The following is a 115,343-nucleotide window of genomic DNA, read 5'->3' as shown; positions in this document are numbered from 1 at the left end:
GTCATTGACACCGATGAAGACGGGGATCTGACGAACGAACAGCGGCTGACGAACTTTCGACTCGAGCGGCAGTACGGCACCTTTGGTGCTATCGACCTGATGAACTTCGCGGTGAACATCTACAACGATGGTGCCGTGCTTTCGATCGTCTGCGACAGCGGGGCACACGGTACACACGTTGCCGGGATCGTCGCCGCGTACTTTCCCGAGCAGCCGGAGCTCAACGGTGTTGCGCCCGGTGCGCAACTTGTGTCGGTGAAGATCGGCGACACGCGGCTCGGTTCGACTTCGGTCGGTACGGGCGAGATTCGCGGTGTGGTGGCCGTACTCCAGAACGGCTGCCAGCTCATCAACATGAGCTATGGCGGGCCGACGGCGGATCCGGACAGCGGGCGGACGATCGAAATCTACTCGGAGCTGGTGAACCGCGACAACGTGATCTTCGTCGCGAGCGCGGGCAACGAGGGTCCGGCGCTCTCCACGGTGGGATCACCCGGCGCGACGACCGAGGCGCTGTTCGGCGTCGGTGCGTACGTATCGCCGGACATGATGGCCGTGCAGTATTCGATGCGGGCAACCGTCGCCCCGATCCAGTTCACCTGGTCTTCACGCGGGCCGACCTACGATGGCGCCCTCGGAGTGGTCTTCAGTGCGCCGGGTGCGGCGATTGCGCCGGTTCCCAACTGGGCGTTGCAGCGGAATATGCTGATGAACGGCACGTCCATGGCGGCGCCGAATGCCTGCGGCAACATCGCCTTGTTGCTCTCGGGCCTGCTGGCGCAGGGCCGCGACTGGACACCCGGTGAAATCCGCCGTGCCTTCGAGAACACCGCCGTGGATGTCCCCGGGGTGGAACGCTTTGCACTCGGGGCGGGTTTGATCCAGGTGGACCGTGCGTACGAGTACCTGGCGCGCTACGGGTCGGCGGCGGATCGCGATGTGCGTTTCGATGTGCGCGTGACGACGCGTGGCGACGCGCGGGGCATTTACCTGCGGGAGCCGGAGGAGGTAAATCGTCCGCACGAAGCGCGGCTGACGATCACGCCCGTGTTTCACGAGGATGCGGACAACCAGCGTCGCGTGGAGTATGAGCTGCGGTGCCGACTGGAGAGCACCGCCCGGTGGGTCGAGTGCGCCGAGCACCTGATGGTCATGCACGGCGGCCGGCGACTCGATGTACGAGTCGATCCGACGCGGCTCAGTCCGGGGGTGCATTATGCCGAAATTCGTGGTTTCGACGCCGCCGATCCGCAGCGCGGTCCGCTGTTTCGCGTGCCCATCACCGTGATTCGACCGCACGCGCTGCCCGCCGGGGGTGTGACCTGGCGCGAGCGACTGGTGTTCGAGGCGGGTCAGATCGAGCGGCGGTTCCTGGCGGTGCCGGAGGGCGCCACGTGGGCGGATGTGCGTGTGCGGCGCGTGGATGACGAGGAGCGCCGACTGGTGATTCTGCACACGGTGCAGCTCGTGCCCGGCGAGGCGTATACCCAGCACGAGTTGCAGGAGTACCTGCCACTCGGTCCCGGGGCGGATGAAGTCCGCAGTCTGGCGGTGACCGGTGGTCGCACACTGGAATTGTGCCTGGCGCAGTTCTGGTCGTCACTCGGAGCGTGCGAGCTCGACGTTGAGGTGAGCTTCCATGGGCTGCTGCCCGATGCGACCGCAGTGCTTGTGGATGGTGCGACCATGGGCACGCCGGTGCGGGTTGTGGCGACGCTTGCGCCGGAGCGGTTGGGACCGAAGAACACGCTCGACACACTGCGGAAGGTGTTGCGACCGGTCGAGGCGCAAGTGCGTACTCTTGATGGTGAGCGCGACAAGCTGAACCGTGAAAGGCAGATCTATGAGCTGGTGCTGACCTACCAGTTCTCGCTGGATGCCGCGCTGGAAGTGACGCCGCGCGTGGCGATGACCGACGTGCTGGAGTACGAAGATACCTGGTGGTCGCAGATCTCGATGATCTTCGATGCCGGGAAGCGCTGGATCACGACCAACACCAGTGATCCGGAACCGGTAAAGCTTGAGAAGGGTGACTACACCGTGCGCTTCCACGTGCGGTACGACGACCTCGCCGCGCTGAAGAAACTCGAGGATCAGCCGCTGCTGCTCGATCACAAGCTCGCATCGCCGGTCCGGCTGCCCATGGTCGGAGATCCGGATCAATTGCTGCTGGGCGGGGCATTGCGGCCGCAGTCGCTGGCGCGGGGCGAGTGGGCGACGTTCTGGTTCGGCACCCTGGCGAGCGAAGCACTGCCCAAGGCGGCGGCGCCCGGGGATCGCCTGCTGGGTCACTTCACGCTCGGAGCGCAGGATGAGGCCCTGCCGGGACTGGGCCATCGGCCGGGTGGATTTCCTCTGACCTACATCGTGGCACCGCAGCCAGTTCCGGCGAAACGTGCGCCGGAGGCGGACGAGGACGAGCCGGCTGCGACCGAGCGCTATGCGGAGGCGCTGCGGGCCTTCAAGCTGGAACAGTTGGCGAAGTTCCGCGAGGCGGCGGACGCGGTCTTGTTCGATCGCATCGCGGCGGAGTTGCTGGCGGCCAAGGCGGATGACCTCGGTGTGCTCGTCGAACAGCTCAAGCGGGCGGACGAGCGCCGCAAGGAGGATCCGCAAGGGGTCATTGCGGCAGCGGACCGTGTGTTGGGTGCAATCGACGCGACGGCCCTGGCCGCGCATTTCGGTACGCAACCCGACCCCGAGGACCAGGCGGCCGGCAAGGTGCGCAAGGAGATGGAAGCGCAGAAAGGTGCGCTGGTGGCGGCGCTGTTCCGCAAGGCGCGGGCGACGCACCTCCGGGCGGAGCAGGCCGGGTCCGATGCGACGACGGCTCCGGCACGGACGGAGGCGGCGGCGCTGTTCGAACGCACGTGGCTCGAGCTGCAGAAATGGACCGACACCACCTCAGAGGAGTATCTCACGATGCATGTGCAGCGTGAGATCGAACGTGGCCGGCTCGGAGCGGCGCTCGAGCGGATCACGGCACAGATCGAGAAGCAGCCGACACGGAAAGAGTGGTACACGCTGCGGCGCGACCTGTACGAGCGGCTGGGCTGGGCCCATTGGCTCGAGTACGAGGAGCGCTGGGAGTGGCTGCGTTTCCCGCCGGAGTGGCCGTTGTTCTGAACGAACGAGCGGCCCGGTCGCTCCGCCACCCAGGCCGCAGGGGCCGGCCTGGCCGCGTCACGCGGGGCTTGAGGTTGAACGGCGCTGTACGGGTTCCCCCCTGTGATCCGTGCCGTTATCCTCGCGCCTGCGGGGTCAGGGCCCAAGCGCCCGCGGCGAACGGATCGCGTCCCTGGAGGTGCACGGACAATGTCAGTACTGGTTACGGGATCCATTGCGTATGACACCATCGAGACGCCGACGGGTCGTGCCGAACAGGCCCTCGGCGGCTCGGCGGTGTACTTTCCGCTTGCGGCTGCCATCTTCGCGCCGGTGCGCGTGGTGGGTGCGGTGGGTGCGGATTTCGACATGGAACTGCTGCGGCCGCTGAAGGTGAAGGGTGTTGATCTCAGCGGGATCGAAGTGCGGCGCGGCAGCAAGACGTTCCGCTGGCATGGGCGCTACGCCGGTGCGATGAACGAAGCGGAGACCGTAGACGTCCAGCTCAACGTGCTGGCGGAGCGCGGGGCGCCGCTGCCGGCGGTTTTCGCGGACAGCCGCTACGTATTTCTCGCGAACACGCATCCGGCGCTGCAGCGTGAATTTGCGGCACAGTGCACCCAGGCCGAGCTGATCGTCTGCGACACGATGAACCTGTGGATCCAGAATGAGCCGGAGGAACTGCGGAAAACACTCGCCGTGGTTCACGGCCTCGTGCTGAACGAGGGGGAGGCCCGCCTGCTGACCGGCGAGACACACCTCGTGAAAGCCGGACGGACGATTCTGAAGATGGGGCCGCGGTTCGTCATCGTGAAGAAGGGGGAGAACGGCAGTCTGCTCGTGACACCGGAAGAGCTTTTCCTGATGCCGCCGTACCCGACGGAGAACGTCGTGGACCCCACCGGCTGTGGCGACAGTTTTGCGGGGGGAACGGTGGGCTACCTCGCGAAGCTCGGGCGGCATGACCCGGCGGCGCTGCGCTCGGCCATGGCCCGCGGCTCGGTGGTGGCTTCGTTCGTGCTGGAGTCATTCTCCATCGACGTGCTCAGCCGGGTGACAGAGGCCGATGTGGAGCGGCGGCTGCAGGAGCTGGCCGTACTGACGCGGTTCGACTGAGGCGGCGATCATGCGGACCTTCATCGCGGTCGAACTGACGCCGGTTGTGCGGAGGCCGCTTGTCGCGGTGCTGACGGAGTTGGCGGCGCAGCGCGGTGCTGTGAAATGGAGCCGCTCGACACAGTTGCATATCACGCTCAAGTTTCTCGGTGAAGTGCGGGACGAGACGCTGGCGACGGTGTGTGCAGCGGTGCAGCAGGCGGCCGCCAGCGTAGCGCCGTTTGCGCTGCGGCTGGCGGGGCTCGGTGTGTTCCCCGCAGCGGCAAACCCGCGCGTGCTATGGGCTGGCGTGGAGGATCCGGGGGAGGGTTGCCGCCGGTGGGTGGCGGCCGCGGATGTGCTGTTTGATACTCTGGGCTTTCGGCCGGAGACGCGACGCTACAGCCCGCATGTGACGCTGGCGCGGGCTCGTTCCTCGGCGGGCGCCGCGGTTCTGCGGCGGATCCTCGCGGCGCCGCCCGCACTGGTGACGCCGTCGATGGATGCCCGCGAAGTGGTCATCTACGAGAGCGTGCTGGCGCCGGGTGGGCCGGAGTACAAGGTGCTGGCCAGGGCGGCGTTGGGAGGCGGGTAGGCCGCGCGGCCGGCGTGGAGGAGCGCGAGATGGCGGCGCCACTCAATGAGCTGGTACGGTACGTGGAATCGGCCGAGTCGCCTGACCGGGCGGAGTTCACGACCGAGGAGCGGCGAGTACTGGCGGAGATCCACGCCCGCGTCGGGGCGCATGCGACTCTCGAGGAATTGCTCGACTGGTTCGCAGAGCGAACCCGCGCGCTGAGCCCCTGCGATCGCTATTCGCTGGCCTTTCTCGAAGACGACGGCGCGCGGCTGGTTTCGCGTTATACGCGGGCGTTTTATGAACCGTTGCGGCTGCGCACCGGGTATGCCGAGGATGTCGGCGTGGGTACCCTGCCGGAGGTGCTGGCGCGGGGTGTGCCGCGGATCATCACGGATCTCGCCGCGTACGCCGTGCATCGGCCCGCAAGTCACTCCACTCGCTTGCTCGTGCAGGAAGGGGTGCGCGCCAGCATGACCTGTCCGCTGAAGGTCGATGGTCGTATTGTCGGCCTGCTGTTTCGCAGTGCCCGCACACCCGACGCGTACGCGCTCCACCATGTGCGGCTCCAGTTGGCGCTGACCGAGCGCCTGAGCCAGGCGATCGAGAAGACCTGGCGCATCGCGCAGCTCGAGCGGGCCAACCGGGCCTATCTTGAATTGCTTGGCTTCGTCACGCACGAGTTGAAGAGCCCGGTGGCGTCGATGCTGGTCGAAGCGCGGTTGCTGCTCGAGGGCTACGTCGGAGAGCTGACGGCGGACCAGCGTCGCCGCATCGAGAAGCTGGCGGCGAAGGGGGAGCACCTGCTCGGGCTCGTGCATGACTACCTGGCGCTGGCCCAGATCGAGGGGGCGGAGCTGAAGCTGCGGCGGAAAATCGGCGTGGATTTTCTGACCGACGTAGTGCAGCCGGCCAGGGACATCGTCGCACCGCAGGCGGATGCGCAGGAGATGACGATCGAGGTGCAGACGGAGGGCCTGCTGCCGTCGGTGGAGGTCGATCCGCAGTTGTTGCGGGTCGCCCTGGTGAACCTGCTGGGTAACGCGGTGAAGTATGGGCGCCGGGGTGGCGATATCCGGGTGACGGTCGTACACGCAGGTGACCGGCTACGCACCACCGTCTGGAACGAGGGGCTCGGTTTCACGACGGAGCAGCGTGAGCAGCTCTTTCGACGCTTCGTCCGGCTGGACTCGCCGGAGCATCGCCAGCGTTCGGGCACGGGTGTCGGGCTCTACACTACGTGGCGCATCGTGCGGCTGCACGGCGGCAAAATCGACGCGCGCAGCGCACCGGGGCAATGGGCGGAGTTCGACTTCGAACTGCCCCTGGGGCCGACCGTGCCGGTGCCTTGAGGACGGTGAGAGCCCGCGCCGCCGCCCCCCGGCGCGGGTCTACCAGTCGCGCTCGACGGGGGGCTGCCGGGCGGCCTGGCGACGGGCGAGTTCAGCGCGGCGGGCGCGCTCGGCATCGCGGACGAGTTGCAGCAGCCGCTCCGCCTGTTCCGGTGTGAGTTGGATCGGCCGCGCGGTCTGCGGCTGTCCGTCCGGTGCATCGCCCTGTGGTTCGGCAGCCTCGCCCTGCTGGCCATCAGCGTCCGCGGGGTTTGCATCTCCGGCTGATGTGTCTGGAGACTCCGAGCCGGCCTCTCCAGGGGTGGGCGAGTCCTCCGGAGTACCGCCGGGCTCATCCTGTGACTGCGTTCCGCCGCCGTCCGGTGACTCGGGGACCTCACCCGGGCTTTCCGTCGGCTTGGGGTTCGCGTCCCCGGGTTGGGGGGCTCCGTTCTCGCCCGCTTGGCCGGATTCACTTTCCTGTTGTTCGGGAGTTTCCTGCTCGGTGCGTTGTTGCTGATTCTCATCGGGCTGAGCACCGCCGGAGGGGTCCTCTTCGGCAGACTGTTCGGAGTCCCCCGCCTCCTGTTGTTCCTCCTGCTGCTCGCGTTCTTCCGGCGATTCGTCACCGTTCTCCGCCGGCTCACTCTCCTGCTGACAGTATTCGTCGTACTCCGCCTGCAACGCCGTCCGCAGTTGGGCGGCCAACTCGAGATTCGCCCGCGTGTCTTCAAGCGTGGGATTGAGCAGCACCGCCTCGCGGAAAATGCGCACCGTCGAGCCGAGGGTTGTCACGGCGGTCCTCAGCACTTCGCACCGTTCGGGTGCTCCGGGTGGTGCCGCTGCGAGTTCGGCCAGCACACCGTAGTAGGTGCAGGTGCCGAGGTTGTAGACGGCGATCGCTTCCTGCCGCGCGTCGCCGGCCGCAGCGCGGGCCTGTTGCCAGAGTGCGCCGGCCGCCTCGTGAGCCCCGGTTCGGAAGAGTGCGATGGCGCGGTTGTGGACAAGTTCGAAGGGCTGACCCTCGGGCCAGGTTGCAGCGGCGCTGGCGTAGGCCTCCAGAGCGGCGGCGGGATCTCCCGAAGCAAGGGCCTGGTTGCCACGGAGCAGGTGGGCACGCGCAGCAGAGAGGTCGCGTGGCGGGGTGGTCGGCGGGATGGGACCGGCACTGCACACGCTGGTGAGTGCGAGGACGAGGAGGATGGTGAAACGCGCCCGGTGCATCCGGCTTTCCACGACGCACGTAGCAGGTCGTGGCGCGAAACTGGCTGCGCGCTGGAGTGAAGGTTGGCACGAGTGTCGGGTCATGCGGCGTTCTCCCGGGCTGGCCGCAGCGCTTGGGCCCAGGGGGCGGCCCGACCGCGGTCACGCACGAGTGAATCAAGGAGCAGCAGCAGCAGCGCTGCGGCCGCGAAGAGGTGCCCGCGTGGAGGTTGCGCGACGCGCTGATCCTCGACGGAATCGAGGGCACGGGTGGCGCTGGCTACATTGCGATACAGGGCGCCGAGATCGAAATTGCTGGTGCCGACGGGGAGGAAGAGGCCCTGCGGCGAAACACTGGCGACCTGTTCCAGGATGGCGAAGTCGGCGCGGGAGCGGACGACCGCACCTTGGAACTCGAGAAAGTCGTTGTTTCCAAGTGGGATGCGGGTGCCTTCACCGGGGTCCCCGAGCGCGAGGGCCACGACCGGGACGCGGTGGTCGCGCCAGAGGTTCGTGGCGGCCTCGACGGGGAAGCTCTCATGGTCCTCGCCGTCGGTGATGAGGATGACGAGCCGATGGGTGTCGAGCGGATCTTCGCGAATGAGATCGGCGGCCATTCGGATGGCGTCGCCGATGGCGGTGCCGCCGAGGGGCACGCTGCGGGGCGACACGTCGTCGAGCGCGAGGCGGAAGAAACCGTAGTCCAGCGTGAGTGGGCAGGTCAGTGCCGGTCGGCCGGCGAACGCGATCAGACCGATGCGTTCCCCACCCAGGGCTGGCAGCAGATCGTCTCGAATCGCTAATTTGGCGCGTTCGAGGCGGCTGGGAGCCAGATCGCGGGCGAGCATCGAGCGGGAGACGTCGAGCAGCACCCAAACGTCGACGTTGCGGCGCGTGAGCGTCTGGGTGGCCTCGCCCCAGCGTGGGCCGACCAGTGCGACGATCAGCAGCGCAAGGGCCGCCGTCTGCAGCGCGAGCCGTAAGAGCGGCCGGGTCCACGAACCGCCCGAGACGAGGCGTGACGCGAGCGGAGCGCCGGCAAAGCGCTGCAGTGCATGGTGGCGCTGCCAGAGGGCGAGCAGCCCGAGCGCGACCAGGGCCACCACGGCCCAGAGCAGGTGCAGCCAGCGCAGCTCGTCGAAAGCGGCGCCGTTCACGGGATCCTCCGCAACAGGGTGGCGTCCAGCAGCAGTTGCAGCGCCAGCAGGCCGAACGCCGCGAGCAGGAAGGGCTGGTCCAGTTCATGCCATTCGACGAAGCGGCGCTCCTCGGTGCGGGTGCGCTCGAGGGCGTCGATCTCGGTGTAGATGGCCTGCAGCGCGTTGACATCCTGGGCGGCGAAGTGCCGCCCGCCGGATACGTCGGCGATGTAGCGCAGGTCACTGTCGTCGACCGGGCGCCGCGGCCGCAGGGGGACCTGCTCGCCGGTGCCGGCGATGATCGTGTAGACGCGAATGCCGTACAGGGCGGCGAGGTCACCAGCTTGGCGCGGCGTGATGGTGCCCATGTTGTTCTCACCGTCCGTGAGCAGAATCGCGATGCGGCTCTTGACGGTGTACTGCTCCCCGCCGACACCTGTGCGCTCGAGCTCGCGCAGCCGTTCGACCGCGAGTGCGAGCGCGTCACCGATGGCTGTGCCGTCTTCGTCGGGATTTCCGCTCCAGACACCGCGAGCGTCAAGATATCGGATGGTGCGGGTGTCCTCGAGGATCTTCAGCAGTGCGTCCCGGTCGAGCGTGAGCGGGCAGACGCTATCGGCGAAGCGCGCGAAGCGGATGATGCCGATCAGGTCGTTCGGCCGACCGGGCAGTTCGCCAGCGCCCATGACGAAGTCGCGGAATACGCGCTTGACGGCTTCGAGTCGGGTGAAGGCGCTGCGCGGCGGTGTCCCCGGGGGCGTCAGGTCGGTATCGAGCATGCTCGAGGAGATATCGACCACCATCTGGATCGCGATGCCCTCGACGTGGATCACGCGGCTTTCGTTCGGCCGCTGCGGCCGGGCCGCACCGATGATGAGCGCGCCCAGCGTGAGGATGCGCAACACGGGCAGGACACCGCGGAGGCGGTGGCGCGGGCCGCTTGCGGCCGTGCGGAGGTCGGTGAGACTCGAGAAGCGCACCATCGGACGGCGGCGGGGCCGCCACCCCAGCCACGCGAAGAGGGGCAGGGTGCAAAGCAACAGCAGGAGCCACGCCCAGGGCAGCGGCCAGTAGAGCCAGGTTGGCGTGAGCGGCAGTTGGATGTGACTCATGCAGCGCCCTCCAGTTCACCGCGGTCGCGGCGCTGTGCTGCGGCTTCGGCGTGGCGTGCGGCGGTGGCAGCAGCGTGCACGAATGTCCGGGCGGTGGCGCGTGCCCGCTCGGCAGCGGTGCGGGTGGGCAGGGCGGCGGCGTACTTCACGATGTCCGACTCGTGCAGCAGGTCGGTGAGGCCGACGGTTTCAAAGGGTACGGGCTGACGACTGCGGGCAAGGGTCGTGAGAAATTCCTCCGTGGTCATCTCGGGAGCGGCGATGGCGAAACGCTTCTCGATGAACAGCCGCACGATCTCGGACAGGCGGTAGTAGAAACCGCGCGCGGCGTCGCGGTCTCCCTCGGTCGGCAGGGGGAGTGCATCCACCGCGGCGAGGGCCCATACATCGGGTGCGATGGGCGGCGCCGGCCGACGCCACCACCGCAACAGCAGCCAAGCCAGTATTCCAATAAGCAGACCACCGAGCAGCGGGCCTCCCACGGCGATCAGCCAGAACCATGGTGAATGCGCAACCGGCGGCTCGGGTGGGACCAGCGTACCGGAAACGTCGCGTGGCTGGGCCGGATCGTCGGCCGCGGTGAGCACCGAGCGCACCAGCACGCGCAGGGGTCCGCCGTACAGATCCTGGGCGGGAGCGATTACGCCGTTTTCGGTCGGTGCCGAGGTATAGCGGATACGCACTTCGGGGATGTCCAGCGGCCCGGAGAGGAGCGGCACGAAACGGAAAGTGCGGCGCCAGGTCAGCCCGGCTTCCGTGGGGAGTGGCGGCGGGTCATCAACAAGAACCGCCTCGAGGTTTCCGAGTTCCTCGGCCACCGGCAGGGTGACCTGCGTGCCGGTCGGCGTGCGGACCGTAATCGTCAAGGTGATGTCGTCGCCGACGAGCGCCTCGGCGGGTGCCGCCGCGAGTGTCAACTGGTAGGGTCCGCGCTCGGTCGTCGTGGTGGCGCTAGCGGGTGGCGGCGCGGGACGGGTGCAGCCCGCCAGCACGAGCCACAGGACGGCCGCCGCTACCAGTGTGCTGCGCCGCATCATCGCCGCTGCCCCCGGCGGTGGAAAAAGCTCTGCAGAGCGGGTACGAACGATTCGCCGGTGCGCACTTCCAGCGTATCGATGCGAAGGCGCCGGAACTCGTCCCGCAAGTTGGTACGTCTTGCGGCCGCGAGCTGCGCGAAACGCTGACGGAAACGCCGCGAACGGGTATCCACCTCGAGGAGGTCGCCGGTCTCGGGGTCGCAGAGTTCGACAAAGCCGACCGCGGGAAGCGACGCTTCGCGTTCATCCTGCACGACAATCGGGATGAGATCGTGCCGGTGACGAGCGACGCGCAGGGCATTCTGGAAGGGTGGGCTCTGGAAATCACTGATGAGGAAGAGGATCGCGCGGCGGTGCAGCACGAGATTCAAGTGATCGAGCGCGGCGGCAACGGAAGTGCCGCGGCTGCGGGGCTCGTGGTAGAGCAGTTCGCGGATCACACGGAGGACGTGTCGAGCACCCTTGCGCGCGGGCACGAAGCGTTCGACGCGATCGGTGAAAAGCAGCAGACCGACCTTGTCGTTGTTGCGAATGGCGGAAAGGGCGAGCGTGGCGCCGAGTTCGGCGATGAGTTCGCTCTTGAGCTGAGTGCGGGTTCCGAACTGCTGTGAGGCACTGACGTCGACAGCCAGGAAGACGGTAAGCTCGCGCTCCTCGCGGAAATTCTTCACGAAAGGGCGACCCGTGCGGGCGGTGACGTTCCAGTCGATGGTGCGGATATCGTCGCCGGGCTGGTATTCGCGCACTTCCTCGAACTCGATGCCACGGCCTTTGAAGGCGGAGTGATATTGCCCGGCAAAGAGATCGTTGACGCGCGCAGTGGTCACAATCTGGATGCGGCGCACCTTCTTGAGTACTTCGGTCGAGATCATGCGGCTCCCACGTTGCGATTCAAGCCGGGGGGCGGGCGGGCGACCCCACGGAAATTGTAGCTGCGCCGGGCAGGAAGTGGGCACGTGGGCGTGCGCCGGCTACCGGTGGCGGAGGCCGGCTCCGAGATGCACCTCGTTCAGACTGCCGCTGCGAAAGCCGCGCAGGTCGAGCCGCGACATACTGGTAACCGAGTTCGCGCAGGGCGTGATCGACCCGTCCGCGCAGCTCGGCGTCGGCGAAGCGTGATAACTCGGCGGCCGGGACCTCGATCCGGGCCAGGTTGTCGTGGTGGCGGACGCGGCACTCGCGGAAGCCGAGCGTGCGCAGGAAGGTCTCCGCGGCGTCGATGCGTGCCAGTTTTTCCGGCGTGATCGATTCCCCGTACTGCACGCGGGACGATAGGCAGGGCGATGCGGGCTTCTCGGCAATGTCCAATCCGGCCGCACGGGCGATGGCTCGCAGGTCGTTTTTCGTGATGCCGGCATCGGCCAGCGGGGCCAGAACGCGTTGCTCGGCCGCGGCCTGGAGGCCGGGGCGGAAGTCGCCGAGGTCGTCGGCATTGGTGCCGCTCAGCACGACGGCATAGCCGCGGGCCAGCGCGAGGGCGTTGAGCTGGGTGTACAACTCGGTTTTGCAGAAGTAGCAGCGGTTGGTGGGGTTGGCGACGTAGTGCGGATCAGCGAATTCCTGCGTCTCGTAGTATTCGTGCCGAGCGCCGTACTGCGCTGCGAGCGCCGCGGCGCTTTCGAGCTCGGCGGCCGGCACGCTGGGACTGCGGCCGGTAATTGCGAGGACCTGGTCGCGTCCGAGGACGCGGACGGCGAGGTACAGCAGGACCGCACTGTCGATTCCGCCGGAGAACGCGACTACCACGGAGCGCAACGTGTGCAGACGATGCAGCAGCGGCTCGACGCGTTGCGCGAGTTCCGGCGGGAGGGTCGCAAGTAGTGTGGCAGTGGCGGGTGTGGACATACCCGGATAACTCCTGGGAGGGCGGCAGCGGCGTCACGGTAGCGCGCCGGGTCCGTACGCTGCGCACCCCTGCATTGTAGGGCCGTGGCCATGGGTCAGGTGGGCGGAGCTGCGCGGACCTGACGCCATTGCCACAGGGCGAAGAGGGGCCCACTGACGACGTACAGGGTGGCCCCCACGACGAGCAGCAATTCGAATGAGAACCACGCCAGCCCGAGGATCAGGATCAGCCAGACAAGATGGGTCGGCGGCTGCTTACGGCGAATATACACGTTGAACATGTGGATGTAATCAAAGCGACTGACCATGAGCAGGCCCACGCCGAAGGTGACACCGGTAGTGAGCCAGCGCAGCACCACGGGCACACTGACACCCCCCAGCGTGAAACCGATCTGCCGCCACTGCTCGTGAAGCGCGATCAACGCGATCAGCAGCGCGGCTGCACCGGGACTGGGAAGCCCGCTGAACGCACGTTGGCTGGATTCCGATTTCACATTTTCGGCATTGAAGCGTGCCAGCCGGATGGCAGCGCAGCTTACGTACACCGCGGCGGCGAGGAGGCCCAGCCGTACCTGCATGGCGGTGGCGTCGGCCACGTCCGGGGTCATGTCCCGTGCCGGCCGCAGCAGGATGGTCACAAACAGCGCTGCCGGGGCGATGCCGAAGCTGACCATGTCGGAAACGGAATCGAGCTGCGCGCCGAACTCGCTGGTGCGGCGCGTGAGCCGTGCCAGACGTCCGTCGAGTGCGTCGAAAAACATCGCCAGCACAAGCAGGTACGCCCCGGCGACGATGTGGGTAGGAAAAGCGTGCTCGAGCCGCCCCAGTGGCATCCGCGGCTGGATGGCGAAATACTCGCTTGCAAACTCGGCTCGCAGCGAAAGCAGGCAGCACAGGATCGCCAGAAACCCGCACAGCAGGTTGCCGAGCGTCATGGCGGCTGGAAGCAGACTGATCCCGACGAGCCGGCGATGGCGGAGACCGTGGTTCGGCAGGGTCGGTGGTTTTTCGATCAAGCGTGTTCCGTTCCGCGCAGGCGCGCCAGCACCGTGAGGCCGGCCCGCACGCGCTGCCCGGGCTGCACACACACCTCCCAGGCCGCGGCGCGCGGCAGGGTGATTTCCGTGCGCGAACCCAGCTTGATCATACCGTAGCGGGCACCGGCGGACAGCACTGTGCCCGGGCGCGCGGCGCACACGATGCGGCGCGCGAGGACACCCGCGATCTGTCGCACCTGAATCGGCCCCGGCAGCGGGGCAGCCGGGGCGAGCGTCAGCGTATTGCACTCGTTGCGTTCATCCGCCTCAGGCCGCAGGGCATTGAGGAAGGCCCCGGCACGATATTCCACGGCCGTCACCGTGCCCGCACAGGGGCTGCGGTTGATATGCACGTTGAACACGCTCAGGAAGATCATGATACGCAACGGGCCTTCGCCCGTGGGGGGATCGATCCGCACGATGCGGCCGTCCGCAGGGGCAAGGATACTACGAGGCGCAGCTACAGGTACACGGCGGGGGTCGCGGTAGAACGCCAGCAGGGCGAGTGTGAACAGTGTGGGCAGCAGGGCCCACCAGCCCGCCCACCAGGCGACGCCCAAGGTGAGCAGTGCGCCGACAAGAGCAATCACGGTGACTTCGGTCCGGGCGTAGGGGGCCATCGGTAGGGGGATCCTCGCAGGCGGCGCTCAGGCGGCGCTGGGGGTCAGCAGTTCATCGAGCAACTGGGCCACGCCGCACTCGTGGTGCGGGGCGACGGTGCGGGCTGCCGCGGCCTTCACGACGTCACGGGCGTTGCCCATCGCGACGCCGAGGCCGGCGTTGCGCAGCATATCCAGGTCGTTCACATCGTCACCCACCGCGACGGTGCGACGTGGATCGAGTCCCCAGCGGCGGCAGAGCCACGCGATACCGTACCATTTGTTCACCACCGGAGCGAAGGTCTCGATCAGGGAGAGGTCATAGGGCGGGGCCCGCAGGATGTTGTGTCGCACACTCTCCCCAAAAGCCAGGTGCAGCGCGGCGGACACTTCGTCGAGCGCCTTGAGGTCGTCGATGACGCTGAGGCGCACCGGGGCCGCCGCTTCCGCCGGCAGGGTGGACACGGCGGTGACGTGACACGGCGTGCGTTCGACCCAGCGATCGACCGCGGGGTGGCGCCGCCGGCCGGCGATGACGTAGCCGTCGTGCCCGACTTCCTGCGCGTCGGTGAGCCACAGTACCGGCAGGCCGCGTTCGAGAAACCAGTCGGTTACCCTGCGGGCCGTCTGCCGGTCGAGCGCCGTGCGTTGCAGCGTCTCGCCGGTGCGGGCATCCGATACAAGCGCACCGAAGACCGTGACCGTCGCATCGAGGTCGAGGCCGATCTCCTGGAGTACGGGGCGCGTTTCGGTGAACGCGCGGCCGGTACACAGGACGATTCGCCACCCGGCTTCGTGGGCCCGGTGCAGCGCGGCGCGGTTGGAGCGTGGAACCGTGTGCCGCTCGTCAAGCAGCGTGCCATCGAGGTCGATCGCCAGCAGATCGTACGGTTGCTTCACGCGTTGGGACTCACCAGCAGGTCGGGCTACAGCAGTGTTGCCGGGGATTGTAGCGGCCCGTTCGTCGTTATACTGCGCAATGGCGGGCGCCGGCCGCGTCGCCGCGGCACGGACCCGGGAAAGGCACAGCATGTCGAGCCGGTCGTTGTCGGGCAGTGCTGCAGAGACGTTGCAGCCCCTTGCCAAACTCGTCCAGCGCGTCGCAATCGTCGGCTCGCCGGCCAAACCGGCGGCAGCGGAACTGCTGCCGCGCGTGCGGGTCTGGGTCGCCGCGCGGGCTACGGTGGTTTACGCCGAAATCACGCATGATGCGGGCCAGGCCCTTGCAACGGACCCCGATCTGCTGATGGTGCTGGGGGGTGATGGCACACTGATCGCGGCTGTACACGGCCTCGGTCTGCGGCAGGTACCGATCCTCGGAATCAACATCGGCAAGCTCGGCTACATGGCCGACTTCATGATCGAGGACCTGGAGCGTGAGGGGAACTTCCTCTTTTCCGGGCACCTGCAGATCACGCGACGCGCCATGATGGATGTTCTGCTCGAGGGTGCGGATGGTACGAGTGGCCGGACCCTCGCCGTGAACGACTGCGTGGTGACGGCCGGTCCCCCTTTCCACATGATTGAGCTGCATGTCACCGTGGACGGTGATGCGGTCGCCGAAATTCGGGGTGATGGTTTGATTGTGGCCACGCCTTCGGGCTCGACGGCCCACAATCTCGCTGCGGGTGGTCCGATCGTTGAGCCGACCGGCGAGGTGTTCATCCTCACGCCGATCTGCCCGCAAGCGTTGACCTACCGCCCGCTCGTGCTGCATGCCGGTCATCGCATTACGGTGGAGACGTCCCACGCCAACGAGGGCACGACGGTGGTCGTCGACGGGCGTGTCACGAAACCGCTGGCCAGTGGTGACCGGGTCGTGATCACGCGCTATGGCGCCGATTTCCTGCTGGTGCGCAATCCGCGACATTCGGAGTGGCACGCACTGCGGCGAAAACTGCGCTGGGGCGAGGGGCCGGCGATGAACGGCACGCCGCGGCAGGAATCTGCCGGGACATAATGCCGCGACAGCGCGGTCCTATTTCTCCACACGGAACAAGCGGCGGCCGACGTCCTGCTGTCCGAACATGTCCGTCGCCCGCACTTCGACCAGGTGGACGCCCGGTTCGAGCGTGGTCGGCAGTCCGCCCTGCCAGAGGTGGCTGCTCTTCACCGTGGCGGGCAGCTTGCGGCCGCGGAGCGGCGGCTCCTGCTCCTCACCGGCCTTGAGTGCGAGGTAGAAAGGGTCCTCGCGATCGGCCTGGGTGATTCGCTGCCACGACCCGTCGTTGACGCGCAGTTCGACAACGGTGCGGGGCGAGCCGTTGAAGACGTTGACCAGCACTTCAGCGGCGGCGAGATCGGCGTGGGGGATGGTCTCGGCGGTCCAGATGTGCATCTGGTGACTCCAGGGTCGCCTAGCGGCCTTGAAGCGTGTGACATAGCGCGGGCCTTCAAACGCGACGGTGGTCCAGCCGTTGGGTGCGCCGTCGCGCATCTGGGTGTGGGGGATGCCGTACTGATCCGGAGAGCCCGCCCACCAACTGCCCGAGCCGGTCACGAGCGTGGTATGGTGGTGTGGTTCCGTGCCGGGCCAGCCGTCTTTCTCGGTCAGAAACCACTGCTGATTGACGTGATGGTGTGCGGACCAGGACACGGTGTGCGGGAAGTCGGCCAGCAGCCCGTACAGCGCGCGTTTCTCTTCATCCGGCAGTTCGAGCATGGGGATGTGCATGGTGACCACGATGAGCCGGTTTTTCGGCGTGCGGCGGAGATCGTTGCGGATGAAGGCGAGCTGGTCCGCGCCGAGGCCCGCCCGGTAATACCCGCGCTTACCCTCTACGGCTCCGAACCACATCACCGTGTCGAGGACGAGGAAGTGCACTTGCCCGTAGTCGAACGAGTAGTACGTCGGCCCGTAGTGGAGCTCGAAAGTTTCGTCTGAAAGCTTGTCGTGCGGTGCTTCGAAATCCAGGTCGTGATTGCCGAGGACATTGTAGATCGGCATGCCGATCCTGGCGGTGTACTCATTCAGCGGCTGGAAGAGGTCGAGCCGGTCGAAGACGATGTCGCCGAGCGTCATGGCGAAGGCGGCGTCGGTGCCGATGACTTCCTCAAGAATGTCGTGAGCGAGGAATTCGATCTCCTGGATGTTGCGCGGCTGGGGGTCGCCGAAGAGGATCACGCGAAAACGGTCGGGCTCCTCCTGGCGGGTGAGCGGGAAATCGACGGCCGCGGGCAGCGGCCCGGTCGGCGCGACGCCCGGGTAGCGCAGCTTGGGCGAGCCGGATGGCTTGTGGAGGTAGTAGTGGCGGGGCAGATTGAGCTGCGGGTCGACCGCGGTGCGCCAGCCGCGCGGTTTGAGTACGAAGATGATCGTATCTTCGGTCACCGGCAGCTCGTAGGCCCCGTCGGCATCTGTGAGTACGATGTCTCGGCCGTTGGAAACGCCGACCTCGGGAATCCCCGGCTCGTCCGCATCACGACGGCCGTTGCCGTTACGATCGTCAAAAACGTGGCCGCGGGCGGTCTGGGTGTAAGCATCGGCCGGGTTGGGCATGTCCTGGGCGGTGACGGTGCGGGTGCCGGGCAACAGACCGAGGAGCGTTGCGAGGATAAGCAGTAGGCGGGTTGGGTGTGGCATGTCAGCGAACCTCGTTGCAGGGTTTTCGATTGCGAATTTCTGACAAGGTAGGGTGCCGGTGCAGTGCTCGCAAACGGGTTGGCGTTAACTTTGGGTGAGCGCCGCGTGCGAGTGCAATCCCCCGACCACTGCGCCCCTTGGAGCAGGGGTGTGCGCGGGGCGCACTCTCAGCGGCTGCTCGACCCCCAACCTCTCCCGGCAGGCGCGGAGAGGTTCGGCAATCGTTACTTGAGCAAGGTGTGCTGTCCGTTAAAACATCGCCGTGGGGGGGCGGTCAGTCGTCTCGGGGGCGACCGTCGGCAGTCGTACCCAGAAGGTGGCTCCGCGGCCGACCTCACTTTCGACTCCGATCGTTCCACCGAGAATCGTGGTCAACTCGCGCGCGATCGCTAGGCCGAGGCCGGTGCCGTGGTGTTCGCGAGTGGCGGACTGGTCGATCTGGCGGAACTTCTCGAAAATCAGGTCGTGGTGCTCCGGGGCGATGCCCGGACCGGTGTCGCTCACCAGCAGTCGGACGAACGTGTCGCCGTCGCGTTCCGCGCGCAGGCGGATCAGGCCGCCCTCGGGCGTGAACTTGATCGCGTTCGATACCAGGTTGTAGACGATCTGCCGCAGCTTGCCCGCATCCGACTGCAGGTTCGGCAGCGGTTCTGGAACTTCGAGCGCCAGTTGCAGTTTCCGCCGGTCGGCCAGGGGGCGCACGTGATCACACAACGTGTTCAGCAGTGCGGCGACCACGATCGGTTCGCGTCGAACCTCGACCTTCCCGGCCTCGATTTTCGCGAGGTCCAACAGATCGTTGATGATTTCCAGCAGGATCCGGCCGGAGATCAGGATGTTCTCGGCGTAGCGGAGTGACTTAGTGTCGTGCGTGCCGGGTGGGCTCTCGCGCAGCAGTTCTGCGAAACCGATGATGCTGGTCAGTGGTGTGCGCAGCTCGTGCGAGACGTTTGCGAGAAACTCGCTCTTGAGCCGGTTGGCTTCGTACAGCGCGATGTTCGTCTCGGCCATCTCGCCGAGTTTTTCATCGAGCAGGCGGTTGGCGCGGCGCAACTCCTCCTGCGACGCGCGCAGACGCTCGAGCATCTGGTTCAGATTCTCGGAGAGCTGTTCGAACTCGTCACCGGTCTGCACGTTCGAGCGCACCGCCAGGTCACCGTCGGACACCCGCAGCGTGACCGTCCGCAGCTCATTGATCGGCGCCAGGATGAAGCGCGTCGTGATCAGGTAGAAGACGAGGATCGCGAGGATGCCCGCCAGGGTTCCGGCCGCGACGATCACCACGCGGTTGATCTGTGACGCGAGGCGGCTTTGTTCGGCCGGGAGATCCACGAGGATCAGGCCGGCAAGCTGGTTTTCGCGGTAGGGCCGCGCGAACCCCCCCTCGGCGTGGCAGTCGACGCACTGCCGGGTGACCCAGACGGCGTGGGCATACCGAAACTCCCGGCCACGGTCCTCGGCCCAGGTGGTTTCGTAATAGGTGCGACTGGTGGGGTTGCTGCGCAGTGTCCGGAAGGCGCGATCCACGAACGGGTCCTGCAAGCTGCGTTGCGCCACGGAGAGGGGGTCGTTGACGTCGCTCGTGAGCCGGGCAAATGTCGGCACCGGTGGCGGGGCGTCGGGCAGCAGGCCGAAGCGCCCGCTGTGAAAGCCCTCTGTCGGGGTTTCCTCCGGCTGCGGCAGCACGTGACGGAAGTAGCCCTCGGCCACACTGCGGGCCTCGCGGAAGGGTTGCTGCAGCACGATCGCCTCCATGTAGTACCACGGCACCGCGAGCGCTGCCCCGATGATGAGCAGCACCGCGAGCCCGAACAGGAGCCGGTACTTGGTGGCCAGGGAGATTCGCACGAGCCGCATGGTTCCCATGATCCGCCGCGTGGCGTCCGACGGCAAGCACCGTTCACCTGATCCGCACGCGCTGGACTGCCGCCGGGGGCCGATCGCGTCTATAGTTCGCAGCAGTCAACGGGAGGCCTGGGGGAGGGATGCAGGCCGTGGCCGCAGTGTCGGTCTCGGCGGAGATCGAGAAAGGAACGCGATGGCGGCCGGAGGCGCAACACGCAGAGTGCACAGGTGGCTCGGCCTCGCGATCGCGGCGGCCTTGCTCACGGCGGGCGGCTGCGTCACGCTGGTGCGGCAGACGGATCGGGAAGTGGAGCGCCTGATTGCCGCGCGACAACGTGCGGCGCTGGGTCGCGCGACGCCCGCCCGCATCCACCAGCCGGAGGCGCTGCCGCAGCCGGCACGGGGCGCCTACGACTCCGCGCCGCAGCCGACGACCTCGGACTTGCCGCCGGGGTTCGAGATCGGTGCGGAGGCCGGGGACTCTACGACCATGGCGGAAGTACCCCCCTCCGACCCATCCACCACGCAGCCCATGGCCCCGCCGACCACCACGGCGGCGGCGCTGCCGCGGGAGCAATTGTTCACCCTGACGCAGGCGCTGGCCTATGCCCAGGAATACCGGCGGCCGTACCAGAGCGCGAAGGAGGACCTCTACCTCGCGGCACTTGCGCTGACGCTGGAACGACACCTGTGGACGCCGATCTTTTCGTCAAACCTGCGCACGGTGTACGGCAACTACGGCGAGGCCCGCGGCTTTGATCAAGCGATGCGTTTTGTCGCGGATCTCGGCGTGTCACAGCGGCTGCCCTATGGCGGCGAGTTCACGGCGGAAATGATCAGCACGCTGATCCGCGACGTGAAGCAGACCATCACCGCGGCCGAGGGGAGCGTGATCAACCTCGGTGTGCGGGTGCCGCTGCTGCGGGGGGCGGGTCACATCGCCCGGGAGCAACTGATCCAGCTCGAACGCGAGCTCACCTACTCCGTACGCACGTTCGAGCGCTTTCGACGGTCGCAACTCGTCCAGGTGGCGCAGGCGTACTTCGACCTGGTGCGGCAGAAGCAGCAGGTGATCGACAACGGTATCAGTCTGGAACGCGCCGTCAACGACGCGGAGCGCGCCGAGGAGTTCGAGCGCGCCGAGCGCGGGAGTCCGCTCGAGACGCAGCGTGCCAAGCTGCGGATGCTGTCGCAGCAGAACGCCCTGCGATTCGCCGAAGAGGGGTTTCGGTCCCAGGCCGACCGCTTCAAACTGCTGATCGGCATGCCGGTGGAGCAGCGTCTGGACATGGCGCTGCTCGAAGATATCGAAACGATCGAGGAGCAGGCGAAGTTGGGGGCGTATCCGCTGCTAGTGCCGCCGGTCGCGGCTACCGAGGAAGTGCTGGCCACCCAGGTGGCGTTGGTGCGCCGGCTGGAGTTGCTGACCGCCGCCGACCGGATCGACGACGAGCGCCGCGGTGTGGCCATCAGCAAGAACGCGCTGCTGCCGGATCTGAACTGGACCGGGCAGGTCAGTTTCGACACTGACCCGGAACACTATCGGCTGGGGGCGTTTCACTTCGAACGGGCGAACTGGCGGACGGAAGTGGTGCTGTCGCTGCCGCTCGAACGCAAAGCGGAGCAAACACAATTGCGCCGCGCCCTGATCAGCGTGCGTCAGGCCGAGCGAAACGAGGTGGAAACAGCCGAGCGGGTGCGCGTGGAGGTGCGGGCGGCGGTCAACCAGTTGCGGTTGCAGGATGCGCTGCTGCGAATCCAGTTCGAGAACGTGCAGATCGCCGATCGGCAGGCGCAGTATGCGCGGCTCCAGTACGACGACGGTGAGCTCGACAACCGTGACTTGATCGAAGCGGAGGATGCGCGGCTGAATGCACTGAATGCGCTCAACCGTGCCAAGACGGACCGCTGGGGCGCGATTCTGGAGTTCCGGCTCGCGACCGAAACGCTCGATGTCGACGAGAGTGGCGTGCAGATGGTCACGGAGGACTAGGCGGGCAGGCGCAACCGGGCAACCCGCCGCCAACCGGTGGACGCCCGGAGTCGCAGGGCGGGGACCGGCGGTGCGGACAATCACGTGACTTCCTCCCGGAGTGACTCAGAGGGTGTGCGGCCCGGTGGGCCTGCTCATTTCCTCTTCATCATGCCGCGCCAGCCACCCTGCTGGTGGGTAGCGAGTGCGCTGGTGGATGCCAACCGCACGTCGTCCACGGTGAAGTAGCACTTCGGATCCTGGGACCGCACCTCCGCGATCACCCGGGCCGTGTCGCGCCGGTGAACCTGCACGAACAGCTCCTGCACCGGGCCGTCGCGGCCGAAGCCGTCGAACTGCGTGACACGGTAGCCGTGGCTGCGCAGCGTGGCTGCGAGCTGGGCGCCGTCGCGCGAGATCACGCGAACAACCTGCTGGCCGAGTGCGAGGCGCTGTTCAATCGTCATGCCGACGTAGTTGCCCAGCGCGAAGCCGACCGCGTAGGCCACCGCATAAAGCGGCTGCTGCCCGAGCTGCTGGATCACGCTGGAGACGATCGAGACCCAGATGAGGATTTCGAAGAAACCGAGTACGAAGGCCAGGCCGCGACGGCCCTGAACCACCATGATGGTGCGGATCGTTCCGAGCGATACGTCCGCGATGCGCGCCGTCACGATGACGAGGCACATCAACAGCACACCGACCAGCTCTTCCACGCTGCACTCCTGTTCCCGGCCAGCACTGCGGCCGCGCAGCGGGAATTGTGCCGTCTGCAGGGGCGGGGGGGCAAATGGGGTGGCGAACCCGCGGCAACGCGGGACCTCGCACCTGCGGGCGGGGTGCCCGTATACTGCGTGGTCGGAGGCGCTGCGATGTTCACGGCCGCTACTGCTCAATCCATCCGAGCTCCGCGCGGGACTACCCTGCAATGTCGCGGGTGGCTCCAGGAAGCCGCCCTGCGCATGCTGATGAACAATCTTGACCCGGAGGTCGCCGAGTTGCCCGAGCAGCTCATCGTGTACGGCGGCTCCGGTAAGGCCGCCCGCTCGTGGCCGGATTACGAACGCCTCGTCGCGACGTTGCGGCGGCTGGGAGACGATGAGACGTTGCTGGTGCAGTCGGGGCGGGCGGTTGGCGTCATTCGTACGCACACCGACGCGCCGCGCGTCCTGATCAGCAACGCGATGCTCGTACCGCACTGGGCAAACTGGGATGAGTTCCGCCGGCTGGAAGCGCTCGGTCTGACCATGTACGGCCAGATGACGGCCGGCAGTTGGATTTACATCGGGACGCAGGGGATTCTGCAGGGGACGTACGAGACTTTCGGGGCGGCGGCGCGGCGGCACTTCGGCGGTTCGCTGCGCGGGCGACTGGTGGTCACGGGTGGGCTCGGTGGCATGGGCGGTGCACAGCCCCTTGCGGCCACCTTCCACGGCGCAGTGTGCCTGGTGGCGGAAGTGGATCGGCGCCGCATCGAGAAGCGGCTCGCGACGCGCTATTGCGATCGCTGCACCGAGCACATCGACGAGGCCCTGAGCTGGGCGGATACGGCGCGCGCTGCCGGGGAAGCCGTGTCGATCGGCGTGGTGACGAACGCAGCCGACCTGTTGCGGGCACTGCTTGAGCGCGGCATCACACCGGACCTGCTCACCGATCAGACGTCGGCGCACGACCCGCTGAACGGGTACGTGCCGAATGGCTGCACCTATGCGGAGGCGCTAGCGCTGCGGGCGGCCGATCCGGACAGGTACGTGCGGGAAGCGCTGCGGACGATGGCTGAGCACGTGCGGCACATGCGGGCACTGCAACAGCGCGGTGCGATCACTTTCGACTACGGTAACAACCTGCGCGCTTTCGCCCGGGATGCCGGTGTCGCCGATGCGTTCGAGATTCCCGGGTTCGTACCGGAGTACATCCGCCCGCTGTTCTGCGCGGGCTCGGGCCCCTTCCGCTGGGCGGCACTCTCGGGTGACCCGGCCGACATCGCGGTGACTGATGAAGCCGTGCTCACGACTTTTCCGGAGGAAGAGCATCTCTGCAACTGGATCCGGCTGGCGCGTGAACGGGTTGCCTTCCAGGGACTGCCCGCGCGGATCTGCTGGTTGAACTACGGTCAGCGGGCGCGGCTGGGTCGCGTGTTCAACGAGCTGGTGCGCAGCGGACAGGTACAGGCGCCTTTGGTCATTGGACGCGATCATCTCGACTGCGGTTCGGTCGCCTCCCCCCATCGCGAGACGGAGGGGATGCGCGACGGCTCGGACGCGATTGCCGACTGGCCGATGTTGAACGCCCTGGCGAACACGGCTTGTGGGGCCACCTGGGTGTCACTGCATCACGGAGGCGGGGTGGGGATCGGCTACTCGCTGCATGCGGGGATGGTCGTGGTCGCTGACGGAACACCGGCGGCCGCCGCCCGGCTGGAGCGCGTGCTGACGGCCGATCCGGGCCTCGGGGTGATACGGCACGCGGATGCAGGATATCCCGAGGCGCTCGCGGTGGCGCGCGCGCGGGGTGTGGATCTGGGCGGTTGAACAAGGGGGAGCGGTCTCCGGGAGAGGACGCGTGCGGGTCCGGCGCTGCCTCCGAGGGGTGCCCGAAATCTGCCTCTGTTGGCCCATTCCTGGGCCTGCCGGGATATGATTCCCACGTCGTGGCCGCGCGGCCGCGACAGCCCGGCCCGCTTGCACGGAGACCCGCGATGCCTTCCCGCACGTACCAACGCATCATGTCACTCGGATGGGGGCTCGCAGTGGCGAGCGGTTTCGCCGTAGCGCAAACGACTCAACCCGCACCGACCACCGCACCGGCCGATCCGGCCGTGCAGGCGCGGGCTACGGAACTGCTGGAGCGGGCGTTGAAGAACTACCGTGCGGCCAAGAGTTACACTGACCGCATCAGCTCGCGGGCGGAGATAGCGGCGAAGGGGCGCGCGGGTGAGGACGCGGGGCAGGTCAACGAATTCGCAACGGCACTGCGTTTTTCGCGGCCGAACCGGTTGGCGTTGACGACCGACGACGTGGCGCTCCACAGCGACGGCAAGACGTTCTGGGCGTACGTGGAGGACCTGGAACAGTACACGGAGAAGCCGGCGCCGGAACGGTTCGACTTCACGGCGCTGCTGGAGTCGTCGCTCGACATGGGCCCGCCGCACCCGGTGCTGTACGTACTGCTGGCGGAAAACAAGCCCTTCGCGGAACTCTTCCCAATGGTCAAGGGCTTCACGGCGGTGGAGCCCGAGGAGCGCGACGGCCGGCCGGGTACGCGAATCCGCGCCCTGGTGGATGCCGAGCAGACGATGCTGGAACTGCCCGGGGTGGTCCCGATCAGCATCTGGATTCACGACAAGACGGGGCTGGTCGAGCAACTCGAGCTGGACGCGACCGTGGCGCTCCGGACCCAGTTCGGGCTCGACAAGGAGCCGAAAAGCGGCGAGGAGGACGAGATGGAGGATGCCTTCCGTCCGTTCAACCAGATCGACCGTGCGGCGGTCACGTTGACCTTTCACGATGTACGGATCGACGTGGACATTCCTGCGGGCGAGTTCGCCTTCCAGCCGCCGACGAGCGCGACGAAGGTGGACGAGTTCGACTTCGGTCGCGGGCCCGACCCGAACGATCTGCTGGGGCAGCACGCGCCACCGTTCGCGGGTGATGCGCTGGATGGTAAGCCGATCGCACTGGAGGATCTGCGCGGGCGCGTCGTGCTGCTGGATTTCTGGGCGACCTGGTGCGGACCGTGTGTTGCGGCGATGCCATTCATCCAGCGGATCGCCGAGAAGTATGCGGATCAGCCGTTCTCGGTGGTGGGTATCAACCAGGACAGCGCCGGCGAGGAGATGGCGGGGCGGGTGAAGCGCTTCCTGGAGGAGCGCAAGGTGACGTTCCGCCATTTCCGAGACCCGGATGGCAAGCTTGGCCGCCAGTACAAGGTGAGCGGTATTCCATGCAGCTTCCTCCTGGACAAGGAGGGGCGGATTCAGGCGGTGCATCTGGGTTTCTCGCCGTCGTTGGAGCAGGATCTGTCGGCGAAGATCGACAAGCTGCTGAAGGGTGAGACGCTGGTCGAACCGAAGAAGGAAGACGAGCAGCCGCAGCCGTAAGGTTGGCGAGTAGGGCTGAGGGGGCGTCCCGTGATTGGGTCGCCCCGTCCAGTCGGGGCGGGGGACGGGGGCCGGAGGCGACGAGCACCGCGCGCCCCCGCCGGACCGGGGCGCCGCGCTTGCATTCACCGCCGATCAGTTCTGCTCTCGTGAGATTGAGGTCGCGGGCTGCTACCATTGTTTACATTCGGGCTGGTTTCGGGCCGGCCTCGGCGAAAAACATGGATGGCGGCGGCGAGGGTTGTTGTCGGTCTGCGCGTGCAGCCGGACCGATCCTGGTCCGCCGTCCACCAGCACAGGAGGTGCATGCGTGAGAACGTGCAATTCGCTTCGGATGGCTGTCGTAGCCGCCGTGTTTGGGTTTGTGGGGACTGCGGCAGGCGCGATTCCCGGTACCCTTGCAACGTTTGATGTGGATGCGGAGGGTTTCGTCGGCAGTACCATCGCCACCACGCAGATTCACTTGGCGGCGGGCGGTAACCCCGACGGGTTCGTGCAGATCCGCAAGGATTTGTTGACCGGTTTCGACATCGGTACCCGGAACAGCGTCACCCCCGGATTTCTTGGCGACTATGCGGCGGCCGGCATCAACGGGGCGGGTTTCGACCTGAACGTGTTCAACACGTCGCTGGATGAAGCACACCTGCGCTTCCGCCGTGATGTGGACGAGAACGGCTGGTACTACGACTTCGGTCCGGTTACGCCGGACGGGAACGCTTGGGGTCAGTACGACGTGGTTTTCGACCCGACTTGGGATGACGCCACGGCGCTGGCGAACGGATGGACGCAGGAGCCGGTGAGCCCGAGCTTCGCCGACCTGTTCGCGAACATCGGCTGGATCGAGGTACGCGTCATCAACGAGGGCAGCAACATCGTCGGTGTCGACAACGTGCGGATCGTGCCCGAGCCAGCGACGCTCGCGCTGTTGCTTGTTGCTACTGCAGTCCTCCGGCACCGGCGCTGATGTCCATCTCGAAGGGTTCAGACGTGCACCGCGCCGCGTTGGGGGGCGCGGTCGCGTTGCGTCTATGAACCAATGCAGTGCGGGGGTGGCTCCTCTCAGTTCTATGTGCCTTCGTGGTACAATGCAGGTGAAACTGTGTGTGGTGTGGACTGCACATGAGTTTGCGTTGCGTCAGGGAGGAGGAGGCGAGCCATGTGGCGGTTTCTTGTCTTCGGGGCGAGTGCCGCGGTCATGTATGTGGTTTCGGGAGCGTCTGCGGATCTGCTCCGCAATGGGAGCTTCGAGCTTGTTCCGGGGGCTCATCACGATCAGGGCATCCTGCCGAACGAGTGGGTGCAAACCAGCGGAATTTACGCCGGTGCCGATACGTATGACACATCCGGTGTCTACGGGTTGTGGCCCAGTGAATATGGACACTTTTCGGGAGTGGTGGCGCAGGATGGGAACCGCTGGGTGGCGGGGGCGTGCTTTGGCAGCGGGGTCTCCGAGTCCTTTGGGCAATTGCTCAGCGCGCCGCTCGTGCCGGGTTGGTCGTACGAACTCTCCGCGCAACTGCACGCGTCTTACACGCTGGCGGGTATGGGCGGCTTCGAGGTGTTCCTGGCACCTTCCGCAAGCATGCAGAATGCCGTGCCCCTCGGCTACCTCAGTTCGACTCTGAGCAATATGGCCTGGGAAGGCAGGTCCGTGGTATTCATGGCGCCTCCGGATGCCGCTGAATTGCCCTATCTGATTCTGAGCCCTTACAACGCGACCCAAGATGTCCTGAGCTACCCCGGTATCGACGCCGTTGCGCTGGTCAGAGTGCCTGAGCCGGCGCCGCTCGCGCTGCTGCTCAGCGCGGTGGCCATCGTCCGACTACGGCGCTGACGGCCTTCTTCACGGTAGCGCTTTGCCTGGCACCACCCTGGATGGCGCGGTGGCGTGGTGTGCAGTCGGGGGGAGCCGGCGTACGCTGGTCCCCTGGCGTCAAGGGCGGCACCAGGCGATGGCGTTAGTCCGCATACTTCTGACGCAGACGACCGGAGAGCCGCAGCAGCAACTGCACGCGCTCGAACTCGTCGAGCCAGTCCTGCAATGTGGCAGCGATCTCGTTGGCGGGCAGTGGTGCGCCCGGCAGTGGGCACGACGGCCCGAGTTGCCGCGCTGCGATCGCGCGGTAGCGCGCGAGGGTGCGGTCACCCAGCAACGCCACGAACTCGTCATCTTCCGCCAGGAACAGCACCACCGGTACACGGGCGCCGGCGTTGATCCGCAGGTGCCCCGCCAACTCCCCGTGCTCATCGCGATCGACGAACCGCAGCCGGACACGCTCCTCGTTGGCGGCGGCGATGTGTGCGAACAGCGGGCATTGCTGCACGCAGTCACCGCACCAGATGCCCGAGACGACCAAAACATGCATCTCGCGGGTGAACCCCGCGACGAGCGCACGCTGCGTCTCGGTCAGTGCCGCCAGGGCATGAAATTTCTTCCAGGCCGCTTGCTGCTCCGCCGTGCCGGTGGCGATGTAGCGCTCATAGGAAAGTCCGGCGGCAAACGAGCGCGCGAGAAGACTGCGGTCCAGCATCGGATCCTCCAGGGGAACTCGGCCGAGCGATTGTAGCGCCGCGTCTGCAACCGGCCGTGGAGCCGGCGGAGCGCACCCGACTGCCGCGAAGGTAGGCAGCGCCGCTACGCCTGCGGTGGCGGTCCGGTGGATTGGTTGACCTCGAGTGTGCCGGACAGCAAGCGCGACGGGGCGGGCTCATTGTTCTCAATCTGGTGCATGAGCATGCGCACGGCCTGGCGCCCAAGCTCTTCCACCGGGGCCTTGACGGTAGTCAATCGGCAGAAGCCGTATTCGTGCAGTACGACCCCCTCGTGACCCACCACGCTCATGTCTTCTGGAATGCGCAAGCCGCGTTTGACGAGCGCGTTGCAGGCGAGGATCGCCATGGCGTCGGAGTACAGCACCAGGGCCGTGGCGCGCGGCCGCATTTCAAGATACAGATCCACATGCGCCGCGATATCGAGATACTGATCGTAAGTCGGAAGCGGCTCCAGGCCATGCCGCCGGAGTGCCTCGGCGTATCCGCGCTCGCGTTTCATGGTGACGTGGTGTCGTTCGCCAGTGTAGTGGTGCAGGTAGCCGATGTGGCGGTGTCCCAGCTCGACCAGGTAGTCGATCGCGAGGCCCATGTCGTGCACATCGTCGACGTGGATGCAATTCATCGGCTGGTGCAGCTCGGTGTTCAGCCAGACATGCGGAATGTCATAGTGCAGCAGCGCGGCCTTGGTGCGGTCTTCGGCATCCGCCGGAATGATAACACCGTCAATGTTCTGCTCGGTGAAGATGTTGCTCCCCTCCATGTCGAGCTTGTGCGGTACCGTCTTCAGCACGAGGGCGTAGTTCGCGGCCTGTACTTCGTTCGCAATTCCGCGCAGTACGTTGCTGTAGAAGCTGCCGATCATGCAGAATTCGGTCGCGAGTACCCCGATCGTTCGACAGGTACTGCCGGCCATCGCCCGGGCCGCGGCCAGCGGACGGTAGCGCAGCTCGCGGGCGGCTTGCAAGACACGGTCCCGTGTGGCACGGCTCAGCGCCACATTGCTCTTCGATTGACTAAGGGCCGTCGAAGCCGCCCCGACGGAAACCCCGGCTGCCCGCGCTACATCCCGGATCGTGACGCGTTTGTTCACACGAGTGGGTTTCGACATGCAGGTCTCCTGGCGGCGCTTCCGAACGCCTGATCGCCGTTACCGCAGCTCTACGACATGGCGCCGCAGGACTCTCAGGCCACGGCGCTGCGCGGTTACACCGGGGCGGGCACCCCGCCGCGGTCCGCGGAGGGAGTTCCGCCACGCTTACTATACAGGAACCAACGGGTCTTCGGGGAGCCCCCGCGGGGCGTCTGCCGGACGAAGTAAACCGTCCACTCGCTGTCGTCCGACATCCGTAGCCGGTAATAATGCCTTCGGAGGTAGCGCTCCCCGCCGGCCCGTCCGCCTTCGGCCGACGTGTGCTTCCACGCCTCGAGTTCGCCCGTGATCGCGTAGGGCTGATCGCGCCACACAAAACCGGCCGGAAGCCCCGGCATGCCCGTCGCCATCGCGGCGGCATCGAACGTACCCGCCAGCGGCTTGAGCGGCTCGCTCAGAAACTCTTCCACCTCGGACATCCGGCACCATCCCAACCACGCCTGTCCGCGTATTGTGACCGGCCATGACTTCCTCCGCGAGGAGTGCCGCCGACCCACGCCGGACCGTATCAATGCAGCGCCCCCGTGACCTGCGTCTGCTGCGCGGGTTAAGCTGCCCACATGGCCGCTGTCGCCGACCGCCCCCGGAGCTGCCCACGCTGCCGCTATGACCTGCGGGCGCAGGTGGAGCCGCGCTGCCCGGAGTGCGGGTTGACCTTCCCGGCGGAAGACTGGCACGGCGGCATCCTGCGCGAATACCTGCCGGCCCGCATGGACCGCGTTGACCCCTGGCAGCCGCACCAGGTGCTTGGGGCCGGGCTCGTGGACATGCTCCACGGACTGACGCGGCCCCACTGGGTGTTCACGCAGCTCGACCCGCGCGGGTCGCTCGGGCGAGCGGTGCTTGCGGCCCTGGCTGGATCGTTGTGGATCTATCTGGCGTCGGTCGTCTTGGTCAGCGCTGGTATCATCGTCCGACACATGGTCAGCCCGCGCGCCGCGGTCCTGGATGCACTCTTCTTCGTTGCGCCACGCATTCTCGTGTATTGGACGTTCATCGCGTGTTATTACGCCGTGCCGCTCGCCGCAGCTATGCGGATGGCCTCCGATCGATGGGCGCGGGTCCGCGCGCTCCTGTTCTTGTTGCCCGCCATTGTGTTCCTGCCGTCGTTGGGCACGGCGCTGATACCCTGCCTCGACGACATTTGGGGAGCGCTGCTCTTCCTTCTACCCGCGAAAGTAATCATGGGTCTATGTGTCTATGCGGCGATCCGTGCGCGGCATCTCGTGGAGTTGCCAAGGCGCGGAAATCCCTTTCTTAACAGGGCTTTTTGGCGCTTTGGTATCTCAGTCCTGGCCCTGTTGCTGTGCTACTTGCTGCTGGGAAAGGTGCTCACCAAGCGCGTGTTCCTGTCTCTCGCCAACTACTTCTACATCGACACGGCATAAAACGAACCACTGCGGACAATGCGGTCGACCCGCTGGCAGCATCAGCCCGCTGTGCCCCGCGACACGCTCTTTGTTGCGAGGTTGCCCGTCGCTACTCCCCGCCCATCGCAGCATGCAGCACCGTTTCCTGCGTCGCCATGCCGCGCGGTAATTCCGTCACTATCCGCCCGCGCCGCAGGACGAGCACGCGATCCGCGAGCGCCAGCAACTCGGGCAGCTCGCTGGTGCAGATGACGAGGCCGACTCCGTCTCGCGCGAGTGCCCGGAGCAGGGCGTAGATTTCTGCCTTGGCCGCGACATCAATGCCACGGGTCGGCTCGTCCAGTAGCAATACCAGGGGCCGCGTGGCAAGCCAGCGTGCCAGCAGCACCTTCTGCTGGTTGCCGCCGGATAACGTGCGGACCGCCGCGTGGATCGAGGGTGTTTTCACGGCCAAACGCCCCGCCGAAGCCGCGTAGATGGCGCGCTCTCGGGCGGACCTGAGCAGCCCGACACGGGTGCACTCCGGCAGGGCTGCGAGCGTAACGTTAGCCAGCACCGAAAGGGGCAACACCAGCCCGCTGGCCTGTCGATCGTTCGTCAGCAGGGCGATACCGCGCGCTAGTGCTGTCCGCGGAACAAGGTTGCGCACGGGCACCCCATCGACCAGAATCTGACCGCTGTCCAGCCGGCCGTACCGGCCGTAGATGGCGCCGAGCAGTTCGCTGGCGCCACTGCCCAGCAAGCCGGTGAGGCCGACCATCTCTCCGGCGCGGACCACGAGTTCGATGTCATGGAGGGCCGTGCGGCGCCCGTCAGCCGACCGCAGCGCCACACTGCGAACCTCCAGGCGGACCGGTCCGGTGGCGGCATCCTGCCGGGCAGTAGGGGCGGCGAAAGTGCGGCCGACCATTCGGGCGACCAGCTCATCGGGTGGCAGTTCGGCCGGAGTGGCGGTACAGACTTGGCGCCCATCGCGGAGCACGGTGATTCGGTCTGCCAGGGCGTAGATCTCCTCCATGCGGTGCGACACGTACACGACACCGGCGCCGCGCTCCCGCAGACGACGGATGATGGCGAAGAGCCGCCGGGCTTCCTCGTCAGACAGGGCACTGGTGGGTTCATCGAGCACAAGCAGCCCGGCCCCGCGGCTCGTACCGTCATCGTAGATGAGCAGCGCCTTGGCGATTTCAAGTACCTGGCGGGTCGCCAGCGGAAGCGCTCCTGCCAGCCCCCGCGGGTCTACTTGTATGCCGAGGTCTTCTTGCAGCACCGCAGCGGCACGGGTGTCCATAGTGTGGCGATTGAGCGTACCCCACGGGGTGCGCGGCTCACGGCCGAGGAAGAGGTTTTCTGCCACCGTGAGCCCTGGCACGAGGGCCAACTCCTGATGAATCACGGCCACGCCGGCCTGGGACGCCGCCCGTGGCCCGGAGAATCGCACCGTTCGACCGCGTAACCATACGTCCCCTCCCCAGTCGCGATGCACTCCGGCGAGGACTTTGATGAGCGTGCTCTTGCCGGCCCCATTTTCTCCGACCAGGGCGTGGACCTCACCCGCACGGAGGTCGAAGTTCACCCCGAGGAGAACGGGTACGCCGTCAAACGACTTGGTGATGTTACGCATTTCGAGGAGCGTACAATCATCGGGATGGCTGGCGAACATGCTCGAACTCCGGGGTGCGGCGCCACGGAGGCACTGGCTGGCGAACCGTTCGATGCGGTCTGTCCGGGGTGGTACAGCCGACCGCCCCAAGACGGTTCTCCCGGTGGCAAGCAAGTGTGGCGCTTGTGTTTGCGCGCGTGGGGAGTATAACGGAACTCGTCGCGGCGCCGGGTCCAATCCCGGCGCGGAGCCGTTGGGCGTGCGGCTCAACCGGGACGACGGAGGTGCTGTGATGAAGTACACATGCGGCGTGCTAGTTCTCGCGACTCTGCTGGGAATCCAGGTCGGACGAGCGGACCTGCCCAAGGGTGCCTATGCCCCCGACATCGAGGCCCGCGAATGGCTCAATACCCACCCGAAGGGTGAGCCGGTCTCGCTGGCCGAGCACCGCGGGCGGATCGTGGTATTATTCTTCTGGGTGTCGTGGCATCCCGGGGGCGAGAGCGTGATGCCGTTGATGGTACTGGTGAACGCCTCGCGGTACGGCCGGGATGCGGGGGTGGTGCTCATCGGCGTAACGGATGCGGATCGGGCGTCGGTCGAGGAGATGTTACGGCGTGAGAAAGTGTTCTTCCCGGTGGCAACGGGCGCGAAGAAGACCGTCGAGGAGTTCGATCTGATCGGCTATCCACGCGTGGTAGTGATCGATACAGAGGGGAAGATCGCATACTCCGGCTGGCCGGACCAGGGTGGCGGCATGGCGCTGGTCGAGGCGATTGGCCGGGTACACAACGAGAAGCCGCCGACGCGCACGCACCCTGAAAACGCGATCCGGGCGGAGAGCTACCTGAAGGAAGCACGCCAGTTGCTGCGCCAGGACGCCTTCCGACGGGCTTATGAGTCCGCCGGGCGGGCGTATGAACTTGCTTTAAGCGGCGATCCGCTCAAAGCCCGCTGCCAGGACTACCTGGACCTGATCGACGCCCTGGGGCGTGACCGCTTCGCGCAGGCCGAATGGGCGATCGAGGAAAAGCGCTGGGATGAAGCGGTGGCCTTCCTGTTCGAAGTCAGCCGCGAGTTCCGTGGGACGGAAGTCGGCCGTACGGCGACCCGTAAACTGCGGACCCTGCGGACTCGGTATAAGGAGATCGCCGAGGTGCTCACCTCGCACGAAGGTGCGCGGCAGGCCGAGGCCTTGCTGGCACGTGTCCTGCGCGATGTGCGTGAGCGCCGCTTCGGTCCGGCATGGCAGGCCCTGGATACGATCACCAATGACTATGGTGACTCGGAGGCCGCGGAGAAGGCCCGCACCGTCCGGAACCGGATGGAGCAGAACCCCCGGGTGATGCGGCTCGTGCGGGATTTTACCTCGGCCCCGCACTGTCGCCGTCTGATCAGTCAGGCCGAGTCATTTGCCAGAACCGGTAATCTGGAGCGCGCCCGGGCCTTATACCGCGAGATTCTCGACGAGTACCCTGAGACGTCCTGGGCGGATGAAGCCGCCCGCCGGCTCTCCGAGATGTACTGACAGAGCAGCTTGCGGTCCACGGTCGTCCCCTGAGTGCGGTTCACCGGCCGGGGCTGCAGTTTACGGAGTGGTATGCCCACGACCAAGGATCCGTATGAAATTCTCGGCGTCAGTCGGACGGCGACCCCCGAGGAGATCAAGCGCGCCTATCGCCGCCTCGCCAAGCAACATCACCCGGATCACAACCCGCAGAATGCGGCTGCGGCCGGTGAGCGGTTCAAGCAGATACAGGCGGCTTACGAAGTGCTCGGTGACCCGGAGCGCCGCGCTCAGTATGATCGCTTCGGTGCCGGCGGGCCTGCGCCCGATGTTCGCACCTGGGCCCAGGACGGCGCGCATGCCGGCGCCGAGGGGATGCCGTTCAACTTCGATTCCTTTGGCGACCTGAGCAGTATTTTTGAGCAGTTCTTCAGTCGTGGGTCGACCAGCTTTCGCAGCGGCCGCCGCTCCACCGTACGCGGTGCGGACCTTGAGCACACCATTGAAATCACTCTTGAGGAGGCCCTGCGCGGCACCGTTCGCGATGTGGCGCTCAGCACCGGTCACGCCGGCAGCGAACCCGAGCACATCCGGTTCAAGGTGCCGGCAGGTGTGACCGACGGCCAGCGCATTCGAGTGCGCGGCAAAGGCCAGGACGGCCCCAGTGGTCGCGGCGATCTCCTGATTCGCTGCCGCATCCTTCCCCATGCCTATTTGCGCCGCGAAGGCCACGATCTGTACCTCGACCTGCCGTTGACATTCACCGAGGCCGCCCTCGGCACCCAGATTGAGATTCCGACACTGGCCGGCCGTTCAGTCCTCAAGGTTCCCCCAGGAACTTCCAGCGGCACACGCCTCCGACTGCGTGGTGCCGGGGTTCGTGATCCGCACACCGGCCGCACCGGTGATCTTTACGCCGTGGTGAAGATCCACGCGCCTAAGGCGCTCACGGAGCGGGCCCGCGAGTTGCTTCATGCGCTGGAGAAGGAACTTTCGGAGCGGCCGCGTGAAGGGCCGCACTGGCAGAACTGAGGCATTCATGGCGGCCATGTCCCGCGAAACACGCAGCCGACTGATCCTCATCGTTGTGCTCTCCGTACTCCTGTTCATGGTCGTCGGCGCGGTTTACTACTATCTGAATGCCGGACTGTTGCCGCCGACCCTCCTGGGTACGGAAGATGACGAAGAGATCCTGGCACGGCAGAACCGCCAGTTGCTGAACATGCTGCTGCTGCTCGTGCTGTCGGCCTTGCTGATTCTGCTGTTCGTGCTTGGGACCTACCTCGTCATGCACGCCGGGCAGATGCTGCTACGCACGCGCGTGGGCGGCAAGCCGACGGAGTATGTGGACGCCTGGAGCCAGTACCGCCTGAGCGACGAGGAAATCTCCGCGGCCGATCCCTCCCCGCCGGACAAGGACCAGGCCGGACCGCCGGATGCGCCTTCGGACGATCTCGGCGACCCCCCCTCGGACGAACCGGAGCGTCCCGGGTAAAGTTTCCGTAGGTCGGCCACGGCGCAACCACCGTGGGCCGGGCTGCCGACCTGGAGAACACCATGCCGGATACAGAACCGCGCGGACGCCGCGATGCCGTCGAACGACTGTACATTTTCTGGCTCGCAAGCACGCTGCTGCTCGCCGTCCTCATGATCGCCAGCGGCATTCTGATTCGTGGACAGCTTACGCGCCAGGAGTCGGCGCTGCGGAGCGCGCTGGAACGGGTTCAGCTCGCCCACACCCGCGCGGAAATGGTCGAGGAGCGACTGCGCAACCTCGAACGCATTGTCGGGCAGCAGCTCCTCATGGCGCCGGGGCGCGCCCCGAGCGAATTCGCGACCCTGCCCCCCACGGAAGAAACGGACCCGGAGGATTCGGTCACCGGCACGCCACCGCTCGCCCCGGCCGAACCTGAGGCCTCTGCCGCTCCCGCCGAAACAGAGCTGCGCGCCCAACTTGCCCGCATCGCCCAACCCACCCGGAGCACACCGGCGGACATCCTCGATGTCGAAGCTGCCAATCTCCTCATCCGCTCAACCGAACCACACCTGGCGTACGCCGAGTGGTCGCCTGAGGTTTGCGGGCAACTTGCAGCGGTGGCGCAGCTCATCGGCCGTGAACGTGCTGCGCGGGCCTTCGCGCAACGGGCGTCCGCGGGCGGCGATCTCCTCGTCGAGTACTCGGCGGCGCGCATCCGGGCCCTGCTGGCGCGGCGCCAGGTGCAGGAAGCGTTTACCACGACCCTGCAACTGGTTGAGCGTGCCGACGGCCTGCCGATTGTCGATGCCCTGCTCGCAGTCGGGCTGTATGTGACCGATGAACCCGCCACCGCCGATGAGGTGCTCGTGGCGCTCGTGCCGCGACTGCCGGAACTGCCGGCCTACGATCGCCTGCTGCTCGGACGCGTGGCCGCGGGACTGGAGCGTTGGCGGGTCCTCGATGCGGCACTCGCGGGGCTCGACAACATCGGCGGTCCGCTGGCGCCGGAGCACAGCTTTCTGACCGCCCTTGCTCTGGCTCACCAGGGCCGCACCGTCGAGGCCCTCGCGATCCTTGATGGGCTGCTGGAAGAGACGCCGGCACGCGGAAGCGTGGACCCGGTCTGGCCTTGGCCGCGCCCCGACCGCTACGACATCGAGCTGTGGCGCGGCGTGACGCTCACCACGGCGCGGCAGTTCGATACCGCCCGCGCCGCCCTCGAGCAAATCGCGCGCAACGATCCCGGGAGGCCGGAAGCGCATTACCAACTGGGACTGCTGGAGGCGCGAAACGGCCAGCCCCAACTGGCCCGCATGCATCTGCGCAATGCCCTGGCGGGCGCGGCGGAGTTCGCCCCAGCGTGGGAGATGCTGGCAACACTGGACATCGCCGAGGGGCAGATCGCCCCGGCGCTCGATTCGCTGCAACGGGCCTTGGAGATCAACTCCCGACGTGCCCGGGCCTATTTCCTCGCCGCGATCGCGCATGCGAAAGTCACGCAGCCGAATGCGGCCATCGATGCCCTGCGGGAGGCACTGCGGTTGGCCCCGGAGTACCTGAACGAGGCGCGCCAGACCGATGTGCTCACGCGGCTGATCCCGCCCGCGGAGATGGAGACCTTGCTCGAGGGCGGTGCCTATCTACTTGAGCCGGCCGAAGACGCACCGGAAACTGCGCCAGCGGTGCCGGACGCTCCGCCACCCGGCACGGAATAGCGTGGCGACCGGCGAAACGGCGTGTGGAGCGGTGCACCCTGGGCGGCCAGGATCGAGCGGCGAGATGAGCTAAGAAAGGAAGGGCGCGTGCCGGCGGCGGACTTGCAGACATTCATTGTGGAACTCGAGCAGCGCGGCTGGCTCCGGCGCATCCGTGTCGAGGTGGATCCCCTGCTCGAGATTGCCGAAATCACCGACCGCGTGACCAAGGCCGGTGGGCCGGCCCTGCTCTTCGAGCGCGTCCGCGGCAGCACCTTTCCTGTGCTCATCAACACGTACGGTACGAAAGAGCGCATGGGCCTCGCGTTCGGCTGTTCGGATTTCGACGAAATCGCCGCCCGTGTGAAGAACATTCTCAAACCCGAAATTCCCACCACCCTCATGCAGAAGCTGCGGAAGCTGCCCGAACTCGCTCAACTCGGCAGTCTTCCGCCGCGTATCGTGAAGCGTGGCCTTTGCCAGGAAGTGGTTCTCCGCGAGGACGCCGACCTCCGCAAGCTCCCGATCCTGAAATGCTGGCCGTTCGACGGCGACCCCGCCGCGTGCGGCAGCCCACTGGTCGCCCCGCCGAGCGACGGCATTGAACCCGGCCGTTACATCACGCTCGGGGCGATTTTCACCAAGCACCCCGAGACCGGCGATCGCAATGTTGGCATGTACCGCGTGCAGATCTTCGGCCCTCGCACAGCGGCCATGCACTGGCACATGCACCACGACGGGGCGCGACACTTCCGCCGCTATCGGGACCTCGGCCGGCGCATGCCGCTTGCGATCGCACTCGGCGGGCCCGCGATCATGCCCTATGCGGCCACCTGTCCGCTGCCGCCCGGGATCGACGAGTGCCTCTTCGGCGGCTTTCTCCAGGGACGGGCACTCGAACTGGTCCCCGCCGTTACCCAACCGGAGATCGAAGTTCCGGCGACGGCCGAAATCGTGATCGAGGGTTACCTCGACCCGGCCGAAGAGCCGATCGTGGAAGGGCCGTTCGGCGACCACACGGGATTCTATTCGCTGCCGGACTACTTCCCGCGCCTGCACGTCACAGCGATTACGCACCGGCGGGGCGCGATTTACCCGACTACGATCGTCGGTAAGCCACCGCAGGAGGACTACTGGCTGGGCAAGGCCACGGAGCGCATTTTCCTGCCGATGCTCCAGATGCTTGTGCCAGACATCCTGGACTACAACCTGCCGCGGTTCGGGTGCTTTCACAACTGCGCATTCGTCAAGATCCGCAAGGAGTATCCCTACCAGGCGCGGCGGGTGATGCACGCGATTTGGGGCGCGGGCCAGATGGCGCTGACGAAGATGATCGTCGTCGTTGATGAGCACGTGGATGTGCAGAATGAGGAGGAGGTGCTGTTCCACTTGTGCGCGAACGTCGACCCGCAGCGCGACATCGAGTTCGTACGTGGCCCGCTGGACATCCTCGACCACGCCACCCCCGAGTGTGGCACCGGCAGCAAGATGGGCATCGACGCGACGCGCAAGATTCCCGGCGAAGGCCAGGTCCGCCCTTGGCCGCCCGAGATCGAAATGTCCGCGGAGATCAAGCGGCTGGTCACCGTTCGCTGGGCCGAATACGGCCTGGAGCCGTAGCGTCTTCCGACCCCGGGACCGGCCCCGTCTCCGGGGTTCCGGTCAGGTCACGAGCACGGCATGTACCGTCCGTGGTCCGTGAATGCCGGTGACGAGCACGCCCTCGATATCGGCGGTCTTGCTCGGACCGGTGATGAACGTGATGTTGGTCGGCAGCGGTGGAGCAAGCGTGGCGAAGTAGTCGAACAGGTCAGCCATGATTTGGTGGGTGGCGATGATTGCCACGTGAATGGGGGGTATCAGCGACATGCCACGCGCGGTCTGGGGACCGGAGTGGACGACGATCATGCCATTCTCGGCGATCGCGGCCCGTACACCAGTGATCGCCGCCGCCGAGTCGAACAGCGTGGGGTCGTCGTGCCCGCGACGCAGGTCGTAACCGCGCGCCGTGAGCAAATTCTGAAGTGCTGCCGCCCGCTCGTCATCGAGCGCGCTGGCGCTTAGCGGCTCAAGCACAAGATGGCCCGCATCTGGCGGTGGCAGGATTCCGGCGATTACCTCCGCAAGTGTGGTGGCGGTGGCGCCATGCACCTGCCAGCCACCCTCGGTCGCAGCGGCGGTGAAGCGCTGGACGAGGTCGGAGTCGGGGGCCAGAGCGCGGAGTTCATCGAGGGGCTGTTGGGGAAGTGGTGTGTCGTTCGCCGGCGGCGGCTGAAGCTGTGCGACGAACTGCACAAACGCGGGGTCGACGGTGCCATGTGAGGCCCCTGCAGCGGGATCAGGCGTCATCGCGGAGTTCCTCGCGCCAGCGTTCGCGGAAAGAACGAGCGGCCGGGCGGAGCAAGTCGCGTTGGGTCGTCCAAGCCCCAAGCGGTCCGGGGCCACGGGTCGCCCAGCCCGTGCCGTCGTCCGCGACGATCCCGCGCAGCAGGTATTGCCCCCAGCGGTAGAGGGTCGGCGAGGACATCGCCCGCGACCAGAGCTGCATCAGCAGGCGTTTGGACCACGGCTGTTGCCCGCGCGACAGATGCCGCAGCCGCACAAGCAGCGCGGGGATGTCGATGTTCACGGGGCACGCCACCTTGCACGCCCCGCACAGGCTCGAGGCCCGCGGAAGCTCGGCGTGCGCGGGGCCGAAGAGCAGCGGCGTGATGAGCGCGCCGATCGGGCCGGGGTAAACGCTGTCGTACGCATGCCCACCCGTGTTGCGGTAGACCGGGCAGGCATTCAGGCAGGCGCCACAGCGAATACAGTTCAATACTTCCGCGGCGGGACCGTTGAGGATCCCGCTGCGCCCGTTGTCCATGATGACGACGTGCAATTCCTCGGGGCCGTCGCGATCGGACGGTTTACGCGGGCCGGTGATGAGCGTGGTGTATACGCTCATGGCCTGGCCGCCGCTGGCGCGGGAAATCAGCTTCAGGAAGACGGGCAGGTCGGTGAGCCGTGGAATCACCTTTTCGATTCCCATCAGGGCGACATGCACGCGCGGGCGCGTAGTGGTGAGCCGCCCGTTGCCCTCGTTGGTGATGAGGCAGAGCGTTCCGCTCTCGGCGATGCCGAAGTTGACGCCACTGATACCCAGATCGCAACGGCGGAAAATGTCGCGCAAGTGGTGGCGCGCGATCATGCTGAGTACCTGGGGGTCCTCGCTGTATTCACAGCCCAGTTCCCGCACCATCGCCTCGGCGACCTGCTTGCGATCTTTGTGAATGATCGGCGTGATGATGTGGCTCGGCCGGTCGCGGTCAATCTGGACGATGAACTCGCCAAGGTCCGTTTCCACCACCTGGACGCCCTGCGCCTCGAGCGCGGCGTTCAGATGAATCTCCTCCGACGTCATGCTCTTGGATTTCACGGCGAGCCGCAGGGTACGCGCCGCGGCCAGTTTCGTGATGATCTGGCAGGCCACTGCGGCGTTCGCCGCAAAATGCACGTGCCCTCCGGCGGCCGCGACACGTTCGGCGAACTGGCCGAGATAGCGCGGGAGGTGCTCGATCGTGTGGCGACGGATCTGGGCGGCCCGGGCGCGCAGGTCGTCGGCGTGGGGCAGTGACGCCAGGGCCGTCTCGCGCTTCTCGACCTTGCGCCAGGTGGCGAGACGGATCGCGCCGATGACACGCTTGTCGCGTGTGGCGGCGGCCATGCGGTCCTGCAAGCCGCCACTCATGCTTCGGGCTCCATCAGGCCAAGCGCTTCGGCCAGACACTCGGCGAGGTGTTGAAAGCGCAGCGGCAGTCCGCGGCGATGAGCGCCGCCAGCGAGTTGCAGAGCGCAAGCGGCTTCGTTGCAGACGACCAGCCGTGCCCCGGTTGCGGCCAGACCGTCGAGCTTCTCGGCGAGCATGGCTCCGCTGACCTCCGGGTAATCCACCGAGAACAGGCCGCCGAAACCGCAGCACTGGTCTACATGCAGCGGCAGGCGGAGTGGGGCTCCGGAGTTCGTACTGCCGCACAGGGGCGGCGTCAGCCACGCCTGGAGTTCGGCCGGGCTGTACGAATCGCGCGCGTGACACGGGTAATGAAACGTCACGGGCTCCCGCCACTGCAAGGCGGCGGCGATATCGACCTGCAAACGCTCACGCAGAAAGCGCCCGAATTCAAATGTGCGTCCGGCAACGGCCTGGGCGGCTGCCGCGCGGTGTGGGTCACCGGCGAGCAACTCCGGTCCGTGGTGCTGCACCATGGCGGCGCACGAGGCCGAAGGCGTCACAATGCAATCACAGGGGTGTGCGGTGAAAACGTCCACGAGATGCGCGGCAAGTCGGCGCGCCTCGTTATGGAAGCCGCTGTTGTAGGCGGGCTGTCCGCAGCAGGTCTGGGCAGCGGGGAATGACACCTGGCAGCCGTAGTGCCGCAGGACACGAACAACCGCCTCCCCGGCGCGCGGGAAGAATGTATCCGTGAGACAGGTCACAAAGAGGGCGACGTTCATGCTGGCGCACGCTCCCGCAGTGGGCCGGCATTGTAGGCGGAGAACCCCGAAATCGCACGGCACCGGAGAGTGCGGTGCCGTGGGTGAATTCTCGCGAAAGTTCTGTCAATCTTCGAGCGGGAAGATTAGCCGCCCGCGCCGCCGCCGCCCACGAAGGGATCCCCGTCGCAGAAAGGCGGGAACGTGCAGGCAGGATCAATGTCGATATTCACACCGGGGCCCTGATACCCCGAGGTGATGAAGCGATATGCGACGGGATCGCAATTGAGGATCGTTCCGCACGGATTGAAATTGTTGACGTAACGCAGGACGCCACAGCCACCCTGGAAACACGTGCCCAGCAGGGCCGCAAGCGGGAGCGTGCGGAGGAGCGTGGTATGAAGACGGCGCATGACAGTCTCCCGGATCGGGTTGCTTACTCGGGAACTACGATGTTGGGGCAGTCGGCCAGGATCGGCACAGGGCTGCACAGGTTGAAGAAGGAACCGCCCGTGCAGTTCAGGACGGAGCAGAAGTTGAAGGCCTGCACTCCGACCGGAACAGCGAATTGGGTACAGGCCGGGGTGAACTGGAAGACGACGCCCGTGCTGACACACACCAGCGCAGCGAGCAGCCGTCGGTTACGGAAGATCGACATCGGAGGCACTCCTCTGGCGAACGCACTCAAGTCACGAGTGCGCGAAGTATACGGTCCCGCCAAGCGGGGCATCAAGGGCGCGGCAGGGGTGGAGTGTGACAGGCCCAGAATTGTAACATTCATCCGATCAACGGGTTAAGGCGCTGGGGGGCACGTGCTCCCGTACGATCCCAAGAATCCGTGGCGAGTCCGCTCCACCATCAGGGCCCCAGCAGGGTACGGATCACGTCGGCAGCGGGGGGCTGAATCAGGCCCCGTTCCGTCACCAGGGCTGTGATGAGCTCGGCAGGCGTCACATCAAATGCGGGGTTATAGACCCCCACGCCCGCCGGCGCGGTGGACAAACCGGCGAAGTGAGTCACTTCTTCGGCCGCCCGCTGCTCGATCGGAATCCCGGCCCCAGTCGCGAGGGATAGGTCAAAAGTGCTGCGCGGTGCGGCCACATAAAACGGTATTCCGTGCCGTTGGGCCGCAAGAGCTACGGTATAGGTCCCGATCTTGTTGGCAACGTCGCCGTTCGCTGCGATTCGATCTGCTCCGACAATCACGGCTTGTACCTGGCCGGACTGCATGAGACTGGCGGCGGCATGGTCACACAGCACGGTGACATCCAGACCTGCGGCGGCGAGTTCAAAAGCGGTCAGCCGTGCACCCTGGAGCAATGGGCGGGTTTCATCGGCGTACACGCGGAACCGTTTGCCCTGCTCATGCGCGACATAGAGCGCCGCCAGCGCGGTCCCGTAGGCCACGGTTGCAAGCGCGCCTGCGTTGCAGTGCGTGAGCACGCCACCACCGTCAGGGATGAGGGGAGCGCCGAATTCACCGATCCGGCGGCAGGTTGCGGCATCCTGCGCAGCGAGGTGTTGAGCGAATTGCCACAAGCTCAGCCAGAGGGCGGCGCCGTTTCCCGGTGTGGCGAAGGCGTGTAGCCGCATCTCTCCCAGCGCCCAGGCAAGATTCACCGCTGTGGGTCGGCAACCCCGGAGGTAGGCACTGACCGTGTCGAGGTGTGCCAGAAAAGCAGCGCGCGGCTGTTCGCGATTGGGCCGTAGGCCAAGCACGAGACCGAAGGCCGCAGCCACCCCGATGGCAGGGGCGCCACGTACGCTCAGGACACGAATGGCGTTCCAGACGTCTTCGGCCGTTTTGCACTCGAGAAACACGACTTCAGACGGTAGGCGGGTCTGATCGAGCAGTCGCAGGTGGCCCTCGGACCCTCCCACCCAGGCAAGGGTCTCGGGCAATCCCGCAGGATGAAGACCAGGGCTCGCAAGTGTCGGGTGCGCATCCGAAGTGTGCATGTGTACGTTGTAACAGATGGGGGGCGGGCGGGAAACTCGTCTTGTGCCCTTCCCGGCTCTGGAGGTGGCACGGCACCGGCGAGCATGGTAGTTTGCGGGCATGTTCACAGGGTTCACCTTACGAATGCGCAGGCGAATGGGTTGTGTCGCCGTCCTCGGGCTGCTCGTGCTTGGTCTGACCGGTTGTCCGCAGTCGACGGTGTCGGTCGAGACCCGGCTGGTGGATGGTGAGCGGGCGTTTCGCGCGAAGCAGTATGGCCAAGCGGTTTCTGATCTGGATGCCTACCTCGCACAGGCGAAACCCGCCGAAGCGTCCCGGGCGCGTTATGTGCGCGGTATGGCCTTGGCGCTGCTGGGGCGGCGGACCGAAGCGTACGCTGACCTGCAGTTCGCCACACAGCACACGGGATCGGGTGACCTATCCTGGCAACCCCACGCGGCCCTCGGTGTGCTCTTTTTCGAGGATGAGCAATGGGATGTGGCGGCCAGGTTGTTACTGACCGCCGTGGAGCGCATGCCGGAAACACCGCCGCGGGATGCACTGCTGTATCGCGTGGGGTTGTGCTACGAGCGCGCCGGACGGTGGCGCGAGGCCCGCACCCGCTTTGACCAGGTGGCTTCTCGGTACGGCAGCGGGGCTTACGGGGAGCTGGCCCGGCGAAGGGTGCGCCTGAATGCGGAGCATTTTGCCGTGCAGTGCGGTGTTTTTTCCCAGCGACAGAATGCCGAACAGATGGTTGCAGACCTTGGCCGGCGTGGATTGCGCGCGTATGTGCGGCCAGAGCCCCGTGGTGGTGAGACGTTCTACGTGGTCCTGGAAGGGCAGTACTACAACTACGCCGCGGCCAAGCTCGCGCTGGCGCGCGTGCGTGGGCATATTCCACAGGCCGTTTTTTGGCCGTAAATCTTTTGCTGGGAATGTGATGCAAGAATCAGGCCGGCCTGACCCCGGGCCAGTGCCGGCCTGTGAACTGCGATGGGGTGCAGAGGGTAGTGGTTAGATGATGCTGAGCTGATCGAGCGCAGCCACGTATTGGGTAATTTCGGCGATCCCGAACGCAACCCAGAAAGCAGACTGCCACCACGAACCACCGCAGCCAAGCTGGAAGAGAACGGGGGTGGCGGCCAACAGAAGCAACGATTTCTTCATGTGGTTTCTCCTAAGAAGCTTTGGACATGAGACATCGCGTCAACGTGGCGAATTGCGCAGCACAGTTCCAGAAAACGTATCGAGAGCGGTGCAGACCGTCAATGCGAAGGTGTAGTGGAATTCTGCTGAGATGACGAAAAACCGTCACCTTGGTTTTTGGAAAACGAGAGCTTCAGAAAAAAAACTTGTCACTCGGAGCGATAAACCGCTTGAAGTCTATTGGCCCGCCCATATACTACTCCCCCAAGGTATTGGCGATCGTCTGCCTACGCGGTGCCGTCCAGGCAGCGGTCAAGTTTGGTCACTGTGGGGTCGTGCCCCGCGATCTCTGAAGGAGAGAGCAGATGACGAGTTTCAAGAAGGTGCTCCTGGGTGTCAGTGTTGCGCCGATCCTGTTCCAGTTCGGCTGCGGTGGCGGTGGCCTCTGGCAGACGTTCCGCTTTGTGGCGGATCTCGCCGGTATTGCCGCCTCGTTCGACCAGCTCTTCGGCGTTTGGCCGGGCGGCCCCTTCTAAGGGACTGAGTCTGGTCAGCACTGCGCCCGGAAGAAGTGTCGCATTGACACTTCCGCCGAGCACGGTCCGGTGACGCTACGCGTCATCGGCTGGAAAATGTCAAAGGCCGCTTGTCTCGGTGTTTTACCAGGATGAGCGGCCCTTGCGTTTGATCGGGGAGGGGAATGGTGGGAAGGGGGGTACAACGGGTGCAGGTCGGCGCGCCGTGAATGCAGCATGCTCCAGCCCTGCCGCCGCGTTCGCCGATCAGGTATAAGTTCGTTCCACACCGAACGGGCGCCCCCGTTGCGGCGTCGGCGGTGTGCGGAGAATCGGCGCGCCGCCGAGTTGGCGACGCCCAGTACGGTGGCTGGCGCTGCTGGAGATTCCATGAAGACCTCGGAAGCCCTGTCAAAGAAGATTCAGGACCGGTCGGTGCTTGTAGGTGTGATGGGTTTGGGCTACGTCGGGCTGCCCCTTGTTCGGGAGTTCTGCAACTCCGGCGTGCGGATGATGGGCTTCGACGTTGATGAGCGCAAGGTCAAGATGCTCAAGGCGGGGAAGACCTACATCGAACACCTGCCGGGCAAATACTTTCAGGAGCAGATCAAGAAGGGGCTGTTTGAGCCCACTGCCGATATGGGTCGCCTGGGCGAGCCGGACGCGATCATGATCGCGGTGCCCACGCCACTCGACAAGATGCGTGAACCCGATATGACCTACGTGCGTGCCACCACAGCCGATATCGCCAAGCGGCTGCGGCCGGGGCAATTGATCATCCTCGAGTCGACCACTTATCCCGGTACGACGCGCGAGATCTGTAAGCCAATGCTCGATGCGACCGGTCTGAAGATTGACCAGGATTATTTTCTTGCGTTCTCGCCGGAGCGCGAGGATCCGGGGCGCACGGATATCACCACACGCCAGATTCCGAAGGTGGTGGGTGGCGTGACTCCGACCAGCGGCAAGCTGGCCGCAGCGCTCTACGCGCTGGCACTCGAAACCATCGTACCGGTCGGTAAAGCCGAGGTAGCCGAGGCCTGCAAAATCGTGGAGAACGTGTACCGGTGCGTCAACATCGCGCTGGTCAACGAGCTGAAGATGCTCTTTGACCGCATGGACATCGATGTCTGGGAGGTGATTGCGGCCGCGAAGACGAAGCCGTTTGGTTTTCAGGCCTTCTACCCGGGTCCGGGGCTCGGCGGGCACTGCATCCCAATCGATCCCTTCTATCTTTCGTGGAAGGCGCGCGAATACAACATGCCGACGCGCTTCATCGAGCTGGCGGGTGAGATCAATACGCACATGCCGGATTACGTAGTTCTACGGGTGATGGAGGCACTCAACGACCGGGGCAAGGCGCTCAAGGGCGCCAAGGTGCTGATCCTCGGCCTCGCGTACAAGAAGGATGTCGACGATGTGCGCGAGAGCCCGTCCGTCACGCTGATCGAGCTGCTGCAGGCGCGCGGCGCGAAAGTGGATTACCACGACCCGCACATCCCGGTGGCCAAGGAGATGCGCGAGCACAACATCACGCACATGAAGAGTGTGCCGCTCACCGCCGCGAATCTCCAGAAGTACGACTGCGTGCTGATTTCGACCGATCACTCGCGGATTGACTACGACCTTGTCGCCGCCAACGCCGCCCTGATTGTGGATACCCGCAACGCGATGGGGTCGAAGAAGCGGTCGGCGAACAAGGTGATCAAAGCGTAACGCCCGTGCGAACGCGGGACGCGCCGGCAGTGCGGATCCCGGTGTGACATGCTACAAGGGTGATCTGGTAGCGCATGCGCAGTCACAACCGGCGATGCCACCAGGCAAAAAAATGCCGGATCGGTAAGGATCCTCATGCGTGAGTCCGTTCCGCCTTATTTCCTCCCGCGGGCAGCTTCGCCCCGCGACGCGGCGGTTCTCACGTCAGGATCGGTGGCCGATCCGGCTCTCACAATCACACCATGCGCCCGAAGGGCACACGGACCCTCCCTGGTGGGAGTTTCAAGGAAACTGCTGCATTTCAGACGGATACCGCTGGATGCGGCAACGACCTGCCACACTCCACAGAAGTGCGGTGCGCTCCGTTCCCATTAAGTATTCCCCACGCTTACCGGGGAGTCAAATCAAGCGCGGATTTCCCCACGTATCTCGAAGAGCGGCCACGCGCTCAATCACTGTACTGATCCGGGGATTCTGTCGGAGGGCGATAGGAGGCGTGTAGTGCCTGCCAGGTCTGTGCAAAGTCCGGGCTTGGAACGCCATCCGGAAGGGGGTGCACAAGGGCTTTCGCTCGTTCACGGCTGAAGAGCAGGTGGCTCCAGAGCCATGCTTGCTCTGTGCGCTCTTGCGGATCGAACTCAAGCTCGGTGCCGGCTGCACAGGATTCCGTGCGGCACGCCTGCTTGAACCAGAGTGGTGCGGACTGCGCGAGTTTGCGGTTCGGCACGATCGGGCCTGCGCTGATCTCGCCCGCGCGAAACAGCAGCAGCTTCCACGCTTTGCGACGTACTACCGGCAGTGCGGCGGCATCGCAGAAGTTACTTGCGGTTCTTATGACCGGTGTCCAGTGCTGTGCCCAGCGGCGCGCGAACACGAGTTGTTGCTTGAGTTGCGCGGCGCGCTCGTACGCCTGTGCCGCGGCCGCGTTGCGCATCTCGGCCTCGGCGGCGGTGAGCCAGTGCGTTACGCCGCCGCAGGCGAATTCCCAGGCAGCGCGGCAGCGCTCGACGTACGGTGCAAGTGGTACGCTGCCATCACAGGGAGCATCGCAGCGTCCCATCTCGGCGTAAGCGCAGCGCTTCCCATGCGGAGTTCGGCGCACCTCCGCGGGATAACGACAGAGGTCGAATAGATCCCAAAGGCCGGTGAGCGCCTCCTGGGCCGCGGCGTGTGTTGGCCAGGGTCCGAGACAATCACCGGGCGTGAGTGTGAAGCGCTCGGTGACGCGCAACTCGGGCACGGCACGGTTGAAATCCACACCCAGGAACCAAGCTGGGCCGAAACTGATGAGGGTACGGTAGTCGCGGGGATAGATGGCGCGGGCGAGTCGGTAATACCACCAGCGGCCTTCAAAAGCGGTGCTCAGGGCGCGCCAGCGCACGCCGCGCGCGATTTCGGACAGGTCTGCCCGACCGCTGGTCGGAGGTTCTTCAGCCAGACGGCTGATGAGCAAGCGGCGGAGTGCCTGCGTCGTCGCCAACTGAATGGGTGTGGCGTCGGCGGCCTCAAGCAGGTAGATGGCGGGGACATTGGGCAGTTTGGCGAGATCTGTGCTTGTTGGGCGCGCCGGCCACACGTGGTGATCGGGCAGTGCCGCCTGGCGAAAAGTCTCGGCCGGTGGGTCGATCGCAGTCATCGCAGTCCGCGGTCGGTGAGGGAGCGTGGTCGCGAATCTGTGACTACACCTGCAGGCCGGTGATCTCGCACTCGAAGACGAGCGCGTCGTTCACGAACGCCTGCATGGCGCAAACCATGCGGCGCGGTGACATCTTCAATCCACGACCCACAAGGACTAGCCGGGCCGGTGGTGCAACCACACCACGAAAACGCGCTCCATCCACACCTGCAAAGCCGACGAACAAGTCTTGCTTAAAGAGCATTTTGTGGCCGAAACTCGCCAGTTGGGCGGCGGCCTCGATCATGAGGACTCCCGGCAGCAGCGGTCGACCGGGGATGTGTCCGCGCACCCAGAATGCGTCCAGCTTTACATCCAGGTAACCGGCGAACAGCTTGTTCTCATAGTCCATCAGAACGACCGCATCGAGCAGGGCGAACTCAAAGCGGTGCGGATTGACGGCGGCAATCGCGTCACGATCGGCCAGTACCTGCGACAGGTCGAGGGTCGCAGGATTCAGCAAAAGCGGTGGGGGCATAGAGGTCCTAGGGCTGCGCGCTTGCAAGCTCTGATGCAGCCATGTACAGACGTCAGGCGGAGGGTGGGCCGGCAGCATCCTCGGTGGTGCGGATGTCGAGGACCTTCTTGCGGACCTCCTGGGCCATGTTCTTGATCTCCTGCATGATCTTGCGCACGCGGGTACCGGCGGCCTTGTTCCCACCCATGGCCTTGAAGACGTCTTCCTGGGCCTCATCCACGAGCTGCCTGAGCTTGTTGTACTCGTCCATGCGAATCTCCAGGGCCGCTGCGGGACGGCTGCTTACGCACAGTCCCCCGGCCGATCTGTGACCATTTGGGGCGGGTCCGACTGCGACGGGAACGGATTCCCGGCCGCAAGTTCGCGTTTTCTAGCACCAGTGGAGCGGGTTTGCAAGCGCTCCAAGCGTGGCCTGTGGTCCGTTCGGTACCGCTCCCGATTCCGAAGCGTGTCGTGGGTCATCATCTATAATCGTGGGCTATGACAGAATCGCACGACCCGCGCATCCTTGCCTTGCGGGACAAGATCTCCCACTTTCCCAAGCTGCCGGGCGTATACCTCATGAAGGATACCGACGGGCTCGTACTCTATGTGGGGAAGGCCCGCGACCTGCGGGCGCGCGTTTCGAGCTACTTTCAAGATGCGGCCGACCTGTTCAACACGCGCGGCCCGAAAATCGCCCATATGGTTACATTGGTCGCCGATATCGACTTTCTCGACTGTGAGAGCGAAGTCGATGCCTTACTTAAGGAGAGTCGGCTCATCAAGGACATTCAGCCGCCATACAACGAACGGCTGAAGGACGATAAGACCTTTCCGTATGTGGAGGTGACGGTCTCTGACGACTTTCCGGGGGTTTATGTGACGCGCACGCCGCGATCGAAGGGCACGAAGCTCTACGGTCCTTTCGCGAGCGCGCAAGGCGTGCGGGATGCGGTGAACCTGCTGCAAAGGGTTTTCAAGTTTCGCACCTGCGAGCTCGACATCCGCGTTAACGACGATAAACGACGTTTTTTTAGACCCTGTCTGCTGCACGCGATCCAGCGCTGTACGGCACCTTGTGCGGCACGGATCGGTCCCGAGGCCTATCGCGCGGATATCCGCCGGTTGCGCAAGTTGTTGAGTTCGAACCGAACACCGCTGCTGCGATCCATGCAAAAGGAAATGGCCACCGCCGCCAATGCGATGCGCTATGAGGAAGCCGGCGTCATTCGTGATCGCATGCGTGCGCTCGAGGCGCTGAGTCGGAAAGGGAAGCTCGAAGAAGACGTTCAGCCCGAGGTGTTTTTTACTGATCCGGGGGCCGGGCTCGACAAGTTACAGGAGTTGTTGGAGCTGCCGGAGCGGCCGCGGATCGTGGAAGGGATCGACATCGCGACACTCCATGGCGAATCATCGGTCGGTTCGCTGGTATGTTTCATCGACGGTCGGCCGTTCAAGAGCGCGTATCGGCGCTACAAGATCAAAACCGTCTCCGGCGTGGATGATTACGCGATGATCCGCGAGGTCATTTTGCGCCGCTACCGACATGCCGTGGTTGCCGAGGAGTTGTATCCCGATGTGATTCTGATCGACGGGGGCTTGGGACAGTTGCATGCGGCTCTGGAAGCGTTCGAGCGAATGCGGCAAGAGATTGAGGCCGGTGGTGGGGCGGCGGTGAGGCCGGCCATGGTCGTTTCGCTCGCGAAACGTGAGGAGCTGATCTATGTGCAGGCGCGGGCGGAGCCGTTGCGCCTGCCACGCAATCACGCGGGACTGCGCCTGTTGCAGCAGGTGCGGGATGAGGCCCACCGCTTCGGTCAGCACTACCACCACATTCTGCGGCACAAGCAGGCGTTCGATGAGGATGTTGCCGCCGGGCGTCGGCCGCCAGGCCGGCGATCCGGTTCCCGCGGGACGGGGAAACCGTAACGGTTCTGCGTAATGGCGCGTGTTCAGGCGGGCGATTTCGACGCGTCAGGGTCGGCCATCCAGCCGCTCGCCTGTCGCAGGATTTCCACCGCGACCTGGTTGGTGCCGTAGCCGCGCGGCAGGCGAACATAGGGTTTTCCGCACTGGTCCGCCATGGACTTCACGGCTTCGAAGGAATGACTCGCCCAGCGAATGGCCAACAGCACCAGGGCTGTTTCCGGGCGCGCCACCTGCGGCTCGAACTCGGAGGTGGACTGGTGTACGCGTGTGCTGATCCAACGCAATTCGGCGAGTTCAAAATCCCGCTCCAGCGCGCGTTGGGAGTGCACGCGGCGCTCCCCGCCGATCAGCACGACGACACGCCCACGCAACCAGTCTGCGACGCGCCGCACTGCATCCGTGGGCAGGCGTGGTTCGCGGGTTTCCTCACGCGATGACTCCTGCGCAGCCAGGTAGCGATCCACTTCGCGGAGCACAAGCTGGAAGCCATCGCCCGGTTCCAAGGATTCCGGGAGGGAGTCCAGCAGCGGAAGCAGAAGATCGCGCAGCGCGCGATCGGATGGGGGTGTCCCGTTCGCCACCAAACGCTCTACACTGGAGCTGAGCGTCTGCCACTCGCCAAGGGCCTCGGCCTCCTCCGCGCGGGCCAGTTTTTGTGCGTGGTAACGGATCTTGTTGAGCAGTTGCGTCCGCTCGCGCCGCCCGCTGCGCAGCTGGTCGAAACCGGACCGCAGGAGCTCCAGTCGGGCTTGCAGGTCCGACCAGCGGGCTGGATCGGCGGGGTCATCGAGTTTCATGTGGCGGGTGACGTAGATCTGGTCCTCGAAGGTACGGCGTTTCAGCCAGTGAAAGGCCTCTTCCTGGTCCGTGTCGCGCCGCGTTTGCACCGGCAGCAGGGCGGCGCGGACGGCCGACTGTGCTTCGGCCAGGGCCCGGTACGCATTTTCGAGATAGCTCTCGGCCTCGGCCCCCTCGCCCCCGAGGAGATCTTCGACCAGCTCGGCCGCTTCGGCCAGATTCTCGTAACAGGCCGCGATGTCTTCGCCGGATTCATCATCCGGCTGGCTTTCGTAGGGGTCGAGCATCCAGAGGAAGCAGCCGGGCAGCTCACGGGCGCGTGAAATCAAGTCTTGATCCGTGGGTGCGATCACCGTCTCAAACGAGGCCCCCTCGGTAATACGCCGGCGCCGAACAAGCGACCAGCGCATGCACTCCGATTTCAACCGACTTCGCCGCGCTACGGTTCGCAGATTCGGCAGTGGTCGTTCATCCCCTGCTTTCCCGCCCGTCCCCGCCGCAGTGAGATCGCCGGCCGCAGTGGTACGCGCTTGCTGCTCGCGGGCGGCGCCGGTTGTGGCCAATTCGTCGAGTGCGCCGTAGACCGGCACCCGCGCCTCGCTGTCGCCCAGCCGCAGTGGAACGTGAGTGGTTGGTTGAGGTGGCGGTTGCGGGATTACCGGTGGGGGGGGCTCTGCGCCATCGGCGACGCGGGTGAGTTCGCCCGCAAGCCAGCGCAGAGCGGCCCGGACTTCGGCCCGTTTGTGCGCCGCGCCATGCAGTACGCTGACGAGGACATGCCATGGGGGTAGCGCGGGTGGGGCCGTAGCTGCGGCGTCCTGCTCGTTGTTCCGGGAATCGGTGGTGGGGTCCATGTTACGGCTCCTCGTTCAATCCGCTGCCATGCATGGCACCCCGCGCGACCCCTTTTATCCTACCCGGCTCGTCCGCTGCTTGCCGCGGTGGCTGGACAAGACCTCTGCCAGGGAATTAATCATCGTTTCCCCGCCGGCCGCGAAAGGCTTCCTGCAGCATTTCCCGGTTGGCGTATTCGATTTGTGACCCTGGCGCGAGACCGCGGGCCAGCCGGGTCACCGCGACGTCGAAATCCGCCAGCATGCTCGTGATGTGCAGGGAGGTGGTGTCACCCTCGACGGTCGGGTTGGTGGCGAGGACGATTTCCCGAACACCGCCGCCACGGACCCGACGCACCAGCGCATCGAGGGTCAGGTCACCGGGCTGAATGCCCTCCAGCGGTGAAATGTGCCCCATCAGCACATGGTAAACCCCGCTGATCACACCAGCGCTCTCGAGGGCCAGCAGATCCTTCGGTTGCTCCACGACGACAACCTGCCCACCGTCGCGGCGTGGGTCCCGGCAGATGTGGCAGAGTTCCTGATCGGCGATGTTGTAGCACCGCGCACACGGCCGGACCTCGTCCTTGGTGGCGACGATCGCCTTGGCGAGGGCGAGCGCCTCTTCCCGTTCCGCCTTCAACAGGTGGAACGCGATCCGCTCCGCGGAGCGGGCACCGATCCCCGGCAGCTTCGTGAACTCTTCCATGAGCCGCTGCAACGGCCCGGTCAGTTGTGATGATGACACGGTACTTCCTGTAATGCGGCACCCAGCGAGGGCCGGAATGCACACTCCGGCCCCGCCAGTGTACCCGGAGCACCCGTGGCTGCGGGGGTACCCCGGGGCTTCCGCCGGCAATTGAACGCGGCCGAGAATTGACACTGACCATGGGGGCGGGTACACGATAGGGCTCGGGTGCCTGTCCCCATTGGGTGCATGCGCCGGCGCGGCGCCGGGCTTGTGCGGGGTGGGCACCGTCGCGGAGGAACGTGGTGAAACCTGCCGTGCTGATCGGGGTGGCACTGGGCGTGGTAATCGTGGCCGCGGGATGGCTCACGCCAGCGCTGCTGGGTGGGGCTCAGCGACAGGCGCGGCAGGCCCAGCAGCAAGCGATTTACGCGATGCGGGCCGCAGCCCGTCACAGCGTGCCATTGCAGTCCCTTGGCTCGTATGCGGAGATCGGGGAACTCTCGACCGCCCAGGCGGAAGCCGTGGCGGCGGCCGTCGCGGAGCAGTTCGCGGATGCGAACAGTGCGGTAGCCCGCCAGGCCCAGGCCGCTCAGCAGCGGCTCGCCAGTGTGGGCTTGCGGGTCGAGGCCCCGCGCCCCCTGCCCGAGGGTGTTGCCGGGGTATCCGCCGTCCTGCGGATGTTCGAAGCCCTGCTGGCGTCGAATGCGGAGCTACTGAAAACGGCGGGTGACGCGGCCCGTGCCGCGCGCGATCAGTCCCGCGACACCGTTGCGGTTTCGCAGGCGCTGGGAATGGTGGAATACCTGCGGGCACAGGGCTATCTCGTCACCGCCGAACGGGCGCGTGGCGTGCAGCGCGTTGCGGAAGGCAAGCTGGTCCGACTCGGCACCGCCTGGCACGCGGCGCAGGCGCAGGTGGATCAATTCCGGGGCTTGGACGTGGCCCCGATTCTGAGCGGACTGCGAGCCGATCGAGAAGAAATTCACGGCCTGCGCTCCGCGGCCGACGCGGAACGTGACGCCCTGACGACCAAGGTCGCTTCGCAACGGCAGGAGTTGGAGCAGGCCGAACGGGAATTGGCAGACGCCAGCCGCCGCCTGATCGAGCTGCAGCGGCGGGGGTTCGAGGTTGGAAATGATGATGCGTTCACGGCGTACCGGCAGGACTATCTTGCCTTGACGGCCCGCATTGCGGAGTTGCAGGAGCGCGAGCAGGAGTTGCGGTACGGAGGTCGCCCCGGTGCCACGCTGACCGGAAACGACGGGGCGCCGGGCGCTCTGGTCGGTGGAGAGCCGGTCATTGGCTTGGAACAACTGGAGCGGGAGCTCGAACTGGCCGAGGCCCGAGCGCAGCGGTTCCAGGACGCCCACGTTTCGATCGAGGCCCGTATCGAGCAGGTGACGCGTGTCGGACAGGATGCCGCGGCGGAGGTCGAACGTCATCAGCGGCGATTGCGCGAACTGGAGGATGAGCGTGCCGTGGTGATCGCGGAGATTACGGCGAGCGCTACGGAGGCGTTCGAGGCGGAGGATGCGGCGTTGCGTGCAGCGCGAACTTCCGCGGAGGCGTTCGGTGCGGCGCAGCGTGCCGCCCAGGCCTGGCGCAGCGAAGTGCAGCGCATCCAGAGTGAGAACGATCCGAACAGGGAGAATCAGCGGCTCCGCGCGGTGCTCGCCGATCCATATTTCCTGCAGGTGGCCCGGGCGGCCGAGGCCGCGGCCCGCTGGCTGGAAGGCCGCATCCACGCGCAACGTGTCGAGTCGAACGAGGAACTGCTCGCGACCATGCAGCGTTTTCTGGCGGTTTATACCGATGCCCGCTTTACCTTCGACCCGAAGGACATTCGCGAACAGCTCGTCCTCGCGCAGCAGGAAGGCAAACAGGTGCTGGAGCAGGCGCGCGATGCTTACGCCCAGATCACACAGGAGCTTCAAGGGCAGCCCGCGGTGTGGGTGCCGCAGGGACTCCAGGCCGCTGTATTGCACGCACTGGCCCGTGTCGACGTTACCAACGCTCCTGGCTACCGGCAGCAGGCGACGGCCCTGATACAACAGGCGGTCGATCGGCGCGAGCAATTCCCGCCGCTGCGGGATTATGTGCGACTGCGCGATCACCTCGCCGGTGTGCGGCCCGCGGCACCGCCCGATCGTCCGGTGCCGCCTGCGGGTGACACATTCTTCGATTGACCTACCCCTGGCGGTGCCCCCCGACGTGTAGCGCCGAATGGGGTTGGTTCGGTTCCGGTTTGTGGCGCGGTTCTGCAGGAGTGCCGAACGATGACACCTGCGCCGCAGGTGGCCGTAGTGATTCCGTGCTACAACCACGGTGAATTCCTCCCAGAAGCCCTGGCGAGCGTACAGGCCCAAACCTGGCCGGTGTCGACGTGCGTCGTCATCGACGATGGCTCGAACGAACCGGCGACCCTGGCTGTGCTGGACCAGGTCGCACGGTCCGGAGTCCGGGTGCTCAGGCAGGAGAACCGTGGGCTCGCCACGGCGCGCAACGCGGGTGTCCGTGCTACCAACGAACCATTTTTCGTCCCACTGGATGCGGATGATCGGCTGCGGCCGCGGTTTGTCGAGGCACTGCTCGCACCTTTACTGCTTGCGGGGGCACAGCACGTGGCGTTCGCCTACGGACACGTGCGGCACTGCGGTGCGCGGACGGACTCCTGGGCGTGTCCGGCATATGACCAGCACGAGCTGCTGATGCAGAACGTCTCCGTTGCAACAGCGGTGATCCGCCGGGCGGCCTTCGAGGCGGTCGGGGGCTACGCCGAGGACATGGTGGGCGGCTACGAGGATTGGGATCTCTGGCTGGCGTTCCGTGCGGCGAGCTGGACGGGTGTGTGTGTGCCCGAGGAGCTGTTTGAGTACCGCCAACACCATGCCGGCAACTCGATGCTGGGGCGTATCGGCCGCAATCGGGCGACGTTGCTCGCGCGGATGATTGCGCATCATCCGCGACTCTACGCGGAGACGCTGGGGCTGGAGCGGGACGATTTGCCGGTGGCGGAAGTGCTGACGGAGTGGCTGGCAGCGGAGGAACTGCTGGAACGGACGCGCCGTCGGCGTTATCGCTGGCTACGAGCCATCAACCTGGTGCGCGAGGATGGGGAACTGCCGCCGCGCCATGGTCCGAAGCGGCCGACCGAGCGCCTGCGGCGATTGGGGGGGTGGTCGGGGACGGTGAGCGGGGATTGAGGGAGGCGTCTAGCCCGCGGGCAGCCGTCGACCCACGTAACCCGGCTCGTGAAGGACGGCCGGAGCTCTTTCGTGGCGGACGGACCTATGGAAGCATGGCTTGCCTTTCCCTCACGGCTGCCGGTGTACGTGTTCGACGCGAACGGGCGCTTGGTCCACGGGTCGCCGGATGCGGGTGATGACCCGCGGTTTCAGCACATCTGGCCGCGGTACGAATGAAGATGAACGTGGCCTCATGAGCACAGCACCTCACAGCAATACGCGTCACACCTCCCGCCATGTCTGGCGACGTGCACCTGTGATACGGAGCATGATCCTGCTCATTGCAGCAAGTGGCGCCGTCCTCGCCAGCGGGTACGTATACTTTCGCATGACGTACCTTCCTGGGAAGTCGATCCACTTCGCAAGCGGCAATGTTATTGTGGATTACGTCGCGATCCCCAGTGCCGGCGGCAGCTTCTACGCGATGCGCTACGAAGACACAGAACAGGGGTTTTTCAGGATCGCACTTCCCCGCGACACCACGATATGTCTGATCATCCCAGGGTATGGGGCGATCATCCTGATCAGCGGGCTTCCGCTTCTGGGGCTGGCTTGGCGCCGACGGAGGGTCGCCTGCCCGAATATTCGTTGCATGGAATGTGGTTACAATCTCACCGGAAACACGAGTGGACGATGTCCCGAGTGCGGCAGCGCTATGGATACCCGAATCACGGGCAGTCGTTCTGGTGGTCACCGAAAGGCGGATGATGCGTGAGGTCACCTGCCCCGTGGTCAACGCAAGGCCGCCGACCCTCCCCCAACCCCTCCCTGGAAGGGAGGGGAGTGTACGACTTCAGCGTGCGACCGGCAGCGACATCGTGCCGTCGGGGCGCGGGAGCGGATCGGGCGGTACGATGTCCACGAACTGGTTCTTGAGCGTCGCCTCGCCGTTTTTCACCTTCAGCGCGAAGGCGCGGCACTCCTCGAGCAGTGCCGGAATCATGCGGTCTTCGGCCACGGTCTGTTTCTGCTCACCCTGCACATAGATGATGCCGCGGCCCTTGCCGCCGAAGATCGCGACGTCCGCTCCTTCGCACTCGCCCGGGCCGTTCACCACGCAGCCCATGACCGCGATCTTCAGCGGGATGTCGATCTCCTTGAGAATTGTCTGCTTCACATCCTCGACCAGCTTGAGTAGGTCGACCTCGATCCGGCCGCAGGTCGGGCAGGCGATCAGCTCCGGCGTTTTGCGCGGGCGGAGGCCGAGGGTACAGAGCAGTTCGGCGCCGTCCTCGACCTCGTAAACCGGGTCGGCGGCGTAGCTGATGCGGATGGTGTCGCCGATGCCATTTGCGAGCAGCGTACCGAGGGCCGCGATCGAGCGGATACGACCGGTGTCGGGCGTGCCGGCGTGGGTGACGCCGAGGTGCAGGGGGAAGTCCCAGCGCGCGCTGATGGCGGTGTAGACGTCGATGACGAGGCGCGGGTCGATGCTCTTGGCGGAGATGACCACGTCGTGAAAGTCCTGCTCCTCGAAGATGCGGAGATACGCGGCCAGCTTGTCGAGCATGATTTGGATCAGGTTGTTGCGGTAGTCCTGCTCGAGGGTCGCCTTTTCGGCGGCCCGCTGGCTCTTGTCGCGGCGCTCGACGATGCCGCCTTCGTTCACGCCGACGCGAATCGGAATCCCACGCTCCTTGCAGGCCGCGATGATGCGCTCGACCTTCGGCCGGTCCTGGATATTGCCGGGGTTGAGGCGGATCTTGTGGACCCCGGCCTCGATGGCTTCAAGGGCGCGTTGGAAGTGGAAGTGCACATCCGCGACGATCGGAACCGGGCTCGCAGGAATGATCTCCCGCAGTGCCGCGGTATCCCGCTCGTCCGGTACGGCGACGCGCACGACATCGGCCCCGGCTGCGGCGAGCTTGTGAATCTCGGCCAGGCAGGTGTCGATCTCGTAGGTATAGCCGGAGGTCATGGTCTGGAGGACGACCGGGGCGTCGCCGCCGAGCCGCACGTTGCCGATGTTGACTTGGCGGGTCTTCTTGCGCGGGGGCATGGGTACTCCATCAGATCCGGATCTGGGCGGCGGTGGGCCGAAAGCACGCTTTTGGCGGCCACCCAATTCGGGGGATTGTAGCGAGCGGAACCCGCGGCAGCGCGCCGTCAGCCCGCGGGCAGTGCCCGTCGCAGGCAAGCCAGCAGGTCTTCGTAGTAGTAGGGTTTCTGGATAAAACCGGCGAGATCGGCCTCCGCGAAGCGTGCGTGCAGATCCTCCTCGTCGTATCCGCTCGACAGGATCACGGGTACGTCCGCACGGATTGCCCGGAGGGCCCGCAGGGCTTCCTCACCGTTCATCCGCGGCATCGTCAGGTCCAGGATCACGCAGCCGATTTCCATCGCCCGGCCGCGGAACTTCTCGACGGCATCCTGACCATCCTCGGCGGTCAAGACCGTCAGCCCGGCGCGTTCGAGCATGCGCTGACCGACATTGCGCACGGTCTCGTCGTCATCAACCAGCAGCACGACACCGTGCGGCGTTTCCGCCGGTTGTACCGGCGGCCGGGTCTCGGGAAGCGCGGCGGTTTCCGCCGCGGGGAACAGCACCTGGAAGGTACTGCCTGCGCCTGGGGCGCTCTCAACGTGCAGCGAACCGCGATGGCCCCGGATGATGCCAAGCACGGCGGCCAGGCCCAGTCCGCGGCCGGTGAATTTGGTGGTGAAGAACGGATCGAACATGCGGGCGCGGGTCTCGGTGTCCATGCCGCAGCCGTCATCCTGGATTTCGAGAAAGGCGTAGTGACCGGCGGGCAATTCGTCGTTGAGGTAGCCGGCCTGGAGAAAGGCCTCGTCACAATAGCGCACGCCGGTCCGAATGCGAATGGTGCCCGGCTTCTGGCCGATGGCTTCGGCTGCGTTGGTCACCAGGTTCATGACCACCTGCCGTAACTGTGTGACATCGCCCTCCACGGGGGGCAGGTGGGTGGCGAATTCGCGCTGCAGTGTCACCGTCTTGGGTATCGTGACTTCGAGCAGTTGGAGCATCCCGGCCACCAGCTCATTGAGGTTGACCGCCTGTATGATGAAGCGGCCCCGGCCGGAGTAGGCCAACATCTGCCGCACAAGGTCAGCAGCGTGGCGGGCGGCCTGTTCAATTCCGAGCAGGTGCATCCGAACAGGGCCGTCGTCGTGGATTTCCGCCAAGGCGAGGTCGGCGTGCCCCAGCATGCCGACGAGCAGGTTGTTGAAGTCGTGGGCCACGCCCCCTGCGAGGACGCCCAGACTCTCCAGTTTTTGAGCATGCTGAATCTGCGTATCGAGTCGCCGCCGCTCCTCCTCGGCGCGCTTTGTTTCCGTGATGTCCTCGACGAAGCCGTAAAGTTCCGCGTTCTCGCGGCGCGCATCCCAGACCGCGTGCAGCCGCAGACTGACCACGATCTCCACACCATCCTTACGACGGAAGCGTGTCTCGAAGCGCCGCCAACCCTCGGTCAGTAAAGCCATGCTGATGATCTGCGTGCGTTCCTGCGGATCGGCGTAGGCCAGTTCGCCGATGGTCCGGTGACTGGCCGCCGCGAGCAATTCCGCGGCGCTGCTGTAGCCCAGCAGGCGTGCCAGGGCGCGGTTCGCGAAGATCAAATGGCCTGCGGGCGTGGTTTGAAACACACCGACCGGAGCGTTCTCGAGCACGCCGCGGTGCAGCGCTTCACTTTCACGCAGCGTTTCCATGGCCTGGCGACGCTCGGTCACGTCGAGATGCATGACCACCGCGCCGCCCGCCTCAGCCGGCAGGCCGGCCACGATCAGTCGGAACCACTGCTGCTGCTCGGTGGCGTGACACGGGTATTCGAGCGTGAAGGCGTCGCGTCGGCCCGCCAGCACATCCCGCAGCCCAGCCGCGACGATCTGCGCCAGGGTGCGGCCGTCGTCCTGCACCGCATCGCAGATGGCGAGGTAGTTCCGACCGACATCACGGGTCAGGTTGATCCCGGCGTCGAGAGGGAGGCGGGCAAACTGGCGCCAGGCGCGATTCACAGCCACGATGACGCCATCGCGATCGAGCACACACAGATGGGCCGGCAGCGCGTCGAGGATAGCGGCCTGGCGCTGGGCCATCCGCTGCTGGACGGCGAAGCTGGCGCGCAGACTCTCTTCGGCCGCTTTTTGGGTGGCAATGTCACTGAGCGTGCCGGTGACCCGCAGCGGAGTTCCCTCCGGGCTGCGAGCCGTGATCTTGCCGCGCTCCAGGACCCACTTCCAGCCGCCCGCGCGTGTACGGAGGCGCTGCTGGGACTCGTACAGCGGTGTACGGCCGCGCAGGTGAGCCGCCATCGCCTTCATTGCGGCGGGGGCATCTTCCGGATGCCGTAGTTGCTCCCAGGCGCTGGTATCCGGCGGAATCTCGCTCAGGTCGTAGCCCAGCAGTGCGGCCCAATGATCGTTTCGGACAATTCGCCCGGTGCGGAGATCCCAGTCCCACAAGCCCAGGTTGCCGCCTTCGAGTGCAAGTTCGAGCCGTTGTTCGGCCGCCAGTACTTCGTCGCGGGCGTGTCGCAGGCGGGTGCGGTTCCAGGCCAGCAGGGCAATCAGAGCCGATTGCAGGCCAACAAACGCCACTGCGCTCCACACCCACTGGCGATAGCGCTGGTAAAGGGAAACCGGCTCGTTGAGGACGATGGCCTGCGGGGGCAGTGCGGTGCGGCGTATGCCGAAACGCTGCATCTGCGGGTAGTTCAGCAGTGTGGAGTTGGGACTCGTGTGCTGCATCGGCAATTGCTCGAGCGGTGTTCCAGCGAGCAGTTGCACCGCGAACCGGGCTGCGGCGGCGCCTTGAGCGTGGCCATCGACGACGACCCCTCCCACGGCTCCGGCCTCGACCAGGAAGTCCCAGACGGTGTAGACCGGGACCCGGCACGCGGCCGAGGTATGTTTCGCGCTCTCGGTAGGTGTCAGGATGGAGCCCTGTGTGTCGACCAGATAGTGGGTGAGGATCACCACCGTGTCATCGGGCAGGGTCCGCAACTCGTCTTCGAGCGCCGCGAAGCTCAATTCCGTGAGGAAGTCAAGGGTCACGTGGGGATGACTCGGGCCGAGGGCGGCAAACTGGTCGCGCATGGCGAGGCCGACCTGGGTCTGGTCGTGCAGCAGCACCACACGCCGTGTGGCGGGGTGCAGGTGCAGTGCGAGATTGAGTGTCCCGTTGAGGTCGACGCGCTCAAAGACGCCGGTGACGGCCACCTGGTCGGTAAAGCGCGCCGGATTCTCATCGTTAATACCGCAGAAGGCGACCGGGACGCCCGGCCAAAGGGCACTGCGAAGTTCAAGGGCGAAATCGAGGGCGAAGTCATCGACCGCGATGATGCAGTCCGGTGCGTGGCCGGCATACTTCACGCGCAGCAGTTCGCGGAGCGGTAGCAGGTGTGCGCCGGTGACATGACGCTTCGTGTCGAGGTACTCGTAGGACACCTCGATGTCGTCCCGGTCGGCGAGGACGCTTTGCAGGCCCCCCAGCACACGGTCGTTCCATTCCTGGCCGAGGTGGTACGAGAGCAGGGTAAGAACCTGATGGTCACGAACCGGCTGAGCGATATCCCCTTCGTTCCGCTGAGCGGCGGCGCCGGGGCGGGAGCCACAGATTGCAAGCGCAATCAGCAGCAGGTATGCGTGCGTTCGCCAGGCAACAGGCCGGTGGAGGGTCATCGTTGAGGACCGCTCGAGTGGGCCGTAGCTTAGCGCCGGAACGGTCACGCGGGGAGTGAACAATTCCGCCGGCGGCAGGGCAGCCCAGGCCCGTCAGCTTACCCGTGCCGCGCTGCGGCGGCCATGTGCAGCGCCGTCGGGAGTGGAAATGTAAAGAGGCCACCCGATCCCACGGGCGGCCTCCTCACGGGAGTGCGGCTGACTGGAGTCGAACCAGCACGAGCTTATCGCTCACAAGGACCTGAACCTTGCGCGTCTGCCAATTCCGCCACAGCCGCAGCGGAGAACCGGCCATTGCCAAGCACCGGCGAATCACTGATGATACGGAATTGGCTTGGCCCGTCAAGACGGCGCCGGTTGTGGCGTGGGCGTGGCTGACCGGCCGGGTACGCTCCCGGCGGCTGGCAAGCGGCCAGAAGGGAAGCGGTGCGATGACGCAATCAACCCAGCCCGGTCTGTTCGATACGCGCCGGCCGCGTGGGCGCCGGGTTGTCGTGACCGGGCAGGTGGGAGTCGACAAGAAACCCTTCATCGAAAAAGTGGCCGGCCTCGCGGAAGCGCGTGGCTGCCCGGTTCGGCGGTTCCACGTCGGCGACATGATGTACGCAGAAGCGAAAGATGTACGTCCGGGGAGGATTCTGGACCTGCCGCTGGCGCGGCTCGCGGCCCTGCGGCGCTCGGTCTTCAAGGACATCCTGACCGAAGCGGACGAGCATGCCACGGTCATCGTGAATACGCACGCGGCCTTTCGTTGGAAGCATGGCCTTTTTCCCGCGTTCGATCACGACCAGATGCTGGCGCTTGATGCCGACCTGTACATCACACTGGTCGACAACGTGGACGCAGTTCACGAACGTCTCACGCGGGACTATGAGCTGCCGCATACGCTGAAGGACATTCTCGTCTGGCGCGAGGAGGAGATTCTCGCGACCGAGGTCCTCGCCAGTGCGGTGCGCGGACATGGATCATTCTACGTGTTCGCCCGTGGCGTCGAGGACGCGACGATCGAATCGCTCTTTCGGCTGATTTTCAAACCCGGGACCAAGCGGGTGTATCCGTCGTTTCCCATGACCCACGTCATGGATATGCCCGCCACATTGGCCGAGATCGACGCCTTTCGGGCGACGCTCGCGGCCCATTTCGTGACCTTTGATCCGGGTGACATGGACGAGAAGCGCCTGCTGGTGGATGCTGCCCGGGCGGCCAACGACGGCCGTTCGAAGTTCACCATTTCGGTCCATGGCCGTGACGTGGAACTGAGCGTGGCGGAGGTAAACGAGATCGCGCGCGACATCGATGCGCAGATCTACGCCCGCGATTTCAAACTGATCGATCAGTCGGACATGATTGTTTCGCTGGTGCCTGAATTGCCGAACGGCAAGCCGGGGCTTTCTTCGGGCGTGGAACGCGAGTTACAACACGCCTGGGAGGGCACCAAGGAAGTCTACGTGGTCTGGCAGCCCAAGGTCGAGCCGTCGCCCTTCATCACGGAGACCGCCACGCGCGTCTTCCCGACCATCGAGTCGCTGCTCGCGCATTTTCAGCAGAAGGGTTACATCGCGGAGTACCAGCCGCAATTGTTCCAGAGCGGCACTGCGCGTGAGCGTGGCCGGTTCGGTTAGCGCGCGAGTGTTCGCTGGGGGGACTGGTCAGCGCGGCCGGTTCCTCGAAACAGGGGCCGGCAGCAGCCGTGGTTCGGAACCTCATGCCCGGTCAAACCCAATCCGAGATCCGCGCCTTGCTCGCCGCAGCCGGCCTAGCACCGCAGCACCGCTTTGGTCAGAACTTCCTCGTGGATCTCAATCTGCTTCGCAAGGTCGTTGTAGCGGCCGACTTGCGAACCACCGACACCGTGCTTGAGGTGGGACCCGGCACCGGCTCACTGACCGAGTTGCTGCTCGCTTCCGGGGCGCGCGTCGTTGCGGCCGAGATTGACCGCGGGTTTGCGGAACTCCTGCGGCGGCGGCTGGGCGACAACCCCCGCTTCACGCTTGTGGAGGGGGATGCGCTGGCGGGCAAGCACTGCCTCAACCCGGCCCTGGCCGCGGCGCTCACAGCAGTGCTGCCGTCATCCGGTGGGGTAGTGAAACTGGTCGCTAATCTGCCCTACCAGATCGCGACGCCTCTGCTCGTGGATCTCCTGCTGCACGCCATCCGATTCGAGCGACTCGTATGTACGATTCAGAAAGAAGTTGGCGCACGGCTCCAGGCGGCGCCGCGTACGGCGGCCTATGGGCCGGTATCCATCCTCGTACAGCTCCTGGCCGAGGTGCAGACGCTCGCATGGTTGCCCGCGAGCGCGTTCTGGCCGCGCCCCCAGGTTGAATCGGTGCTGCTGCGGATTCAGCCGCGGACGGGGCCGGCGGAGGCGGACTGTCGCGATCCGGCCTTTCGGGAGTTCGTGCAGACGGCCTTTCAGCAGCGGCGCAAAAAGCTGCGCCGCCTGGTGCCGCCGGGGCGGATAACCGAGTCCGCGGCGTTGTTCGAAGCGGCTGGCGTCAGTCCGGAGGCGCGCCCCGAGGAACTGCCTCCCGATCGATGGCCAGTGCTGTGGCGGGTCCTTCGGGCGTGAGGCGGGCGCGTACGTGGGCGGCGAGCTCCGCCGCGACGAAGGCCGGGTTCGTAGCGTCAGTGTGCCCCCCGAAGTAGCCGAACTGCTCAAAATCGGGATGCCACTCGATGTTCACAATGCGCTCCTCATTACCCGGGGGGCTGCGGAGGCCGACCTGGCCCGCGCCGGCGGTGAAGAACTTGCGGTCGATGGTCCCGGCGATCTGCATGGGGCCCGCGAGCACGGCATCGTTGGGGGAATAGTAGTTGTAGATGCGGCCGCGGACCGCCCGCAGGGCCGGTCCCACGTCGTAGTCATGCGACAAGCTGGAGGCGAGCAGGATGACATTATCGACCTGGTAGGGGGGCTCCAGCCGTTCGAGACCCCAGACGGCTATGCCGGTTCCGGCCGACAGACCAACGATCGTGATGGGACAGTCAGGGCACTGGTCGATATACGCGGTGATCAACTCGGCGAGCGAATCGGCGCCGCGCAGCGCGAGGAGGCGAATGGTCTGATCGATAGCGGGATTCATGGAAACGGACCAGGTCACGCGCGCCACCTGCCCGGGGAATCCCGCCTTTTCCAGCCCGGCGCGCACCCCGGTGTCCCCCAGATCGACGCCGGCGCCAGGACAATAGAAGACGATACCGTAGGTCGCACGCTCGCCGAATTGCGGAGCACAACCGCAGGTCACCGCCAGGCAAAGCGTTGCCGCCACGCGGCCCGCGTACCGAACCGGCATAGTGCCAGCTCCCCTCGGCCAGACCGCGCGATCAGTCGCGCGTGTCGCTCGTGCGGAAGCCCGGAATCCGCAGGTTGTCCTGAGGTTTCTCATCCGGATGGACCGCGAATACTTCGACCCGGGCGATATCTTCGAACGGCACGACGATGACGTACGCGCCAACCTTGTAATTCTCGTCCACCGGCACGCACTCGAACGCCAGTGCGCTGCTCATACCGATATCCACCATTTCCTTCATCTCGTAGCTCAGTCCGTCCTTGAGATAAAGGATGATGCGTGTCTCCAGGGCGTCGTAATATTCACGCCACGCGGGATCGCCGTTGCCGGGGGCCGGGTCGGCATGATCGGGGAAATGTCGCCCCGCACAGCGTCGCTTGGCTTCGTCGATCTGCCGCCGTAACCCGGGCCCGTGGAACCAGTCGAAATTGAACATGCGCTACTCCGCAATCCTGGCGGCCAGGGCGGTACCGATGGCGACGACAACCGCCCGCGAATTCACTGTATCATCGTCCCGAATGACACCCCGCGACAAAGCACGTCTGGTTCACGACCTTGCCCGGGCGGTCGGATTCGACCTCATCGGCATCGCGCCGGCCGTGCCTTCTCAACGGGCCGAACATTATAGGGACTGGCTCGCAGCGGGCCATGCCGGCACGATGCGTTATCTGCACGAAAACGTCCCGGTGCGCGCTGACCCGCGCCACCTGCTGCCAGGGGCCCGTGCGATCATCTGCACAGCCATGAATTATCGGCGGGCCGATGGTTTCGTCCGGAGCCATCCGGCACCGGCTCCCTCCGAACCGCTGCGAAGCGAGGATTCTGAAGCTGGGGGGCGGGTGGCACAATACGCGCGGGGCGCCGATTACCACACCGTACTGCACCGCCTGCTGGGTACGCTCGAACAGCGGCTCCGCGCGGCGCTGTCCGAGCCGTTTACCGCGCGGGTGGTCGTGGACACGCAGCCGCTGTTCGAACGGGAGGTCGCGGCACGGGCCGGGCTGGGCTGGATCGGCCGGAATACCTGCCTGCTCCATCCGGAATGGGGCTCGTACCTCGTGCTCGGGGAGCTGTTGACCACGCTCGAACTCGCAGCCGACGAGCCGCTCACGGAACGGTGCGGGACGTGCCGACGTTGCCTGGAGGCGTGTCCCACGCAGGCCTTCGAGGGTCCGTACAAATTGAATGCGACGCGCTGCCTTTCCTACTGGACCATCGAGGAACGCGGTCCCATACCCGTGGAGTTTCATGCCGCCCTGGGCGACCGTGTACTGGGCTGTGACGTGTGTCAGCAGGTGTGCCCCTACAACGCACGGGCCCCGCTTGCCGTGCATCCCGAGTTAGGCCGGGATGTGCTCGGTCCGCAGCTCAACCTGGTCGATCTTGTGGCGTTGCGCAGTGCCGGCTATCGCAAGCTGGTGCGCGGTACGGCGGGACGGCGCGCGACGGGGTCCATGTGGCAGCGGAATGCTGCGTTGGTGCTTGGAAACAAGGGTAAACTGTCGTCCCGGGAGCGCGCCGCGCTCGAGCAGCTCGCCGCGACCGGCAAACCGCCCGCCCGGGCTGCGGCGCAGTCCGTACTGGCCTATTACGCCGGAAACCCCACCTCATGACGCGGGCGAACGCCGCACAGCCCGGGTCAGGGCGTGGCCGATTCTGTGCGCAGCCGGCCCGTGGCGTCGAAGAAGCGGAGTTGGTGCTGCTCGAAGACGTCCTTCTGGAAGGCGGGATCAATCGGAATAGGGTAATCACCGCTGAAACACGCATGACAGAAGTCACCGCCGGCACGGTCGAGCGCACCGAGCATGCCCTCGCGTGACAAGTAGGCGAGCGAATCGACACCGAGAAACTCGCGCACCTGCGTGATGGTGCGGTTGTGGGCGACGAGCTCCTCGCGACTGGGAAAGTCGATGCCGTAGTAGCAGGGGTGGCGGATCGGTGGACTGGCGACGCGCAGGTGAATTTCTTTCGCGCCGGCCGCGCGCAGCGAATTCATCTTGCCGCGGGTGGTGGTGCCGCGGACCACGGAATCTTCGACCACCACCAGCCGCTTGCCCGCCACACTGCCGCGGATGGGGTTGAGCTTCAGGCGGACCGTCAGATCGCGGATGGTCTGGGAGGGCTGAATAAAGGACCGGCCGATGTAATGGTTCGTCGTGAAACCGCGCCCGATCGGGATGCCGGAAACCTCGTGGTAGCCGAGTGCCGCGCAGCGTGCGCAGTTCGGCACGGCAACGACGAGGTCACCGTCGGCGGGGGCTTCGCGCGCCAGGGCACGACCCAGTTCCATGCGCACCAGGTGCACGTTTTGCCCGAAGATCTGGCTGGCGGGGTCGGCAAAATAGACGTGCTCGAACACGCAGTGGGCCTTGCGCTGAGCACCCACTTCGGCGAAGCGGCGGCTACGCAGCCCTTCCGGTGCGAGTGTGACGATCTCGCCGGGTTCGACGTCCCGCACGTACACCGCGTCGATGATGTCGAGCGCGCAGGTTTCACTCGCGACAACCCAGGCGTCACCGAGTCGGCCGAGGCACAGCGGCCGATTTCCCGAGGGATCGCGTACGGCTTCAATCCGGTCCGGATAGAGCAGTAGCAGACAATAGGAGCCGCACAGGTGCCGCAGGACCGCGGCCAACGGATCGGCCTTCTCCGCAAAGGCCTGGTCGGCCAGCATGTGGAGAATCACCTCGGTATCGGAGGTGGAAACGAAAATATGGCCGTGCTGCTCATACTCGCGGCGAATGTCCCCGGCATTGACCAGATTGCCGTTGTGGGCAATGGCCACCTGCCCGATCGAACAACTCACGAGCAGGGGCTGCGCGTTGGCTTCGCGACAGGAGCCGGTGGTCGAATAGCGCACGTGGCCGATCGCGATAGGACTTACCAGGGCCTGCAAATCCTGAGGACGAATCGCATCGGTGACCAGGCCGAGTCCCCCGCGCCGCGCGATGGACTGGCCGTTGGCGGCGCAGATCCCGGCGGACTCCTGCCCACGGTGCTGCTGGGCATAGAGACCCAAGTATGCGAGTTGGGCGGCATCAGGGTGTCCTGCAATGCCGAACAAGCCGCAATAGTGACGTACTTCGGAATCCATGCTACCTCGCGTGGTGGAGTGCGGCAGGTCACGAAAAGGGGATTGTATCCGGCCGCGATAGCTTTGGAAGGGGCGGGGACCGTGAGGAGTTGCGGTGGGCGAGGTTCCATCGTGCTGCGGGGCGGCGCCAGTGGGCATGGTCACGGGACGAGCGCCGCGGGGCGCACACAATCGGTTCCACGTTCCGCGGGCCATTGACCCCACGGTGGACGACCCGATAATGGCCGCCCGAGTGAGTGACACCCCGCACATCTCCCTGGTCAGCGTTCATCCGCGTTCGAAGTGGCCCCCTGCGCTGCGCGGGGAGTGCTCGTGGAGAAGTCTCCCGGCGGGGAAGTTGGTGGCGGCGCTGCTTGTGATCGTGCTCCTGGGAGGAGGGGGCGAGGTGCGGGCCCAGTTCGACTTCAGCGATGAGCCGCTTCTGTCGCAACCGGTGAGTGACCGTGACGTTGATCTGCGTGGTCGGTGGGTGCGTCAGTGGCGCGACGATGCCGGCGATGCGGTGCTGCTCTTCGATGGGGGTTTCGAGCTGAATTTTGCCGGCCGCCGGCTCTCTTCCGAGAGTGCCGTGGTGTGGATTCGCCCGCATGTCAGTGCCGAGCGTGGGCGGAACGTTGGCCGCACGTATCAGGAATTGACCGTCTACCTGTCAGGGCGGGCGGAAGTGCGCGAACCCGCCGGCACGGTCACGACGGACACGGTCCTGCTCGTACGTGGATTACGCACCTTCGGGCGCGTGGTGAAGCTGCAGCAGGCCTACGCGCCGGAACCACTGACGGATTCGCCGCTTTACGCGCAGGCGGTACGCGATCGGGCCGCGCTGGCAGCGGCCGCAGGTGACCCCGGCAGGGCCCCGGACGTCTTCCGCCCGGATGACCCGGGGCTGGCGGTTCGTGAACCGAGCCGGGTGATTCGCTATCGGCTGCCGAACATTGAGCCGGCCTTGACTCCGGGAGACACGCCGCAGCGTGTGTTTGTCGCAACCGGGGGGGTGTACTTCGCCCAGGACGGTGGACCGAACGCGCCTTTGCTCGAGATCCGCGCGGATCATGCGGTGGTGTTTCCGGCGGCGGGTTCCGGGGCCCTGGTCGGGGCGGCGTTAAGCGCGCCCTTGGATGATAACGCAGCACCGGCCGACACTCCGCCGGTACCGCCGGTCCGCGACGGCGTGCCGGACGCGCCGGGGGCGCTGCTGGGGCTGGGGGCGGCTGGAGACTCGCGCGGGCAGATCGAAGTGGTGTATCTCGAAGGCGACGTGGTGCTTTCGCTTGGCGATCGGTTCATTCGCGCGGAACGGCTGGTGTACGACTTCGCCCGCAGCCGGGCACTGATTCTCGATGCAGTTTTCCGGGCGGAGTTACCAGACCGCGGTATACCGCTGTACCTGCGGGCGGCCGAATTGCGACAACTCTCGGCGACAGAGTTCTCCGCGGAGAACGCCCGGGTAAGCACGAGTGAGTTCTATACACCGACTTATCACATCGGGGCGGAGCACGTCTACCTCCGTGATGCGACCGAGCGCGATGCTGAGGGCCGGGCGACCGGGCCCCTGGCGGCCGAATATGAGATGCGTGACACGACCGTGAACATCGACGGTCAGCCGATCTTCTGGTGGCCGTACAGTAAGGGGCGGCTCGAAGCGACCGAGACCATGCTGCGCCGCATCCGCACGGGGTACAGCAGCGATCGGGGTTACGAATTCCAGTCGGCGTGGTTCCTGTACAACCTCCTGGGGGTGACCGCCCCGGAGGGCTACGATGCCACGCTCCTGCTGGATTATTTTTCGGAGCGCGGTCCGGGGGTTGGCATGGATTTCGACTACGAGACCCCCGACTATTACGGGCTCGTCCGGACCTATTTCATCCACGACCAGGGTGAGGACTCGCTGGGACCGGCGCGGCGCGACGAACGCGTGCCGAGTTCGCCAACCCGGGGGCGGGCGCTTTTCCGCCACCGGCACTACCTGCCTTACGACTGGGAGCTCACTTTGGAGGGCTCCTATGTCAGTGATCCCAATTTCCTCGAAGAATATCGCCGCTCGGAATGGTTTGAAGGCAAGGAGCAGGAGACGGCGATCTATCTCAAGCGCGCCAAGGGCAACGAGGCGTTGACGTTCCTCTCCAACTGGCGGCTGAATGATTTCCAGACACAAACGGAGCACCTGCCAGAGGCCGCGTACCGCCGCATCGGCGACACCTTCCTCAACCCGCTGGTGCTGTACCACGAGTCCCGCATCGGCATGGTGCGCTGGCGTCCGGATGAGCGGCACGACATTCGCGAGCGTCTGCTGGGGCGGCCGCGGCCCAGCGATGCGACCTTCCGCGTCGATGCGCGCCAGGAGGCGGAGCTGCCGCTGAAGCTCGGCGCGCTGAACCTGGTACCGTTCGCGAGTGTGCGCGGCACCTTCTGGGATGGGCAGGACAACGGCCAGGCCACGTCGTGGCGTGGGCTGGCGGCGTACGGCATCCGCGGTAGCACAAGCTTCAGCCGTGTTTACGAGGAGGTCGAGTCGGAACTGCTCGACATCCATCGGTTGCGGCACATCATCAAGCCCGATTTCGCCGTCTGGTGGGGCCACAGCAATACGCGCAGCGAGCTGTACACCCCCTTCGACTACGGGATCGAGACGATCGACGGCTTCTACGGCATGATGCTCGGACTGCGCCAGGTGTGGCAGACGCAGCGCGGGCTGCCAGGGGACCGCCGCACCGTGGACCTGCTCACCCTCAACCTCGAATTCGGCCTGTTCGGCGACACCGATGGTCGTGAGGACTTTTCGAACGGCTACGCGAACCCCTTCCGCCCCGAGAACAGCCGCACGCGCAACTATTTCGCGGGCGACCTGATGTACCGGCTGAGTGATTCGACCGCCTTTCTCTACGACTTCAACTTCGATCTGAACGATCGCTCGTTCGATCGGCACAATGCCTCATTCGTTGTCGAACGGAGCCCCCGCCTTGCTTATATCTTTGGCACACGCTACGCCGGAGATGTCGAATTGGCCGCGGTGGGCGGAGGTTGGAACTACAAGATCTCCGAGAAGCACCTGACCACGACGCGCGCGTGGTGGGATGTGAACGAAGGCGCCCTCGGCGAAGTGTCGATTACCTACGTGCGCAAGCTGCCGCGGTGGTACGTCGGTGTTTCGTTCGAGTACGAAAATGTCGACAACGACTTCTCCGTGTCGTTCTCGCTCTGGCCGGAGGGTGTGCCGGAGTGGGCCATCGGTTCACGCCGCTATACGAGTCTGACCGAGTCGACCGGCATCCGGCCATAGCGAACGTGGTCAGGTGCCCGGAGTGGGGCTGTAGGTCGATGGAATCCGTGTGTCTGTCAGGTGGCGCTGGGCAGGGGGTATCCATCCGTATCTGGAGACTGCGTGTCCGGCAGTGTCACGCGCTGCGCGGTTCGTAGCAGCGAAAGACGACATCATGCCGTGCGAACTCGATCCGCTGACGCTGACCGAGCGCGCGGCGCAGAGTCTCGGCCAGGGGGGCGGCCGGCGGGTGGTCTGCCAACTCCTCATGGGCGAGGAACGGAAGTCGGAACCACAGGTAGCGCAGGAAATCGTCGTACCGGGACGGCTCAAACACCAGCGTCCCGCGCTCCTCGACGCATTCGATGCGACCGAAGTGTGGGCGCAACAGTTGCGCGGCGTTTTCCGCGGAAAAGCGGTGGATGACTTCGAGCAGGCGACTCGCCGTACCGCCGAGCCCCGCTTCTGACAAAAGTTGCCGGCAGGACTCCACGGAAGCGGTCGCCGCCAGGAATACGCCCGATGGGCGGACGACGCGAGCGATCTGGGGGAGCAGGGCGGGGAAGAAGTAGAGCGAGTTGGAGGCCACCACCAGGTCAAAGGCGTCGGTGGCGAAGTCGAGCTGATCGACGAGGCGTTCGCACCGGAAGATGCCTCGCCGCCCCGTCCGCTGCACGGCCTGCATGAACGGTTGCGCGTTCACGCTGCGGGAATCAATCCCCACGAACTCGGCGTTGGTGGCCGTGCGCCGGGCAATGGCCTCGGCCACAAAGCCGATTCCGCAACCGAGATCCAGTGCGGTGTGAACGGCAGTGAGATCGAGGCCGCGCCACAGGGCGGCACGCACGTCGAATGGTCCATCTCCTGCGGAACCTAGCGCCGAAAGGGCTTTCATCGCGGCTACGCTCGCTCGGGTCCCAGATCCCACCCGTTCGTTACGCAAGGTCATTATCCGCGATCCGACGCCCGTTTGCCAAGGGCGACGCGCGAAGATTCCTGGGGCCCAGGCTGACGGCGAGAGCCGCTGGAGCGGCGCCCGCCCTGCCCGCTGGGGAGAACGCACGGGCAGTTTGGATCAAGCGCCGAACAACTTTTCCAGCCGCTCCAGGTTGCCACGCATGATCTGCAGATAGTTGAGGCCCTTTTTTGCCTCGTCCGGATCGACGCCGACGCCTGGGGGAAACAGGATGGGCTCGACGCCGTGCGCATCGCGCAGTCCCTTGGCGACGTCCTGATCGGGTTCATCCTCCCAGAGCATGTACTTGGCGGGCGTGGTTTTCAGGAATTCCGCGAGCTTCTTCAGCTCGTCGGGGTCTAATTCGTCCGTCTCGAAGTGGAACGACTTGAGCTTCCACTCATACCTTTTGGCGAGATAGTTCCAGATCGGGTGGTTCGCCAGGAGCTGGATGTCCTTCATCCGCGGTGCAAGCTTCCGGAAGCGTGCATCGAGCTCCTCGAGATCCTGCTTCAACGCAGCGAAGTTGTCGCGAAACTTTTCCCTGTGGCTGGGGAAATTCCGCTCAAAGGCCGTGCGAATCTCGTCGGCCTGGCGGATTGCGAGATTGGGGTCGAGCCAGGTGTAGCCGTCCGTGCCCTCATGGGTGTGTTCACCGCCCGGGCCATGACTATGCGTGAGGCCACCCTCGAGTTCCAGCCACTGGTCGCGGAAGACGTGTGCCGTGCTGACGGTCCGGGCCCGGGGCAGCGTCACCTTGCTCACCCACTTTTCAAATTCGGCCCCATTGAGCAGGATCAGGTCGGCTTTCTGGAACTCGGCGATGAGATTCTCGCTCGGCACCCACAGGGCCGGATCCTCGTCTGCCGGCACGGGATTCACCACGCGCAGCGCATCGCCGGCGATTCGTTCCGCGAAGTAGGCGATCGGGTGGGCGGACGTGTAGATCACCGGTCGCTCATCCGCCCCGACGGCGACCGTCGGTAGCCCGAGCACAACAAGTCCGAGCAGCATGCGGTGTTGGCAAGGAAAACCCACTGGCAGCATGATGACACCTCCTTTGCGGCGGGAGAGTTCATCCCGCTCCCTTTCCTGGCCGCGGCCCACAGCGCCCGCGGACCTACAGCAGATTCAACAGGCGCGGTGCCGCGACCAACGTGGCGCCCGCCAGCATTGCCGCCAGCGCGACGCTGGCGATCAGGATCAAGCCGAGCTCGCCGGCCTGCAGGCGAAATGTCATCGCCCGTGCACAGCCCAGCCGGTACATCGTCTCCATCTCGCGCTGCCGTAGCCGCTGCGACAGTAGCACCACCAGCACGAGGAATAGGCCGGTTGAAACGGCCACGAGTGCGAAACAGGCGTTGAAGACCCGCTGAATCTCGACCACGCGCTCCATCAATTCACGCACGACTTCGGCCGGGTCGAGCATGCGGGCACGGCGCAACGGATCATGGTTGTAGCGTGCGCCCAGGATGGTAGCTGCCTTGGTATCGTTCGGCAGTCCATCCGGCAGCACGATGACGGCAGACAAGGGCAGTTGCGAAGGCGGCGCATGGGTGTGGAACGTGTGGATGTTCTCCGGCGTGATGCGGGTGAACTCGTAGATCGATGTGTTCGTGACGACCTCGCGTTCATCGCGGGCGACGATCAGGTTCGGATCGTCGAGGGCGGTCACGTCTTCGTGTCCGTGGCTGATGCCGGCGATGATCCATGTCGTCTTCACGTCGACAAACACGGCGCGGTCGTCGGCCGTACCTGTTGGTGCGAGCACACCACAAACGTCCATCAGCAGCGGATACGTCTGGGTGATGTCGTAGAGGGCTTTCTGATCGGACATGAGGGTGTCGCCCGGGCCGAGGCCGAGTTGGGCGGCGACCTGGGCGCCCAGCACGCAATGGCCGATGCGTGCGGGCAACGTGCCCTGCGCGGGGGCCAGGGCGCGGAACTCGAAGTACTCGAACGTCGTCCCGACGATGGGAAAGCCGCGGGCGGTATAGCTGAGTTCGAGGGGGATCGGGGTGGCCATGCCGCTCTCCCAGAGTTCCTCGACTTCGGACCAGTAGACGGGGTCAAGCGTGGCGCCCTGGAAGTAAAGCGTCTTGAGCACGAGATCAAAGCGGTTGCCTGGGGCACCGACCACGCGTGGTGTCGCTGCGGCGCGGGCCCGTAACACCTGGTCGTAGTAGCGGATCAACAGGTGGGCCGAGAGCGGGAGGACGAGTGTGAGCGTCAGGCAGATGATCAGGATGCCAGTCTTGATGCGGTGATAGGCGATGTAACGCCACGCGAGGTACAGACTGCGCCTCATGCCGACATCCTCCGGGTGAAGGTGGCGATGTCGAGCACGCGGTCGAATCGGTTCAAGAGCGCGTGGTTGTGCGTCACCATGAGCAGGGTGGCACCGTGGACCTGGGCCTGCTCGAGCAGCAGACTCAGAATCGTGTCGGCGTTGTGGGGGTCGAGGTTGCCGGTGGGCTCGTCCGCAATCAGCAGGCCCGGTTCCGCGATCAGGGCGCGGCAGATCGCCACGCGCTGCCGTTCGCCCTGTGACAATGTCCGCGGCAGGCGGCGCAACTTGTCGCCCAGTCCCATGCCGCCGGCCAATTGCTCCGCCCGGCCGCGTACGGCGGCGGTGAGCTGGAGCGTGGCGTTGAGGTAGTAGGGCAGCAGAATATTGTCGCGGACGTTGAGGTATTCCAGCAGTTCGAACTCCTGGAAGACGAAGCCGATCTGCGCGATGCGAAAATTTCGGCGGGCGGCGTCACCGACGCGGGTCAATTCGAAGTCCCCGAGACGGATCGTACCGCGGTGCGGAGCGAGCACGCCGGCGATCAGGGAGATCAGCGTAGTCTTGCCGGCCCCGCTGGGGCCAATCAGCGCGGCTTTCTGGCCGGCCGCGATCTCCAGCGCCGGCACATCGAGACCAAAGCCCCCGCGCGGGTAGCGGAATTGCAGATCCGCGATTGTGATCATGAAGCCCCGCCCGTGTCACGCGACGGGCCCAGCACCGGATCATCACCCTCCATCACGATGCGGCGCTGCTCGCGCATGTCCACACCGGCGATTTTCCACGCGTTGCCCTGCTCGATCACGCTGTACACGGCGTGGTACTCATTGGTGCGCTGGTGCACGTGTCCCCAGTGATAGACCGCACCCTGCACACGCCAGCGCGCGGCCACCTGGAACATGGGTAGTCCCGCGTCGGCCGCGACGCCTGTTGAGACCACCTCGCTGTCGAGAATCTCGACGGCTCGGATGCGCGCCACGGCGCCGCCCTGGTCGCGCAGAATCAGACTCTGAAAGACCTCGTTGTAGACGCGATCCAACAGGTCGCCCGTCACGCTCTGTGCGAGCACATCGTAGACATCGCTCTCGGTCTTGTAGTCAAAGGCCCGGTATACGTTTCGGTGCAGGGCGGCAAAGATGTCGGCTGCCGCATCGGGCTGCGGCGCTGTACCGGCCTGGGACCACGGCAGTGGCTGCACCCACACCCCCTGCAAAGCGAAAGCTGCCCCCAGCGGCACGACGGAGAGCCATGCGGCCGGGCGCCGGGCGGCTGGCCACGCGCGAGTTGTGAACAGGGTGACGAGCGCCAGGCCCCAGCCCACCACCAGCATTACCGAGAGCAGCGGCAGTTGCGGGCGCGTCGCCGGGGCTGCGGCCAGGACCGGGCCGACGCGCTCGACGGGTTTGGTCAGCGGTGCGTGCCAGGTGAATTCCGGCTCATCCTCGGAGAGGACGATCAGCCGGTTTTCATCGAGTGCGTCGAGTTCTGCCACCACTTCGACATTGGGGGACATGCCAAAGGCCTGGCGCATGGGGTCCTGCGGAAAAACTTCCCAAACCATCGCCACAGTCTTGGGGATGCCCCGGGTTTCGTGTCGCAGGACGATGCGGATATCCGGTGGTTGGAGATACGCTGCGCCGGGGTATCCCGAGGGCGCTGGTTCGATGAAGGCGAGATCGGCCAGCACCGGCCGAACGCGCTCACCGTCGATCGTGACGGGATTGATGTCGAGGAAGATCTGCTCGAACGCCGCGCGGATACGGCGCTCATCGCCCCGGTCGGCGAAGTGGTAGCGGCCGCCGTCGTAGCTGGGCATGCGCACGGTAATGCGGTGATTGAGAAGCAGGGCGGCGGCAAAGTCGGCCGACACCAGCATGTCATACTCAACGGCCCCTTCATCGATTGCAATCGTGAGCCCGATGCTCTGTCCCGGATGGGCCGCCGCCGTACCGATGGTACCGGCTAGCAACAGAACAAGTGTGGCCGCAGAAGATCGGTGGGCCATGGAACGGGTCCTCGGGTGCGCAACTGGAGCATTGCACTGCAAGCAGCGCAGCAGGTTCGGCTTGCCTGCGTGCCCGGGCGCTGCTCCCTAAGCGTAGTTGGCCCCATACCAAAATCCAACCCTATTTGACCGTGAGGATTCGCTGGCTCCGCGGAGCCGCACTCTAGGCCCCGCCACCCGGATCGAGCACTGGCGGCACCTTGAAGTACCGCTGGGCCACCGCGGGTGCGTTCTGCAGTACCCGCTCGGGATCCAGTGGTGGGGTGGGCTCGTCGGGCCGCAGAACGTTGACAAGGGGCAATGGGTGCGCCAAGGGCTCGACCCCCGAGGTGTCCACCTGGCCCAACTGTTCAACATAGGCCAGGATTTCGGCCAGTTGTGGTGCAAACAACGCCACCTCGTCGGGCCGCAGGTGCAGCCGGGCGAGGTGGGCAATGCGTCGAATCTGGTTCTCGTCGACCGCCGGAGGCATCGCGCCGCTCCGCTAGGCCGAGGCGGCCTCGGGCTGCCAGTCGCGCTTGACGGGCTTTACTACCAAGCCCATGCGGATCGCTTTGGCGCTGACGCGGATGCGACAGATTTTGCCGTCCAAGAGCGCGCGGACACGCTGGATATTCGGCTTGAACTTGCGCTTTGAGATGCCGGTCGTCTTGCGGCCGACACCGCCCAGATACTTGGCTTTGCCGCGGCGGGCGATGCTGCGACCGGCGACCGTGCGCTTGCCAGTGAACATGCACTTGCGAGCCATGTCTGCCTCCGAAACGTGAGCCGGGCGCCGCCCGCAGCGCGGGGGGCATGCGCTCGCGGTCGACTCCAACCGCGAGCCCCACAGTGTACCTGCCGGTCTTGGACCGGTCAATTCCCCGGAAAGGTTACTTTGGGCGGGTGCGGAAAGTCACCTCGATGCTCTCGAGTGGGACGCCTTCCGTCGATCGAAAGCCCTGGTACTCAGAACGGTTGAGCCAGAACCGGTAGGTGCGGCCAGCTTCCAGGTGCACGGGCAGGGTAAAGACCAGGCGGGCGGGATCGTACTACGGTTCGCCTGTGATCGTGGGGAACTCGGGGCCACCGCCCACCACGGACCATGAACGATCCTGCATCGGGCGGTCGAATGTCACGACAATCGCGGCCAGCTCCGGATCGACGTCGGTCGCTCCATTCGCGGGCAGGATCTGGACCATGCGCGGGGCTGCGACGGCGAGGGTATTAAGATTCTGTGTCTCCTGTTCGAGCAGGGCGATGATGCGCGGCATGAACGCTGCGAGGTCGGGGTAGGTCTGCCGGTCGCGTTCGTACTCCCCGAGCAGCCGGGCGAGGGCCCCGGTCCAGGTGAACCCCCGGCTGTGTTCGTAGGCGATCGACTGGAGCGCCCTGGACGGGCCGCCGCGTGCGTGTGCGTAACGGACACAGCAGGCCCGCACAAGCGTTTCGTAGAGCACGGTCTTGGCGTTGCCGTACGCCTGCGCCCGCATCTGTTCGGCCCGCGCTGCGAACATGCGTGTCCCGGCGGGCAGGAGTTGGGCTTCGAAGCGGTCCACGAGCGGGTTCGTGTAGGAATGGCAAAGTTCGTGGGCGATCGTATTCTCGATCTGCGCTGGGAACCGGGGCAAACCCTCCGCGTCCCACTGCCAGACGCCGATCACCGGCAGGATTTCCTCCCTGCCGTCCGGAAAACGAACACCCACCCCGTAGCAGGAACCGCCGTTCAGCAGGCCGAGGTACAGGTGAAACTCGGCCTTGGGCCGCGCGCCGAAGTAGTTTTCGAACCACGGCAACAGCGAGAACTCCGCGAGCCGCGTGTTCATCCGCGCGGAGGCCTGGGCGTAGAAGTTGCGCTCTTCCTCGAGGAAGTCGGTGAATCCGGTGACTTGGACAAAGTCACGGGCTGCGACCAGGAATTTGCGGGCATCGGCGGTGCTCCAACGCTGGTCAAGTCGGTCTGGAGGGGAATCGAAGGGGATGCGTTCGTCCAGTTCGAGGGTGTCGGTGAGGTGGACGGCCATGCTCATGACGGCGTCATAGCTCACACCGTTCTGGTTGCGGAGCTTTCGGGCCAGGTGCACCACCGGGTGTTCACGCTGGGGCGCGAAACGACGTTCAACGCGCTCAGCGTAGGGAGAGTGCGCGGCCTTGTCGTTGTATTCAGGGTTTCCGGCCAGCCGGAAGACGATACTGAGTAATTCGACACGAGCATCGACCTTGGCCGTGATTCGGGGATCCGGGGCGGTCGCAGGCGCTGGTTCGTCTCCAGGGGCAGACACCGCAGCCCAGGCGAACAGCGCGAGTAGTACGTTGGCGCGACGGGTGGCCATGGTCCCATGCTCCTGTGATGAGCGCAGCACATTGCGCCGGATGAGTTGCCCGCCTCGGTACGGAAAGGATGGCGCCATGCGCCCGCTTCGGGTACCGCCCAACCAAGCGGTCGTCAAGCCGGCCGGGGCTCGGTACAATGACCTTCTGCCGGTGAGCGTGCGGGACGCTCCTGCCTGGAAACCTGCGGTGCAGGATACCGATGAGCAACATCGCTGATGAAATCACGATCGTGTCCGGCCTGCCCCGGTCGGGCACTTCCATGATGATGCGCATGATCGACGCGGGCGGCCTCATGGCACTGACGGACAATATCCGCGTGGCCGACAGCGACAATCCCCGGGGTTACTTCGAATTCGAACCGGTAAAGCGCACCAAAGAGGACCCCACCTGGTTGTCCGGCGCCCGCGGGCGCGCCGTGAAGATGGTCTATCGACTACTGTATGATCTGCCGGCGGAATTCCGCTACCGTGTGATCTTCATGCGGCGGAAGCTGCTGGAGGTGGTGCGGTCGCAAGATGCGATGCTGACTCGACTCGGAAAGTCGGGGGGCGAGTTGTCGCCCGATAAAATCATAGGTCTGTTTGAACAGCAGATTCATGAGTTTGAGAGCTGGGTTGCCGGGCAATCCAACTTCCAGGTGCTTTACATCAGCTACAACGATGTTCTGGAGGCGCCACGGCCGATTGTTGCGCAGGTGAACGCGTTCCTGGGCGGTGGCTTGGACGAGCAGCGCATGCTTGCGGTGGTTGAACCCGACCTCTATCGGCAACGCAGTTAGTCTTATGTTCCTCCAGGGGGGGTTGGTGGGCAAATTGCGAGCTCAGTATCAATTCCACGCGGACTTTCCATTTTGTTCGCACACTAGGCACGGTTTCAGCGTATAGGACCTGTGTTAGTGGAGGAGCGACTTCGGTCCCGCATCGGGCGTGGGACGGAGACACGTCCTTGACAGGGTTTTCGATTCGCTGCATCCTGACCGCTTCGGGCGTCGCGCTTCGACATCGCAGGTAGCGTAATGTCAATGCTTTGCGCTCCGGCGGCACCCGTGGGCGGGCGATCGGGCGCATGACCATGTTCACCGTGCCGAGAGATCGACCGAAACCGCTTCTGGGGCGGATTACTCGAGGCCGAGATTGGGATGCGTGCTGTTCGACCGGCTGGTTGAGGTCGCAGAGGGATCTGTCGCGATGTGGACAGGCGGGCGAATCGTCGGGCAAGTACGGACGCCGGACGGACGATGAGGTAGTCGAGCGCGCTCGTTGCGCTCCACTGTGGGCGGCGCTGAAGGTAGTGTCCTTGCCTGCACGGCATGAACGGTGTTCTCGGGCCAGTGGCTTGTGCCGTATTGCAGCCCGGTACGCCGTGTTCGAATTGAAGGGCCTGGTGGCGTGGTAACCTTGCTGCAACAAACTGAATCTCCAACACTTGCTGCAGCGCAACCGCGCGTACTGGGAGGAGTGCCAGAGCCAACTCTGGGGCGCTGGTGGGTATTACACACGCGGGCGCGCCACGAAAAAGCCGTGGCCACCACACTCGAGCGCAGCCGGATTCTTTATTTTCTGCCGCTGATTGAGACCCGTCGGCGTCGGCGGCTCCGAGGATCTGCGCAGGTCCCGCTCTTTCCGGGCTACTTGTTCCTGAGGGGTGAGGCGCAAGAGTGCGATGTCGCGTGGCAGACGAATCGGGTTGCGAACATTCTACGGGTGGAACAGCAGGCGCAATTCGAGAGCGAGATCGCACAAATACAACGAGTGGTGCTGAGCGGTGCACCGGTGGATCTCTTCCCCGCATTGCGGGTTGGACGTCGGTGCAGAATCATCGCAGGGCCGCTCTGCGGCGTCGAAGGAGTACTGTCACGACGGCAGGGTGTCAGTCGTGTCTTCTTGGCGGCGACGGTCCTCGGGCAGTCGGCGCTCGTGGAAACAGACTCTGAGAATGTTGAGCCCATCGACTGATCGATTGGCTCTAAGTGTTTGTTATTAAAACGGTTGCGGTCCAAAGAGGCAGTGCCTTGACGGGGACGGAGTCTGCGCAGACCGAGTTCATCCTCGCGCCTGCCAGGCCTTGAGAGGCGTCAAGCGGTGAGTGAAGTCCGTCCAATGCTGGCCGGTGAGCGTGCGACCTCCGCTGACGCGCGCACCTGTGTGCGGTGCGAGGCACCGGCCCGCGTGGAGGTGTTGCAGGGGTATTCCCAAGGGCAACCGGTGCGGGTGCTGTATTGCCTGAGTTGTGCGGGCGTCGAGCAGCCACTTGCTTTACACCGGGTTCGCTTGCGTCGCCGCCGCCTGACGTTACCCGTGTTGCTTGCAGTGTGCGGGGTTGGTTTGGGATTAGTTGCCGTGTTTGCCGACGCGCTGTTCCCGGCCGCACAGTCCGGCTTCGGTCGACATCAGCAGATCGGCGTAGTGGTTGGTGCGTTGCTGGTCTTTTTCGGTACGGTGCTGCGGACCGATGTGATTGGCATTATTGGGACGTTCATCTTTCTGACGGCCTTGAGCGCGGACCTGTTCGGAGAGGAACGCAGTCCGGGCATGGGCTGGAAGCAACAGATCATCTTCGGGTGCGCCCTGCTGCTGGTCATGCTCGCCGTGTTCAGTCGCCCGTTGACCATGTTGATCTACAGTCGGATGGGCAGCGTGAACGGGGTGTCGGCACGAAGTGACAACTCGCTCCGGGTGCGGCGCAGGGGGGCGTCATGATTGCAGGTGTCGTCCTGGCAGGATCGCACGTCTGGCGGGCAGGTTCGCTCGAAGCATTGTGTCCACGGGCATTACTGCCGGTCGCGACTAAACCCTTGATTGATTACGTGCTCGAGTGGCTGCGGCAGGGGGGGGTGACAACCGTGACGATCTGTGCGAACGATGGTGCTGCTGCCCTGCAGGCCTATCTCGGTGATGGGGCCGCCGCAGACCTGAGTCTCTACTACTACCACGATCGGGTACCACGCGGTCCGGCTGGGTGTGCTCGGGACGCAAGTCTTGCGAGCGGTGCCGACCACCTGGTCCTGGTCGATGCGGCTCTGATACCGAGGATGGATCTGCAAGGGCTGCTGGCCGAGCATGTGGCTTCCGGGGCGGCGTTCACTAAGGTTGTGCATCGGCTCGCAGCGCAACCGTTGCTGAACGACGGTGAGCGGCGGCATGCCACCTACGTACCTACCGGGGTGCGTGTGTTCACGCGGCAGGCGCTTGCTGTCGTACCGCCGAGCGGATTCCACGACATCAAGGAATGGCTCGTCCCGCAATTGCGTAGCCGGGGTGAAGATCTGCGCGTGCATGTGGCGGAACTCGTCTCACCGGCCATCAGCGGTCTGGAAGCGTACTTCGCGGTGCAAGGATGGATGCTGGATCGGATGCGGCTGGACGAGATTGTGCCAAGGGGTTACGAGGTTCGCGATGATGCATTTGTGCATCACTCCTGTCAAATTGCGAAGTCGTCACGGCTGATTGGCCCGGTCATGGTGGGGCCGCGCACCCGGATTGAAGAAGAGGCGTTACTGGTTGGCCCTTCGGTGCTGGGTGCGGGCTGTGTCGTCGGGCGGCGAGCGTTGCTGGCCCGCTCGATCTTGTGGAATGGTGCGGTGGTGTCACCAGGCGCTAGAATTGATCAATCCCTGGTGGCGACCCATGCAACCGTGGAGGTGGGAGAAGAAATTCGCTGTGCGATTTGTACGCGCAGTGCGACTGAAACTGCGCACTGGGCGAACGCCTGACCGTGGTTTACGTGTGAAAGAAATGGACTGCCGTTGACCCCGGCGGTCCTGATTGGAGTGGGAAGAAGTGAGGCCGGGCGGCCGTCGCCAGGTTACGCCCCGCGCGGGATTTGCGAATCATGAACGATGATGTGAAATCACCTCAGCCGTTACAACCCGTGGTGTCCGCGCGTGCTGCTGCCCCGCTGCGCGCGCCTGATCCACTGGAGTTGCCTGACCTGACTGAAAATAACGGCAGCGGCGCACCACAGGGCAGCAAGTTCTCGCCGCGGCAATTGCTGGCCTACCGCTGGAGCATCATCGCTGTAGCGGTTGTGATCGGCGGTATCGGCATCACGGGGTCGTGGGCGACCTTCAAGCCGGAGTACACGGCGACGGCCAATATCGAAGTGACGCCGGTGCGCGTGCTGCTGACGGGCGGCAAGGACCAGGTGGATTTGTACGAGACCTGGCGCCAGACACAGGCGCGCTTCGTGCGCGGCCCCGAGGTGCTCGATGCCGTGCTGGATCGGCCCGAAGTCCGCGAAACGAACTGGTTCCGAGATGAGCCGGTCTCGCCGCTGGAGCAACTCCAGGAGCGGCTCAAGATTCGCACCTCACCCCCGCCGCGCGATCGGCTTGTACGAGACCTCAAGGTGCTGGCCCCGGGTGGCGCGCAACTCATTACCGTGGAAATGACTGCCACGGCCCCCGGGGAGGCCAAGCGGATTGTGGATGCGATCGTGCGAAGATTTGTTGATTTCGCCAACAAGCGGGACGCCGATGCCGAGATCGATCGGGAACGGCAACTCGAAGCGCAGATTCGAGAGCGCGAGCGGTCGCTCAGCGCGGTACATGGACTGGGTTACGAGCTGGAGCAGGTGATCAAGCGCCTCGGGACGGCGGCGCCGGAACCCCTCCAGCAACAACGCCTGCTGCGGCTCGACGAGATGGCGTTTCGCTTACGGCAGCTTGAAATTCAGCTCTCGCTGGCGGAGGAGACGGCCACTGCTGCGGCCACGGCGAGCAGTGAACCGTCCGCCGGCCCGACGCCTCCGCCGACGGATCTGCAAACCACCGATACGCAGTACCGGCGGCTTTTTGACGAGCTGGAACAGGCCCGCAAGCGTCTCGAAGGTGCGCCTGCGCAGTTCGGTGAGCTGCACCCGGTCATGCAGGAGTTGCAGCGCGCCGTGCAGCTCTCGGAAGAGCGCCTGACACGCTACGAGGAGCAACTGGCGGGCATCGTCTCGGGAGATCCCGCGCTCGCCATGCTGGATCCCCGCATGACAGCGCTCGAGTCGATGCGGCGGGAGTTTCGGCAGCTCAAGACGCTGGTCGAGGAAGAGCAAACGCGCTACAACGCGATGTTCGATGACATCGAGAAGAAGCGCAGTCTGGATCTGCGCATCGCCGAAACGGAATCGACTCTCGCCAAGCTGCGGCGTGAGCTTGAGCACATCCAGTTGAACAAGGATGTACAAGGTCGTATTCGCGGATTCCCGGCGTACGAACCCACTTCCGCCGGTGCGGATAAGCGTGTGAAGTTCATGGCGGCCTCGGTATTCGGCGGGCTGGCCGCCGGGATCATGCTCGCCTTCGTGCGACTCAAACTGTCCGGCAAGGTTTTCGAGGCGAACGAAGTGGTGCGCCCCTCGCACGGCACGTTCCTTGGCCACATTCCGTTACGGCGTGTCAGCGAGTTGCCGGGTCTGGCCGAGTGCCCCTTCCAGATGGAAGCCATCCGTGTGATTCGAACGGCACTGCTCAATCAGGTTCAAGGTCCCCGCACCCCGGTGGTGCAGGTGACCAGTGCCTCCGTCGGCGCCGGCAAGACCACCTTCGCCAGTCTGCTGGCGCGGAGTCTGGCGCAGATGGGAAAACGAGTTCTGCTCATTGACGCGGACATTCGGCGGTCGTCGATCTCGCGGCACTTCCAGGTGGAGCACGCCCGCGGCCTGGTGAACCTGCTCCAGGAGGGCGACGCCTGCCCGACCAAGATCTTCCAAACCAGCGTGCCGAACCTCTCACTGCTGCCGGCTGGACATTCAGAGCACATTGAGGACGTGGAGCTGCTGGCGAACGGCGTCTTTTCGAAGGCGCTCGATCGCTGGCGTACCTCGTACGACGTCATCCTGTTGGATGGTGCCCCGCTGTTGGGTACGGCCGACGGCGCGATCCTGTCGCGACACGCGGACGGCTCGGTGCTCGTAGTGCGTGAGCAACATTGCAAGCGTACGGCGTTGGTCGATGCGTTGGCTTCACTGGGCGCGGCCGGCGGGCGCCTGCTGGGCACCGTGTTTGTTGGTGGTGGGGCCGAGACGCGGTACGGCTACGGCTATGGCTACGGCTATGCCGGTCCGCGCAAGACGGTAAAGGCCCTCGACGTGCGGGACATGGTGTCGTCTCACGCGGCCGAGCGCTAATTGCCCCTTTAACTACCGCTCTCCCCATGGGGGAGAAGTCGGAGGGAGGGGCTGAACGGCAGGAGATTCGACCTTCCCCTCCCTGGCAGGGAGGGGGGTTCCGTCAACGCAAGCGCCTGGGAGTCGCAGAACGAGCATGTCGCTCGAGGCGATCATCATTGACCGTCGTCCGGCCTATCTGCAGGCGCATGCCGCGGCTTCATTGTTGCTGCTGCCCCTGGGCGCCCGGACACTGCTGGAGCGATTGGGTGCCCACCTGCGCCGGGTCGATGTTCATACGCTGACCATCGTGCCGGATTTCCCGAGCGACGCGGAATATGCCGCCCAGATTGCTCGCCGGGCGCCGGAGGCCCGCATTGCGTCGGCTGCCGCCCTCGACGAGATGGTGGATGCGGCTGAACCCGCCGACCTGCTGCTCCTGCTGGACAGCCGCTTTGTGCCGGTCTCCGGCTATGACCTGGCAGGGTTCCTTGCGGACGTTTCACGTTGTCGCCTGGTCAAGCACCTCGTCGCGCTGCAACGCAGTCCGGACGGAACACAGGAGCGCGTCGTCTGCGACGCGGAGCACCGTATTCGCGCCATTCGCCGGCTCTACGACGGTGTGACACAGTTCGATTTACGCGGTGTCAGTAGCAGCGTCCTTTCGGCCGCCGCCGCCCGGCACCTCGATACACTTTCACCGCTGTGCCTCGCGACGCTGCGGGCGCGGCTGGCGGCCGGTAGCACGCCCAGTCGTGACATCACCGCGCCGACCGAGGTATTGGACCTCGCGGAGGAGCACGATCTCCTTACTTTGCACGAGCGCTGTCTGCATGATGATGTGGCCGCCGGTGCGGAGTTGGGGCTGCGGCTGCTGGCCCCCGACGTGTGGGGCAGCGCCGGGGCCGAGGTGCATCCAGAAAGCCGTGTCTTTGGCCCGGTGATACTCCAGCGCGGTGCGCGGATCGAAGCCGGCGCCATCGTCATCGGACCGGCCGTGGTGGGTGCGGACGCGGTAGTGACGCCGGGAGCGCTGCTGGCCCAGGGTCTCGTGGTGCAGGGGGTGCGGATAAGCGCAGCTCAGCCGGTGGTGGGGCGGGTCAGCGCCGGTGGCAAAACCGCCGGACTCGATGCCGAGCAGGCCGCGGCAGCGGCGGGTGTTCGGGCACCGGTACTGCTGCCCGGGCTGCGGGCCGAACGTGGGCGGCAGGGATCATGGCAGAGCGACACACCGGCGGCCCGCCGACCGTTCGAATCGCTGGTGAAGCGTGTCCTCGATACCTGTGCGGCGCTGGTCGGGTTGGTGCTCCTGTTGCCGTTGCTGGCGGTGGTGGCGGTCTTGGTGAAGTTGACCTCGCGCGGTCCGATCTTCTTCAGCCACGAGCGTGAGGGTATCGGGGGCCGGGTGTTCCGCTGCTGGAAGTTCCGCACCATGGTGGAACGGGCCCATCAGCAGCAACGCGCCTTGTACCAGCAGAACGCGGTCGACGGGCCGCAGTTCAAGATGTCGCACGACCCGCGTGTCACGCCGCTGGGACACTGGCTGCGCACGACCAATATTGATGAACTCCCGCAACTCTGGAACGTGGTGCGCGGCGAGATGAGTCTGATCGGCCCGCGCCCTTCGCCCTTCCGCGAGAACCAGATCTGCGTTCCGTGGCGGCAGGCGCGCCTCTCCGTGCGACCCGGTATCACGGGCTTGTGGCAAGTGTGCCGGCACGAGCGGGCGGCCGGCGACTTCCACCAGTGGATTCACTTCGACATGCTGTACGTGCGCCACTGGTCGCTCGCACTCGATGTGCGCATCATGCTGGCCACGCTCGGCACTCTGGGTGGTCGGTGGAACGTGCCCCTCACCTGGATGATTCCTGCGCCGCAATTGCAGCGGTATACGAATCTCACGATGGATCTGCAGGCGGCTGCCGCAGTGCCCCCGGCGCGCGGTACGTTGCCGCCACCGGCGGAAGAGCGGGGCACGCAACCCGCTCTGGCCGGGATGGAGTAGTGATATCTTGCGCTGCTGCGCTGGGAGATGAATGCGGATGATGTCGAAGTCGGATCCACCCGCACGGACAACCCATGGCACGGCAGCGCCCTGGGGGCCGCTGATCGTCCTCCTGGCGGCGTTCACCTGGTGCTATGGGGCCACACTCCGCGGGCTGGTTGCGGAGTGGCGCGCCAGCGACGAGTACTCGGTGGGCGCGCTCGTTCCACTGGTCGCCGCGTACGTCCTCTGGTCACAGCGCAAGCAGTTCTTCGCGCCCCTCTGGGGTGTGGCGTGGTCCGGACTGCTGGTCTTTGGGTTTTCGCAGGCCCTGTGGTTCCTCGGTGTCTATCGCGACCACATCTCGCTGACGCGCTACTCGCTGATCTTCGCGCTGGCCGGCATCGTCCTGGTCGTGTTCGGTTGGCGTGTCATGCGGCGGCTCGTCTGGGTCACACTCTTCCTGTTCCTGATGGTGCCGTTGCCCGGTCGCGTGCATGATGCCGTCTCGCTCCCGCTCCAGGACATCGCCACACGCTCGGCGGTCTTCAATCTCGAGCTGCTCGGCTTCTGGGTGGTACGCACCGGCAACATCATCACGGTCAACGAATCGACCCAGGTCGCCGTGGCCGAGGCCTGTAACGGCCTGCGGATGCTCACGGCCTTCGTCTTCGTGTGCTCCGCGATGGCTTTCATGGTTGGACGCCCCGCCTGGCAGCGCGCGTTCATCGTACTGTCCAGTATTCCGATCGCGGTGGTCACGAACACGATCCGCCTCGTCGTCACCGTGATCCTGTTCGACCTGACCAACAGCGACTTCGCCGAGAAGTTCTTCCACGATTTCGCCGGCATCCTGATGATGCCACTCGCGATCGCCGTCGTCTTCGGCGAGCTCTGGCTCCTGCAGCGGCTCACGCTTCCGCCGGCGGAGGCCGCCACCCGCGGCGTCACTCCGCGGAAGCTCACCCCGTCCCGGCCGCCCGCCCTCGAGAGGAGTTGAAACGTGGCTGCCGCACCTGCTCCCCCGAAACCATCCGGGCGCGCCTGGCTACGTTGGAGCGTCACCGCCGTGCTGCTGGCCGGCCTGATCGGCGCCGGCTATGGCCAGCGCCAGTTCTCCGCGTTGGTGGATGCCACCGCTGCGATCTACCATCCACCGGCGCAGCCCTTTGCGACCGTGCCGCTGTCGCTCGGTCCGTGGGAGGGGCGCGAGATTGAGATCGAGGAACGCATCCGCCGGCAGCCCGGCTTCGATGACGACTGGATCAGTCGCCAGTACATCCAGGCCGAGACCGGCCGCAGCGCGAACCTCTTCGCCGGCTACATCGGCCGCGGCTTCAAGTGGCTCGTCCACCGGCCGGACATCTGCTTTCCAGGCGCCGGCTGGCGCGTGGCCCGAGAAGAATTCCGCACACTTACTCCGCCCGCGGGGCGCCCTGTCCCCTACGTGCTGTACGAGTTCGAGCTGCTGACCGACCCGGAGCAGCGCATCTTCGTGCTTTCCACGTTCGTCGTGAACGGTCAGCTCAGCAACAATGTGAATCTACGTAACTCCCGGCTTTTCTCGGAGCGCCCGCCCTACATCGCGCGCATCCAGGTCTCGCTCGGCGCGGGTCTCGAGCATGAACGTGATCGCGAGCTGCTCCGCGACCTCGTGGTGCGCATCGTGGCGGCGCTCGAGCCAGTGCTGCCCTACTGGGAAGAGTGACCCGCGCTGTCCGCTCCTTATATGACCACGACCTCTTCATCCGAAACCTTGCCGAAGGATTCGTCTACCCGCGCCGCCGAAGTCGGCCCGGCCACCGTCCGAGCCGCTGCGGATGCGGCGGCCCGATCGCGCGTGGTGCTGGGCGGGCTGCCCTTCGACAACGTGACCATGGCGGAGGCCATCGCCCGGATCGACGCCCTCGTGCGGGCGCGCCGGCCGGCGTGCGTGGTCACGCCCAACGTCGACCATGTCGTTCGGGCCCGACGGGATGCCGCCTACGCTGACCTCGTCCGCTCCGCCGACCTGGTCCTCGCCGACGGCCAGCCGCTGGTGTGGCTGGCGCGGCTGGCAGGCCGACCGCTGGGCGAGCGCGTCGCCGGGTCGGACCTGTTCCCGCGGCTGTGTGCCCATGCCGCCGTGGCCGGGTTCCGGGTCTTCTTCCTCGGCGGGGAGCCGGGTGTCGCGGACGAAGCGGCCCGTGTGCTGACGGAGCGCTACCCGGGGCTGGTCGTGGCCGGCACGCACTGCCCGCCGCTGGGTTTCGAGCGCGACCCCGCGGCGGTGGCGGCGGCGCTGGCGGCCGTGCGGGCGGCGGGCGCAGAGCTCGTCTTCGTCGGGCTGGGTTCGCCCAAGCAGGAGCGCTGGATCGCGGCGCACCAGGGGCAGTACGGCCCGGCGGTGAGTCTCGGCGTGGGGATCAGCTTCAGCTTCGTGACCGGCCACGTACGCCGGGCCCCGGTCTGGATGCGCCGCGCCGGGCTGGAGTGGCTGCACCGGCTGGCGATGGAGCCGCGACGGCTGTGGCGGCGGTACCTGGTGAACGGGTGGGGCTTTCTGCCGGTGGTGGTGGGCGAAATCTGGCGCGGGCGCGTCGGCCGTGAGCGGTGCCACCGTGTGCCGGGGAGTGCTTCGTGATGTCGTCGCAGGTCGTGCCGGCGCAGCCGGGCAGTGGGCCGGTGACACCACCGGTCACGGGCGTGGCGCCCCCCGTGCAGCCGACTGCGCCGCGTTCGCTCAGGTCGCTGGCGATCCGCGGGGCGGCGTGGACCGTCGTGGGCTACGGCGCCAGCCAGGTGCTGCGGCTGGGCAGCAACCTGATCCTGACGCGGCTGCTCTTTCCCGAGGCCTTTGGGCTGATGGCCCTGGTGAGCGTGGTGCTTACGGGCCTGCAGATGTTCTCCGACGTCGGCATCGGCCCGAGCATCATCCAGAACAAGCGCGGCGAGGATCCCCGCTTCCTGAACACGGCCTGGACGATCCAGGTGTTCCGCGGGTTCGCCCTGTGGATCGCGTGCAGCATCCTGGCGTGGCCGGTGGCGCTGTTCTATGCCGAGCCGCAGCTTCTGGATCTGTTGCCGGTGGCGGGCCTGACGGCGGTGATCGCGGGTTTCAACTCGCCGGCGCTGGCGCTGGCCAACCGCAAGCTGGCCCTGGGCCGGCTGACGCTGCTGGAGTTGGGGACGCAGATCATCACGCTGGTGGTGATGGTGGCGTGGGCCTGGGTCTGGCCGACCGTCTGGGCGCTGCTGGCGGGGACGCTCCTGGGCAGCGTGCTGAAGATGGCGGGGACGCACGTGTGGCTGGGCGGCGTGCGCTGCCGGCTGGAGTGGGACAAGGAGGCGTTTCATTCGCTGATTACGTTCGGGCGATGGATCTTCGTCACGACGATCCTGACATTCCTGGGATCGCAGGGTGACCGCCTCCTCCTCGGTAAATTACTTGACGTCGCCTTTCTGGGGTACTTCAGCATTGCCCTGATGATTCGAGGCACCGTCTACCAGGTGATCCAGAAAGTGGGGACCAGCGTTTTCTTTCCTGTGCTCTCTCGCATTTACCGGGAGCGCCCCGACGAGATGGATGCGAAGCTAGCCCAAGTTCGGCTGCCGCAGATTGTGCTCGGTTGGACCACGTGGATACTGCTGCTGATCTTCGGCAGACAACTCATTGGCATTCTCTACGATGACCGTTATTTAATGGTGGGTGAAATACTCGTCATTGCACCACTCGGATCATTGCTTGGAATCCTGCACGTCACGTATGGCAGTGCCATACTAGCGCGTGGTCGATCGTTTATCGTTGCAGCGTTGCAGGGCCTGCAAGTCGTGCTGCAATTGAGTTCGTGTTACGTTGGATGGGTCTTTGGTGGTGCACTCGGAGCGGTGTGGGGCTTGGTCGTTTTTAATTGGTTGTACTACCCGATTTCGGCGTGCTTCATGTGGCGCATGGGGTTGTGGCAGCCGCGCATCGATATTCCGTTTGTGGTACTTGCGGCGATAATACTCGCCTGCAAGTTCGTTCTCGACTGGGCGTAATAGGAAATCGAAACGTGGGACCGGGCAATGCGTGAGCTCGTTAAATTACTACTTCTGGACGCTGACTGCCGCGCTACCCGCTTTGCGCGTACGATACGTCAGTCGTCCGAATCGGCTGGGCGGATTTTGGTGCTGCCCCCGGCGTTGACGCCGGGCAGCGTCGGTGACGAGGCAATGCTTACGGCGGCGATCGCGGCATTACGCGAAGCCGGTGTGATCTCAGTCACCGCACTCTCGCAAACGGACGATGACGCGTGGGGCGCGGTCTGCGGCTTCAATGGAGCAGATGTGAGCCTCGGATCGGCGCCATGCCGTGATTTCGCAGCAACTCGACGATTCGCCCGTCTTGCTGCTGCATACTCTCACTTCGTGACCATTGGCGCGGACATGCTCGATGGGTGCTACGGGGACTATCGCTCAGTTCAACTGATTCGAGCCGTCGAAGTCGCCTCGCGAGTGGGTGTGACTGCCGGCTTCACTGCTTTCAGCTTTAATCGAATGCCGTCACCGGCCGTGATTTCTGCCATGCGGCGACTTCCTGCATCCGTGCCACTGCTCGCGCGCGATCCGGTATCCAAGGAGCGACTTGAGCAGCAGCTCGACAGACGCGTTGAAGCGAGCGCTGATGTAGCCTTTCTTCTCAGGCCAGAGTTGAGCTGCGAAGAGTCGCAGTCGCTGTCCAATTGGCTTCAGGGGCATCGGGCGGCAGGCTGTACGACCTTCGGTGTCAATCTGAATGTTGTCCCGTTCGCGGAGGCCGGCGTCGACCCAGCCGCGATCCCTGGGATGCTCGCGAACGTGCTCGAAGCAGTAGATCGGAAGTGCGGCCCGCTCGCGCTGCTCCTGGTACCGCACGACCGTCGCGATGCCGATCGGCATGCATCCGATGCAGGGCTAGCTAAAGGACTTCTGGACGCACTACCCCCACAACTTCGCGCGCGCACGCGTATGGCGTCGACTGAACTGCGCGCAGCCGCAATCAAAGCGCTTGCGGCAGGACTGGACGCAGTCCTGACAGGCAGGATGCACTTCGCCATTGCATCTCTGGGGATGGGCGTGCCTGTACTCTGCGCGCCCTACCAGGATAAGTTCGAGGGTTTGCTCGCACTCTTCGACCTGCCGGCCGCATTACTTGGCGCGAGCGATCTGCGAGCCGAGGGTGCCGCTCGCAAGCCGAGTCATCGACCTTATCGCGACGAGAGCCGACGCCGCGATGAAGGTCCGAGACCGGCTGCCGCAAGTGACGGGGCTCGCGAGAACCGGGCTGCTGCGGCTTATTGAACGACGTGCGTGAGCTTCCAGCTCGGGAGGGACTTGACCCGACATGGTTAGATCGTTGCTCATAGCTCAGGGCATCTCGTGGCCACACAGCCGGCACGGTGCAGCGCAGCGCACCGAGCTGGTGCGGCGTGCGCTCGCAACGCGCGGACCGGTCGATACCGTCTGCGTGCCTGTGCCGGCGGGCTGGCCGATAGACGCCGACCGCGTGGCGCTCGCCGCGCAGCGCATCATCGCGTGGTTCGGCGAGAGCGACGAGCCGCCGGCCGGCGGGTGGATGCGCGTGGCCGGCGCCGCGCCCGGCCCGTTGGGGCGACTCGCCGCGGTGTTTGGCCGGCAGGATGCGTACTACGCAGAGCACCCCGCGGCCGCACGGGCCGTACGCGAACTCATCGCGCAGCAGTGCTACGACGTGGTCGTGGTCCGCTACCTGCGAACGGCAAGGCTGGCAGGGCTCGACCGGCCGGTGGGCGTGCCGCGACTGCTGGACTTCGACGATGTCGACTGGCTGCGGCACGCATCGGCTGCGGAGGCGGCGCCTTGGACGGGTTGGCGCGGCCGGTTGAGCGAGCGGCTGGTCCGTCGCCGGTTGGAGCGGCTCTGCCGGAAGGCGGCCGGTACGTTCGACCACGTGTGGGTGACCAGCCCACGCGATCAGGCGGCGGTTATGCCGCTCGCCGTGACGATTCTGCCGAACATTCCTTTCGATGTCGCCAGACCCGAAATGGCCGCGCCGGAAGCGGCAGCGCCCAGCGACACTATTCTGTTCGTCGGACTGCTGAGCTACCCGCCGAACGCCCGGGGTCTCGCGGAGTTTCTAACTGCGGTGTGGCCGACAGTGCAGGCGGCGTGCCCGGCGGCGCGACTGCGGGTGGTAGGCGGCGGAGCGTCGGAGGCGGACCGCGAACGCTGGTCGCGAGCGCCGGGTGTGGAGTTGGCGGGGTATGTCGAGGACCTGGCGCCGGAGTACGCCGCGGCTGCGTTCACGATCGCGCCGGTGTACTACGGGGGCGGAACGAAGATCAAGGTGGTGGAGTCGTTGGCGTACGGCCGCACGATCGTCGTGACACCGCACGCGCTGCTCGGGTACGAAGAGAGACTGCGGCACGGTCAGGAATTGTGGGTTGGGCAGACGGATGCGGAGTTCGCGGAGGGGTGCGTGCGGCTCTTGCGGGAGCCCGGTGAGCGCGCGGTGATGGCGGAGCGCGGGCGAGCGGTGGTCGAGGCACAGTTCAGCCCGGCCGCGTTTGAGCGGGCAGTGCTCGAGCCGTTGGACCGGATGACGGGCGGGTCGCGCGATGCGCGTGGTGCGGGGAATCGACCGGAGTTGTGTGGCGCGGCGACAACCGGGTAGGTATGGGCAGAGCGTGAAGACAAGCAGATCGCCACTCGTATCCGTCGTCATTCCGCTGAAGAACTGCGCGCGCTACGTCGGAGACGCCTTGGAGAGTGTCTGCTCGCAGGATTACTGCAATTTCGAGGTGCTCGTCATCGACGACGGATCGACGGATGGTTCACAGGCCGTCGTGGCGGGTTTTGGCGACGAGCGCGTGCGGCTGCTGCCGAACGAGGGCCAGGGGATCTCGGCCGGGTTCAATACGGGGCTGCGGCAGGCGCGCGGCGTGTATCTGATGCGTTGCGATGCGGACGACTGGTTCACCCCCGGGCGGATCGCGCGGCAGGTGGCGTGGATGGAGGCGCATCCGGACGTGGGTGTTTGCTGCGGCTTGCAGGAGATCTGCTGGGAAGACGGCGAGGTCGTACTCGAGGCGGGCGTGCACCGAACGACGGCTCGATCGGTCGCTGGGCTGATTCGCGCCGGCCGCAGTGTGCCGCGGACTGTGTGCGCGATCTACCGGACGGCTGCGCTGCGGGCGGTCGGCGGCTGCCGGCCGTATTTCCGTACCTGCGAGGACGATGATCTGCTGATGCGGCTCGCGGAGCGGTTCGACATCTGGGAAGTCCCGGATCTTGTGTATCGAACGCGCCTGCGGCCGAGCTCGATCACGCGGACCACGTCGGTGGCAGAGCTCCGTTGGTTTGTGGCGAAATGCCGGGAGTTTCAGCGCCAGCGGCTCGACACGGGGCAGGACGACCTGGATCGGGGCCGGCCACCGCAGGTGCCGGAGCGGTTCGAGTCCTCCCGGGCCAAGCCGGTGGCGTGGTTTGCGCAGGATTATCTGCTGGCGGATGCGTGGCGCTACCTGGATGGAGGTGACTCGGAAACGGCCTGGCTGAAGTGCCGGCGCGCGCTGTCGTTCGCACCGACTCGGGGCAGGGCCTGGTTACAGGGGCTGCGGCTGCTAGCCGTGATTGCCGCGCGGGCGTTCCGCACGCGGCGACCGGCTGTTACACGAGAGCAGGTATGAAGATCACCTTCGTCACCCCCCCGGCCGCGAAAGCGGGTGGGAATCGCGTCATTGGGATTTACGCGCGCGGGCTGCTGGCGCGCGGGCATGAGGTGCAGCTCATCTCGGCGGCGCCGACCGGCCGGGGGTTGCGGGAGACGCTCGGCCACGTGGCCCGTGGGCGCTGGTGGCACCTGCGCCAGGGGAGCGGGAAGCTGGCTGACCGGATGATTCCCGGCGTGCCACATCGCATCCTCGACAAGCCGCCACCGGTCACGCCGGAGGACGTGCCCGATGCCGACGTGGTCATCGCGACGTGGTGGGCGACCAGTCCGTGGGTGGCCTCGTTCCCGCCGGAAAAGGGCGCGAAGGCGTACTTCATGCAGGATTACGGGGTGGCGGGTCAGCGGCTGGAGCAGGTCGTGCCGACCTGGAGTCTGCCGCTGCACATCATCACCATCTCGCAGTGGCTGCACGACCTCGTGCTCAGCCATGTGCCGGGACCGGTGGACCTGGTTCCGAATGCGGTCGATCATCAGCGATTCGATGCCCCGCCGCGCGACAAGCAGGCGGTGCCGACGGTCGGGTTCGTTTACTCGCCGTACTGGTCGAAGGGGTGCGACTTGTGCCTCCGGGCGACCGAGCTGGCTCGAGAGAAGCTGCCGACACTCCGCCTGGTCGGCTTCGGCGGCAAGACGAGTGCCCATCCGGAGTTCCGGCCGCCTGCGTGGGCCGAGTTTCGCTGGCGCGCGCCGGATGCGGTCGTGCCGGAGATTTACGCCTCCTGCGATGCCTGGCTGTTCGGGAGCCGGCTCGAGGGGTTTGGGTTGCCGATCCTGGAGGCGATGGCCTGCCGTACGCCGGTGATCGGGACGGGAGCGGGCGCCGCCCCGGAACTCATTGGTGAGGGCGGCGGTCTCCTGGTCCATCCGATGCACCCGGACGCGATGGCCGCGGCGATCATGCGCGTGGCTGAAATGTCGAACGAGGAGTGGCGTCGGATGTCAGATGCGGCCTACGCGACCGCGACGCGCTACACCTGGGACGATGCCACCGACCTGTTCGAGGCCGCGCTGTACCGGGCGGCCGAGCGTGAAGGGCGGCGTGTGGCGCGCCCCGTGACTGCACGGGCCTGAGGAACCATGAGTTTCACCGTCCCCCTGGCGATGTTCGGCTGGATCCCGGCCGTCTTCTTCCTTTTCACCGTGCTGCCGCCACGGCGGGCGGTGATTGCGGCCTTCCTGCTGGCCTGGCTCTTTCTGCCCAATCACGAGTACGTGATTTCGGGTATACCAAACTACGACAAACGGTCGGCGACCTGCGCGGGGGTGCTGCTGGCGACGATCCTGTTCGACCCGGACCGCTTTTTCGCGTTTCGGCCGCACTGGGCCGATCTGCCCATGTTGACATGGTGCCTGGTACCATACGCGTCTTCCGTGACGAACGGCCTGGGGGCCTACGACGGGGTGTCGGCGTCTGTGAACCAGATCGTGCAATGGGGCATTCCCTACTACATTGGCCGGTTGTACTTCCGGGACTGGGAAGGGCTGCGCGAGCTGGGGATTGGGATCCTGCTGGGGGGGCTCGTCTATCTGCCGCTGTGCCTGTACGAGCTCAAGATGAGTCCGCAACTGCACTACATGTTCTACGGATTCTCGCGGGCCTGGCACAACGTGCGGCGCGGTGATGGCTGGCGGCCGATGGTGTTCATGCGCGACGGGCTGGCGCTGGGCATGTGGATGTGCATGGCGGCGCTGGTGGCGACCTGGCTCTGGCGCAGCGGCACGCTCAAGAAAGTGTGGGGTCTGCCGGCGGGCTGGGTGGCGCTGGCGCTGGTTGTGACGGCGGTGCTGTGCAAATCGACAGGCGCAACCGTGCTGCTGCTGTTGGGGCTGGGCACCCTGTACGCAGCGCAGCGCTGGCGCACGAAACTGGTGGTGGTCGCGGTGGTGCTCTTGCCGGTGGCGTACATGTACACGCGCAGCGTCGGCGGATGGGACGGGCAGATCCTGCTGGACATGGCGGAGAAGATCAGCGAAGACCGCCGCGGTTCGCTCGAGTTCCGGTTCAAGAACGAGGACATCCTCGTGGCGCGGGCCCTGCGGCAGCCGGTGTTCGGTTGGGGGGGCTGGGGGCGCAATCGGCCGCCGGTCGAGGAAGTCGAGAACACGGTCACCGACGGCCTCTGGGTCATCGCTATCGGGATTAACGGCTTGGTTGGCCTGACGGCAATCACGGCCGTGCAGCTCCTGCCGCTGCTGCTGTTCATGCGGCGGTGTCCCCCCGAGTACTGGCGGCATCCACTGGCGGCGGTACCTGCGGTCCTCGGAGTGCTGCTGGTGATGTACTGTATCGACAACCTGTTCAATGCCATGCCGAACCCGGTCTTCCTCGTGATTGCGGGTGCGGTCACCGGGTTGGCCGTGATGCTGCCGCAGCGCTCCGGAGCGGTGGCGCGCGCGGCGCGGGGTCCGCAGGTGGCCGTCGCCCGTCTGCGTCCCGGCTAGTTACGCGGGTGATTCAGTGAGGGCGGGGTTGGGAACCGGCCGCTGGCGGAAGCCGGTGACGAAGACACTATGACGGATCGCATCGGACAGCAGGTGGGGCGGGTCGTGGTCGGGCAGGCGCTGGAGGAATCGCCGCAGCCGCCAGAGGGCGAAGCCGGTGATCCACGCGGCATCCGCGAGGGCGGTGGTCCATGGACCGTAGTTCTTGAGCCAGAAGTGCCGGCGAGCCAGGAACCAGTAGGTTGGGCGGCGCTTGGGGCGCGTGTCGCGCTGCGTGACACCGGTGCTCTGGCCCATGAGATGGACGATGTGGCTGTCGGGCACGACCCAGGTCGGCCAGCCCGCCCGGCGGGCCCGCAGGCAGAGGTCGATGTCATCGAAGTAGGTGTAAAGATCCTCGTCGAGCAGCCCAACTTCCTCGAATACCGCGCGCCGTACGCACAGGGCGGCACCGGATGTCCAGTCGGTCGCAGTGGGGACGCTCGGCAACGGTCCGGTGCCCTCCCAGCGACGCAGCACGCGCGATACGAACCCCACACGGAGCGCGCGCTCAAACTCGCTCGCGACGCTGAAGAAACGAAATGCGGTCGAGCGTGGCGCCCCCGCCAGACTTTCAAGGCGACTACCGGCGATACCGACATCCGGGTGCGCCTCCATGAATTCCACCAGGGCGCGCAGCGCTCCTGGCCTGGCGAGCGTGTCGGCGTTCAGCAGCAGGAAGTACTCCGGTGGGTCAGGCGCCGCCAGCGCCGGCCGCAGGATCGCGTTGTTGCCACCCGTGAAGCCGCGGTTGGGGTGGATGGTCGTCAGTTCGACCCACGCGCCCCAGCCCTCGCGGTCGATGGCTGCGCGCAGCGCGGCGACCGCTTCCGGGCCGGTGCCGTTCTCGCACACGGCCACGCGGCCACCGCCGGGAATCTCGCCGATCTGCGGTGCGAGCGAGTGCAGGCAGTCGATGGTGAGATGCGTCACCTTGTAGTTGACGATGACGATCAGCAGCTTCACGCCAGCACTCCGGATCGTAGGAGCGGCAGCGTGACCACCTGCGGCTCCATCCGCTCCAGCCCGGACCTACGATACTCGAAGCAGCGCGGCCGCGACAACGTGGGGGCACCGCGATGGCGGTAACAGCGCTCACGCGGGCGGGTCGCGACGGCTCCGAGGCCGCTTGGAAGGACAGCGTGGAGCCGTGGCCACCGGTCCTGACGAAGGCGCCCCCGACCCGGCGGCAGCGTCTGCGGCATGCCCTCGAAGCTGCGGCGCACCGGGTGTGGCTCGACCGGGTGTACGTACGCTGGCGGCGCGTGGCCGGCGCGGTCATCCTGATGTACCACAGCGTGGCGGCGACCGAGGAGGCCGCGTGGATCGATCCAGCGAATCACCTGCCACCGGAGGTTTTCAATGCGCACCTCGCGTACCTGGCCGGCCATTGCCAGATTGTGGCGTTGGAGGACATCGTTGCCGCAGTGGAGACGGGTCGCACCCTGCCGGCGCGCACAGTGGCACTCACCTTCGACGATGGCTATCTCGACAACCTGACGGAGGTGGCGCCGCGGCTCGCGCGGTGGGGATTCCCCGCGACGCTTTTCCTGCCGACGGCATACGTTACAGCGGGAGCGCCGCAGTGGATCGATGTGCAATTCAGCGCGTTTCGCGCGCGGACGAGAGCAAAGCTGCGGTGGCCGCCCGCTTCCGGTGCGACGTTTGATCTGTGCGTTCCGGAGGAGCAGTGGACCGCCTATCAAGCCGTGGCCGCGGATCTGCTGGGAATGGACTGGGAGGCGCGGGAAAGCGCCTTGCAGGAGTTGCGTGCGCAGCTCGGGGTGACGGTGGTGCCGCCCCCCCTGACGATGAACTGGAACGATGTCCGCACCCTGCGACGCAAGTACCCGGCATTCGAACTGGGGGTGCATACGCGACAGCACCTCGATCTCGCGCAGCATACGTCGCAGGCGACTGCGGAAGTCAGCAGTTGCTGTGATGAGTTCGAGCAGGCCCTCGGAATGCGGCCGCGTTTCTTCGCCTATCCCTATAACCGTACATCGCCGGCGGCGATTGCGGCAGTGCGAGCGGCGGGGTTGCGGGCGGGCGTGGCGGGAGAAGGAACCGCGGAGGTCCCGGCCATTCCGATCCGGGCGGGGGCAGACCCCTGGGTGTTGCCGCGGGTGGCGGCCCCGGTGAGTGTGGCGCGGCTGGGTTATGTGGCCAGTGGGGCGCATCCCGGCTTTTGGCATGCCCTGCGTGGGCGGTGTTGAGTCAACAGGCGGCAAGTGATGCGGATCGAGGTCATCACGACGACGGAACTTTCGGGCGACCTGTTGGCGCGCTGGCGCGCCATCCAGCAGGCCGATCCGCTGCTGGCCAGCCCGTACTTCTGCCCGGAGTTCACGCAGGCGGTCGCGGCGGTCCGCAAGGATGTATTTGTCGGTGTGCTGGAAGAGGCGGGCCAGGTCGTGGGCTTCTTTCCGCACCAGCGGGGGCCCCTGGGGGTGGGGCAGCCGGTCGGCGGTCCCCTGTCCGACTTTCACGGGCTGATTGGGACGCCGGAGCTTGCGGTCGACGCCGTGGCGCTGTTGGCGGCTTGCGACCTGACGTCCTGGAGTTTCCACCACCTGCTTGCGGCACAGCCGATCTTCGAGCCATATCACGCCAATGTTGATGAGTCGCACTACCTGGACCTTTCGGGTGGTTTCGCGGGTTATGCCGAATTGCTGCGCGCCCAGGGTTCCCACCTGCTCAAGGATGTGCGGGCCAAGCGGCGCAAGCTCGAGCGCGATTTTGGTCCGCTGCGGTTTGTTCCGCACACTACGGACCCTGCTGTGCTCCAGGCCTTGTTCGACTGGAAGTCGAACCAATACCGTGATTCCGGGCTCGTCGATGTCTTCAGCTTCGACTGGACGCGGACGTTGCTGAGGCATCTGCACGGAGTGCAGGAACCATCCTTCGGCAGCATGCTGTCCGCGTTGTATGCCGGTGAGGATCTGGCGGCCGTACACTTCGGGATGCGTTCACATGCCGTGTGGAACTGGTGGTTTCCGCGCCATGCGGAGCGGTTCTACAAGTACTCACCAGGGATCGTGCTGCGTATCAGCGCTGCGGAGGTAGCACCCGCACTTGGCCTGGTGCGCATTGATCTTGGGTGCGGGGGTGACGATACGTACAAGCCACGTCTGCGCACAGGCGGTATTCCACTTGCGACGGGCACGGTTGAACGTCCCTCGTGGGCGGCGACCATGCGGCGCTGGCGGCGCACGACCGAGGCCTGGGTGCGTCGCAGTCCGCTCCTGCCGCTGGTACGCGCCCCGGGCCGGCTGCTGACGCGCATGGAGCGCTGGGGGAGGTTTCGCTGATGGCCGCGCACGGGCGAACCTCCACAGCGATCCGGCACCAGAAGCACGCGACGCGACCCTCCGGGCAGCTTTCGCAGACCCGCCCAGCACCGGCGTGGGTGTGGATTCCCTGGCGCCTGGCCGGACGTGTCCGGGTTACCGTGCTCACGCTATGGCGACGCATCTTTCAGCATCGCAACCATGTGTTCGTCTTTGAGGGACCCTTGCCACCGACTTCCCGGCTGGAGCACCTGCGGGTGGTGCGCGTAGCGTCCATGGCAGCGTTGCCCGATGAACTGCGGGACGATTTGGTTGAATTTCAGGGCCCGCGGGTGTTCGAATCACTGGCATGGGAGTTCGAACGCGGCGGCGTGCTCTGGCTGGGGGTGCAAGATGGCAGAATCGCAACCGTGAGCATGAGCCGCCGCGGCTGCCATTTTGTCCGGTGGTTTGTACCGTTGGACGCGGAGGATTTGGTGATCTTCCGCAACAAGACCCGCCCGGAGTTTCGCGGACAGCGCCTGAACCCGGCGCTGATGTTCGCCGCGCTGGCCACCGAGCTGCGCGCCGGCGGCCGCGCCTTCATCGACTGCAAAGTCTACAATCACGCTTCGATCCGAAGCATCGAACGCAGCGGATTCCGCCGTATCGCGACGCTGCCACCGCTGAAGATCGCCGGCCAGTTTCGATTTGATGTGGAGCAGGCCGCCCAACGGGCTCCGCACCCGTAGCAGCGTTTCCTCTTCAGGAGTCCTTCCCCATGCCCGATATCGCCAAGGTGCCGGTCTTTGTCCTCTGTGGTGGTCTCGGCACCCGCCTCCGTGAAGAAACGGAGTTGCGTCCCAAGCCCATGGTACCAGTCGGCAACCATCCCATTCTCTGGCATGTACTGCGTACCTACGCGCACCACGGTTTCCGGCGCTTCATCCTCTGCCTGGGCTACAAGGCCGAGGTCATCAAGCAGTACTTCCTCAGCTACACCTCGCTCAACAGCGACTTCACGGTGCACTTGCAGACCAACCAGGTCACCGTGCATTCCATCGATCACGATCTCAACTGGGAGGTGACCCTGGCGGACACCGGTGCGCTGACGATGACGGGGGCTCGCGTCGCCCGGGCGGCTGAAAGATTCCTCGGCGATGCCCAACACTTCGCCGTGACGTACGGGGACGGCCTGACCGATGCCAATCTGCGCGCCGAGTGGGAGTTTCACCTGGCGGAAGGGCGCATCGGCACGGTGCTCGGCGTGAACCCCCCGTCACGTTTCGGTGAGTTGAAGACCCAGGGCGCCGCAGTGGTCGAGTTCGCCGAGAAGCCGGAGTTCACGGAGAGCTGGATCAACGGCGGCTACTTCTTCTTCCGGCGCGAATTTCTGTCCTATCTCAGCCCGGATGAGGGTTGTGTGCTGGAACGCGCGCCACTCGTCAACCTGGCTCGCGATGGGCAGCTCTCGATGTTCCGGCTGCGCGGCTTCTGGGGCTGCATGGACACCCAGCGCGACCGTGAACAACTCGATCAGTTGTGGGCCAGCGGCCGGGCGCCGTGGGCCGTCTGGAACCGCTGAACCCCGGACCGGCGCAGGGCGCCGGTCCCTGACAGGAGTGCCAAGCATGCGCGTGTTTGTTACGGGCCACCTCGGCTACATCGGCGTTCATCTCGTGGACCTGCTCAAGGCCGCGGGGCACACCGTGACCGGCTGCGACGTCGGACTCTTTGAGCGCTGCGAATGGGAGCCCTTCGTACGGCCCGATCGCGAACTGTTGCGTGACGTCCGCACGCTGACGCCGCAGGATGTCGCCGGTCACGACGCCGTGTGCCACCTGGCCGCGATTTCGAACGACCCCATGGGGGCCCTCAACCCGGAAATCACGTTCAGCGTGAACCGGGAGGGCTCCATCCACCTGGCCCGCATCTCCAAGGAGGCCGGGGTTGGCCGGTTCCTCTTCTCGGCCAGTTGTTCGGTGTACGGGAAGGGTTCCAAGCTGGATCTCGACGAGACCGATCCGCTGAATCCGCTGACGGCTTACGCGCAGTCCAAGATCGACACGGAAGCGGCCGTAAGCCAGATGGCCGGGGATGGCTTCTCGCCGGTGTTTTTGCGCAACGCAACGGCTTACGGGCACTCGCCGATGCTGCGGATTGACCTGGTCGTGAACAACCTGCTCGGCAGCGCGTTGAGCTACGGTGAAATCCGGATCCAGAGCGACGGCACGCCCTGGCGCCCATTGATCCACTGTCGCGACATCGGGCGCGCCTTCGTCGCATTTGCGGAAGCGCCGGTCGCGCGGGTCCACAACATGGCCGTTAATGTGGGTGCGAACGAAGAGAATTACCAGGTCCGGGAGATTGGTGACGAGGTGCAGCGGCTGATTCCCACGGCGCGGGTCACCTATACCGGGGAGGTGGGCGACGATTCTCGCAGTTACCGTGTGAAGTTCGACAAGCTGGCACAGGTCCTGCCCGACTTCCGACTCCAATACTCGCTGGCCAGCGGCATGGAGGAATTGCACGAGCGCATGGTGGCGCATGGTTTCAGTGCCCGGGATTTCGAAGGCAAACAGTTCGTTCGGCTCCGCACGCTCAAAGACCGACTCGATCGGCTCGGGGTCGCGGCGGTGGCGACGTAACTTCGACCGCGTCGTAGCGTCGGCCCCCCGTGGCCGCCGCAGAACACTAGATAACCATGGTATACCGCGTTCGCCACGGATTGACGGACGCTGCGATACCCTAAGCGGCCTGTAGCGGGCTGCCGCAAGAGGATGACACCCGTGCGTTTTACCCAGACCCCGGTGGCCGGTGCTTTCCTGATCGAGATCGAACCCCGGGGCGACCAGCGGGGCTTCTTTGCCCGGGCCTTCTGCGAGGAGGAGTTTCGCGCGGCGGGCCTTGTCACCCGGTTTGTGCAGGTCAACAACTCGCTCAGCGCGGAGCGCGGCACATTGCGGGGGCTGCACTACCAGTTACCGCCGCGGGCGGAGACCAAGGTCGTGCGCTGCATTCGTGGTGCGCTGTACGACGTGGTGCTCGACCTGCGGACCGGTTCGCCCACCTTCGGCCAGAGTTACGGAGCGGAGTTGTCGGCCGAGAACCGGAAGATGTTGTACGTCCCCAAGGGTTGTGCGCACGGGTTTTACACGCTCACTGACGATTGCGAGGCCTTCTACTTCGTGGACGAGTTCTACGCGCCCGAACTGGAGCGGGGGGTACGCTGGGATGACCCGCGCTTCAGAATTGCGTGGCCGGGGGCGCCGACAGTGCAATCGGAAAAGGATCGCGGGTATGCGGACTACAGCGGTACCGGCGTCGTGCTCTGAATTTTCAGGTGGCCGGAGAGTACGCCAAGCGCGCCCGGCCGACCTTGAATGCCTGTGATTTCATCGCTTTGAAATGAGAAGTTTGTCCCATACCGCACTCATCTTGGAGAGAGATCCGGAGAGTTGGTACCGCGGGAATCTCGACTCTCCCCCCGCCCTGCCCAGGAGGAGGGTTATGGAATCGCACTGCGGGACTAAACCAGTGCGAAGCTTGGAAGTGCGGCGGAATCCAAGTATACTGCTTGCAAACAGGTCGTTACGAGGTCCTGGGCCGGCCTTGCCATTAACTGAAACAGCGCTTGGGCGTCCATTGGTCGCATGAGACGATGGCGCACGACGCAGGAGCGGATACTCCCGGGAGTATTCAGTTCTGTCGTTGCGGGCGCTTTCACTTGGGGTGCCGCGCGCCACTCTGAGTCGCGGACGCGGGAGATAGGAACGTGGTGCAACCAGTGAACAACGTTCCGCTCGTTGAGACCTTCAAGTCAAACTGTCCATGTTGCGGTGCACCGCGAGATGTGCAGGTATTGCTGTGTCAATTCCACGATGTTCCAGTGCATTCGACGCTGGTGCTGGAGTCCGCCGCGGCCGCTCATGAAATTCCGCTCGGGCAGATTCAGTTGCTCCACTGCCCGCGCTGTGACGTTCTGTGGAACCAGGCCTTCGATCCCAAGTTAATTCATTATGGCAGCGGATTCGAAGAGTCGCAGTTTGGCTCGCCCACGTTTCGCCGCTTTGCCGAGCAACTTGCGCTCAACTTGACTGATCGACATGGGCTGCGCCATCGGACGGTGGTGGAACTGGGTTGCGGCAAGGCCGAGTTTCTCAGTCTGCTATGCCGGACGGCCGAGGCCCAGGGCTACGGGATTGACCCCGCCGGTGACCCGGCCCGGCTCGATCCTGGGGATGCGGGACGCGTCACGCTGCTCACCGAGTTTTATGGCGAACACCACCGTGACCTGATTCGCCGAGCCGACTTCGTCTGCTGCCGACACACGTTGGAGCACCTGCACGATTCGCTGGGTTTCTTGCGCTTGCTGCGCAGGCATCTCGATGGCCGGCCGGAGGTCCCCGTTTACTTCGATGTGCCCGACACGGAGCACGTGCTTGAAGAAGGGGCCTTTTGGGAGGCGAACTATGAGCACTGCCTGTGTTTCACGGCGACCAGTCTGGCCAACCTGTTCGAACAGGCGGGTTTTCATGTAGATCGTACGGCCCGTGAGTACGGCGGCCAGAACTTATTGATTGAAGCGCGGGCCACGGCTTCAGCGGCAACGCACCCTCCTGCGCGAGGCCCGGAGGCGTCAGAACGCGCCGCACAATTTGGCGCGCTGGTACGGTCAAGTGTGGCAGCTTGGCGCCGACTGCTGCTGGCCGCAGGGCGCCGCACCGTGCTGTGGGGTTCGGGCTCGCGGGCGGTTGGATTCCTCGGCGCCGTGGGCCTGGGCGAGCGTGAGGTACAGGCCGTCGTCGACATCAATCCCCGGCGACAGGGCCTGTACCAGCCGGGCTTCGGCCGGCCGATCCTGGCGCCCGCGGCGCTGGTGGAGGAGCCGCCCGAGCGCGTGATCGTGATGAACCCGCTGTACGTGGTGGAGATCGGCAAGTCACTCGAGGCGCTGGGCCTGCATCCGGAGATCTTGCCCGTGAACGAGCCGCCGGCCTGAGCAGGCCGCAAAGCGTGCGGCACTTTTCCCTGCAGCGCGTGCCGTAAGAGGTGCACAGGTGTCCCTAACGGTCCAACTGGTCACGTTCCGCGGGCAGCATCCGGCCACGTTTCGGGCGCTATGCATCGAAACCGAGAATGTGCTCGCGGCGCTCGGTGACGTGACGCTGTTCGATGCCCGGCAGGAGCGCCCGATCCCGCGCTGGCGTATACGCCTCGATCAGCGCTGGCCCGCGCTTTCGGAGCGGCTGCCGCCGCGCCGCTTCACGGACCCGCCGCGCACCTTTGACCTGTTGCTGGTGCAGGCGGTGGGGCTGGCCGAACTCGGATCGCTGATACCGCTCCGGGGACTGTTGCGGCGCGCGGGTCGGTCGGCCTGCTGGGTGCATGAGCTCTGGGCGCACAACCTGCCCCAGCGCACCGGCGAAGTCCGCTGGCTCAGCCAGTTCGATGCCCTCTTCGTCGGCCTCGAGAACAGTGCAGCGCCGCTGGCCGCGGCTACTGGCCGACCGACGGCGTACCTGCCGCACGCGGTCGATTGTCTCGCGTGGGCGCCACCCGCCCCGCCACCACCGCGAGTGATCGACGTGTTCTGGTACGGCCGGCGGGTCGAGAGCACGCACGAGGCGTTGCGCGCGCTGGCCCGTAAGCACGGGCTGTTCTATCTTTTCGACACCGTGCAGCCGGGCAAGCCGTACGACCTGGGCGTACACCGGCAGGCGATGATCAACCTCGCGCAGCGCACCCGGCTGATGTTCGTGACGCCGGCGAAGGCCGGTGATCCGAACCAGACGCGTGGGCAGATGGAAATCGGATACCGTTTCATGGAAGCGGCCGCGGCGGGCGCGGTGATGATCGGTGGCCGACCGACGGCTCCGGCCTGGGATCGTTTCTTTAACTGGCCGGGCGCAATCGAGGAGCTTCCGGTTGGTACCACCGAAGTGGAATACGCCGTACTCGGTTTGCTTGGAGACGAGGCCGAGCGTGAACGGCGGTCGCGGCGGGCGTGTGCCGAGGCGCTCCGACGGCTCGACATTGCGTACCGTTGGCAGGACATTTTGAAGCACTTCGGCCTGCCGACCAGTGTGGCCTTGCAGCAGCGCCTGGCGACGCTTGCGACGCGCGCTGCGGAGTTTGACGCGCCCGTGGGCGCTGGTGGGGGGGCGCTGGTGGGTGCGCTGTAGCGACTTGTCGTAGCAGTGCAGTTCCGCCCTGATTTCGCCATCTCACTCCCCAGTAGGGCTTGTGATCATGCGCATTCTTTTTACCGGTGCCAGCTCGTTCACCGGCTGCTGGTTCGTGCGGGCACTCGCGGCCGCGGGCCACACCGTGGTCGCGACGTTTCGACAACCCGCCGAAGCGTACGAAGGCGTGCGCGCCGAGCGCGTGCGGCTGGCGACAGGTGCCTGCCATCCTGTGTATGGCGTGAGTTTCGGGGATGAGGCGTTCCTGCAGTTGGTCGTGTCGGAACCGTTCGACGTACTGGCGCATCACGCGGCCGACGTGACGAACTACAAGAGCCCGGACTTCGACGTGGCCGCGGCGGTCGCGAGCAACACGCGCGGGCTGCCGCGTGTGCTGGCGGCGCTGCAGGCGCGCGAGTGCCGCCGCGTTGTATTGACCGGCAGTGTCTTCGAGCCGGGTGAAGGGGCCGGCGAGTACGAGCACGGCGTACTGCGGGCGTTCTCACCCTATGGTCTGTCGAAGGGCCTGACGGCGGAAATGTTCCGCTACTACGTCGCGGTCGCGGGCCTGCGGCTGGGCAAGTTCGTGATTCCGAATCCCTTCGGTCCGTGCGAGGAGCCGCGTTTTACGGCGTACCTTTTGCGCTCGTGGGCGGCGGGGGAGACGCCGGCGATCCGCACACCGGCGTACGTGCGCGACAACATCCACGTGTCGCTGCTGGCGGCGGCGTACGTGCGGTTCGTTGCGGAGCTGCCGACGGTGCCGGGGTTTTCGCGGTGTGCGCCCAGTCAATATGCGGAAACGCAAGGCGCGTTCGCGCAGCGCTTCGCTGCGGCCATCGCACCGCGCCTGGGACTGCCATGCCCGCTGCGGTTCGAGCAGCAGAAGGAATTTCCCGAACCGCGCGTTCGGATCAATACGGACGTATTCGCGACAGAGGACCTCCACTGGAATGAGGATGCGGCCTGGGATGAACTGGCGGCCTGGTACCGCCCGCGCCTTCAGCACACCGGATGAAGGGTCTATTCCAGTCCTCTTCCCATGCAGGGCGGGGCAGAGCGCGGGACGAGCATTTGCTGAGAAGCGCCCCTTTACCGGCCTCTCCCCAAGGGGAGCGGTGGGTTGGCTTCCGGCACTTTGACACTTGACGTCGGCCACAGGGGTCGACGCGACTCGGGCGGTGACCTGTCAGATGTCTTTTGCTGCCCTCGGCATCGTTGTCATCGGTCGCAATGAAGGGGAGCGTCTGCGCCGCTGCCTTGAATCGCTGCGGTCGGCGGGTTATCCGCTGGTTTACGTCGACTCTGCCTCGACGGATGGAAGCGTCGCACTGGCAAAGTTGCTGGGCGCGGATGTTGTCGCTCTCGACCTGACTGAGCCGTTCACCGCCGCCCGGGCGCGCAACGCGGGCTTTCGGCGGCTGGTCGAGATTGCTCCACAGGTCGAGCTTGTGCAGTTCGTCGACGGGGATTGCGAGGCATTCGCCGGGTGGCTCCCTGCAGCTACCGAATTCCTGATGCAGCATCCAACAATCGGTATTGTGGCTGGACGTGTCCGCGAGCGCTATCCCGAGGCGTCGGTGTACAACCGACTTTGTGCGCTGGAGTGGAACCGCCCGGCTGGCGAGACGCGTTACTGCGGAGGCATCGCGCTGTTTCGCCGTGTGGCTTTCGAGGCCGCCGGGGGGTTCGACCCCGAGATCATCGCCGGCGAGGAGCCCGAGCTCTGCATTCGCATCCGCCGCCGCGGTTGGCGAATCTGGCGGCTGGCTGAGGACATGGTCTGGCATGACACCGCGATGTTCCGCTTCGGCCAATGGTGGCGGCGGTCGGTTCGTGCCGGTCACGCCTACGCCGAGGGTGCGGCTCGGCATGGTGGTCCACCCGAGCGGCACTTCGTCCGCGAGACGCGCAGCATTCTGCTCTGGGGAGTACTGCTGCCGCTCGCAACGCTGGGTGCGGCTTGGCCCACCGGCGGCCTGAGTCTGGTGCTGCTGCTTGCGTACCCGCTGCTGGCGTGGCGGGTTATGCGGCGGCAACGGTTGGCTGGCTGGTCCCCCGCCGAGGCCCGGCTGTATGGCGTGTTCGTCATGCTGGGCAAGTGGCCGCAGGCATTAGGGGTGCTGAAGTTTACGCTCAACCGGTTGCGCGGACGCCGGACGCGGTTGCTGGAGTACAAGGACATGGGCCCGGCCGCGACGGGGAGGGCTGCCGAGCGCGCCCTGGAAGCGCAGAGTCACGCGCCGTTATGACGTCCGACGCTCTTGTCTATCTCGCCAGCGCTTTGCCCGCCCTCTCGGAGACGTTTGTATACAACGAGCTCTTCGCACTGCGAGCGCGGGGCGGACGCGTGTTGGCAGCGTCCGTGCATCGGCCAGCCGCCGGGCTCGGCGATCCGCGCCTGGAGGTGCTCGCCGCGGAGTCGATACCAGTCTACGGTGCCGGCGTGTGGCGCTTGCTACGCGATGCGGCGGTCGAGGGGGCGTGTCAGGGGCCGCGGGCACTGGGAACGCTGGGGCTCGCTTTGCGTGACCTGGTGTGCGCTCGCGATGTCCGTGGCGTGCGCCGCCTCAAGATTCTCTGGCAGGCCCTGGCGGCCCTGGCGCTCGCGCGGCGGCTGCGCGCCCGGGGCGTGCGCCACCTGCACGCGCACATGGCCCACGTCCCGACGACCCTCGCGATGTATGCGGCCCGCCAACTCGGGGTCACGTTCAGCTTCACGGGCCACGCGAACGACCTGTTCCCGCAGCGGGCGCTGCTGGCCGAGAAGCTGCGGCGGGCGGCATTCACCGCCTGCATCAGTCATTGGCATCGTGCGTTCTATCGCGAGGTGGTGACGGCACTGCCGGACGAACGTCTGCCGCTCGTGCGCTGCGGCGTCGAGGTGCCCAGCTCGGCTGCGACGCCCGGTCGGCGGCCGCGCCTGGAGGTCCTTGCCGTCGGGCGCCTCGTGCCCAAGAAGGGTTTTGATGTCCTCCTGCGGGCCATCGCGCAACTGGTGGCGGCCGGGTGTGACCTCACGTGCCGGATCGTCGGTGGCGGTCCCGAAGACGGCGCCCTGCGACGTCTGGCGGACGCGCTCGCACTGCGGGACCGGGTGAGTTTCGATGGGCCGCAACCTCACATGGCCGTGCAAGCCGCAGTCCGGGCGGCTGATCTCTTCGTATTGCCCTGCCGCATCGACTCGGCAGGTGACCGCGACGGCATTCCCGTGGTGCTGATGGAAGCGCTGGCGGCCGGAGTGCCGGTCGTGGCCGGCGATCTGCCTGCCATTCGTGAGCTCATTCGGCACGAGGATACGGGCCTGCTCACAGTGCCGGGCGATGTCGCTGCGGTCGCCACGGCCCTGCGCCGGCTGTACGATGATCGGGACCTGCTGCGGGCGCTCGCCACTCGCGGTCGGGCGTGGGTGGCTGAAGAGTTCGAGCGCGACGTCAACATTACACGGCTTTGCACGGCCTTCGCGCAGCACACCGCGGTCCAGAATGTGTGCCAGGTGTCCACGGGGCTGCGGCACGGGGACGAAGGTTCCGGCCGTTACCCGACCACGTAAGGTCAGTGACGATCTCAAAATAGGGCTCACTCGGCATGTCCGCACCCCGCCTGCTCGTGATCTCCCCACTGCGCAACGAGGCGCAGTACATCGAGCGCACCATCGCCTCGATGGTCGCGCAGACCGTGCGGCCCGCCATCTGGCTGATCGTCGACGACGGCTCGACCGATGCCACGCCGGAGATCGTGGCCGCGGCCGCGGCGCAGCACCCCTGGATTCGCCTGCACCGCCGCGCCGACCGCGGCGTGCGCAAGGTCGGCGGCGGCGTGGTGGAGGCCTTCGACGAGGGGCTGGCGCTTTACGACCTGGCCGATTTCGACTACGTCTGCAAGCTCGACGGGGATCTCGAATTCCAGCCGGTCTACTTCGAGCGCCTTTTTGATAAGTTTTCGGCCGATCCGCGCCTTGGCACCGCCAGTGGCAAGTCCTGGATTCGCGTCGGCGATCGGCTTGTCTGGGAGCGCACCAGCGACGATTTCTCGCAAGGCCAGACCAAGCTCTACCGCGTCGCCTGCTTTCGCGACATCGGCGGCTTCGTCCGCGAGGTGATGTGGGATGGCATCGACTGCCACCGCTGCCGCATGCTGGGCTGGCGGGCCCGCAGCTTCCGTGATGAGGACCTGCGTTTCATCCACCTTCGCCCGATGGGTTCCTCTTTCAAGGGCATCTACACCGGCAGGTTGCGCTGGGGCTACGGCCAATACTTCATGGGCACGCATCCGCTCTACGCCCTGGCGATCGGGGTGTACCGGGCCATCGAACGCCCCTGGCTGCTGGGCGGTGTTTTGATCCTCGCAGGGTACCTCGGTGGCTACCTTCGCCGGCGCCCGCGTTACCCCGACCCGGTATTCCGCCGATACCTCAGACAATGGCAGTTGGCGCGTCTGCGGCTGGCTCCCCCCCCGCCTTCGCCGGCGGCGGGTATGCCTGAGCCGGCACTGTCGTCAGCGGTCGGATCGTAGGTCGCGGAGACTCTTCACCGGGCCCCGCCCAGGAGCGCCGCCCCCGTTCGGGCCAATCATGACCCCTCCCATCTGCGACCCCGTGGAGGTCGCCGCCAGCCGCCGCTTTCGGCGCCACGCGCTCCTGATCGTCGTGGCGGCGGCGCTGCTGCGCGCCCTGTGGGCGCTCGCGGTGCCCGTCGAGCCGGTCTCCGACAGCGCCCGCTACGATTTCTTCGCCCAGCGACTCGCGGCCGGGCTCGGCTACACCGAAGCGGGCGGCCGCCCGACCGCGTACTGGCCGGTCGGTCCCTCCTTCCTCTACTCCCTCGCGTTTCGCTGCACGGGTAACGACACGCCGGCGCGGTTCCAGGCCGCGGCGGTGCTCAACCTGCTGCTCGGCGTCGGCGCGGTCGCCCTTGTAATTGTCCTCGGCCGCACCTGGGTCGGGCCGCGGGCGGCGCTGGCGGGCGGCTGGCTGCTCACCCTTTGGCCGAGCCAGATCCAGTTCACCACCGTGCTCAACAGCGAGCTGCCGATGGTGTTCTTCATGCTGCTCGCGGCGGCCGTCTGGTGGCCGGCGATGCGGCGGCCGGCGGCGTGGCACGGGCGGGCGCTGGTGGCGGGCGTGTGCCTGGCCGCGGCGGCCTACATGCGGCCGACGGCCCTGTTGCTGCCGGTGGTCTTCTGCCTGCCGGGGCTGGTGTGGGGGCCGCGGCGGCTGGTGACGGTGGCCGGGGGCGTGCTGATGGTCGCGGCGCTGGTCGGGGTGTTGCTGCCGTGGTCGCTGCGGAACCAGCGCGAGTTGGGCGACTTCGTGCTCATCAGCACGAACGGCGGGGTGAACTTCTGGATGGGCAACAACCCGCAGGCGTGGGGCGGATACATGCCGCCGCCGCCCATGGAGCAGTTCGGGTCGGAGCCGGCCCGCGACCGCGGGTTGAAGGCCGAGGCACTTGCTTACATCCGGGCCGAGCCGGCCGCGTTCGCCAAGCGTACGCTGGTGAAGGCGGTGCGGCTGCACGAACGCGAGAGCATCGGCATCGGCTGGAACGAGCCGGGGCTACGGAGGGCGCTGGCGGGTGTGGGTGGCGCTGGCGCGAGTGGCGCGGGGTCGTCGACGGCCGCCGACCGCGTGCTCTTCGCGGCGAAGCTGGCGACGAATGTGTACTGGTGGCTCGTGCTGCTGCTGGCGGTCGTGGGGGTGGGGCGGATGCTGCTCGTTGGGCCGCGGTTCGACGATGCGTCACCCGCCGTAACGCCGGGGGGAGGCGGGCCGGGTGGCGGGGCGGCGGGCCGCCTCCTGGGTACCCTCCTGTCCCCGCCGGTGTTAATGTGGGGCTACTTCACGGCCGTGCACGCGGTCAGCGTGATCCAGGACCGTTACCATTTCGCCGCGATTCCGGCGATCGCCCTGCTGGCGGGGGTGGCGGTGGTTGGGTGGACGCAGGCCAGGGTAGCCCTGCTTACCAGCCGGGATGTGCAGCGCGGCTCCGCGCCGGCCCCGGAGTCCGCATGTACCTTGTAGTCATCAACGTGCCGTTTCGCGGCTGCGGGTCAGGTGCCGCCGAGGTCACGAGCGACTGGGCGCGCTCGCTGGAGTTGCTGCGCGACTCCTTCCACGGCCGCTTCGGTCCGATCGTCGTCGCCGCGCCCGAGTTGCCACCCGGTGACGGCCCGATCGGCTCCCAGGCGTCGCAGCGACTCGAAGCCGAGCGCGATGACATCACCTTCGTGCGCCTGGGCGATACGCGCTGGCGCGCCCGGCAGTTCTGGTGGCATCACCGCGAGATTCGCGCGAAGTGCCGTGATCTCGCGCGACAGGCAGACGTGGTACATTGCGGCATCAACAATCTGTGGCAACCCTACTCGTACTTCGGCTTCCGCGCGGCCCTGTGGGCCGGTGCCACTACCGTCTTCGTACAGGACGGGGATGCGATCGGCCGGCTCTTCGACCTCGTTGCCGGCGCCGCCTGGCATCGCCGCACTTTCACCACCCTGTATTGCCGGCTGTACTACGAGCTGACGCGCCGCGCCGTCGCGCGGGCTGATCTCAGTCTGCTTAAAGGACACGCGGTGAACGCCCGTTACGCTCAGCACGCGCGCTGTGCACGGGATTTCTACAACACTACCTTCGCTGAGGATGACATCATCGGGGCAGATGCTCTCGCGGCCAAACGCGCGCTCATTCAGCAGGAAGGCCCGATTCACTGCCTCGCGCTCGGGCGTATTGTCGACATCAAGGGGCTAGACCACTCGATCGCGGCCATCGCGGCCGCGCGACAGCAAGGTGCCGCGGTCGAGTTGGATCTGATCGGCGACGGGCCGGACGAGCCCCGCCTGCGGGCGTTCGCGGAGCGGCTGGGTGTGGCGGCGGCGGTGCGGTTCTGTGGCCGGCGGCCGTACGGCCCGGAGCTGCTCGCGGAGGTGGCGCGCTACCACCTGCTGCTGTTTACCTCAACGGCGGACGAGACGCCGCGGGCCCTGTTCGACGGGCTGGCGGGGGGGTGCGGGCTGCTGGCGTTCGACCTGCCGTTCACCCGGCAGGTGGTCGAGGAAATCGGGCACGGTGCGGTCGTGCCCCGTGGCGACACCGCAGCGCTGGCGGCGGAACTGGTGCGGCTGCACACGGACCGGGCTGCGCTTGCGGAGTGGGTTTGGACCGCGGCCCAGGCAGCACCGGAACACACGGCGGAGCGCTGGTACGCACGGCGCGCGGCGTGGACGATCGAGGCGTACGAGCGGGACATATCGACCAAGAGAATTCACGCGTCTGGCTCCCGCATGGCCACGGATATCCATTCATGAGCAACCAAGTCCGCGTACTGTTGCTGGCTGAGGCGTGCAATCCGGATTGGCCGTCGTTGCCGATCGTGGGATACAAGGCAGCGCGGGCGCTGGCCGAGGTGGCCGACGTTACGCTCGTGACGCAAGTGCGCAACAAGCCGGCCATCGAGACACGCGGCGAACTTCAGGACGTCGTCTATATCGACAACGAGTTCGTCGCTCGACCCTTCTACCGGCTCGGCAACCTGGTCCGCGGCGACAAGCGCGTCGGCTGGACGACGGCGATGGCGTTCTCCTATCCGGCGTACCTGGCATTCGAGTACCTCGCCTGGCGGCGTTTTCGCACCGACCTGCGGACCGGGCGGTTCGACGTGGTGCACCGGCTGACGCCGATGTCGCCGACATTACCGAGTCCGCTGGCGAAGTGGTCGCCGGTGCCCTTCGTACTCGGTCCACTGAACGGCGGGCTGCGCTGGCCGCGGGAGTTCTCGGCCGAGCGGCGGCGTGAGCGGGAGTGGCTGTCGTACATCCGGGGTGCGTACCGGTTGCTGCCCTACTGGCGGAGCACGTATCGCCATGCAACCGTGGTCATGGGGGGTTTTGGCCACACCTGCGACGAGGTGCGCAGCGCGTGCCGCGGCACGCTCCTGGACGTGGCGGAGGTGGGGTACGACCCGGAGGTGTTCCACCCGCCGGCCGTGCCGCGCGGCCCGCGGGAGCGGCTGACCTTCCTGTTCGCAGGCCGGCTGGTGCCGTACAAGTGCCCGGATGTGGTGGTGCGGGCATTCGTGGGCAGCGCAGCGCTACATGGGCACAAGCTGGTGATCGCGGGGGACGGTCCGGAGCGGCCGGGAATGGAGCGCGTGGTTGTGGAGGCCGGCGCGATGGACCGGGTGGAGTTCGTGGGCGCGCGGCAGCAGGCGGAGGTCGCCGAGTTGATGCGGGCAGCGGATGTGTTCGTGTTCCCCTCCATCCGGGAGTTGGGTGCGGGAGTGGTGGTGGAGGCGATGGCGAGCGGCCTGGCGAGCATCGTGGTGGACTACGGCGGCCCGGGCGGCCTGGTTGACGAGCGAACCGGGATCAAGCTGCCGTTGGGGACGAAGGAGGAACTGGTGGCGGGGACGCGGCGCACGATGG

Annotated in this window: 99 protein-coding genes, 1 tRNA gene and 1 pseudogene (2 of these 101 cut by a window edge); 58 read left to right on the top strand and 43 right to left on the bottom strand. The window is 65.8% G+C overall.

Annotated elements, in window-relative coordinates; translation table 11 throughout:
• The 4 genes from IPM18_05250 to IPM18_05235 all read left to right on the top strand — a co-directional run.
• Window positions 1-3,126: the 3' portion of a S8 family serine peptidase gene (locus tag IPM18_05250; protein MBK9118998.1), read on the top strand. It extends 681 nt beyond the left edge of the window; 3,126 of the gene's 3,807 nt are visible here — the last part of the coding sequence; the start codon falls outside the window, past its left edge; it ends in the stop codon at window positions 3,124-3,126.
• Window positions 3,127-3,315: 189 nt separating this feature from the next.
• A complete protein-coding gene (locus IPM18_05245) occupies window positions 3,316-4,221 on the top strand; it encodes a sugar kinase (protein MBK9118997.1) in 906 nt (301 codons plus the stop codon).
• A 10-nt stretch (window positions 4,222-4,231) separates the two neighbouring features.
• Window positions 4,232-4,795: an RNA 2',3'-cyclic phosphodiesterase gene (thpR, locus tag IPM18_05240; GenBank protein ID MBK9118996.1), complete on the top strand. Its 564-nt coding sequence runs from the start codon at window positions 4,232-4,234 to the stop codon at window positions 4,793-4,795.
• A gap of 29 nt (window positions 4,796-4,824) precedes the next feature.
• The gene (locus tag IPM18_05235; GenBank protein MBK9118995.1) at window positions 4,825-6,129 is read left to right on the top strand and encodes a GAF domain-containing sensor histidine kinase; all 1,305 of its coding nucleotides are present in this window, start codon (window positions 4,825-4,827) and stop codon (window positions 6,127-6,129) included.
• Window positions 6,130-6,168: 39 nt separating this feature from the next.
• On the opposite strand, the gene IPM18_05230 is transcribed toward IPM18_05235, so the two are convergent.
• From IPM18_05230 to IPM18_05190, 9 genes and pseudogenes are all read right to left on the bottom strand, one after another.
• Window positions 6,169-7,332, bottom strand: coding sequence for a hypothetical protein (locus IPM18_05230; GenBank protein MBK9118994.1), 1,164 nt, complete (start codon window positions 7,330-7,332; stop codon window positions 6,169-6,171).
• A gap of 80 nt (window positions 7,333-7,412) precedes the next feature.
• Window positions 7,413-8,468: a VWA domain-containing protein gene (locus tag IPM18_05225; GenBank protein MBK9118993.1), complete on the bottom strand. Its 1,056-nt coding sequence runs from the start codon at window positions 8,466-8,468 to the stop codon at window positions 7,413-7,415.
• A complete protein-coding gene (locus IPM18_05220) occupies window positions 8,465-9,562 on the bottom strand; it encodes a VWA domain-containing protein (GenBank protein ID MBK9118992.1) in 1,098 nt (365 codons plus the stop codon). Before IPM18_05220 ends, IPM18_05225 begins: the two co-directional genes overlap by 4 nt.
• A complete protein-coding gene (locus tag IPM18_05215) occupies window positions 9,559-10,599 on the bottom strand; it encodes a hypothetical protein (GenBank protein ID MBK9118991.1) in 1,041 nt (346 codons plus the stop codon). The genes IPM18_05220 and IPM18_05215 overlap by 4 nt, the downstream gene beginning before the upstream one ends.
• The gene (locus IPM18_05210; protein ID MBK9118990.1) at window positions 10,596-11,471 is read right to left on the bottom strand and encodes a DUF58 domain-containing protein; all 876 of its coding nucleotides are present in this window, start codon (window positions 11,469-11,471) and stop codon (window positions 10,596-10,598) included. Before IPM18_05210 ends, IPM18_05215 begins: the two co-directional genes overlap by 4 nt.
• Window positions 11,472-11,570: 99 nt before the next feature.
• A pseudogene (gene larE, locus IPM18_05205) lies at window positions 11,571-12,444 on the bottom strand (ATP-dependent sacrificial sulfur transferase LarE).
• Between the two features lie 95 nt (window positions 12,445-12,539).
• Complete coding sequence (locus IPM18_05200) at window positions 12,540-13,460, bottom strand: CDP-alcohol phosphatidyltransferase family protein (GenBank protein ID MBK9118989.1); 921 nt, start codon at window positions 13,458-13,460, stop codon at window positions 12,540-12,542.
• The gene (locus IPM18_05195; protein MBK9118988.1) at window positions 13,457-14,101 is read right to left on the bottom strand and encodes a phosphatidylserine decarboxylase family protein; all 645 of its coding nucleotides are present in this window, start codon (window positions 14,099-14,101) and stop codon (window positions 13,457-13,459) included. The genes IPM18_05200 and IPM18_05195 overlap by 4 nt, the downstream gene beginning before the upstream one ends.
• A gap of 27 nt (window positions 14,102-14,128) precedes the next feature.
• On the bottom strand, window positions 14,129-14,980 hold the full coding sequence (locus IPM18_05190) for an HAD family phosphatase (GenBank protein MBK9118987.1): 852 nt from the start codon (window positions 14,978-14,980) through the stop codon (window positions 14,129-14,131).
• 130 nt (window positions 14,981-15,110) lie between these two features.
• Here IPM18_05190 and IPM18_05185 point away from each other — a divergent pair, with 130 nt between their 5' ends.
• The gene (locus tag IPM18_05185) at window positions 15,111-16,040 is read left to right on the top strand and encodes an NAD(+)/NADH kinase (protein ID MBK9118986.1); all 930 of its coding nucleotides are present in this window, start codon (window positions 15,111-15,113) and stop codon (window positions 16,038-16,040) included.
• 18 nt (window positions 16,041-16,058) lie between these two features.
• Here IPM18_05185 and IPM18_05180 read toward each other — a convergent pair whose 3' ends face one another.
• A complete protein-coding gene (locus IPM18_05180; protein ID MBK9118985.1) occupies window positions 16,059-17,663 on the bottom strand; it encodes a calcineurin-like phosphoesterase family protein in 1,605 nt (534 codons plus the stop codon).
• A 249-nt stretch (window positions 17,664-17,912) separates the two neighbouring features.
• On the bottom strand, window positions 17,913-19,520 hold the full coding sequence (locus tag IPM18_05175; protein ID MBK9118984.1) for a HAMP domain-containing protein: 1,608 nt from the start codon (window positions 19,518-19,520) through the stop codon (window positions 17,913-17,915).
• Between the two features lie 208 nt (window positions 19,521-19,728).
• Here IPM18_05175 and IPM18_05170 point away from each other — a divergent pair, with 208 nt between their 5' ends.
• Window positions 19,729-21,501 (top strand): TolC family protein, encoded by a 1,773-nt coding sequence (locus tag IPM18_05170; GenBank protein MBK9118983.1) that lies wholly within the window; start codon window positions 19,729-19,731, stop codon window positions 21,499-21,501.
• A gap of 134 nt (window positions 21,502-21,635) precedes the next feature.
• On the opposite strand, the gene IPM18_05165 is transcribed toward IPM18_05170, so the two are convergent.
• Window positions 21,636-22,169 (bottom strand): DUF2179 domain-containing protein, encoded by a 534-nt coding sequence (locus tag IPM18_05165; protein MBK9118982.1) that lies wholly within the window; start codon window positions 22,167-22,169, stop codon window positions 21,636-21,638.
• A 183-nt stretch (window positions 22,170-22,352) separates the two neighbouring features.
• Here IPM18_05165 and hutU point away from each other — a divergent pair, with 183 nt between their 5' ends.
• From hutU to IPM18_05145, 4 genes are all read left to right on the top strand, one after another.
• Entirely contained in the window at window positions 22,353-24,011 is a 1,659-nt protein-coding gene (hutU, locus tag IPM18_05160) for a urocanate hydratase (protein ID MBK9118981.1), read from the top strand.
• Window positions 24,012-24,178: 167 nt separating this feature from the next.
• A complete protein-coding gene (locus tag IPM18_05155) occupies window positions 24,179-25,579 on the top strand; it encodes a redoxin domain-containing protein (protein ID MBK9118980.1) in 1,401 nt (466 codons plus the stop codon).
• A 310-nt stretch (window positions 25,580-25,889) separates the two neighbouring features.
• Entirely contained in the window at window positions 25,890-26,543 is a 654-nt protein-coding gene (locus IPM18_05150; GenBank protein MBK9118979.1) for a PEP-CTERM sorting domain-containing protein, read from the top strand.
• A gap of 192 nt (window positions 26,544-26,735) precedes the next feature.
• Entirely contained in the window at window positions 26,736-27,413 is a 678-nt protein-coding gene (locus tag IPM18_05145; protein ID MBK9118978.1) for a hypothetical protein, read from the top strand.
• A 124-nt stretch (window positions 27,414-27,537) separates the two neighbouring features.
• Here IPM18_05145 and IPM18_05140 read toward each other — a convergent pair whose 3' ends face one another.
• The 3 genes from IPM18_05140 to IPM18_05130 all read right to left on the bottom strand — a co-directional run bounded on the left by IPM18_05140 (window position 27,538) and on the right by IPM18_05130 (window position 29,701).
• A complete protein-coding gene (locus IPM18_05140) occupies window positions 27,538-28,110 on the bottom strand; it encodes a thioredoxin family protein (GenBank protein ID MBK9118977.1) in 573 nt (190 codons plus the stop codon).
• A gap of 104 nt (window positions 28,111-28,214) precedes the next feature.
• Entirely contained in the window at window positions 28,215-29,240 is a 1,026-nt protein-coding gene (locus IPM18_05135; protein MBK9118976.1) for a LacI family DNA-binding transcriptional regulator, read from the bottom strand.
• Window positions 29,241-29,335: 95 nt separating this feature from the next.
• On the bottom strand, window positions 29,336-29,701 hold the full coding sequence (locus IPM18_05130) for a cytoplasmic protein (GenBank protein ID MBK9118975.1): 366 nt from the start codon (window positions 29,699-29,701) through the stop codon (window positions 29,336-29,338).
• A gap of 141 nt (window positions 29,702-29,842) precedes the next feature.
• Between IPM18_05130 and IPM18_05125 the strand changes: the two genes are divergently transcribed.
• On the top strand, window positions 29,843-30,670 hold the full coding sequence (locus tag IPM18_05125) for a hypothetical protein (protein MBK9118974.1): 828 nt from the start codon (window positions 29,843-29,845) through the stop codon (window positions 30,668-30,670).
• A 91-nt stretch (window positions 30,671-30,761) separates the two neighbouring features.
• Here the strand turns inward: IPM18_05125 and IPM18_05120 are convergent, their stop codons facing one another.
• Window positions 30,762-32,315, bottom strand: coding sequence for a sugar ABC transporter ATP-binding protein (locus IPM18_05120; GenBank protein MBK9118973.1), 1,554 nt, complete (start codon window positions 32,313-32,315; stop codon window positions 30,762-30,764).
• Between the two features lie 232 nt (window positions 32,316-32,547).
• On the opposite strand from IPM18_05120, the gene IPM18_05115 reads away from it, so the two are divergent.
• The 5 genes from IPM18_05115 (at window position 32,548) to IPM18_05095 (ending at window position 38,553) form a co-directional block, all read left to right on the top strand.
• The gene (locus IPM18_05115; protein ID MBK9118972.1) at window positions 32,548-33,783 is read left to right on the top strand and encodes a redoxin family protein; all 1,236 of its coding nucleotides are present in this window, start codon (window positions 32,548-32,550) and stop codon (window positions 33,781-33,783) included.
• 72 nt (window positions 33,784-33,855) lie between these two features.
• Window positions 33,856-34,794, top strand: a complete 939-nt coding sequence (locus IPM18_05110) for a DnaJ domain-containing protein (GenBank protein MBK9118971.1) — start codon at window positions 33,856-33,858, stop codon at window positions 34,792-34,794.
• A 7-nt stretch (window positions 34,795-34,801) separates the two neighbouring features.
• Window positions 34,802-35,257 carry a hypothetical protein gene (locus tag IPM18_05105; protein MBK9118970.1) on the top strand — a complete coding sequence of 152 codons (456 nt, stop codon included), beginning with the start codon at window positions 34,802-34,804 and terminating at the stop codon, window positions 35,255-35,257.
• A gap of 62 nt (window positions 35,258-35,319) precedes the next feature.
• The gene (locus IPM18_05100) at window positions 35,320-36,954 is read left to right on the top strand and encodes a tetratricopeptide repeat protein (GenBank protein MBK9118969.1); all 1,635 of its coding nucleotides are present in this window, start codon (window positions 35,320-35,322) and stop codon (window positions 36,952-36,954) included.
• Between the two features lie 87 nt (window positions 36,955-37,041).
• Window positions 37,042-38,553 carry a UbiD family decarboxylase gene (locus IPM18_05095; protein ID MBK9118968.1) on the top strand — a complete coding sequence of 504 codons (1,512 nt, stop codon included), beginning with the start codon at window positions 37,042-37,044 and terminating at the stop codon, window positions 38,551-38,553.
• A 42-nt stretch (window positions 38,554-38,595) separates the two neighbouring features.
• Here IPM18_05095 and IPM18_05090 read toward each other — a convergent pair whose 3' ends face one another.
• From IPM18_05090 to mtnA, 6 genes are all read right to left on the bottom strand, one after another.
• Complete coding sequence (locus IPM18_05090; GenBank protein MBK9118967.1) at window positions 38,596-39,282, bottom strand: lactate utilization protein; 687 nt, start codon at window positions 39,280-39,282, stop codon at window positions 38,596-38,598.
• The gene (locus tag IPM18_05085) at window positions 39,272-40,663 is read right to left on the bottom strand and encodes an iron-sulfur cluster-binding protein (protein MBK9118966.1); all 1,392 of its coding nucleotides are present in this window, start codon (window positions 40,661-40,663) and stop codon (window positions 39,272-39,274) included. The genes IPM18_05090 and IPM18_05085 overlap by 11 nt, the downstream gene beginning before the upstream one ends.
• The gene (locus IPM18_05080; protein ID MBK9118965.1) at window positions 40,660-41,427 is read right to left on the bottom strand and encodes a (Fe-S)-binding protein; all 768 of its coding nucleotides are present in this window, start codon (window positions 41,425-41,427) and stop codon (window positions 40,660-40,662) included. The genes IPM18_05085 and IPM18_05080 overlap by 4 nt, the downstream gene beginning before the upstream one ends.
• A 125-nt stretch (window positions 41,428-41,552) precedes the next feature.
• The gene (locus IPM18_05075; GenBank protein MBK9118964.1) at window positions 41,553-41,819 is read right to left on the bottom strand and encodes a hypothetical protein; all 267 of its coding nucleotides are present in this window, start codon (window positions 41,817-41,819) and stop codon (window positions 41,553-41,555) included.
• A 23-nt stretch (window positions 41,820-41,842) separates the two neighbouring features.
• On the bottom strand, window positions 41,843-42,064 hold the full coding sequence (locus IPM18_05070; protein ID MBK9118963.1) for a hypothetical protein: 222 nt from the start codon (window positions 42,062-42,064) through the stop codon (window positions 41,843-41,845).
• Window positions 42,065-42,264: 200 nt separating this feature from the next.
• Window positions 42,265-43,365, bottom strand: coding sequence for an S-methyl-5-thioribose-1-phosphate isomerase (gene mtnA, locus IPM18_05065; GenBank protein ID MBK9118962.1), 1,101 nt, complete (start codon window positions 43,363-43,365; stop codon window positions 42,265-42,267).
• Window positions 43,366-43,489: 124 nt separating this feature from the next.
• On the opposite strand from mtnA, the gene IPM18_05060 reads away from it, so the two are divergent.
• Window positions 43,490-44,269 carry an SPOR domain-containing protein gene (locus IPM18_05060; GenBank protein ID MBK9118961.1) on the top strand — a complete coding sequence of 260 codons (780 nt, stop codon included), beginning with the start codon at window positions 43,490-43,492 and terminating at the stop codon, window positions 44,267-44,269.
• Window positions 44,270-44,362: 93 nt separating this feature from the next.
• Here IPM18_05060 and IPM18_05055 read toward each other — a convergent pair whose 3' ends face one another.
• Window positions 44,363-44,515 (bottom strand): hypothetical protein, encoded by a 153-nt coding sequence (locus IPM18_05055; protein ID MBK9118960.1) that lies wholly within the window; start codon window positions 44,513-44,515, stop codon window positions 44,363-44,365.
• Window positions 44,516-44,859: 344 nt separating this feature from the next.
• On the opposite strand from IPM18_05055, the gene IPM18_05050 reads away from it, so the two are divergent.
• Both IPM18_05050 and IPM18_05045 read left to right on the top strand, forming a co-directional pair.
• Window positions 44,860-45,030: a hypothetical protein gene (locus IPM18_05050; GenBank protein ID MBK9118959.1), complete on the top strand. Its 171-nt coding sequence runs from the start codon at window positions 44,860-44,862 to the stop codon at window positions 45,028-45,030.
• A 369-nt stretch (window positions 45,031-45,399) separates the two neighbouring features.
• On the top strand, window positions 45,400-46,725 hold the full coding sequence (locus IPM18_05045; protein MBK9118958.1) for a nucleotide sugar dehydrogenase: 1,326 nt from the start codon (window positions 45,400-45,402) through the stop codon (window positions 46,723-46,725).
• 448 nt (window positions 46,726-47,173) lie between these two features.
• Here IPM18_05045 and IPM18_05040 read toward each other — a convergent pair whose 3' ends face one another.
• From IPM18_05040 to IPM18_05030, 3 genes are read right to left on the bottom strand one after another with little or no spacing between them, the layout of a single operon-like run.
• On the bottom strand, window positions 47,174-48,361 hold the full coding sequence (locus IPM18_05040; protein MBK9118957.1) for a hypothetical protein: 1,188 nt from the start codon (window positions 48,359-48,361) through the stop codon (window positions 47,174-47,176).
• 43 nt (window positions 48,362-48,404) lie between these two features.
• On the bottom strand, window positions 48,405-48,878 hold the full coding sequence (locus IPM18_05035; GenBank protein MBK9118956.1) for a beta-hydroxyacyl-ACP dehydratase: 474 nt from the start codon (window positions 48,876-48,878) through the stop codon (window positions 48,405-48,407).
• Window positions 48,879-48,930: 52 nt separating this feature from the next.
• The gene (locus tag IPM18_05030; protein ID MBK9118955.1) at window positions 48,931-49,128 is read right to left on the bottom strand and encodes a histone H1; all 198 of its coding nucleotides are present in this window, start codon (window positions 49,126-49,128) and stop codon (window positions 48,931-48,933) included.
• A 275-nt stretch (window positions 49,129-49,403) separates the two neighbouring features.
• Here IPM18_05030 and IPM18_05025 point away from each other — a divergent pair, with 275 nt between their 5' ends.
• The gene (locus tag IPM18_05025; GenBank protein MBK9118954.1) at window positions 49,404-50,789 is read left to right on the top strand and encodes an excinuclease ABC subunit UvrC; all 1,386 of its coding nucleotides are present in this window, start codon (window positions 49,404-49,406) and stop codon (window positions 50,787-50,789) included.
• A gap of 23 nt (window positions 50,790-50,812) precedes the next feature.
• Here IPM18_05025 and IPM18_05020 read toward each other — a convergent pair whose 3' ends face one another.
• Window positions 50,813-52,441, bottom strand: a complete 1,629-nt coding sequence (locus IPM18_05020; protein MBK9118953.1) for a hypothetical protein — start codon at window positions 52,439-52,441, stop codon at window positions 50,813-50,815.
• Between the two features lie 115 nt (window positions 52,442-52,556).
• Window positions 52,557-53,129 carry a recombination protein RecR gene (gene recR / locus IPM18_05015; protein MBK9118952.1) on the bottom strand — a complete coding sequence of 191 codons (573 nt, stop codon included), beginning with the start codon at window positions 53,127-53,129 and terminating at the stop codon, window positions 52,557-52,559.
• A 284-nt stretch (window positions 53,130-53,413) separates the two neighbouring features.
• On the opposite strand from recR, the gene IPM18_05010 reads away from it, so the two are divergent.
• The 4 genes from IPM18_05010 (at window position 53,414) to IPM18_04995 (ending at window position 57,071) form a co-directional block, all read left to right on the top strand.
• Window positions 53,414-55,297 (top strand): hypothetical protein, encoded by a 1,884-nt coding sequence (locus IPM18_05010; protein MBK9118951.1) that lies wholly within the window; start codon window positions 53,414-53,416, stop codon window positions 55,295-55,297.
• Window positions 55,298-55,387: 90 nt separating this feature from the next.
• Window positions 55,388-56,314 (top strand): glycosyltransferase family 2 protein, encoded by a 927-nt coding sequence (locus IPM18_05005; protein ID MBK9118950.1) that lies wholly within the window; start codon window positions 55,388-55,390, stop codon window positions 56,312-56,314.
• A gap of 72 nt (window positions 56,315-56,386) precedes the next feature.
• Window positions 56,387-56,533 carry a hypothetical protein gene (locus tag IPM18_05000; GenBank protein MBK9118949.1) on the top strand — a complete coding sequence of 49 codons (147 nt, stop codon included), beginning with the start codon at window positions 56,387-56,389 and terminating at the stop codon, window positions 56,531-56,533.
• 91 nt (window positions 56,534-56,624) lie between these two features.
• Window positions 56,625-57,071 carry a hypothetical protein gene (locus IPM18_04995; protein MBK9118948.1) on the top strand — a complete coding sequence of 149 codons (447 nt, stop codon included), beginning with the start codon at window positions 56,625-56,627 and terminating at the stop codon, window positions 57,069-57,071.
• A gap of 78 nt (window positions 57,072-57,149) precedes the next feature.
• Here IPM18_04995 and ispG read toward each other — a convergent pair whose 3' ends face one another.
• The 3 genes from ispG to IPM18_04980 all read right to left on the bottom strand — a co-directional run bounded on the left by ispG (window position 57,150) and on the right by IPM18_04980 (window position 62,274).
• Window positions 57,150-58,355: a flavodoxin-dependent (E)-4-hydroxy-3-methylbut-2-enyl-diphosphate synthase gene (gene ispG, locus IPM18_04990; GenBank protein MBK9118947.1), complete on the bottom strand. Its 1,206-nt coding sequence runs from the start codon at window positions 58,353-58,355 to the stop codon at window positions 57,150-57,152.
• Window positions 58,356-58,462: 107 nt separating this feature from the next.
• Window positions 58,463-61,996: a PAS domain S-box protein gene (locus IPM18_04985; protein ID MBK9118946.1), complete on the bottom strand. Its 3,534-nt coding sequence runs from the start codon at window positions 61,994-61,996 to the stop codon at window positions 58,463-58,465.
• 193 nt (window positions 61,997-62,189) lie between these two features.
• Window positions 62,190-62,274: transfer RNA gene (locus tag IPM18_04980), tRNA-Leu, on the bottom strand.
• Window positions 62,275-62,427: 153 nt separating this feature from the next.
• Between IPM18_04980 and IPM18_04975 the strand changes: the two genes are divergently transcribed.
• Window positions 62,428-63,618 (top strand): AAA family ATPase, encoded by a 1,191-nt coding sequence (locus IPM18_04975; GenBank protein ID MBK9118945.1) that lies wholly within the window; start codon window positions 62,428-62,430, stop codon window positions 63,616-63,618.
• Window positions 63,619-63,701: 83 nt separating this feature from the next.
• Window positions 63,702-64,568: a ribosomal RNA small subunit methyltransferase A gene (gene rsmA, locus IPM18_04970; protein ID MBK9118944.1), complete on the top strand. Its 867-nt coding sequence runs from the start codon at window positions 63,702-63,704 to the stop codon at window positions 64,566-64,568.
• On the opposite strand, the gene IPM18_04965 is transcribed toward rsmA, so the two are convergent.
• Together IPM18_04965 and IPM18_04960 are read right to left on the bottom strand one after the other, a co-directional pair.
• Window positions 64,495-65,292, bottom strand: coding sequence for a hypothetical protein (locus tag IPM18_04965; GenBank protein ID MBK9118943.1), 798 nt, complete (start codon window positions 65,290-65,292; stop codon window positions 64,495-64,497). The genes rsmA and IPM18_04965 overlap by 74 nt on opposite strands.
• 31 nt (window positions 65,293-65,323) lie before the next feature.
• Window positions 65,324-65,725: a hypothetical protein gene (locus IPM18_04960; protein ID MBK9118942.1), complete on the bottom strand. Its 402-nt coding sequence runs from the start codon at window positions 65,723-65,725 to the stop codon at window positions 65,324-65,326.
• An 82-nt stretch (window positions 65,726-65,807) separates the two neighbouring features.
• Here IPM18_04960 and queG point away from each other — a divergent pair, with 82 nt between their 5' ends.
• On the top strand, window positions 65,808-66,902 hold the full coding sequence (gene queG, locus IPM18_04955; GenBank protein MBK9118941.1) for a tRNA epoxyqueuosine(34) reductase QueG: 1,095 nt from the start codon (window positions 65,808-65,810) through the stop codon (window positions 66,900-66,902).
• Window positions 66,903-66,928: 26 nt separating this feature from the next.
• Here the strand turns inward: queG and IPM18_04950 are convergent, their stop codons facing one another.
• A complete protein-coding gene (locus IPM18_04950) occupies window positions 66,929-68,383 on the bottom strand; it encodes an amidophosphoribosyltransferase (GenBank protein ID MBK9118940.1) in 1,455 nt (484 codons plus the stop codon).
• A 340-nt stretch (window positions 68,384-68,723) separates the two neighbouring features.
• Between IPM18_04950 and IPM18_04945 the strand changes: the two genes are divergently transcribed.
• Window positions 68,724-71,660, top strand: a complete 2,937-nt coding sequence (locus IPM18_04945) for a hypothetical protein (GenBank protein MBK9118939.1) — start codon at window positions 68,724-68,726, stop codon at window positions 71,658-71,660.
• 115 nt (window positions 71,661-71,775) lie between these two features.
• Here IPM18_04945 and IPM18_04940 read toward each other — a convergent pair whose 3' ends face one another.
• The 8 genes from IPM18_04940 to IPM18_04905 form a co-directional block, all read right to left on the bottom strand.
• Complete coding sequence (locus tag IPM18_04940) at window positions 71,776-72,534, bottom strand: class I SAM-dependent methyltransferase (protein MBK9118938.1); 759 nt, start codon at window positions 72,532-72,534, stop codon at window positions 71,776-71,778.
• A gap of 180 nt (window positions 72,535-72,714) precedes the next feature.
• On the bottom strand, window positions 72,715-73,641 hold the full coding sequence (locus IPM18_04935; protein ID MBK9118937.1) for a zinc ABC transporter substrate-binding protein: 927 nt from the start codon (window positions 73,639-73,641) through the stop codon (window positions 72,715-72,717).
• A 73-nt stretch (window positions 73,642-73,714) separates the two neighbouring features.
• The gene (locus IPM18_04930; GenBank protein ID MBK9118936.1) at window positions 73,715-74,902 is read right to left on the bottom strand and encodes a hypothetical protein; all 1,188 of its coding nucleotides are present in this window, start codon (window positions 74,900-74,902) and stop codon (window positions 73,715-73,717) included.
• A complete protein-coding gene (locus tag IPM18_04925) occupies window positions 74,899-75,567 on the bottom strand; it encodes an ABC transporter ATP-binding protein (GenBank protein MBK9118935.1) in 669 nt (222 codons plus the stop codon). Before IPM18_04925 ends, IPM18_04930 begins: the two co-directional genes overlap by 4 nt.
• Window positions 75,564-76,886, bottom strand: coding sequence for a hypothetical protein (locus IPM18_04920; GenBank protein MBK9118934.1), 1,323 nt, complete (start codon window positions 76,884-76,886; stop codon window positions 75,564-75,566). Before IPM18_04920 ends, IPM18_04925 begins: the two co-directional genes overlap by 4 nt.
• A 163-nt stretch (window positions 76,887-77,049) precedes the next feature.
• Window positions 77,050-77,358 carry an Asp-tRNA(Asn)/Glu-tRNA(Gln) amidotransferase subunit GatC gene (gene gatC, locus IPM18_04915; GenBank protein ID MBK9118933.1) on the bottom strand — a complete coding sequence of 103 codons (309 nt, stop codon included), beginning with the start codon at window positions 77,356-77,358 and terminating at the stop codon, window positions 77,050-77,052.
• 12 nt (window positions 77,359-77,370) lie between these two features.
• Window positions 77,371-77,634, bottom strand: a complete 264-nt coding sequence (rpmB, locus tag IPM18_04910) for a 50S ribosomal protein L28 (GenBank protein MBK9118932.1) — start codon at window positions 77,632-77,634, stop codon at window positions 77,371-77,373.
• A gap of 283 nt (window positions 77,635-77,917) precedes the next feature.
• Window positions 77,918-79,198, bottom strand: coding sequence for a DUF4932 domain-containing protein (locus tag IPM18_04905; protein MBK9118931.1), 1,281 nt, complete (start codon window positions 79,196-79,198; stop codon window positions 77,918-77,920).
• A gap of 200 nt (window positions 79,199-79,398) precedes the next feature.
• Here IPM18_04905 and IPM18_04900 point away from each other — a divergent pair, with 200 nt between their 5' ends.
• From IPM18_04900 to IPM18_04830, 15 genes are all read left to right on the top strand, one after another.
• Complete coding sequence (locus IPM18_04900) at window positions 79,399-79,977, top strand: sulfotransferase family protein (protein MBK9118930.1); 579 nt, start codon at window positions 79,399-79,401, stop codon at window positions 79,975-79,977.
• A 679-nt stretch (window positions 79,978-80,656) separates the two neighbouring features.
• Window positions 80,657-81,154, top strand: a complete 498-nt coding sequence (locus tag IPM18_04895) for a transcription termination/antitermination NusG family protein (GenBank protein MBK9118929.1) — start codon at window positions 80,657-80,659, stop codon at window positions 81,152-81,154.
• Between the two features lie 384 nt (window positions 81,155-81,538).
• Window positions 81,539-81,898: a hypothetical protein gene (locus tag IPM18_04890; protein ID MBK9118928.1), complete on the top strand. Its 360-nt coding sequence runs from the start codon at window positions 81,539-81,541 to the stop codon at window positions 81,896-81,898.
• Window positions 81,895-82,911: an NDP-sugar synthase gene (locus IPM18_04885; GenBank protein MBK9118927.1), complete on the top strand. Its 1,017-nt coding sequence runs from the start codon at window positions 81,895-81,897 to the stop codon at window positions 82,909-82,911. The genes IPM18_04890 and IPM18_04885 overlap by 4 nt, the downstream gene beginning before the upstream one ends.
• A gap of 119 nt (window positions 82,912-83,030) precedes the next feature.
• Complete coding sequence (locus IPM18_04880) at window positions 83,031-85,316, top strand: polysaccharide biosynthesis tyrosine autokinase (GenBank protein MBK9118926.1); 2,286 nt, start codon at window positions 83,031-83,033, stop codon at window positions 85,314-85,316.
• A 136-nt stretch (window positions 85,317-85,452) separates the two neighbouring features.
• On the top strand, window positions 85,453-87,300 hold the full coding sequence (locus IPM18_04875) for a sugar transferase (GenBank protein MBK9118925.1): 1,848 nt from the start codon (window positions 85,453-85,455) through the stop codon (window positions 87,298-87,300).
• Between the two features lie 37 nt (window positions 87,301-87,337).
• A complete protein-coding gene (locus tag IPM18_04870) occupies window positions 87,338-88,279 on the top strand; it encodes an exosortase/archaeosortase family protein (protein MBK9118924.1) in 942 nt (313 codons plus the stop codon).
• Window positions 88,280-88,282: 3 nt separating this feature from the next.
• Entirely contained in the window at window positions 88,283-88,987 is a 705-nt protein-coding gene (locus IPM18_04865) for an exosortase-associated EpsI family protein (protein MBK9118923.1), read from the top strand.
• Window positions 88,988-89,008: 21 nt separating this feature from the next.
• Window positions 89,009-89,902: a WecB/TagA/CpsF family glycosyltransferase gene (locus IPM18_04860; GenBank protein ID MBK9118922.1), complete on the top strand. Its 894-nt coding sequence runs from the start codon at window positions 89,009-89,011 to the stop codon at window positions 89,900-89,902.
• On the top strand, window positions 89,902-91,299 hold the full coding sequence (locus IPM18_04855) for an oligosaccharide flippase family protein (protein MBK9118921.1): 1,398 nt from the start codon (window positions 89,902-89,904) through the stop codon (window positions 91,297-91,299). The genes IPM18_04860 and IPM18_04855 overlap by 1 nt, the downstream gene beginning before the upstream one ends.
• A 27-nt stretch (window positions 91,300-91,326) precedes the next feature.
• Window positions 91,327-92,580 (top strand): polysaccharide pyruvyl transferase family protein, encoded by a 1,254-nt coding sequence (locus IPM18_04850; GenBank protein ID MBK9118920.1) that lies wholly within the window; start codon window positions 91,327-91,329, stop codon window positions 92,578-92,580.
• 43 nt (window positions 92,581-92,623) lie between these two features.
• Complete coding sequence (locus IPM18_04845; protein MBK9118919.1) at window positions 92,624-93,931, top strand: glycosyltransferase; 1,308 nt, start codon at window positions 92,624-92,626, stop codon at window positions 93,929-93,931.
• A 13-nt stretch (window positions 93,932-93,944) separates the two neighbouring features.
• Window positions 93,945-94,946 (top strand): glycosyltransferase, encoded by a 1,002-nt coding sequence (locus IPM18_04840; protein MBK9118918.1) that lies wholly within the window; start codon window positions 93,945-93,947, stop codon window positions 94,944-94,946.
• Window positions 94,943-96,061: a glycosyltransferase family 4 protein gene (locus tag IPM18_04835; protein MBK9118917.1), complete on the top strand. Its 1,119-nt coding sequence runs from the start codon at window positions 94,943-94,945 to the stop codon at window positions 96,059-96,061. Before IPM18_04840 ends, IPM18_04835 begins: the two co-directional genes overlap by 4 nt.
• A gap of 6 nt (window positions 96,062-96,067) precedes the next feature.
• On the top strand, window positions 96,068-97,432 hold the full coding sequence (locus IPM18_04830) for an O-antigen ligase domain-containing protein (GenBank protein ID MBK9118916.1): 1,365 nt from the start codon (window positions 96,068-96,070) through the stop codon (window positions 97,430-97,432).
• Here IPM18_04830 and IPM18_04825 read toward each other — a convergent pair whose 3' ends face one another.
• The gene (locus IPM18_04825) at window positions 97,433-98,437 is read right to left on the bottom strand and encodes a glycosyltransferase family 2 protein (protein ID MBK9118915.1); all 1,005 of its coding nucleotides are present in this window, start codon (window positions 98,435-98,437) and stop codon (window positions 97,433-97,435) included.
• A 113-nt stretch (window positions 98,438-98,550) separates the two neighbouring features.
• On the opposite strand from IPM18_04825, the gene IPM18_04820 reads away from it, so the two are divergent.
• From IPM18_04820 to IPM18_04750, 15 genes are all read left to right on the top strand, one after another.
• Window positions 98,551-99,687 carry a polysaccharide deacetylase family protein gene (locus IPM18_04820; GenBank protein MBK9118914.1) on the top strand — a complete coding sequence of 379 codons (1,137 nt, stop codon included), beginning with the start codon at window positions 98,551-98,553 and terminating at the stop codon, window positions 99,685-99,687.
• Window positions 99,688-99,705: 18 nt separating this feature from the next.
• Window positions 99,706-100,782, top strand: coding sequence for a GNAT family N-acetyltransferase (locus IPM18_04815; GenBank protein ID MBK9118913.1), 1,077 nt, complete (start codon window positions 99,706-99,708; stop codon window positions 100,780-100,782).
• Window positions 100,782-101,492, top strand: a complete 711-nt coding sequence (locus IPM18_04810; protein MBK9118912.1) for a hypothetical protein — start codon at window positions 100,782-100,784, stop codon at window positions 101,490-101,492. The genes IPM18_04815 and IPM18_04810 overlap by 1 nt, the downstream gene beginning before the upstream one ends.
• A 29-nt stretch (window positions 101,493-101,521) precedes the next feature.
• On the top strand, window positions 101,522-102,325 hold the full coding sequence (locus IPM18_04805) for a glucose-1-phosphate cytidylyltransferase (GenBank protein ID MBK9118911.1): 804 nt from the start codon (window positions 101,522-101,524) through the stop codon (window positions 102,323-102,325).
• Window positions 102,326-102,371: 46 nt separating this feature from the next.
• Window positions 102,372-103,388 carry an NAD(P)-dependent oxidoreductase gene (locus tag IPM18_04800; GenBank protein ID MBK9118910.1) on the top strand — a complete coding sequence of 339 codons (1,017 nt, stop codon included), beginning with the start codon at window positions 102,372-102,374 and terminating at the stop codon, window positions 103,386-103,388.
• Between the two features lie 141 nt (window positions 103,389-103,529).
• On the top strand, window positions 103,530-104,075 hold the full coding sequence (rfbC, locus tag IPM18_04795; protein MBK9118909.1) for a dTDP-4-dehydrorhamnose 3,5-epimerase: 546 nt from the start codon (window positions 103,530-103,532) through the stop codon (window positions 104,073-104,075).
• A gap of 554 nt (window positions 104,076-104,629) precedes the next feature.
• Window positions 104,630-105,742 carry a methyltransferase domain-containing protein gene (locus tag IPM18_04790; GenBank protein MBK9118908.1) on the top strand — a complete coding sequence of 371 codons (1,113 nt, stop codon included), beginning with the start codon at window positions 104,630-104,632 and terminating at the stop codon, window positions 105,740-105,742.
• A 58-nt stretch (window positions 105,743-105,800) separates the two neighbouring features.
• Window positions 105,801-106,925, top strand: a complete 1,125-nt coding sequence (locus IPM18_04785; protein MBK9118907.1) for a glycosyltransferase — start codon at window positions 105,801-105,803, stop codon at window positions 106,923-106,925.
• 67 nt (window positions 106,926-106,992) lie between these two features.
• Window positions 106,993-107,943, top strand: a complete 951-nt coding sequence (locus IPM18_04780; GenBank protein MBK9118906.1) for an NAD(P)-dependent oxidoreductase — start codon at window positions 106,993-106,995, stop codon at window positions 107,941-107,943.
• A 175-nt stretch (window positions 107,944-108,118) separates the two neighbouring features.
• On the top strand, window positions 108,119-109,177 hold the full coding sequence (locus IPM18_04775) for a glycosyltransferase family 2 protein (GenBank protein MBK9118905.1): 1,059 nt from the start codon (window positions 108,119-108,121) through the stop codon (window positions 109,175-109,177).
• A complete protein-coding gene (locus IPM18_04770) occupies window positions 109,174-110,478 on the top strand; it encodes a glycosyltransferase (protein ID MBK9118904.1) in 1,305 nt (434 codons plus the stop codon). Before IPM18_04775 ends, IPM18_04770 begins: the two co-directional genes overlap by 4 nt.
• A gap of 35 nt (window positions 110,479-110,513) precedes the next feature.
• Window positions 110,514-111,440 carry a glycosyltransferase family 2 protein gene (locus IPM18_04765; protein MBK9118903.1) on the top strand — a complete coding sequence of 309 codons (927 nt, stop codon included), beginning with the start codon at window positions 110,514-110,516 and terminating at the stop codon, window positions 111,438-111,440.
• Window positions 111,441-111,498: 58 nt separating this feature from the next.
• Complete coding sequence (locus IPM18_04760) at window positions 111,499-112,947, top strand: glycosyltransferase family 39 protein (GenBank protein MBK9118902.1); 1,449 nt, start codon at window positions 111,499-111,501, stop codon at window positions 112,945-112,947.
• Window positions 112,935-114,227: a glycosyltransferase family 4 protein gene (locus IPM18_04755; protein ID MBK9118901.1), complete on the top strand. Its 1,293-nt coding sequence runs from the start codon at window positions 112,935-112,937 to the stop codon at window positions 114,225-114,227. Before IPM18_04760 ends, IPM18_04755 begins: the two co-directional genes overlap by 13 nt.
• On the top strand, window positions 114,224-115,343 hold the 5' portion of the coding sequence (locus tag IPM18_04750) for a glycosyltransferase family 4 protein (GenBank protein ID MBK9118900.1). 176 nt of this gene lie beyond the right edge of the window; 1,120 of the gene's 1,296 nt are visible here — the first part of the coding sequence; the start codon lies at window positions 114,224-114,226; its stop codon lies off the right edge, out of view. Before IPM18_04755 ends, IPM18_04750 begins: the two co-directional genes overlap by 4 nt.

The organism is Phycisphaerales bacterium, assembly GCA_016716475.1.
Classification (GTDB): domain Bacteria; phylum Planctomycetota; class Phycisphaerae; order UBA1845; family Fen-1342; genus JADJWG01.
The sequence above is the reverse complement of the archived record's forward strand: the minus strand, read 5'-3'. Positions and strand labels throughout refer to the sequence as shown.

Bases quoted from the DNA above. Each gene is read 5' to 3' on its own strand.
- IPM18_05245 (MBK9118997.1), top strand. From the start codon at position 3,316: ATGTCAGTACTGGTTACGGGATCCATTGCGTATGACACCATCGAGACG.
- thpR (MBK9118996.1), top strand. From the start codon at position 4,232: ATGCGGACCTTCATCGCGGTCGAACTGACGCCGGTTGTGCGGAGGCCG.
- IPM18_05235 (MBK9118995.1), top strand. From the start codon at position 4,825: ATGGCGGCGCCACTCAATGAGCTGGTACGGTACGTGGAATCGGCCGAG.
- IPM18_05230 (MBK9118994.1), bottom strand. From the start codon at position 7,332: ATGCACCGGGCGCGTTTCACCATCCTCCTCGTCCTCGCACTCACCAGC.
- IPM18_05220 (MBK9118992.1), bottom strand. From the start codon at position 9,562: ATGAGTCACATCCAACTGCCGCTCACGCCAACCTGGCTCTACTGGCCG.
- IPM18_05215 (MBK9118991.1), bottom strand. From the start codon at position 10,599: ATGATGCGGCGCAGCACACTGGTAGCGGCGGCCGTCCTGTGGCTCGTG.
- IPM18_05210 (MBK9118990.1), bottom strand. From the start codon at position 11,471: ATGATCTCGACCGAAGTACTCAAGAAGGTGCGCCGCATCCAGATTGTG.
- IPM18_05195 (MBK9118988.1), bottom strand. From the start codon at position 14,101: ATGGCCCCCTACGCCCGGACCGAAGTCACCGTGATTGCTCTTGTCGGC.
- IPM18_05185 (MBK9118986.1), top strand. From the start codon at position 15,111: ATGTCGAGCCGGTCGTTGTCGGGCAGTGCTGCAGAGACGTTGCAGCCC.
- IPM18_05180 (MBK9118985.1), bottom strand. From the start codon at position 17,663: ATGCCACACCCAACCCGCCTACTGCTTATCCTCGCAACGCTCCTCGGT.
- IPM18_05175 (MBK9118984.1), bottom strand. From the start codon at position 19,520: ATGCGGCTCGTGCGAATCTCCCTGGCCACCAAGTACCGGCTCCTGTTC.
- IPM18_05165 (MBK9118982.1), bottom strand. From the start codon at position 22,169: ATGTGCCTCGTCATCGTGACGGCGCGCATCGCGGACGTATCGCTCGGA.
- hutU (MBK9118981.1), top strand. From the start codon at position 22,353: ATGTTCACGGCCGCTACTGCTCAATCCATCCGAGCTCCGCGCGGGACT.
- IPM18_05155 (MBK9118980.1), top strand. From the start codon at position 24,179: ATGCCTTCCCGCACGTACCAACGCATCATGTCACTCGGATGGGGGCTC.
- IPM18_05145 (MBK9118978.1), top strand. From the start codon at position 26,736: ATGTGGCGGTTTCTTGTCTTCGGGGCGAGTGCCGCGGTCATGTATGTG.
- IPM18_05140 (MBK9118977.1), bottom strand. From the start codon at position 28,110: ATGCTGGACCGCAGTCTTCTCGCGCGCTCGTTTGCCGCCGGACTTTCC.
- IPM18_05135 (MBK9118976.1), bottom strand. From the start codon at position 29,240: ATGTCGAAACCCACTCGTGTGAACAAACGCGTCACGATCCGGGATGTA.
- IPM18_05130 (MBK9118975.1), bottom strand. From the start codon at position 29,701: ATGTCCGAGGTGGAAGAGTTTCTGAGCGAGCCGCTCAAGCCGCTGGCG.
- IPM18_05125 (MBK9118974.1), top strand. From the start codon at position 29,843: ATGGCCGCTGTCGCCGACCGCCCCCGGAGCTGCCCACGCTGCCGCTAT.
- IPM18_05120 (MBK9118973.1), bottom strand. From the start codon at position 32,315: ATGTTCGCCAGCCATCCCGATGATTGTACGCTCCTCGAAATGCGTAAC.
- IPM18_05115 (MBK9118972.1), top strand. From the start codon at position 32,548: ATGAAGTACACATGCGGCGTGCTAGTTCTCGCGACTCTGCTGGGAATC.
- IPM18_05110 (MBK9118971.1), top strand. From the start codon at position 33,856: ATGCCCACGACCAAGGATCCGTATGAAATTCTCGGCGTCAGTCGGACG.
- IPM18_05105 (MBK9118970.1), top strand. From the start codon at position 34,802: ATGGCGGCCATGTCCCGCGAAACACGCAGCCGACTGATCCTCATCGTT.
- IPM18_05100 (MBK9118969.1), top strand. From the start codon at position 35,320: ATGCCGGATACAGAACCGCGCGGACGCCGCGATGCCGTCGAACGACTG.
- IPM18_05090 (MBK9118967.1), bottom strand. From the start codon at position 39,282: ATGACGCCTGATCCCGCTGCAGGGGCCTCACATGGCACCGTCGACCCC.
- IPM18_05085 (MBK9118966.1), bottom strand. From the start codon at position 40,663: ATGAGTGGCGGCTTGCAGGACCGCATGGCCGCCGCCACACGCGACAAG.
- IPM18_05080 (MBK9118965.1), bottom strand. From the start codon at position 41,427: ATGAACGTCGCCCTCTTTGTGACCTGTCTCACGGATACATTCTTCCCG.
- IPM18_05075 (MBK9118964.1), bottom strand. From the start codon at position 41,819: ATGCGCCGTCTTCATACCACGCTCCTCCGCACGCTCCCGCTTGCGGCC.
- IPM18_05070 (MBK9118963.1), bottom strand. From the start codon at position 42,064: ATGTCGATCTTCCGTAACCGACGGCTGCTCGCTGCGCTGGTGTGTGTC.
- mtnA (MBK9118962.1), bottom strand. From the start codon at position 43,365: ATGCACACTTCGGATGCGCACCCGACACTTGCGAGCCCTGGTCTTCAT.
- IPM18_05060 (MBK9118961.1), top strand. From the start codon at position 43,490: ATGCGCAGGCGAATGGGTTGTGTCGCCGTCCTCGGGCTGCTCGTGCTT.
- IPM18_05055 (MBK9118960.1), bottom strand. From the start codon at position 44,515: ATGAAGAAATCGTTGCTTCTGTTGGCCGCCACCCCCGTTCTCTTCCAG.
- IPM18_05050 (MBK9118959.1), top strand. From the start codon at position 44,860: ATGACGAGTTTCAAGAAGGTGCTCCTGGGTGTCAGTGTTGCGCCGATC.
- IPM18_05045 (MBK9118958.1), top strand. From the start codon at position 45,400: ATGAAGACCTCGGAAGCCCTGTCAAAGAAGATTCAGGACCGGTCGGTG.
- IPM18_05040 (MBK9118957.1), bottom strand. From the start codon at position 48,361: ATGACTGCGATCGACCCACCGGCCGAGACTTTTCGCCAGGCGGCACTG.
- IPM18_05035 (MBK9118956.1), bottom strand. From the start codon at position 48,878: ATGCCCCCACCGCTTTTGCTGAATCCTGCGACCCTCGACCTGTCGCAG.
- IPM18_05030 (MBK9118955.1), bottom strand. From the start codon at position 49,128: ATGGACGAGTACAACAAGCTCAGGCAGCTCGTGGATGAGGCCCAGGAA.
- IPM18_05020 (MBK9118953.1), bottom strand. From the start codon at position 52,441: ATGGACCCCACCACCGATTCCCGGAACAACGAGCAGGACGCCGCAGCT.
- recR (MBK9118952.1), bottom strand. From the start codon at position 53,129: ATGGAAGAGTTCACGAAGCTGCCGGGGATCGGTGCCCGCTCCGCGGAG.
- IPM18_05005 (MBK9118950.1), top strand. From the start codon at position 55,388: ATGACACCTGCGCCGCAGGTGGCCGTAGTGATTCCGTGCTACAACCAC.
- IPM18_04995 (MBK9118948.1), top strand. From the start codon at position 56,625: ATGATCCTGCTCATTGCAGCAAGTGGCGCCGTCCTCGCCAGCGGGTAC.
- ispG (MBK9118947.1), bottom strand. From the start codon at position 58,355: ATGCCCCCGCGCAAGAAGACCCGCCAAGTCAACATCGGCAACGTGCGG.
- IPM18_04985 (MBK9118946.1), bottom strand. From the start codon at position 61,996: ATGACCCTCCACCGGCCTGTTGCCTGGCGAACGCACGCATACCTGCTG.
- IPM18_04975 (MBK9118945.1), top strand. From the start codon at position 62,428: ATGACGCAATCAACCCAGCCCGGTCTGTTCGATACGCGCCGGCCGCGT.
- rsmA (MBK9118944.1), top strand. From the start codon at position 63,702: ATGCCCGGTCAAACCCAATCCGAGATCCGCGCCTTGCTCGCCGCAGCC.
- IPM18_04965 (MBK9118943.1), bottom strand. From the start codon at position 65,292: ATGCCGGTTCGGTACGCGGGCCGCGTGGCGGCAACGCTTTGCCTGGCG.
- IPM18_04960 (MBK9118942.1), bottom strand. From the start codon at position 65,725: ATGTTCAATTTCGACTGGTTCCACGGGCCCGGGTTACGGCGGCAGATC.
- queG (MBK9118941.1), top strand. From the start codon at position 65,808: ATGACACCCCGCGACAAAGCACGTCTGGTTCACGACCTTGCCCGGGCG.
- IPM18_04950 (MBK9118940.1), bottom strand. From the start codon at position 68,383: ATGGATTCCGAAGTACGTCACTATTGCGGCTTGTTCGGCATTGCAGGA.
- IPM18_04940 (MBK9118938.1), bottom strand. From the start codon at position 72,534: ATGAAAGCCCTTTCGGCGCTAGGTTCCGCAGGAGATGGACCATTCGAC.
- IPM18_04935 (MBK9118937.1), bottom strand. From the start codon at position 73,641: ATGCTGCCAGTGGGTTTTCCTTGCCAACACCGCATGCTGCTCGGACTT.
- IPM18_04930 (MBK9118936.1), bottom strand. From the start codon at position 74,902: ATGAGGCGCAGTCTGTACCTCGCGTGGCGTTACATCGCCTATCACCGC.
- IPM18_04925 (MBK9118935.1), bottom strand. From the start codon at position 75,567: ATGATCACAATCGCGGATCTGCAATTCCGCTACCCGCGCGGGGGCTTT.
- IPM18_04920 (MBK9118934.1), bottom strand. From the start codon at position 76,886: ATGGCCCACCGATCTTCTGCGGCCACACTTGTTCTGTTGCTAGCCGGT.
- gatC (MBK9118933.1), bottom strand. From the start codon at position 77,358: ATGCCTCCGGCGGTCGACGAGAACCAGATTCGACGCATTGCCCACCTC.
- rpmB (MBK9118932.1), bottom strand. From the start codon at position 77,634: ATGGCTCGCAAGTGCATGTTCACTGGCAAGCGCACGGTCGCCGGTCGC.
- IPM18_04905 (MBK9118931.1), bottom strand. From the start codon at position 79,198: ATGGCCACCCGTCGCGCCAACGTACTACTCGCGCTGTTCGCCTGGGCT.
- IPM18_04900 (MBK9118930.1), top strand. From the start codon at position 79,399: ATGAGCAACATCGCTGATGAAATCACGATCGTGTCCGGCCTGCCCCGG.
- IPM18_04885 (MBK9118927.1), top strand. From the start codon at position 81,895: ATGATTGCAGGTGTCGTCCTGGCAGGATCGCACGTCTGGCGGGCAGGT.
- IPM18_04880 (MBK9118926.1), top strand. From the start codon at position 83,031: ATGAACGATGATGTGAAATCACCTCAGCCGTTACAACCCGTGGTGTCC.
- IPM18_04875 (MBK9118925.1), top strand. From the start codon at position 85,453: ATGTCGCTCGAGGCGATCATCATTGACCGTCGTCCGGCCTATCTGCAG.
- IPM18_04870 (MBK9118924.1), top strand. From the start codon at position 87,338: ATGATGTCGAAGTCGGATCCACCCGCACGGACAACCCATGGCACGGCA.
- IPM18_04860 (MBK9118922.1), top strand. From the start codon at position 89,009: ATGACCACGACCTCTTCATCCGAAACCTTGCCGAAGGATTCGTCTACC.
- IPM18_04855 (MBK9118921.1), top strand. From the start codon at position 89,902: ATGTCGTCGCAGGTCGTGCCGGCGCAGCCGGGCAGTGGGCCGGTGACA.
- IPM18_04850 (MBK9118920.1), top strand. From the start codon at position 91,327: ATGCGTGAGCTCGTTAAATTACTACTTCTGGACGCTGACTGCCGCGCT.
- IPM18_04845 (MBK9118919.1), top strand. From the start codon at position 92,624: ATGGTTAGATCGTTGCTCATAGCTCAGGGCATCTCGTGGCCACACAGC.
- IPM18_04835 (MBK9118917.1), top strand. From the start codon at position 94,943: ATGAAGATCACCTTCGTCACCCCCCCGGCCGCGAAAGCGGGTGGGAAT.
- IPM18_04830 (MBK9118916.1), top strand. From the start codon at position 96,068: ATGAGTTTCACCGTCCCCCTGGCGATGTTCGGCTGGATCCCGGCCGTC.
- IPM18_04820 (MBK9118914.1), top strand. From the start codon at position 98,551: ATGGCGGTAACAGCGCTCACGCGGGCGGGTCGCGACGGCTCCGAGGCC.
- IPM18_04815 (MBK9118913.1), top strand. From the start codon at position 99,706: ATGCGGATCGAGGTCATCACGACGACGGAACTTTCGGGCGACCTGTTG.
- IPM18_04810 (MBK9118912.1), top strand. From the start codon at position 100,782: ATGGCCGCGCACGGGCGAACCTCCACAGCGATCCGGCACCAGAAGCAC.
- IPM18_04805 (MBK9118911.1), top strand. From the start codon at position 101,522: ATGCCCGATATCGCCAAGGTGCCGGTCTTTGTCCTCTGTGGTGGTCTC.
- IPM18_04800 (MBK9118910.1), top strand. From the start codon at position 102,372: ATGCGCGTGTTTGTTACGGGCCACCTCGGCTACATCGGCGTTCATCTC.
- IPM18_04780 (MBK9118906.1), top strand. From the start codon at position 106,993: ATGCGCATTCTTTTTACCGGTGCCAGCTCGTTCACCGGCTGCTGGTTC.
- IPM18_04775 (MBK9118905.1), top strand. From the start codon at position 108,119: ATGTCTTTTGCTGCCCTCGGCATCGTTGTCATCGGTCGCAATGAAGGG.
- IPM18_04770 (MBK9118904.1), top strand. From the start codon at position 109,174: ATGACGTCCGACGCTCTTGTCTATCTCGCCAGCGCTTTGCCCGCCCTC.
- IPM18_04765 (MBK9118903.1), top strand. From the start codon at position 110,514: ATGTCCGCACCCCGCCTGCTCGTGATCTCCCCACTGCGCAACGAGGCG.
- IPM18_04760 (MBK9118902.1), top strand. From the start codon at position 111,499: ATGACCCCTCCCATCTGCGACCCCGTGGAGGTCGCCGCCAGCCGCCGC.
- IPM18_04755 (MBK9118901.1), top strand. From the start codon at position 112,935: ATGTACCTTGTAGTCATCAACGTGCCGTTTCGCGGCTGCGGGTCAGGT.